General features: G+C 54.3%; 96 protein-coding genes. 42 read left to right on the forward strand and 54 right to left on the reverse strand.

The window, feature by feature from the left end; genetic code table 11:
• Nucleotides 1-30 precede the first annotated feature (30 nt).
• Together M987_RS06345 and M987_RS06350 are read right to left on the reverse strand one after the other, a co-directional pair.
• Nucleotides 31-1,734: an AsmA family protein gene (locus M987_RS06345; protein WP_014068332.1), complete on the reverse strand. Its 1,704-nt coding sequence runs from the start codon at nt 1,732-1,734 to the stop codon at nt 31-33.
• 119 nt (nt 1,735-1,853) lie between these two features.
• On the reverse strand, nt 1,854-3,245 hold the full coding sequence (locus tag M987_RS06350; RefSeq protein ID WP_014068333.1) for a nucleobase:cation symporter-2 family protein: 1,392 nt from the start codon (nt 3,243-3,245) through the stop codon (nt 1,854-1,856).
• Between the two features lie 225 nt (nt 3,246-3,470).
• On the opposite strand from M987_RS06350, the gene gltS reads away from it, so the two are divergent.
• The gene (gene gltS, locus M987_RS06355) at nt 3,471-4,673 is read left to right on the forward strand and encodes a sodium/glutamate symporter (RefSeq protein WP_014068334.1); all 1,203 of its coding nucleotides are present in this window, start codon (nt 3,471-3,473) and stop codon (nt 4,671-4,673) included.
• Between the two features lie 2 nt (nt 4,674-4,675).
• Here gltS and recG read toward each other — a convergent pair whose 3' ends face one another.
• From recG to gmk, 5 genes are read right to left on the reverse strand one after another with little or no spacing between them, the layout of a single operon-like run.
• The gene (recG, locus tag M987_RS06360) at nt 4,676-6,757 is read right to left on the reverse strand and encodes an ATP-dependent DNA helicase RecG (protein ID WP_014068335.1); all 2,082 of its coding nucleotides are present in this window, start codon (nt 6,755-6,757) and stop codon (nt 4,676-4,678) included.
• Nucleotides 6,758-6,760: 3 nt separating this feature from the next.
• Entirely contained in the window at nt 6,761-7,450 is a 690-nt protein-coding gene (gene trmH, locus M987_RS06365; protein ID WP_014068336.1) for a tRNA (guanosine(18)-2'-O)-methyltransferase TrmH, read from the reverse strand.
• A gap of 4 nt (nt 7,451-7,454) precedes the next feature.
• Nucleotides 7,455-9,569 (reverse strand): bifunctional GTP diphosphokinase/guanosine-3',5'-bis pyrophosphate 3'-pyrophosphohydrolase, encoded by a 2,115-nt coding sequence (gene spoT, locus M987_RS06370; protein WP_014068337.1) that lies wholly within the window; start codon nt 9,567-9,569, stop codon nt 7,455-7,457.
• A 19-nt stretch (nt 9,570-9,588) separates the two neighbouring features.
• Nucleotides 9,589-9,864 (reverse strand): DNA-directed RNA polymerase subunit omega, encoded by a 276-nt coding sequence (rpoZ, locus tag M987_RS06375; RefSeq protein WP_000135058.1) that lies wholly within the window; start codon nt 9,862-9,864, stop codon nt 9,589-9,591.
• 54 nt (nt 9,865-9,918) lie between these two features.
• Nucleotides 9,919-10,542, reverse strand: coding sequence for a guanylate kinase (gene gmk / locus M987_RS06380; protein ID WP_014068338.1), 624 nt, complete (start codon nt 10,540-10,542; stop codon nt 9,919-9,921).
• Nucleotides 10,543-10,793: 251 nt separating this feature from the next.
• Between gmk and ligB the strand changes: the two genes are divergently transcribed.
• Nucleotides 10,794-12,464, forward strand: coding sequence for an NAD-dependent DNA ligase LigB (ligB, locus tag M987_RS06385; protein WP_014068339.1), 1,671 nt, complete (start codon nt 10,794-10,796; stop codon nt 12,462-12,464).
• 1 nt (nt 12,465) lies between these two features.
• On the opposite strand, the gene M987_RS06390 is transcribed toward ligB, so the two are convergent.
• Together M987_RS06390 and M987_RS06395 are read right to left on the reverse strand one after the other, a co-directional pair.
• Nucleotides 12,466-13,083: a trimeric intracellular cation channel family protein gene (locus tag M987_RS06390; protein WP_014068340.1), complete on the reverse strand. Its 618-nt coding sequence runs from the start codon at nt 13,081-13,083 to the stop codon at nt 12,466-12,468.
• Nucleotides 13,084-13,287: 204 nt separating this feature from the next.
• Nucleotides 13,288-14,196: a LysR family transcriptional regulator gene (locus M987_RS06395; protein ID WP_014068341.1), complete on the reverse strand. Its 909-nt coding sequence runs from the start codon at nt 14,194-14,196 to the stop codon at nt 13,288-13,290.
• 92 nt (nt 14,197-14,288) lie between these two features.
• Between M987_RS06395 and M987_RS06400 the strand changes: the two genes are divergently transcribed.
• On the forward strand, nt 14,289-15,302 hold the full coding sequence (locus tag M987_RS06400; protein WP_014068342.1) for a zinc-dependent alcohol dehydrogenase family protein: 1,014 nt from the start codon (nt 14,289-14,291) through the stop codon (nt 15,300-15,302).
• Between the two features lie 63 nt (nt 15,303-15,365).
• Here M987_RS06400 and M987_RS06405 read toward each other — a convergent pair whose 3' ends face one another.
• The 3 genes from M987_RS06405 to M987_RS06415 all read right to left on the reverse strand — a co-directional run bounded on the left by M987_RS06405 (nt 15,366) and on the right by M987_RS06415 (nt 18,182).
• Nucleotides 15,366-16,424: a bifunctional transcriptional activator/DNA repair enzyme AdaA gene (locus tag M987_RS06405; protein ID WP_014068343.1), complete on the reverse strand. Its 1,059-nt coding sequence runs from the start codon at nt 16,422-16,424 to the stop codon at nt 15,366-15,368.
• Nucleotides 16,408-17,172: an isocitrate lyase/PEP mutase family protein gene (locus M987_RS06410; protein ID WP_014068344.1), complete on the reverse strand. Its 765-nt coding sequence runs from the start codon at nt 17,170-17,172 to the stop codon at nt 16,408-16,410. Before M987_RS06410 ends, M987_RS06405 begins: the two co-directional genes overlap by 17 nt.
• 146 nt (nt 17,173-17,318) lie before the next feature.
• A complete protein-coding gene (locus M987_RS06415) occupies nt 17,319-18,182 on the reverse strand; it encodes a YicC/YloC family endoribonuclease (RefSeq protein ID WP_014068345.1) in 864 nt (287 codons plus the stop codon).
• 125 nt (nt 18,183-18,307) lie between these two features.
• Between M987_RS06415 and rph the strand changes: the two genes are divergently transcribed.
• Nucleotides 18,308-19,024, forward strand: a complete 717-nt coding sequence (gene rph / locus M987_RS06420) for a ribonuclease PH (RefSeq protein ID WP_014068346.1) — start codon at nt 18,308-18,310, stop codon at nt 19,022-19,024.
• 72 nt (nt 19,025-19,096) lie between these two features.
• Nucleotides 19,097-19,738, forward strand: a complete 642-nt coding sequence (pyrE, locus tag M987_RS06425; RefSeq protein WP_014068347.1) for an orotate phosphoribosyltransferase — start codon at nt 19,097-19,099, stop codon at nt 19,736-19,738.
• A 40-nt stretch (nt 19,739-19,778) separates the two neighbouring features.
• Here the strand turns inward: pyrE and slmA are convergent, their stop codons facing one another.
• The 3 genes from slmA to coaBC all read right to left on the reverse strand — a co-directional run bounded on the left by slmA (nt 19,779) and on the right by coaBC (nt 22,143).
• Nucleotides 19,779-20,375 carry a nucleoid occlusion factor SlmA gene (gene slmA / locus M987_RS06430; RefSeq protein WP_014068348.1) on the reverse strand — a complete coding sequence of 199 codons (597 nt, stop codon included), beginning with the start codon at nt 20,373-20,375 and terminating at the stop codon, nt 19,779-19,781.
• 120 nt (nt 20,376-20,495) lie between these two features.
• Nucleotides 20,496-20,954, reverse strand: a complete 459-nt coding sequence (gene dut / locus M987_RS06435) for a dUTP diphosphatase (protein ID WP_014068349.1) — start codon at nt 20,952-20,954, stop codon at nt 20,496-20,498.
• A complete protein-coding gene (gene coaBC / locus M987_RS06440; RefSeq protein ID WP_088201902.1) occupies nt 20,932-22,143 on the reverse strand; it encodes a bifunctional phosphopantothenoylcysteine decarboxylase/phosphopantothenate--cysteine ligase CoaBC in 1,212 nt (403 codons plus the stop codon). The genes dut and coaBC overlap by 23 nt, the downstream gene beginning before the upstream one ends.
• Nucleotides 22,144-22,318: 175 nt before the next feature.
• On the opposite strand from coaBC, the gene radC reads away from it, so the two are divergent.
• The 4 genes from radC to mutM all read left to right on the forward strand — a co-directional run bounded on the left by radC (nt 22,319) and on the right by mutM (nt 24,511).
• The gene (radC, locus tag M987_RS06445) at nt 22,319-22,984 is read left to right on the forward strand and encodes a RadC family protein (RefSeq protein ID WP_014068351.1); all 666 of its coding nucleotides are present in this window, start codon (nt 22,319-22,321) and stop codon (nt 22,982-22,984) included.
• A gap of 216 nt (nt 22,985-23,200) precedes the next feature.
• Nucleotides 23,201-23,437: a 50S ribosomal protein L28 gene (gene rpmB, locus M987_RS06450; RefSeq protein WP_002436699.1), complete on the forward strand. Its 237-nt coding sequence runs from the start codon at nt 23,201-23,203 to the stop codon at nt 23,435-23,437.
• Nucleotides 23,438-23,459: 22 nt separating this feature from the next.
• A complete protein-coding gene (gene rpmG / locus M987_RS06455) occupies nt 23,460-23,627 on the forward strand; it encodes a 50S ribosomal protein L33 (protein WP_003024094.1) in 168 nt (55 codons plus the stop codon).
• 74 nt (nt 23,628-23,701) lie between these two features.
• Nucleotides 23,702-24,511 (forward strand): bifunctional DNA-formamidopyrimidine glycosylase/DNA-(apurinic or apyrimidinic site) lyase, encoded by an 810-nt coding sequence (mutM, locus tag M987_RS06460; protein WP_014068352.1) that lies wholly within the window; start codon nt 23,702-23,704, stop codon nt 24,509-24,511.
• 47 nt (nt 24,512-24,558) lie between these two features.
• Here mutM and coaD read toward each other — a convergent pair whose 3' ends face one another.
• From coaD to M987_RS06480, 4 genes are all read right to left on the reverse strand, one after another.
• Nucleotides 24,559-25,038, reverse strand: coding sequence for a pantetheine-phosphate adenylyltransferase (coaD, locus tag M987_RS06465; protein ID WP_014068353.1), 480 nt, complete (start codon nt 25,036-25,038; stop codon nt 24,559-24,561).
• A 3-nt stretch (nt 25,039-25,041) separates the two neighbouring features.
• A complete protein-coding gene (locus M987_RS06470; RefSeq protein ID WP_014068354.1) occupies nt 25,042-25,812 on the reverse strand; it encodes a glycosyltransferase family 2 protein in 771 nt (256 codons plus the stop codon).
• Entirely contained in the window at nt 25,812-27,086 is a 1,275-nt protein-coding gene (waaA, locus tag M987_RS06475; RefSeq protein ID WP_041161977.1) for a lipid IV(A) 3-deoxy-D-manno-octulosonic acid transferase, read from the reverse strand. Before waaA ends, M987_RS06470 begins: the two co-directional genes overlap by 1 nt.
• 67 nt (nt 27,087-27,153) lie before the next feature.
• A complete protein-coding gene (locus M987_RS06480; protein ID WP_014068356.1) occupies nt 27,154-28,137 on the reverse strand; it encodes a glycosyltransferase in 984 nt (327 codons plus the stop codon).
• Between the two features lie 158 nt (nt 28,138-28,295).
• Between M987_RS06480 and M987_RS06485 the strand changes: the two genes are divergently transcribed.
• The gene (locus M987_RS06485; RefSeq protein WP_014068357.1) at nt 28,296-29,399 is read left to right on the forward strand and encodes a glycosyltransferase family 4 protein; all 1,104 of its coding nucleotides are present in this window, start codon (nt 28,296-28,298) and stop codon (nt 29,397-29,399) included.
• Here the strand turns inward: M987_RS06485 and M987_RS06490 are convergent.
• Genes M987_RS06490 through rfaD form a run of 5 tightly spaced genes read right to left on the reverse strand, consistent with a single transcriptional unit; the run spans nt 29,378 to nt 34,558 of the window.
• Entirely contained in the window at nt 29,378-30,487 is a 1,110-nt protein-coding gene (locus tag M987_RS06490; RefSeq protein WP_014068358.1) for a glycosyltransferase family 4 protein, read from the reverse strand. The genes M987_RS06485 and M987_RS06490 overlap by 22 nt on opposite strands.
• Nucleotides 30,484-31,587, reverse strand: coding sequence for a putative lipopolysaccharide heptosyltransferase III (gene rfaQ / locus M987_RS06495; RefSeq protein WP_014068359.1), 1,104 nt, complete (start codon nt 31,585-31,587; stop codon nt 30,484-30,486). The genes M987_RS06490 and rfaQ overlap by 4 nt, the downstream gene beginning before the upstream one ends.
• The gene (gene rfaC / locus M987_RS06500; RefSeq protein WP_014068360.1) at nt 31,580-32,566 is read right to left on the reverse strand and encodes a lipopolysaccharide heptosyltransferase RfaC; all 987 of its coding nucleotides are present in this window, start codon (nt 32,564-32,566) and stop codon (nt 31,580-31,582) included. Before rfaC ends, rfaQ begins: the two co-directional genes overlap by 8 nt.
• Before the next feature lie 3 nt (nt 32,567-32,569).
• Nucleotides 32,570-33,616, reverse strand: coding sequence for an ADP-heptose--LPS heptosyltransferase RfaF (gene rfaF, locus M987_RS06505; protein ID WP_014068361.1), 1,047 nt, complete (start codon nt 33,614-33,616; stop codon nt 32,570-32,572).
• 9 nt (nt 33,617-33,625) lie between these two features.
• Nucleotides 33,626-34,558, reverse strand: a complete 933-nt coding sequence (gene rfaD / locus M987_RS06510; protein ID WP_014068362.1) for an ADP-glyceromanno-heptose 6-epimerase — start codon at nt 34,556-34,558, stop codon at nt 33,626-33,628.
• A gap of 214 nt (nt 34,559-34,772) precedes the next feature.
• On the opposite strand from rfaD, the gene kbl reads away from it, so the two are divergent.
• From kbl to M987_RS06540, 6 genes are all read left to right on the forward strand, one after another.
• Nucleotides 34,773-35,969 (forward strand): glycine C-acetyltransferase, encoded by a 1,197-nt coding sequence (gene kbl / locus M987_RS06515; protein WP_014068363.1) that lies wholly within the window; start codon nt 34,773-34,775, stop codon nt 35,967-35,969.
• A 9-nt stretch (nt 35,970-35,978) separates the two neighbouring features.
• The gene (tdh, locus tag M987_RS06520) at nt 35,979-37,004 is read left to right on the forward strand and encodes an L-threonine 3-dehydrogenase (protein WP_014068364.1); all 1,026 of its coding nucleotides are present in this window, start codon (nt 35,979-35,981) and stop codon (nt 37,002-37,004) included.
• A 176-nt stretch (nt 37,005-37,180) separates the two neighbouring features.
• The gene (locus tag M987_RS06525) at nt 37,181-38,761 is read left to right on the forward strand and encodes a phosphoethanolamine transferase family protein (RefSeq protein WP_014068365.1); all 1,581 of its coding nucleotides are present in this window, start codon (nt 37,181-37,183) and stop codon (nt 38,759-38,761) included.
• Between the two features lie 69 nt (nt 38,762-38,830).
• Nucleotides 38,831-40,090 (forward strand): O-antigen ligase family protein, encoded by a 1,260-nt coding sequence (locus M987_RS06530; RefSeq protein ID WP_014068366.1) that lies wholly within the window; start codon nt 38,831-38,833, stop codon nt 40,088-40,090.
• A gap of 71 nt (nt 40,091-40,161) precedes the next feature.
• Complete coding sequence (locus M987_RS06535) at nt 40,162-40,902, forward strand: glycosyltransferase (protein ID WP_246866459.1); 741 nt, start codon at nt 40,162-40,164, stop codon at nt 40,900-40,902.
• A gap of 123 nt (nt 40,903-41,025) precedes the next feature.
• Complete coding sequence (locus M987_RS06540) at nt 41,026-41,937, forward strand: capsular polysaccharide synthesis protein (protein ID WP_014068368.1); 912 nt, start codon at nt 41,026-41,028, stop codon at nt 41,935-41,937.
• A gap of 37 nt (nt 41,938-41,974) precedes the next feature.
• Here the strand turns inward: M987_RS06540 and M987_RS06545 are convergent, their stop codons facing one another.
• From M987_RS06545 to gpmM, 3 genes are read right to left on the reverse strand one after another with little or no spacing between them, the layout of a single operon-like run.
• Nucleotides 41,975-42,910: a divergent polysaccharide deacetylase family protein gene (locus M987_RS06545; RefSeq protein ID WP_014068369.1), complete on the reverse strand. Its 936-nt coding sequence runs from the start codon at nt 42,908-42,910 to the stop codon at nt 41,975-41,977.
• A gap of 3 nt (nt 42,911-42,913) precedes the next feature.
• Nucleotides 42,914-44,173, reverse strand: coding sequence for a murein hydrolase activator EnvC (gene envC, locus M987_RS06550; RefSeq protein ID WP_245551580.1), 1,260 nt, complete (start codon nt 44,171-44,173; stop codon nt 42,914-42,916).
• A gap of 33 nt (nt 44,174-44,206) precedes the next feature.
• Nucleotides 44,207-45,751, reverse strand: coding sequence for a 2,3-bisphosphoglycerate-independent phosphoglycerate mutase (gene gpmM / locus M987_RS06555; RefSeq protein ID WP_014068371.1), 1,545 nt, complete (start codon nt 45,749-45,751; stop codon nt 44,207-44,209).
• Between the two features lie 248 nt (nt 45,752-45,999).
• On the opposite strand from gpmM, the gene M987_RS06560 reads away from it, so the two are divergent.
• The 5 genes from M987_RS06560 to cysE all read left to right on the forward strand — a co-directional run bounded on the left by M987_RS06560 (nt 46,000) and on the right by cysE (nt 49,113).
• Nucleotides 46,000-46,431, forward strand: coding sequence for a rhodanese-like domain-containing protein (locus M987_RS06560; RefSeq protein ID WP_014068372.1), 432 nt, complete (start codon nt 46,000-46,002; stop codon nt 46,429-46,431).
• An 11-nt stretch (nt 46,432-46,442) separates the two neighbouring features.
• Nucleotides 46,443-46,694, forward strand: coding sequence for a glutaredoxin 3 (grxC, locus tag M987_RS06565; RefSeq protein ID WP_014068373.1), 252 nt, complete (start codon nt 46,443-46,445; stop codon nt 46,692-46,694).
• A 32-nt stretch (nt 46,695-46,726) separates the two neighbouring features.
• Entirely contained in the window at nt 46,727-47,194 is a 468-nt protein-coding gene (gene secB, locus M987_RS06570) for a protein-export chaperone SecB (protein WP_014068374.1), read from the forward strand.
• The gene (gene gpsA / locus M987_RS06575) at nt 47,194-48,213 is read left to right on the forward strand and encodes an NAD(P)H-dependent glycerol-3-phosphate dehydrogenase (RefSeq protein WP_014068375.1); all 1,020 of its coding nucleotides are present in this window, start codon (nt 47,194-47,196) and stop codon (nt 48,211-48,213) included. Before secB ends, gpsA begins: the two co-directional genes overlap by 1 nt.
• Nucleotides 48,214-48,291: 78 nt before the next feature.
• A complete protein-coding gene (gene cysE, locus M987_RS06580) occupies nt 48,292-49,113 on the forward strand; it encodes a serine O-acetyltransferase (protein WP_008502718.1) in 822 nt (273 codons plus the stop codon).
• Here the strand turns inward: cysE and trmL are convergent.
• From trmL to M987_RS06620, 8 genes are all read right to left on the reverse strand, one after another.
• Nucleotides 49,110-49,583, reverse strand: a complete 474-nt coding sequence (trmL, locus tag M987_RS06585) for a tRNA (uridine(34)/cytosine(34)/5-carboxymethylaminomethyluridine(34)-2'-O)-methyltransferase TrmL (RefSeq protein WP_014068376.1) — start codon at nt 49,581-49,583, stop codon at nt 49,110-49,112. The genes cysE and trmL overlap by 4 nt on opposite strands.
• Before the next feature lie 38 nt (nt 49,584-49,621).
• Nucleotides 49,622-50,809, reverse strand: a complete 1,188-nt coding sequence (gene lldD / locus M987_RS06590) for an FMN-dependent L-lactate dehydrogenase LldD (RefSeq protein WP_014068377.1) — start codon at nt 50,807-50,809, stop codon at nt 49,622-49,624.
• Complete coding sequence (gene lldR / locus M987_RS06595; protein WP_014068378.1) at nt 50,806-51,579, reverse strand: transcriptional regulator LldR; 774 nt, start codon at nt 51,577-51,579, stop codon at nt 50,806-50,808. The genes lldD and lldR overlap by 4 nt, the downstream gene beginning before the upstream one ends.
• Complete coding sequence (gene lldP, locus M987_RS06600) at nt 51,576-53,231, reverse strand: L-lactate permease (protein WP_014068379.1); 1,656 nt, start codon at nt 53,229-53,231, stop codon at nt 51,576-51,578. The genes lldR and lldP overlap by 4 nt, the downstream gene beginning before the upstream one ends.
• 336 nt (nt 53,232-53,567) lie before the next feature.
• Entirely contained in the window at nt 53,568-53,930 is a 363-nt protein-coding gene (locus M987_RS06605; RefSeq protein WP_014068380.1) for a YibL family ribosome-associated protein, read from the reverse strand.
• Nucleotides 53,931-53,988: 58 nt separating this feature from the next.
• On the reverse strand, nt 53,989-54,579 hold the full coding sequence (gene mtlR, locus M987_RS06610; protein ID WP_014068381.1) for a mannitol operon repressor MtlR: 591 nt from the start codon (nt 54,577-54,579) through the stop codon (nt 53,989-53,991).
• Nucleotides 54,576-55,724 (reverse strand): mannitol-1-phosphate 5-dehydrogenase, encoded by a 1,149-nt coding sequence (gene mtlD, locus M987_RS06615; RefSeq protein WP_014068382.1) that lies wholly within the window; start codon nt 55,722-55,724, stop codon nt 54,576-54,578. The genes mtlR and mtlD overlap by 4 nt, the downstream gene beginning before the upstream one ends.
• Nucleotides 55,725-55,822: 98 nt before the next feature.
• Complete coding sequence (locus tag M987_RS06620) at nt 55,823-57,730, reverse strand: PTS mannitol transporter subunit IICBA (RefSeq protein ID WP_014068383.1); 1,908 nt, start codon at nt 57,728-57,730, stop codon at nt 55,823-55,825.
• 655 nt (nt 57,731-58,385) lie between these two features.
• On the opposite strand from M987_RS06620, the gene M987_RS06625 reads away from it, so the two are divergent.
• From M987_RS06625 to aldB, 7 genes are all read left to right on the forward strand, one after another.
• Nucleotides 58,386-58,742, forward strand: coding sequence for a DUF3302 domain-containing protein (locus M987_RS06625; protein WP_014068384.1), 357 nt, complete (start codon nt 58,386-58,388; stop codon nt 58,740-58,742).
• A gap of 2 nt (nt 58,743-58,744) precedes the next feature.
• Nucleotides 58,745-59,881: an HlyD family secretion protein gene (locus tag M987_RS06630; RefSeq protein WP_014068385.1), complete on the forward strand. Its 1,137-nt coding sequence runs from the start codon at nt 58,745-58,747 to the stop codon at nt 59,879-59,881.
• Nucleotides 59,882-59,971: 90 nt separating this feature from the next.
• Nucleotides 59,972-60,580, forward strand: coding sequence for a glutathione S-transferase (locus M987_RS06635; RefSeq protein ID WP_014068386.1), 609 nt, complete (start codon nt 59,972-59,974; stop codon nt 60,578-60,580).
• A gap of 103 nt (nt 60,581-60,683) precedes the next feature.
• Complete coding sequence (selA, locus tag M987_RS06640) at nt 60,684-62,069, forward strand: L-seryl-tRNA(Sec) selenium transferase (protein WP_014068387.1); 1,386 nt, start codon at nt 60,684-60,686, stop codon at nt 62,067-62,069.
• The gene (gene selB / locus M987_RS06645; protein ID WP_014068388.1) at nt 62,066-63,937 is read left to right on the forward strand and encodes a selenocysteine-specific translation elongation factor; all 1,872 of its coding nucleotides are present in this window, start codon (nt 62,066-62,068) and stop codon (nt 63,935-63,937) included. The genes selA and selB overlap by 4 nt, the downstream gene beginning before the upstream one ends.
• 151 nt (nt 63,938-64,088) lie before the next feature.
• Entirely contained in the window at nt 64,089-65,240 is a 1,152-nt protein-coding gene (yiaY, locus tag M987_RS06650; RefSeq protein WP_014068389.1) for an L-threonine dehydrogenase, read from the forward strand.
• An 85-nt stretch (nt 65,241-65,325) separates the two neighbouring features.
• Nucleotides 65,326-66,864, forward strand: a complete 1,539-nt coding sequence (gene aldB, locus M987_RS06655; protein WP_014068390.1) for an aldehyde dehydrogenase AldB — start codon at nt 65,326-65,328, stop codon at nt 66,862-66,864.
• Here the strand turns inward: aldB and M987_RS06660 are convergent.
• Complete coding sequence (locus M987_RS06660; protein WP_014068391.1) at nt 66,861-67,826, reverse strand: LysR family transcriptional regulator; 966 nt, start codon at nt 67,824-67,826, stop codon at nt 66,861-66,863. The genes aldB and M987_RS06660 overlap by 4 nt on opposite strands.
• A 117-nt stretch (nt 67,827-67,943) precedes the next feature.
• Between M987_RS06660 and M987_RS06665 the strand changes: the two genes are divergently transcribed.
• From M987_RS06665 to M987_RS06675, 3 genes are all read left to right on the forward strand, one after another.
• Nucleotides 67,944-68,684, forward strand: coding sequence for a MipA/OmpV family protein (locus M987_RS06665; RefSeq protein ID WP_014068392.1), 741 nt, complete (start codon nt 67,944-67,946; stop codon nt 68,682-68,684).
• A gap of 337 nt (nt 68,685-69,021) precedes the next feature.
• Nucleotides 69,022-69,207, forward strand: a complete 186-nt coding sequence (locus tag M987_RS06670; RefSeq protein ID WP_014068393.1) for a type II toxin-antitoxin system HicA family toxin — start codon at nt 69,022-69,024, stop codon at nt 69,205-69,207.
• A gap of 14 nt (nt 69,208-69,221) precedes the next feature.
• The gene (locus tag M987_RS06675; RefSeq protein WP_014068394.1) at nt 69,222-69,626 is read left to right on the forward strand and encodes a type II toxin-antitoxin system HicB family antitoxin; all 405 of its coding nucleotides are present in this window, start codon (nt 69,222-69,224) and stop codon (nt 69,624-69,626) included.
• Between the two features lie 43 nt (nt 69,627-69,669).
• On the opposite strand, the gene M987_RS06680 is transcribed toward M987_RS06675, so the two are convergent.
• Both M987_RS06680 and M987_RS06685 read right to left on the reverse strand, forming a co-directional pair.
• Nucleotides 69,670-71,619 carry a glycoside hydrolase family 127 protein gene (locus tag M987_RS06680; RefSeq protein ID WP_014068395.1) on the reverse strand — a complete coding sequence of 650 codons (1,950 nt, stop codon included), beginning with the start codon at nt 71,617-71,619 and terminating at the stop codon, nt 69,670-69,672.
• A gap of 10 nt (nt 71,620-71,629) precedes the next feature.
• On the reverse strand, nt 71,630-73,030 hold the full coding sequence (locus M987_RS06685; protein WP_014068396.1) for an MFS transporter: 1,401 nt from the start codon (nt 73,028-73,030) through the stop codon (nt 71,630-71,632).
• 224 nt (nt 73,031-73,254) lie between these two features.
• Here M987_RS06685 and M987_RS06690 point away from each other — a divergent pair, with 224 nt between their 5' ends.
• Nucleotides 73,255-74,079, forward strand: a complete 825-nt coding sequence (locus tag M987_RS06690) for an AraC family transcriptional regulator (RefSeq protein ID WP_014068397.1) — start codon at nt 73,255-73,257, stop codon at nt 74,077-74,079.
• Here M987_RS06690 and araD read toward each other — a convergent pair whose 3' ends face one another.
• The 8 genes from araD to yiaK form a co-directional block, all read right to left on the reverse strand.
• A complete protein-coding gene (gene araD, locus M987_RS06695) occupies nt 74,080-74,775 on the reverse strand; it encodes an L-ribulose-5-phosphate 4-epimerase (RefSeq protein ID WP_014068398.1) in 696 nt (231 codons plus the stop codon).
• Complete coding sequence (locus M987_RS06700) at nt 74,769-75,629, reverse strand: L-ribulose-5-phosphate 3-epimerase (protein WP_014068399.1); 861 nt, start codon at nt 75,627-75,629, stop codon at nt 74,769-74,771. Before M987_RS06700 ends, araD begins: the two co-directional genes overlap by 7 nt.
• Nucleotides 75,630-75,631: 2 nt before the next feature.
• Nucleotides 75,632-76,285, reverse strand: a complete 654-nt coding sequence (ulaD, locus tag M987_RS06705) for a 3-keto-L-gulonate-6-phosphate decarboxylase UlaD (RefSeq protein WP_014068400.1) — start codon at nt 76,283-76,285, stop codon at nt 75,632-75,634.
• Nucleotides 76,282-77,787 (reverse strand): FGGY-family carbohydrate kinase, encoded by a 1,506-nt coding sequence (locus tag M987_RS06710; protein WP_014068401.1) that lies wholly within the window; start codon nt 77,785-77,787, stop codon nt 76,282-76,284. The genes ulaD and M987_RS06710 overlap by 4 nt, the downstream gene beginning before the upstream one ends.
• A 94-nt stretch (nt 77,788-77,881) precedes the next feature.
• Complete coding sequence (locus M987_RS06715; RefSeq protein ID WP_014068402.1) at nt 77,882-79,201, reverse strand: MFS transporter; 1,320 nt, start codon at nt 79,199-79,201, stop codon at nt 77,882-77,884.
• Between the two features lie 49 nt (nt 79,202-79,250).
• On the reverse strand, nt 79,251-80,177 hold the full coding sequence (locus tag M987_RS06720; RefSeq protein ID WP_014068403.1) for a DUF4862 family protein: 927 nt from the start codon (nt 80,175-80,177) through the stop codon (nt 79,251-79,253).
• 26 nt (nt 80,178-80,203) lie between these two features.
• The gene (locus M987_RS06725) at nt 80,204-80,671 is read right to left on the reverse strand and encodes a YhcH/YjgK/YiaL family protein (RefSeq protein ID WP_014068404.1); all 468 of its coding nucleotides are present in this window, start codon (nt 80,669-80,671) and stop codon (nt 80,204-80,206) included.
• A gap of 11 nt (nt 80,672-80,682) precedes the next feature.
• Nucleotides 80,683-81,681, reverse strand: coding sequence for a 3-dehydro-L-gulonate 2-dehydrogenase (yiaK, locus tag M987_RS06730; protein ID WP_014068405.1), 999 nt, complete (start codon nt 81,679-81,681; stop codon nt 80,683-80,685).
• 225 nt (nt 81,682-81,906) lie between these two features.
• On the opposite strand from yiaK, the gene yiaJ reads away from it, so the two are divergent.
• Together yiaJ and M987_RS06740 are read left to right on the forward strand one after the other, a co-directional pair.
• A complete protein-coding gene (gene yiaJ / locus M987_RS06735; RefSeq protein ID WP_014068406.1) occupies nt 81,907-82,722 on the forward strand; it encodes an IclR family transcriptional regulator YiaJ in 816 nt (271 codons plus the stop codon).
• Between the two features lie 128 nt (nt 82,723-82,850).
• Complete coding sequence (locus tag M987_RS06740) at nt 82,851-83,321, forward strand: 4Fe-4S binding protein (protein ID WP_014068407.1); 471 nt, start codon at nt 82,851-82,853, stop codon at nt 83,319-83,321.
• A gap of 4 nt (nt 83,322-83,325) precedes the next feature.
• On the opposite strand, the gene avtA is transcribed toward M987_RS06740, so the two are convergent.
• Nucleotides 83,326-84,582 (reverse strand): valine--pyruvate transaminase, encoded by a 1,257-nt coding sequence (gene avtA / locus M987_RS06745; protein WP_014068408.1) that lies wholly within the window; start codon nt 84,580-84,582, stop codon nt 83,326-83,328.
• Between the two features lie 233 nt (nt 84,583-84,815).
• Complete coding sequence (locus M987_RS06750; protein ID WP_014068409.1) at nt 84,816-86,846, reverse strand: alpha-amylase; 2,031 nt, start codon at nt 86,844-86,846, stop codon at nt 84,816-84,818.
• Nucleotides 86,847-87,160: 314 nt separating this feature from the next.
• Here M987_RS06750 and M987_RS06755 point away from each other — a divergent pair, with 314 nt between their 5' ends.
• On the forward strand, nt 87,161-87,988 hold the full coding sequence (locus M987_RS06755; RefSeq protein ID WP_014068410.1) for a protein bax: 828 nt from the start codon (nt 87,161-87,163) through the stop codon (nt 87,986-87,988).
• Between the two features lie 51 nt (nt 87,989-88,039).
• On the opposite strand, the gene xylR is transcribed toward M987_RS06755, so the two are convergent.
• The 4 genes from xylR to xylF form a co-directional block, all read right to left on the reverse strand.
• Entirely contained in the window at nt 88,040-89,218 is a 1,179-nt protein-coding gene (gene xylR / locus M987_RS06760) for a D-xylose utilization transcriptional activator XylR (RefSeq protein ID WP_014068411.1), read from the reverse strand.
• Nucleotides 89,219-89,252: 34 nt separating this feature from the next.
• Nucleotides 89,253-90,434 carry a xylose ABC transporter permease XylH gene (xylH, locus tag M987_RS06765; RefSeq protein WP_014068412.1) on the reverse strand — a complete coding sequence of 394 codons (1,182 nt, stop codon included), beginning with the start codon at nt 90,432-90,434 and terminating at the stop codon, nt 89,253-89,255.
• Entirely contained in the window at nt 90,412-91,953 is a 1,542-nt protein-coding gene (locus M987_RS06770) for a xylose ABC transporter ATP-binding protein (protein WP_014068413.1), read from the reverse strand. The genes xylH and M987_RS06770 overlap by 23 nt, the downstream gene beginning before the upstream one ends.
• Before the next feature lie 72 nt (nt 91,954-92,025).
• On the reverse strand, nt 92,026-93,018 hold the full coding sequence (xylF, locus tag M987_RS06775; RefSeq protein ID WP_014068414.1) for a D-xylose ABC transporter substrate-binding protein: 993 nt from the start codon (nt 93,016-93,018) through the stop codon (nt 92,026-92,028).
• Nucleotides 93,019-93,390: 372 nt separating this feature from the next.
• Between xylF and xylA the strand changes: the two genes are divergently transcribed.
• From xylA to M987_RS06795, 4 genes are all read left to right on the forward strand, one after another.
• On the forward strand, nt 93,391-94,713 hold the full coding sequence (gene xylA, locus M987_RS06780) for a xylose isomerase (protein WP_088201899.1): 1,323 nt from the start codon (nt 93,391-93,393) through the stop codon (nt 94,711-94,713).
• Nucleotides 94,714-94,786: 73 nt separating this feature from the next.
• Nucleotides 94,787-96,241, forward strand: coding sequence for a xylulokinase (gene xylB / locus M987_RS06785; RefSeq protein ID WP_014068416.1), 1,455 nt, complete (start codon nt 94,787-94,789; stop codon nt 96,239-96,241).
• Nucleotides 96,242-96,344: 103 nt separating this feature from the next.
• Complete coding sequence (locus tag M987_RS06790; protein ID WP_014068417.1) at nt 96,345-96,884, forward strand: isochorismatase family protein; 540 nt, start codon at nt 96,345-96,347, stop codon at nt 96,882-96,884.
• Nucleotides 96,884-97,804, forward strand: coding sequence for a GlxA family transcriptional regulator (locus M987_RS06795; protein ID WP_014068418.1), 921 nt, complete (start codon nt 96,884-96,886; stop codon nt 97,802-97,804). Before M987_RS06790 ends, M987_RS06795 begins: the two co-directional genes overlap by 1 nt.
• Here the strand turns inward: M987_RS06795 and M987_RS06800 are convergent.
• Entirely contained in the window at nt 97,797-98,792 is a 996-nt protein-coding gene (locus M987_RS06800) for an acyltransferase (RefSeq protein ID WP_014068419.1), read from the reverse strand. The genes M987_RS06795 and M987_RS06800 overlap by 8 nt on opposite strands.
• A gap of 184 nt (nt 98,793-98,976) precedes the next feature.
• On the opposite strand from M987_RS06800, the gene M987_RS06805 reads away from it, so the two are divergent.
• From M987_RS06805 to glyS, 3 genes are all read left to right on the forward strand, one after another.
• A complete protein-coding gene (locus M987_RS06805) occupies nt 98,977-99,282 on the forward strand; it encodes a YsaB family lipoprotein (protein ID WP_014068420.1) in 306 nt (101 codons plus the stop codon).
• Nucleotides 99,283-99,442: 160 nt separating this feature from the next.
• Entirely contained in the window at nt 99,443-100,354 is a 912-nt protein-coding gene (gene glyQ / locus M987_RS06810; protein ID WP_003860141.1) for a glycine--tRNA ligase subunit alpha, read from the forward strand.
• Between the two features lie 9 nt (nt 100,355-100,363).
• Nucleotides 100,364-102,433, forward strand: a complete 2,070-nt coding sequence (gene glyS / locus M987_RS06815) for a glycine--tRNA ligase subunit beta (RefSeq protein ID WP_014068421.1) — start codon at nt 100,364-100,366, stop codon at nt 102,431-102,433.
• Between the two features lie 64 nt (nt 102,434-102,497).
• Here the strand turns inward: glyS and M987_RS06820 are convergent, their stop codons facing one another.
• A complete protein-coding gene (locus M987_RS06820; protein ID WP_014068422.1) occupies nt 102,498-102,935 on the reverse strand; it encodes a hypothetical protein in 438 nt (145 codons plus the stop codon).
• Nucleotides 102,936-103,358 lie beyond the last annotated feature (423 nt).

The following is a 103,358-nucleotide window of genomic DNA, read 5'->3' on the forward strand; positions in this document are numbered from 1 at the left end:
GGCGAGGGAAGGGTTTGCACCCTCTCCCTTTCAGGGAGAGGGCTGGGGTGAGGGTGGTGCTGAAACCACCCCGCCCGTCATGGTCTGCTGCACCTGCTGCTTATCCATATTCACCGCATTCAGCTTTCCGTTAACGGTTGGCTTCAGCGGGGCTTTGTCCTGCACGCTGCCGCTAGCGGTCAGCTGTACATTGCCATCCCCCGCAATCGGCAGTGCTGGCCAGCCCCAGTGTTCGATCACGTTCAGCGGCACGCCTCGCCCGTTCAGGCTGACTGTGGTTTGCCGTGGCGGCAGCTGTGAAACCGTTGCGGTGGCCTCCAGAATACCTTTCTCGGTAAAGGCGCTCAGCTCGCTGATGTTAACCGTCGATGCGTTGGCGTTCAGCGTGAGCGACGGACGCCGCACGTCCACGCGATTAAAGGTCGCCGCTGCGCCATTCAGCGTTGCGCTGCCGCTCCACACGCCCCACTGGCGGTCTTTCGCCAGTTGCAGGTTCGCGCCGTAGCCGTCCAGAGAGGTGACTTGCCACGGGAAGGCTGGATCGATATCAATCACCAGGTTGCGGCTCAGGCCGAATTTTTTCAGCGTCACGCTGTTCAGCCATTCCGGAAGCGAGTCCATCCACAGGGTTTTCCAGTTCTGCGGCAGAGTGTATTCCAGCCCGGCAATGGCGGCATCGTCCAGCACCAGCGATTTGCTGTCGCGCTGCCAGTTGCCGGAGGTACGTACCATGCCGCCCTCCCAGCGAGAGGTAAACTGGCGCAGCGCAATGCCCTGCGGGGCGAATTCTGCATTCAGGATCGGGTCAAACAGATGCACAGAGCCATAGATAAACTCACTGGCGTTCATCGATAACCGCCCCTCCTGGCTTTGCCAGTCGCCTTTGCTCAGGGTCAGGTTGCGCAAGCTTAAATCGAGATCGGTCACTGCCCAGTCCGGGCCTTGCAGGCGGGCATCGGTCACCTCCAGTCGGCCAATCTGCAAGGAAGGCAGCGTGGTAACAGGGGCAAAGAAATCCATCAGTGATTTATCGCTTTGCAGGCGGATGTCATTCAGGCGCATGGAGTCGATAATCCAGCTGCCATCGGCGTTACGCAGGGCAGAGCCGGTAAGCGAGCCACGCGCCATATCCGCGCCAATGGTGTTCAGCACCACCTCTTTACCGTTGAGCTGCCCCTGGATCAGCACGTTACTGGCTGGCACGCCATTCAGGGTGAGCGACCCTGCACTCATCTGGATCTGCGCGTTTTTACCCAGCACGTTACCTGCCTCTGGCTGCCACGGGCTCACGCCGCCCGTCACTTTCTGCGCGCTCAGATCCCAGTCGGTATTTGGGCTGTTAAAGGCCATGTTGTTTAACTGCAAACGGTCTGCCTGGAAGGGCAGAGGTGCCGTTTGCGGAGAGAGATTTAGCGTTCCGTCATACAGGGTGATGGTATCCATGTGCAGCGGATCGGTTATCTGGCGGCTGCTTAAACCGATATCCACTTTTTTCGCAACCAGCGTGGCGGGCTTGCCGTCGCGGCCAAAGGTGATGTTTTCCAGAATGATGTGGGAAGGTGACGAGAAGCGGTGATCCATCTGGTCGAAACTGAGTTCGTAATCGGTATTGACCGTGACCCAGCTACTGACCTCAGACGCACCCCAGCGAGTCTGGAGCAGGAAATAGAACGCCAGAACCACAATTAACAGGGCTATCAGAAGATAAACAAGCAGCTTTCCAATAAATTTCATGGTCTTCCATCCCGCGAAACGCACATAAAGGAGTTATGCACGATTTATGCGCAATGCTCAAGGCGGGAATGGTGTAATTAGATGTCACGGCAGGCATTGACTGCCTGCCGTGATGGCGATCAATTTTTTTCAGGCGGGAAAACGAGGTTCAGTACGATGGCCGTAATACCGCCAGCCGCGATGCCGGAAGAGAGCAGGTTTTTCAGCCAGTCCGGGGCGAACTGCAGGATCAGTGGCTGCTGAGACACGCCCAGGCCGACAGCCAGAGACAGCGCGATAATCATGATCGCGCGGCGGTTCAGCGGCTCGCGCGAGACAATGCGCACACCTGATGCGGCGATAGTCCCGAACATCACAAGCGTAGCGCCGCCAAGCACGGGTTCAGGAATGTGCTGCACAAAACCACTCACCGCCGGGAACAGGCCGAGTACGATCAGCATCAGCGCCACCACAAAACCAACGTAACGGCTGGCAACGCCGGTCAGCTGGATCACGCCGTTATTCTGGCCGAAGCAGGAGTTCGGGAAGGTGTTGAACACCGCAGAGACAAACGAGTTCAGGCCGTTTGCCAGCACGCCGCCCTTCAGGCGTTTCATGTACAGCGGGCCAGAAACCGGCTGCTCAGAGACATCAGACGTCGCCGTGATATCACCGATGGTTTCCAGCGAGGTGATCATAAAGACCAGCATCAGTGGCACCAGCAGACTCCAGTCAATGCCCAGGCCGTAGTACAGCGGGGTCGGGATGGTGATGAATGCACTGCTGGCTGGCGCAGTATTTTCCGGCAGCATCCCCAGTGCCCATGCCAGCAGATAACCGGCCGCCATGGCGATCACCAGTGACGCGACGCGCAGGTAAGGGTTGCGCTGACGGTTAAGCAGAATAATGATCGCCAGCACAACGCCTGCCAGCAGCAGGTTTTTCGGTGCGCCGAAGGTGTGGTCGGCCATTGCGCCATAACCGCCGCCGATGGAGGTCAGGCCAACCTGAATCAGAGACAGGCCGATAATCATCACCACCACGCCGGATACCAGCGGGGTGATCACACGGCGCGCCAGGTGCAGTACGCGGGAGATAACCATTTCCGTGCAGCTTGCCAGCATCAGCGTGCCGAACAGCGCCGCCATCATGGTCGGGACATCCGCACCACCGGTTTTCAGCGCTGTGCCGCCCATAATCAGCGGTGCCACAAAGTTAAAACTGGTGCCCTGAATCGACAGCAAACCCGATCCCACCGGACCCCACGCTTTAATCTGAATAATCGAGGCCACGCCAGAGGCGAACAGGGACATGCTGATGATGTGTTGTGTGTCCTGAGCCGGTAAACCAAGCGCCTGGCAAATCAGCAGAGCCGGCGTGATCACCGCAACAAACATCGCCAGTAAATGCTGACAGGCGGCGAACAAGGTTTGAGGCAGCGGTGGGCGATCTTCAAGGCGGTAGATCAATTCACTGTTTCGCGACTGCGCAATCGGTTGCGCATCGGGAGACTCTATGGTGTTAACGGACATCGGCAGCAATCCCACGGTAGAAAAGCGGGCATTTTATCTGACCAGTTGGTAAAAGCAAACGATTGCCAGCAAAAAAAGATAAGAAAATCTGCCTCCGCGGGCACCTTTTCTACACCCCATCAGGGAAAAAAATTACACTTTTTGCGCTGGTGGCTCATGACGAGCGCAAACCAGCCAGGATAACGCCGCGTGTGAATGGAATACGCGCAGAATAAGGAGCCTTCTATGATTCACCTCGATACGTTGTCGACCCTTGTTGCCGCAACGCTGGTCTTACTGCTTGGCCGTAAACTGGTACACAGTGTTTCCCTTCTCAAGAAGTACACCATTCCTGAACCCGTTGCCGGTGGATTACTGGTGGCGCTGGCCCTGCTGGTGCTGAAAAAAAGCATGGGCTGGGAAATCGATTTTGATATGTCCCTGAAAGATCCCCTGATGCTGGCTTTCTTTGCCACCATCGGCCTGAATGCCAACCTGGCGAGCCTGCGTGCGGGCGGTAAAGTGCTGGGTGTGTTTCTGATTGTGGTGGTAGGGCTGTTATTGATGCAAAACGCCATCGGTATCGGCATGGCGACGTTGCTGGGGCTGGATCCGCTGATGGGGCTGCTGGCAGGGTCAATCACGCTGTCTGGCGGACATGGCACCGGTGCCGCGTGGAGCAAGCTGTTTATTGAGCGTTACGGCTTTGAAAACGCAACGGAAGTGGCAATGGCCTGCGCAACCTTCGGCCTGGTACTGGGCGGGTTGATTGGCGGCCCGGTGGCGCGCTATCTGGTGAAACACTCCACAACGCCAGACGGCAGGCCGGACGATGAACTGATGCCCACGGCGTTTGAAAAACCGGATGTCGGGCGCAGTATCACCTCGCTGGTGCTAATTGAAACCATTGCGATGATTGCCATCTGCCTGACCGTGGGCAAAGTGGTTGCGCAATGGCTGGCGGGTTCGGCGTTTGAACTGCCGACCTTTGTGTGCGTGTTGTTTGTCGGGGTGGTGCTGAGTAACGGCCTGGCTGCAATGGGCTTCTACCGCGTGTTCGAACGCGCCGTTTCGGTGCTTGGCAACGTCTGCCTGTCGCTGTTCCTCGCGATGGCGCTGATGAGCCTCAAGCTGTGGGAGCTGGCCTCTCTGGCGCTGCCGATGGTCGCCATTCTGGCGGTCCAGGCCATATTTATGGCCCTGTATGCCATGTTTGTCACCTGGCGCATGATGGGTAAAAACTACGATGCCGCGGTACTGGCTGCGGGGCATTGCGGGTTTGGTCTGGGAGCGACACCCACCGCTATCGCCAACATGCAGGCGATCACCGAGCGATTCGGGCCTTCTCATATGGCATTTCTGGTGGTTCCGATGGTCGGGGCGTTCTTTATTGATATCGTCAACGCGCTGGTGATCAAGCTGTACCTGATGCTGCCAATGTTTGCCTGATATCAGGCGTTGGAATAGCGCTCGGTTTCAGGCATCCAGCGTTCAATAAGCGCTTTTGCCTGGTCCGGGTAGCGTTCATGAATATGGCGGGCAAGGCGCTGAACTTCGGGGATCATGGCCTGATCGCGCAACAGGTCGGCCACTTTGAATTCGGCGTTCCCCGTCTGACGGGTACCCAGCAATTCTCCCGGGCCGCGGATCTCCAGATCTTTTTGCGCAATCACGAAGCCATCGTTGCTGTCGCGTAATACCTGTAAACGCATTTGTGCCGTTTTCGAAAGCGGGGCTTTGTAGAGCAATACGCAGTGGGAAGCCACGGCTCCGCGCCCGACGCGGCCACGCAGCTGGTGGAGTTGCGCAAGGCCAAGACGTTCCGGGTTTTCAATGATCATCAGGCTGGAGTTCGGAACATCCACGCCCACTTCGATGACCGTGGTGGCAATCAGCAAATGCAAATCACCCTGTTTGAATGACTGCATTACTGCCTGTTTTTCGGCGGGCTTCATGCGCCCGTGAACCAGACCCACGTTCAGCTCTGGCAGGGCCAGCTTCAGTTCTTCCCACGTTGCCTCTGCCGCTTGCGCTTCAAGCAGTTCTGACTCTTCAATCAGCGTGCAGACCCAGTACGCCTGGCGGCCTTCCTGAGTACAGGCGTTGCGTACGCGGTCGATGATATCGCTGCGGCGCGTGTCCGGGATGGCAACCGTGGTGACCGGCGTACGGCCCGGCGGCAGCTCGTCGATAGTCGACGTATCCAGATCGGCGTAGGCGGTCATCGCCAGGGTGCGGGGGATCGGTGTTGCAGTCATGATCAGCTGATGCGGATGGAAGCCCTGCTGAAGGCCCTTTTCCCACAGCGCCAGACGCTGATGCACACCAAAACGGTGTTGTTCGTCGATGATCACCAGGGCCAGGCCATTAAACTGCACCTGCTCCTGGAAGATAGCGTGTGTGCCCACAATCATCTGCACTTCACCGCTGGCAATCGCGTCCTGTTGCGCAAGGCGCGCTTTGCCCTTTTGCTTACCGGCGAGCCAGCCGACTTCAACGCCAAGCGGGGCAAACCAGTTGCGGAAGTTGTTTGCGTGTTGCTCTGCAAGAAGTTCGGTAGGCGCCATCAGCGCCACCTGTTTGCCGTGGGCAATCGCACGCAGGGCGGCCAGTGCAGCAACCAGCGTTTTACCGGAACCCACGTCACCCTGAACCAGACGCATCATTGGCACATCAAGCGCCATATCACGTTCAATTTCGGCGACAACGCGCGCCTGTGCGCCTGTCGGTTTAAACGGCAGTGATGCCAGCAGCTTATCTTTTAAATCATCACGGGCGCTTAACGGCTGAGCATGGAAGCGCTGCGCGCCCGCCCGCAGTGCCAGCATACTCAGGTTATGCGCCAGTAATTCTTCAAGGATAAGCCGCCGCTGTGCCGGATGCTGGCCGCTTTCGAAATCACTGAGTTGTAGCGATGGAGGCGGGCGATGCAGCGTATGCAGCGCTTGCGGCAGGCTCATCATCCCCTGCGCCAGCTCAGGCGGCAGCAGTTCGGCTATGGCGCAGGTATCGAGTAATTCCAGCGCCTGATCGGTGAGCTTACGCAACGTGGCCTGTTTGATGCCTTCGGTGGTCGGGTAAACTGGAGTGAGCGTTTCCTGTAGCTCCGGCGTGCTGAGATCGCCCTGCACACGGTATTCAGGGTGGATCATCTCCGCGCCGTATTTACCACGTTTGGCTTCCCCATACGCGAGCACACGCCGGCCAGTGGCCAGGCTGTTTTTCATTGCTGCGCTGAAGTTGAAAAAGCGCATGGTGAGGATGCCGGTACCGTCGCTTATCTGGCAGGTCATCATCCGGCGACCGCCGAAAGTGATGTTGCAGTTCAGCACTTCGCCTTCAACCGTGGCGTAAATCGCGGGAAGGAGATCGCCAATTTTATACAGCTGGGTGCGGTCTTCGTAACGCAGGGGGAGGTGAAGCAGGAGATCCTGCACAGTGTGCAGGCCAATTTTCGCCAGTTTGCTGCTTTGCGCCGCACCCACACCTGTCAGCGTATTGAGCGGAATGGCATCCAGCAGGCGGCCTTTCATGGGTTATCCTGCGTACTGCATGGTGGACCACCACTCGGCATCGGCTTCGATTTCGCCCTGCGCGTTGACGTGGGGGTACGGTAATTTTTTCTGTTTCGCCACGCGGGCCAGCACCGGATAGCCGCCTTCAAACAGCAGGCGTTGCTGTTCGTCTTCCGGCAACATGCTGTTGCTGCGTTTATACATTCCGGCGTTCTGACGCTGGCGTTGCGCTTCATAAAGAATGAGCGCAGATGCCACGGAGACGTTCAGTGATTGCACCATGCCGATCATCGGGATGATGATGTCCTGATCCGCCAGATCCAGTGCTTCTTGCGAGATCCCGGTTTTTTCCTGACCCATCAGAATGCAGGTTGGGCGGGTGTAATCTATCTCGCGGAAGTCGACGGCTTTATCGGACAGGTTGGTGGCCAGGACCTGCATCCCGCGCCCTTTCAGGTGCGATACGGCTTCGCCGATGGTCTGATGGTTTTTCACTGATACCCAGCTGTTGCTGCCTGCTGCTGCGGATACCATGTTGCGCATCCGGGAACCCGGCCAGACGGCGTGCACTTCATGCACGCCCACGGCATCGGCGGTACGGACAATCGCAGAGACGTTATGAGGTTTATGGACCTGCTCCATGCAGACCGTCAGGTCCGGTTGGCGCCTGGCGAGCATCTCGCAGATACGTGCATAACGTTGTGCATTCATAAAACTAGTTTCTGTTTCGGGTGACTTTAATCACGTCCGGCATTACGCGGATTTTGCGCATAATGTTTGCCAGATGCACGCGGTCACGGGCCGTCAGGCGGATAAAGGCGCTGTAAACACGGCCATCTTTTTCTTCGGTATTCAGGCTCTGAATATTTGAAGATGCCGTGTTGATCGCGGCCGTCAGGTTAGCCAGTGCACCCTGGTGGTTGAACATATCCACCTTAATTTCGGTGATAAATTCCTGCGCTGTCTCTTTATCCCACTCCACCGCCATGAACTTCTCTGGCTCTTTCTGGTAGCCACGGATGTTACGGCAGGATTCGTGATGGATAACCAGGCCTTTGCCCGGGCTGACGTGCGCAATAATCGGATCGCCCGGGATCGGTCGGCAGCATTTGGCGAAGGTGATAAGCACCCCGTCCGCGCCTTTGATCGGCAAGTGACCGTGGCCTTGCGTAGTGGATGGCGCAGCAGAGGCATCACCTTGTTGCAGGTTTTTCGCAACGACCACGCTCATGGCGTTGCCGAGGCCGATTTCTGCCAGCAGGTCATCAAGTGACGCAAGCTTCATGCGCTCCAGCTCGCGCTGGATGTTCTCTTTCGGGATCTCCGCAAGCTTACGGCTGCCACCCAACGCGTGGTTGAGCAGACGACGGCCCAGGCTTACCGAATCATCGCGTTTGAGGTTTTTCAGCAGCTGGCGAATTTTGGCACGTGCTTTGGAGCTGACGACAAAGTTCAGCCATGCCGCATTCGGACGTGCGCCCGGCGCGGTGATAATTTCCACCGTCTGACCACTTGAAAGCGGCTGAGACAGCGGGTAAGGCTGTCTGTCGACACGTGCGCCAACACAGGCATGACCGATATCGGTATGGACTGCGTAAGCGAAGTCGACCGGTGTTGCACCAGCAGGCAGCTCGACAATGCGCCCCTCTGGTGTGAAAACGTAAATCTCATCCGGGAAGAGATCGGATTTAACGCTCTCGATAAATTCAAACGAGCTACCGGCGCTCTGTTGCAGTTCGAGCAGGCTCTGCATCCAGCGTTGCGCGCGGATCTGTGCGGTGGTGCTGCTTTCGCCGCCGTGCTCTTTATACGCCCAGTGTGCCGCGACACCCATTTCTGCCATCTGGTCCATGTCTTCGGTGCGGATCTGCACTTCAACAGGCACGCCATGAGGGCCGATCATTGAGGTATGCAAAGATTGATAGCCGTTCGCTTTTGGAATGGCAATGTAGTCTTTGACGCGACCAGGACGAGGTTTGTAGAGGCTGTGCATCTGGCCCAGTACGCGATAGCAGGTATCGGCATCGTGCACGATGACGCGGAACGCGTAGATGTCCATGATCGAGTGAAAACGCTGCTCTTTAAGCACCATTTTGCAGTAGATGGAGTACAGATGTTTTTCGCGACCGCTGACACGGCACGGAATTCCCGCTTCCTGTAAACGCCCTTCAATTTCAGAGAGGATTTTTTGAATCATCTCTTTACGGTTACCGCGTGCGGCTTTCACCACCTCTTTAATCACGCGATAGCGGTTTGGGTACAACGCTTCAAAACCCAGCTCTTCCAGCTCGGTTTTAATGTGATGGATACCTAAACGGTGCGCCAGCGGGCTATAGATTTCGAGGGTTTCACGGGCAATGCGGCGACGTTTATCCGGGCGGAGTGAGCCCAGCGTGCGCATATTGTGGGTACGGTCAGCGAGTTTGATGAGTATGACGCGGATATCCTGCACCATCGCCATAATCATCTTGCGGAAGTTTTCGGCTTGCGCCTCTTTCTTGTCGCGGAATTTCAGCTTATCAAGCTTAGACACCCCTTCCACCAGTTCGGCAACGCTTTTGCCAAACAGTTGTTCCATATCCTGGTAGGTGGCGGGGGTATCTTCGATCACGTCATGCAGCAGCGCGGCCATCAGCGTTTCGTAGTCGAGTTTCATCTCGGCCAGAATACAGGCCACCGCTACCGGGTGCGTGATATAGGGTTCACCGCTTGAACGTGTCTGGCCCTCGTGAGCGTCACGTGCAACGAGATACGCCTGCTGGAGACGCTTAATTTGGTCTTCCGGCAGGTAGTGTTGAATCAGCTGATTCAGGCTTTCAAACAGATACAAGGGCGACCCGCAGGTTTAATTAACGACGACCTTCAGCAATGGCGGTTACGGCCTGCAGTTCTGCGGCTTCCTGCTCTTGCTGCTCCTGGCGCTCACGCACGTCGAGGATCTGGTTGTTGATCAGACCTTCTTCGATTTCGCGAAGTGCAATAACGGTGGTTTTATCGTTTTCTTCCGGTACCAGCGGATCTTTGCCGCCTACCTGCATCTGACGAGCGCGACGCGCGGCGACCAGCACCAGGTCAAAACGGTTACCAATTTTCTCTACAGCGTCCTGAACAGTTACGCGTGCCATACTTAAAATGCTCCACAGGTGAAGAAATGACTGGGCATGATACTGAAAGTGGGTTCAGTCTGCCAACAGTTTGGTGATTAATGCGTCATGTCGCTGCTTCTGGCGGCTCATACGCAGACGTTCTGCGCGAAGAATGGTTTTGAGATCGCTCAGTGCGGCATCAAAATCATCATTCACAATAAGGTAATCATATTCCGCGTAATGGCTCATTTCTGCAACTGCCTGTTCCATACGCTTTGCGATCACGTCTTCGCTGTCCTGACCACGGCCACGCAGACGGCGATCCAGCTCATCTTTCGATGGCGGTAAAATAAAGATGCTGCGCGAATCGGGCATTTTCTTGCGGATTTGCGCTGCACCCTGCCAGTCGATATCCAGGAACACATTTACGCCAGTTGCCAGAACCTGCTCAATGGTTTCACGCGAGGTCCCGTAGTAGTTACCGAAAACTTCCGCATGTTCAAGAAACGCGTCTCTGGCGATCATCGCTCTGAATTCATCGTGATCCACAAAGAAATAATGTTCACCGTGTACTTCACCCGGACGCGGTTGACGCGTGGTGTGTGAAACAGAAACCTGCGTGTCGTACAACGGTTGGGTTTTTAACAGTGCCTGAATAAGGCTGGATTTACCCGCGCCACTAGGGGCAGAAACAATATAAAGCGTGCCTTGAGCCATGAGAGTCTTTTGTATGTGTTAGCGAAGAAGTCCTACATACGGGCTTATTATACACGTCGCCGCCCTGTGACGTAGCCTTTGTCACACTTTTTCACCTGGATTATTGAATTTTGCGTAACGTTTTCCGGTTTTACATACGGTTTGCTGCAACGGCAATAAATCCTGGATAACGGTTCGCAGGTTGGTGTTTTGACGTTAGTACCCTGACGCGTATCGCGTTATACCTCTGGCCATTCAATGGAGGTGTAGCGATGTGGCGATGGATAAGCGGGATGATGTTGCTGTGGTGCGGGTATGGCGTGGCAGTTTGCCCAGTCTGGCCGCCAGCAAAAGCAGACAAAGAAATAGCGACGCTCAGTGCGCAGCTTAAGCGCTGGAACGATGCGTACTGGCAACAAGGCAGCAGCCCGGTCAGCGATGAAGTCTACGATCAGCTCACTGCACGGCTGAAACAGTGGCAGCGTTGCTTTGGCAGCGAACCTGCGGATGTGGCGATCCCCGTGCTGGCGGGGAATATTCAGCATCCTGTTTCCCATACAGGGGTACAAAAAGTGGCGCATAAAGCGGCGCTTCGCCAGTGGATGCAGGTGCGCGGCGATCTCTGGGTGCAGCCAAAAGTCGACGGTGTGGCGGTGACGCTGGTCTATCGCAACGGGGTGTTAACCCAGGCAATTAGCCGTGGGGACGGCAACAAAGGGGAAGACTGGACTGAGCAGGTTCGCGCAATACCGTCGGTTCCTGGTCACCTGCAAGGCACACTGGCGAACAGCGTGTTGCAGGGCGAGTTATTCCTTCTGAGCGATAACCATATTCAAAAGCTGATGGGCGGCATGAATGCCCGGGCAAAAGTCGCCGGTGCCCTGATGCGAAAAACCGACAAACTGCAATTAAGCCGTATTGGTGTGTTTATCTGGGCCTGGCCGGATGGTCCGGCAACGATGCCGCAGCGTCTTACGGCGTTAAAAGAGGCTGGGTTCCCCCTGACGGCACGCTATACGCTGCCCGTCCGCTCAGTGGATGAAGTCGAGAAGCAACGTGCGCAGTGGCTCAGTTCCCCGCTCCCGTTTGCCACTGATGGTATTGTCGTTCGTTCAGCGAATGAGCCTCCGGGTGAACGCTGGCTGCCCGGAGAAGGGCACTGGGTGGTAGCATGGAAATATGAGCCGGTTTCGCAGGTTGCGGAGGTAAGGGATATCCGTTTCACCGTGGGAAGAACGGGCAAGATTTCGGTTATTGCCGCGCTGGAGCCCGTGCAACTGGACGACAAACGTGTTCGACGGGTTAACCTGGGCTCTGTGGCCCGCTGGCAGGAACTGGATATTGCCCCAGGGGATCAGATCCTGGTGAGCCTTGCCGGGCAGGGAATTCCCCGGATTGATAAAGTTGTCTGGCGGGGGCCGCTTCGACAGAAACCCAATCCGCCACCCTCAAACTATCATTCACTGACCTGCTTCTACGCATCACCGGAGTGCATGGAGCAGTTCATAGCCCGGCTGACGTGGTTAAGTTCAAAACCGGTGCTGGATATTGAAGGCGTGGGGGAGTCTGCCTGGAGAACGCTTTATCAGACTCACCATTTTGACCATATTTTTTCGTGGCTTTCGTTAACCCAGGCGCAGTTACAGGCAACGCCGGGGTTCTCTGACGCGCGTGGATTGGCGGTATGGCATCGGTTTAACCTGACACGCGAACGGTCATTTATTCGTTGGGTCACGGCGATGGGGATCCCGCTGCCTCAGGCTTCACTGAAAGCGGCCACAGGTTTGTCGTGGCAGGAAATAAGCCAGCGTAATACTACGTACTGGCGAGCGTTACCGGGGACAGGAGAAGAAAAAGCGCGCCAAATCGTTAACTGGCTGCGTCAACCCGATGTTGCTGCGCTGGCAAAATGGCTTGCAGAGCAGCACATCAACGGATTTTAAGTCAGTGCGCGTTGTGCTTGTAATGAAAAACGGGCAGGCCGAGTTTCAGGCGCAGCGCCAGCATCCGGGCGGTAAAGCCAAACAGCAGCGTGGAGATAACCACCACATCGTGATTAGACACGTAATGCTGCAACGCAACGTAGAGCACCGCTGCGGCAAAGGATATCCCGGCATACAGCTCTTTCTGGAACACTAACGGAATGCGTTTGCAGAACATATCGCGCAGCACGCCGCCGAACACCCCCGTGACCACGGCAGCGATAATGGCAATAACCGGGCCTTCACCCATATCCAGCGCGATTTGGGCGCCAATAATCGAAAAGACGATAAGCCCAAGCGCATCCAGCACCAGAAACAACCGGCGCAGATGGGGCATGACGGGGGCGACAATCGTGGTTAACACCGCGGCCGTTGCCACAATAATCACGTATTCAGGGTTTTTCACCCAGCCAAGTGGGTAATGGCCCAGCAGAATATCGCGCACGGAGCCACCGCCGAGTGCGGTGGCGGTGGCGATAATGATCACGCCGAAAGTATCCATGCGGCGACGTCCGGCAGCGAGTGCGCCGGTCATGGCTTCTGCGGTGATCCCGATAAGATAAAGAATGTGAAGCAGCATATAACCTCCGGTGTGAAGGCGTGGAGGTTAGCGATTTGTGCGCAATATCACGATTGAGATTTTCTAAGGTGAAGTGTTTTTGATAATTTTTAGTAATGAATAATTATTGAATTTAAATAATTCAATATATTGTTTTATATGGATTATATTTCCGTATTAAGTCTGTATTTACTGAGCGCTTAGTTTATTTTTTACCTATAAAAACTAATCCTTTAAGGCGATGCGAAGTGGCAGTTTCTCGCGCAGGCGATCGACAGCAATACGAACCTTGAGCGGTAGCCAGCGCGTTTTTGGCCAAACCGCATGAATAGGAAGCCGGACTCCGGCTGTATCGGGAAGGATCTGAACCAGACGTTTACTGTGCAGTCGTTCGTTAATGAGCCAGTAAGGAAGCCAGGCAATCCCGTCCCCGGCTTCAGCGGCATCGGCAATCGCATCCAGATCGTCCATAAACAGGCGTCCTTCAGGTCTGAAACGTTCCATCTGCCCCTGGATTGTGAGTTGCCACTCCAGTGGTCTGGATTTGTTCATGTAATAAATCGCCTGATGTTGCAGAAGCTTGTCAGGTGAATCCGGTGTGCCATATCGGGCCAGGTAAGATGGTGCCGCGCAAAGCCGCATGTCGTGCCACGATAGCTGGCGAGCAACCAGTTCGCCGCTATCTTCCAGCTGACCATTACGTACGGCGAAGTCGAAACCTTCGTCCACCAGATTAATCACGCGATCGCTAAAGGAGAGTTCCAGAATCAGTTCGGGATGCTCCCGAGCCAGCTCCATTAATACAGGCGCCACACAGCGACGCCCAAACAACACGGGCAAGGATACGCGTAGGCGCCCGCGTAAAACCTGTTTGCCGCTTTCCAGAAGCGCTTGTGCTGATTCCATTTCGCCATGAGCGCGTTGAGCGTGTTCAAGAAGAAGCTCACCCTCAGCCGTCAGCGTTTGGCTGCGGGTGGTGCGCTGAAACAGCCTGACCCCGAGCCTGCTTTCGAGCCGTGCGATGCTTTTACCCACAGCAGAGCGCGACAGATGTAGCCGCTCCGCTGCCCTGGCAAAGCTGCCGCTTTCAACCACTTGCAGGAAAAGGTCGATACCATCAAACCGGTTAAGCATTGTCGCTCCTGAGGCACCAATATGAGGAAAAAGTATCAGCACTGTTGAGTTAATTGCAACGTTATCCTTGTTCCATCGTTTAGCAAATAAGAATGAAAAAGATGAAGTACTGGACAATGAACTCAGCCGGACGCGATAAACTCTCTCTTCAGACACAAACGCTGACAGCGCCGGGGCCGCATGAGGTGCGTGTCAGGGTTAACGCAGTTGCCCTGAACTATCGCGATAAGCTGATTATTGAAGGCGCTATGCCTGCTGTTTTCCCGCTGACGCCAGCGTCGGATATGGCCGGCGTTGTTGAAGCGGTGGGGGATAACGTAAGCCAGTTTACGCCAGGCGATCGGGTTATCTCTTCATTTTTCCCTGACTGGATCGAGGGTAAACGTCCTGGCAGCGCAGGTAAGCCTCACGGTGCAGCACTTGGTGGCGCGTATCCCGGAATGCTGGCGCAACAGATTGTGGTCAACGAAAACTGGCTGGTGGCCTCACCTGAAAGCCTCAGTGATGTTGAAGCGAGTACGCTGCCCTGTGCGGGGTTGACGGCCTGGTTTGCCCTGGTGGAGCAGGGGCAACTAAAAGCGGGGGATTCGGTTCTGGTCCAGGGTACAGGGGGCGTTGCCCTGTTCGCCCTGCAAATCGCCAAAGCTCAGGGAGCGACGGTTTACGTGACCTCATCTGGCGAGGACAAACTCGCAAGCGCGAAGGCACTGGGCGCCGATTTTGGCATAAACCGGCTTCAGGGCGACTGGGTTGAGCAGGTACTGGAGCTTAGCCACCATCGGGGTATTGATCATGTGGTGGATACGGTGGGTGGCTCAAACGTCGCGCGCTCTGTCGCCGTTGTTGCCCCCGGAGGACGCGTGTCGCTGATTGGTGTGCTGGAAGGATCCAATATCGTTGTACCGGGTGGGCTGATGTTGATGAAGTCTGCTGTGATTCAGGGCATTGGTGTGGGTCACCGCAGGGCATTGGCCGACCTTGTTCATGCTGTGGATGCTACACGTATCAAACCTGTAATCGACAGCACCTGGACGCTGGAACAACTCCCTGAAGCACTGGCGCGGCTGGACAGCGGACCATTTGGCAAGATTGTGGTTACGCTATAAAAAAAGCCCCTCTGGGGCTTTTTTCTGACCGCGATATACCGCCTGGCGGGTACAACGGAATGCTCAGAGATGCGCTTTCCTGATTTTATCTTCGTGGCTAATCAACCACGCTTTACGCGCAATTCCCCCGCCGTAACCGGTCATAGAGCCATCCTTGCCAATAATGCGATGGCACGGGATAACAATCGCGACACGATTCGCGCCATTCGCTGAGGCAACAGCGCGCACGGCAGTCGGTTTGCCAATCTCCGTCGCAAGGGCCTGATAATGTGCGGTATCACCAAACGAAATGCCCTGTAATCCCTCCCAGACGCTTCGCTGGAACTCGCTGCCGGGTGTATCAAGCGGCACATCGAATGATTGCCGCACGCCGGCAAAGTATTCCCCCATTTCTTTCTCAGCCTGGCGGGTATGGGCGTTTTCCCCTGCGATAATGTTCGCATTGAACAGGTGTTGCAGATCCCTGAATTCGGTTTCCAGCGCCCGACGGTCGACAAATTCCAGCAGACAAACCCCGCGCTCAGTGGCGCAGACAAACATTGGGCCCAGAGGGGTGGTAAAGCGATGAATGAGGATTATCTCTTTGCGTGTGCCGGGTGAGGAGCCTGTCAGTTTTTTACAGGTGTAGCCAAAACCGCTTAAGGATCCGTAACCATTGTCGAACGCAACCTCGGTTGTTGAACGACCGGTTTTTAGCTCCTGTAGCGCCACGTTAACCCGCTGCATCCGCTGAAAGGCCTGAAACGTTATCCCGTGGTTTTGCAGGAACCAGCGCCGTACCCGCTCCGGGCTGATGCCGTTCTGACGCAGTTCAGTATCGCTGATGCGTTCTTTGGGTTGTACGCGTAGCAGCTTTAGCGCGTGTTCAATGAAATCGGGCGCAGTACTGGCGTTCTCTGTTGGGCGACACACCTTGCACGGGCGAAACCCGGCATCCAGAGCGGATTTAAAGTCAGTATAAAATTCAACATTCTCTCGCTTTGGCTTTCGCGCGCGGCATACCGAGATGCAAAACACGCCGGTGGTTTTAACGCCCACGAAAAAAACGCCGGTAAATTCTTCTGCACGGTTGAGTAATGCCTGATACCAGATATCGCACTGGGTATTATCGGTTATTTTCATGGTCAAAAACGTCCGAGAAAGAGTGGTTTGCCTGAATCTTACAGAGTAAATCTGTGAGCCGCGTTTGCAGGTTAGCATGGATAAAATTACCCATCGAAATGCGCTTTACACCCAGTGAGGACAGAGTCCTGAAATCTGGCAGTGAAGGCATACACATCACGTTTAAAGGTACTGCGATTTCGCTGGCAAGGGCGGCAATATCGTCAGAACGGGTCACGCAAGGGACAAATAATCCATGTGCGCCCTGCTCGGTATATAACCGGCCACGATAGAGCGTCTCTTCCAGCGTATTTTCACAATTCAGTAAAAACGTATCGGTACGCACATTAAAAAACATACCGGGACAGGCCAGAGTCAGCTCGCGCAGCTTGTCGGCAAAGTGTATTGCATCCACCAGGCTGCGTTCGTGATTGATAACCCGGCTGTCTTCAATATTGATCCCCACTACGCCCAGGTGCGCCAGGCGGTGAATATTATCAATCACCTGGTCAGTGGTATCGCCGTAACCAGCTTCAAGATCCACGCTTAAGGGCAACTCTGTAACTGTTTTGATACGGGAAACGATAAAGAACAACTCGTCAAAACTCATGCCTTCGCCGTCTTCGTACCCTAACATCGTGGCAATAGCGGCGCTGGACGTACCCAGTGCTTCATATCCCGCCTGTTCAGCGGCGAGAGCACTGCTGGCATCCCAGACGTTGGCGATAAGCAATGGCTGGGGCTGATGGTGAAGTGCGTTGAAGTCCATGATTTTCTCCTGTTGTGATGTGCAGTATGAATGTGCCGCGTCAGGCACAGCTCTCACAACCGAAAATCGGACGAGCATTTTTTCGAGGGCTCAAAATGAAAAAGGCCACTGTTTACAGTGGCCTTTTCTCACGTGACTGCGGGAGATTATTCGATGTTCTGGATCTGCTCGCGCATCTGCTCAATAAGCACTTTCAGCTCAATGGCAGAATTAGTGACGTCGGAATTGATGGATTTAGACGCCAGGGTGTTCGACTCGCGGTTAAACTCCTGCATCATAAAATCGAGGCGACGACCTACAGCTTCTTTTTTCTTCAGAATGTTGTAGGTTTCTTTCACGTGCGCTTCCAGACGGTCCAGCTCTTCTGCAACGTCCACGCGCTGCGCCATCAGCACCAGCTCTTGTTCCAGACGGTTGTTTTCTAACTGAACTTCGGCTTCTTCCAGTTTCGCCACCAGGCGCTCGCGCTGCCATTGCAGCACTTCTGGCATATGGGCACGGACTTTGGTGACTTCGGTGCTGACACCTTCAAGGCGTTGCTCAATCAGGGCTTTCAGCGCCTGACCTTCCGTTTCACGGGCAACGATAAAGTCATCCAGGGTGCCATCGAGAGCGGCAAGGATTTCCGCAGCGATAGCATCCAGATCCTGTTCACCGGCGGCCATGACGCCAGGCCAGCGCAGAATATCAACCGGATTGATTTCGCCTTCATCACTCTGCATTTTGACCCAGTTCGCCGCATTGACGAGCTGTTTTGCCAGTTTTTCGTTGAGGATCAGTTCGCCCTGCGCGCTGGCATCGGGCTCAAAACGCAGGTTACATTCTACTTTACCGCGCGTCAGGCGAGTACGGATACGCTCACGCACAACAGGCTCAAGGCTGCGGAACTGCTCCGGCATACGGAAATAAGTTTCCAGGTAGCGCTGGTTTACCGAGCGCATTTCCCAGGTCGCGCTGCCCCAGCTGCCCTTGATTTCACGCCGGGCGTAGGCGGTCATACTGCGGATCATAGACATTCCCGTTTTTAAAGGAGAGATGGGGGGATTATAGCTTTCAGGACTTTGTCAGGATAGGAATAAGCGCGTTTAATCCGTATAATGCGCAGCCACATTCGTTTCAAGCCGGAGAATTCATCATGCGTCCAGCAGGTCGTAGCGCCAATCAGGTGCGCCCCGTCACCCTGACCCGTAACTATACAAAACACGCTGAAGGCTCCGTGCTGGTTGAATTTGGTGATACCAAAGTTCTGTGCACCGCGTCCATCGAAGAAGGTGTACCGCGTTTCCTGAAAGGTCAGGGCCAGGGCTGGATCACCGCGGAATACGGCATGTTGCCGCGTTCAACCCATACCCGTAACGCGCGTGAAGCGGCGAAGGGCAAGCAGGGCGGCCGTACTATGGAAATTCAGCGCCTGATCGCACGTGCGCTGCGCGCCGCTGTAGATCTGAAAACGCTGGGTGAGTTCACCATTACCCTGGACTGCGATGTTATCCAGGCCGACGGCGGTACGCGTACGGCGTCCATCACCGGTGCCTGTGTTGCACTGGCCGATGCCCTGAATAATCTGGTTGCTGCGGGCAAGCTGAAAACCAACCCACTGAAAGGGATGGTTGCTGCGGTTTCTGTGGGTATCGTGAATGGCGAAGCGCTTTGCGACCTGGAATACGTTGAAGATTCCGCCGCAGAAACCGACATGAACGTGGTCATGACCGAAGATGGTCGAATTATTGAAGTGCAGGGCACGGCAGAAGGCGAGCCGTTCACTCACGAAGAGCTTCTTACCTTGCTGGCTTTGGCCCGAGGGGGAATCGAATCCATTGTAACGACGCAGAAGGCGGCGTTAGAAAATTGATTTTAAAGGCGACTGATGAGTCGCCTTTTTTTTGTCCGTAGAAAAACAAAAAGTCATTTGAGGAGTAAGCCCATGAAACCGTATCAGCGCCAGTTTATTGAGTTTGCGCTTAACAAGCAGGTACTTAAGTTTGGCGAATTTACGCTGAAATCCGGGCGCAAAAGCCCCTATTTCTTCAATGCCGGGCTGTTTAATACCGGGCGTGATCTGGCACTGTTAGGCCGTTTCTACGCAGAAGCGCTGGTGGATTCAGGGATTGATTTCGACCTGCTGTTTGGCCCGGCTTACAAAGGTATCCCGATTGCGACGACTACCGCTGTTGCGCTTGCGGAACACCACGACCGCGATGTGCCGTACTGCTTTAACCGTAAAGAGGCCAAAACCCACGGTGAAGGTGGCAACCTGGTGGGCAGTGCGCTGCAAGGCCGTGTGATGCTGGTAGACGATGTGATCACTGCGGGTACAGCGATCCGCGAATCAATGGAAATCATCCAGGCAAACGGCGCAACGCTTGCGGGCGTGCTGATCTCTCTGGATCGTCAGGAGCGTGGACGCGGCGAAATTTCTGCTATTCAGGAAGTGGAGCGTGATTACGGCTGCAAAGTGACGTCAATCATCACCCTGAAAGACCTGATTGCGTATCTGGAAGAAAAACCAGAGATGGCGGACCATCTGGTATCGGTGCGTGCGTATCGGGAAGCGTTCGGCGTGTAATTCAATTGCCCGGTGACGTAACGCTCACCGGGCCTGAATACTACTGCAATTGCGCCGCTACTAACGGCCATCGGGCGTCAAAATCGTCCGTTGGGCTGTATTTGAATTCGCTGCGCACAAAGCGGGAGAGCATACCCTCGCAAAACGCCAGAATCTGGCTTGCCAGCAGCGTTTCGTCAGTGACATACCCCTCACCTTCGCGCATTTTCTTCTCTCGCAGTACCTGGCGCAGCTGCGCTTCGATGCGTTCAAAGAGCTGATTAATGCGGCCCTGGAGTCTGTCCTGTTCAAACATCAGTGCGTGGCCCGTCAGAATGCGGGTTAAACCTGGGTTACGTTCGCCAAAACCCAGAATCAACAGCACAATCAGACGCAGACGCGCGGTGGTGTCTTTCTCATCTTTCAGAATCAGGTTGATGCGCGTGATCAGGCTGTCTTCGATAAACTCGATCAGGCTGTCAAACATCCGGGTTTTGCTGGGAAAATGACGGTATAGCGCTGCCTCTGACACGCCAACAGAAGCGGCCAGTTTTGCAGTGGTGATGCGTTGACTGCCATCGCTGGATTCAAGCATCAGAGCCAGAGATTGAAGTATTTCTTCGCGACGATTCCTTTTCGCAGTTTGTTTTTCTGCCATGTTACAAAATACCCCTGAAAATAATCACTTGCCAGGCTGGCATCCACGCAGCGACCGCAAACTGGCGTTTGCGGTTTTTTATTGCATTATGGCGCTGTGGGACGCGTCTTTATTGGGCGATTATTTACGCCCGGAATGGCCGAAGCCGCCTTCGCCGCGGTCGGTGGCATCAAAGTCTTCCACCAGGTTAAATTCTGCCTGCACCACCGGTACAAATACCATCTGCGCGATGCGTTCGCCCGGTTCAATGGTGAAGCTGTCCTGACCACGGTTCCAGACGGAAACCATCAGTTGACCCTGATAGTCAGAGTCGATAAGACCAACCAGGTTACCCAGCACGATACCATGCTTGTGACCCAGGCCAGAGCGAGGCAGGATCACCGCTGCCAGCGACGGGTCAGCAATGTGAATCGCCAGCCCGGTCGGGAGCAGGGTGGTTGCACCCGGCGCCAGCTCTACGGCGTCATCGAGACAGGCACGCAGGTCAAGACCGGCTGAGCCGGAGGTGGCATAGGTTGGCAGCGGAAATTGCTGACCAACACGCGGGTCCAGAATCTTAACGTCGATTTTTTTCATCATAACGGGTAACGATCTCGTCCAGTAATTGTTGGCCCAGGAGTTCCTTGCGCTCAAGCGGTAAGACTTTATCTCCATCCTGCCAGAAAAGGTGCAGTGCGTTGCTGTCGCTGTTAAATCCTTGAGTGGCCAGCGATACGTCGTTCGCGCAAATCAAATCGAGGTTTTTGCGGGTACGTTTTTGCCGGGCATATTCTTCCACATTATTCGTTTCTGCGGCAAACCCAACAACGTAAGGACGGTGGTTTTTCAGAGAAGCAACACCGGCAACGATATCCGGGTTTTTCACCATTTTTATTGTTAATTCATCGCCTTGCTTTTTGATTTTCGCATCAGAAATGGTCTCTGCGCGGTAATCAGCCACCGCCGCACAGCCGATAAAAATCTGCTGGTTTTGCGCGTGAGCCTGCACGGCCGCTTCCATTTCCAGCGCCGTTGTTACATCAATGCGCTGTACAAAAGGCGGTGTCGGCAATGACACCGGGCCACTCACCAGCGTGACGTTTGCCCCGCGTTTTGCCGCGGCCTGAGCAATGGCAAAGCCCATCTTACCGGAGCTGTGGTTGGTGATATAGCGCACCGGATCCAGCGGTTCGCGCGTTGGGCCCGCGGTAATCATGATGTTGAGATGTTGCAGATCGTTGACAGGCGCAAAATGCGCGGCGGCCATATCCACAATCGTCAATGGGTCGAGCATTCGCCCTGGGCCGATATCGCCACAGGCCTGGCTGCCGCTGTCTGGCCCCCAAATCAGCAGACCACGTGCGGCCAGGGTATCCAGATTATGCTGGGTGGCGGCATTACGGTACATCTGCTGGTTCATGGCAGGCACCACCGCAACAGGTGCAGGCGTTGCCAGGCAAATTGTCGATACCAGGTCGTTTGCCATGCCTGCGGCAACGCGCGCAATCAGGTCGGCCGTTGCCGGGGCAAGAATAACCAGGTCTGCCCATTTGCCCAGCTCAATATGGCCCATCGCGGCTTCGGCAGCCGGATCCAGCAGGCTGTCTGATACCGGGTATCCTGAAACGGCCTGTAGGCTCAGGGGAGTGATAAAGGCTTTACCGCCTTCCGTTATCGCGACCCGCACATCGGCCCCGCGCTCGCGCAAGCGGCGGACCAGCTCCGGCGCTTTATAGGCAGCGATACCGCCGCTCACGCCAAGAACGATTTTTTTACCGGCCAGGCTCATCATGATTCTTTCCTGTTGGGTTTCACCAGAGAGCGGGCATTTTATCACATTCCCAAAAGCGGGGTGATTTTGTCCTTCGGTCACTTTGCGAGGCGTTACGCAAGAATGAAAACTGTGCGTCGAACGCGGTACTGGCCTGTGGCAGCATAGACGGCAACCACAAGGAGACAGGGATATGGAACATATTTCACCCATGCTGCCGCGTGAAAAAATGCTGAATTTTGGCATTACGTCGCTAACGGATGATGAGCTGCTGGCACTGTTTTTACGCACTGGTACACCAGGGAAAACGGTTTTCACTCTGGCGCGCGAGCTGCTGCAACACTTTGGTTCGCTATACGGCTTACTGACTGCCGATCTGGCAGAATTTAAGCATGTTGAGGGTATCGGTGTGGCGAAATATGCCCAACTGAAAGGCATTGCAGAGCTTGCCCGGCGTTTTTACAGCGTGCGGATGCTGGAAGAGGATTCGCTCTTAACCCCTGACATGACGAGAGAATTCCTGCAAAGCCAGCTGACGGATGCCGAGCGTGAGATCTTTATGGCGATCTTCCTCGACAATAAAAATCGGGTGCTGAAGCACTGCCATCTGTTTTCGGGAACGCTGAACCACGTTGAAGTCCATCCGCGAGAAATTGTGCGGGAAGCGATAAAAGTGAATGCAGCCGCCGTGATCCTCGCGCATAATCACCCCTCAGGCTGTGCGCAACCGAGCAGAGCCGACAAAGAGATCACCGCGCGCATTACCAAATGCTGTCAATTCATGGACATTCGTGTGCTGGACCATCTGATAATTGGTCGCGGAGAGTACGTTTCTTTTGCAGAACATGGTTGGATTTAGACCATTTCACGCGATCCATCGGGATCTTTGTCTGTTCGGGACTTGAGCACATCGCCGAGTCAGCGTATACTACGCCACCTTTGAGAATCTCGGGTTTGGCAATTGGGCCTGGCAATCGAGAGTTCGCTTAGAACTGCGATGACCGGGCTGTAAAGCCTGACGAGGCGCCGATACCCCATACGAAGCTCGAGCTAATTTGATTTTTGGAGAATAGACATGTCCCGAGTCTGCCAAGTTACTGGCAAGCGTCCGGTGACCGGTAACAACCGTTCCCACGCACTGAACGCGACTAAACGCCGTTTCCTGCCGAACCTGCACTCTCACCGTTTCTGGGTTGAGAGCGAGAAGCGTTTTGTCACCCTGCGTGTATCTGCTAAAGGTATGCGTGTTATTGATAAGAAAGGCATCGATACAGTTCTGTCCGAACTGCGTGCCCGTGGCGAAAAGTACTAAGTACTTAAAGAGGAAATAAATCATGGCTAAAGGTATTCGCGAGAAAATCAAGCTGGTTTCTTCTGCTGGTACAGGTCACTTCTACACCACCACGAAGAACAAACGTACTAAGCCGGAAAAACTGGAACTGAAAAAATTCGATCCAGTTGTACGCCAGCATGTACTGTACAAAGAAGCTAAAATTAAATAATTTTAGTCTCCTTGTATTGAAAAACCCCGCTCCTGCGGGGTTTTTTGCATTCTGACTCTCTCAACGGAGGAACCATGCCTGAATTACCTGAGGTAGAGACCAGCCGCCGCGGTATTGAACCCCATCTGGTTGGCGCGACTATTCTTCATGCTGTCGTGCGCAATGGCCGTCTGCGCTGGCCGGTTTCCGACGAGATCCACGCCCTGAGTGATAAACCGATTCTGAGCGTGCAGCGCCGCGCCAAGTATCTGCTGCTGGAACTACCGGATGGCTGGATTATCATCCACCTGGGGATGTCCGGGAGCCTGCGTATCCTCAGTGAAGAGTTACCCGCCGAAAAGCATGACCATGTGGACCTGGTGATGAGCAATGGCAAAGTCCTGCGCTACACCGACCCGCGCCGCTTTGGGGCGTGGTTGTGGACCAAAGAGCTTGAAGGGCATAGCGTGCTGGCACATCTGGGGCCTGAGCCGCTCTCTGACGCCTTTAACGCAGACTACCTGAAAGAGAAGTGCGCGAAGAAGAAAACCCCGATCAAACCCTGGCTGATGGATAACAAGCTGGTGGTGGGCGTGGGCAATATCTACGCCAGTGAATCGCTGTTTGCTGCGGGCATTCATCCCGACCGCCTGGCGTCGTCGCTGTCGCCTCAGGAGTGCGAACTGCTGGTCAGAGTGATTAAAGCGGTACTGCTGCGTTCGATTGAGCAGGGTGGAACTACGCTGAAGGATTTCCTGCAAAGTGACGGTAAGCCGGGCTATTTTGCGCAGGAGTTGCAGGTGTATGGCCGTAAGGGCGAGCCGTGCAGAGTGTGTGGAACACCGATTATTGCCACGAAGCACGCTCAGCGTGCCACGTTCTACTGCCGCCAGTGCCAGAAGTAATGCAGTTGCCAGCCGGGCAAACGTAACGCCGCCCGGCAATCAGACGGCTACTTAAGCTTTTCCATCAGCGCCTGATGGACGTTCACCGGCAGGAAGTGGGTCACATCGCCGTGATGACGGGCGACCTCTTTCACCAGCGTGGAAGAGATAAACGACCACTCTTTTGATGGCATCAGGAACACGCTCTCCAGATCCGGCATCAGATGGCGGTTCATGTGCGCCAGCTGCATCTCATACTCGAAGTCAGCCACCGCGCGTAAGCCGCGGATCAGGATATTGGCCTGCTGGGCGCGGGCGAAGTTGGCCATCAGATCGCTGAACCCCACGACCTCAACGTTCGACAGGTGCGAAATCGCATCGGTGGCGAGCTGTACGCGCTCGGGAAGATCGAACATCGGTTTTTTGCTTGGGCTGGCGGCAATCGCCAGAATCACCTTATCAAACATGCTTGCCGCGCGGGTGATGATATCAAGATGACCGTTGGTGATTGGATCGAAGGTACCCGGATAAATCGCTTTTGTGCTCATGGCTCACGCTTTCTCTGAGTAGCCGCGGCTCAGCGCCCACAGCTCGGTGTATTTGTTAAAAGTATACTGGGCATTCACGACCGCCAGTAACCAGCCCTGTTTTCCGTCCAGCACGCCGCCACGCAGCAGCAGGGTTTTCAGAAATGCCCCGATCGTATGGGTGAAAATACCGGTCAGCGTTGCTTTCTTGCCACGCTGATGGCGTTCCTGTGCCCATGCGGTCGCGTAATTGAGCTGTTTACGCTGGAAGCTGGCGAAATCGCGGCAGGTCAGGTGCAGTAAATCACCGTTTAAGGCGACTACCGGCGCGTTATCGCAGGCCAGGGATTCATGCACAAGGTTATCGTTGTACTGGTAACGCTCGCGTTCATACAGGCGCATCACGCGGTCAGGGTACCAGCCGCTGTGGCGCATAAACCGGCCGAGAAAATAGTTACGACGCGCGATGCTGTATACAGCGCCTGACTGAGGCGCGGCGAGCACGCCCTGAATCGCCTGCTGAAGCTCTGGCGTAATGCGCTCGTCGGTGTCGATCATCAGCACATAGTCACCGGTCGCGTAAGATTGCGCGCGTTGACGCTGCACGCCATAACCCTGCCAGTCCGTATTGGTGTACACCTTCACGCCTGCTGCACGGGCTATCTCTGCCGTGTTGTCCTCACTGCCTGAATCGAGGAGGACAATTTCGTCAGCCCAGGCCACAGAGGCCAGGCAATCGGGAAGCAGATCGGCGGCGTTTTTGGCGATCATGACGACCGACAGACGCTGAGACATTAATGGCTCCGCTGAGGCAGATAAGGTTGAAGAAGTTGCAGCAGACGGGTCAGTGCGCCCTGGTTCTGATGCAGCACCTCGACGGCATGGCGGCCGTACCACAGACGGTAATCTTCGTCGGTCAGCAGGTTTGACACCTCTTTGACCACCGAGTCCGCATCGGTCACGGTAATTAAGCCATCGGCTTGCTGCAATTTAGCGCAGATATCTTTGAAATTAAATGTGTGCGGGCCCATCAGCACCGGGATCGCGTGCGCCGCAGGCTCCAGCGGGTTATGACCGCCGCGCTCAACCAGGCTGCCGCCCACAAAGGCGAGGTCGGCAATTCCGTACAGCAGCATCAGTTCGCCCATCGTATCGCCAATCACCACCTGGGTGCTGCTGGACGGGATCTCGCCGCTGCTGCGCAGGGTGAAACTGAAACCGCCTTTCTGCACCATCTCGCGGGCGTCTTTGAAACGTTCCGGGTGACGCGGCACCAGAATCAGCAGTAAATCCGGGAATTTTTCCAGCAGCTTACGGTGCGCTTGCAGGATGATCTCTTCTTCGCCGTCATGGGTACTGGTGGCAATCCAGACCTGGCGGCGCGGGGCCCACTGGCGACGCAACGTGACAGCGCGTGCGGCAAGCTCAGGCGTGACCGAAATATCGAATTTCAGGCTGCCGGTCACCGCAAGCTGGTTGCGCTTGAGGCCGAGAGAGATAAAGCGCGCGGCGTCTTCTTCGTTCTGTGCGGCAATCAGCGTGATTTTGCCAAGCAGGCGACGCATAAATTTACCCAGCTTGCCGTAGCCTTTAGCCGAGCGCTCAGAGAGGCGCGCGTTGGCAATAACCAGCGGGATCTTACGGGCATGAAGGGCGGAAATCATATTCGGCCACAGCTCGGTTTCCATCACGATCACAAGCTTAGGGCGAACGGTATTCAGGAAACGATTCATGGCGCAGGGCAGATCGTAAGGCAGATAGACGTGATGCACGTCTTTGCCAAATGCGGACATCACGCGCTCAGAGCCGGTCGGGGTCATGGTGGTGACGGTGATCGGCAAAGAGGGGTAACGGTGGCGCAGGGCGCGTACCAGCGGAATAGCCGCCAGTGTTTCGCCAACAGAAACGGAATGCAGCAAAATACCGTCCGGGGCGACTTTATTGCGGCAATAGCCATAGCGTTCAGCCCAGCGTTTTCGGTACGCAGGCGCTTTACGGCTACGAAGCAACAGTCGCAGCCACACCAGTGGCTGAATGATGTAGAGCAGGGCGGTATACAACAATTCCAAGCGATTATCCGTTTTTTTTAGTTTCGGCGGGCAAATTCTAAGCATTTAAGCCAGGTAAAGCTATCTCTTATGCCAGATACCGCTTTAAACGGAAATAACGGCGACCCAGGCGCCAGTGCTGGCGAAGCCCACGGGCGTTTTTCCAGATAAGTGTCCAGATCCCGCGATCGAACAGTTCCTGGATAATTTCACGCTTTTTGGCTGTATCGCCAATGTTGTTAATCGCGTGCAGGATCCCCAGACCCTCTTTCGCGATTTGCCACTGGCAGGCCGGTACGCGGCGCACGGCATCCGGGTAGCGCTGGTTGATAACGTCCAGCATTTCAAGGATTTTCATATAGTGGCGCGCGTTACGCATCCGCGTGTCATCCGTGCCCGGCGTGTGTGATACCGATGCAGAATGGATGAGATAGTCGTAGAAGGTTTCGTCTGTGTACTGTACGCGTTTGGCGGTCAGCAGCACTTCGGTCGTCCACGGAATATCCTGATGGCGCAGCCCATGCTCAAACGTGAATCCCTGCGCTTTAATAAAGGCGTGGCGATAAATATTAAGCCAGGTCACATGCAGGAATTTACGTGATGCCAGCGCGCGCTGAAGCCAGGTTGGGCCGTCCAGCACGTCTGTGGATTGCAGCTTGTCAGACGGGAAGATTTTTTTCGCAGGTCTGCCGTCATCATAAATATAGGTGCCGTTACAGGTGGCGACGTCGAGATCGTTTTTCTTCGCCATCTCCAGCAGACGTGGGTACATGCCCGGGTAGATCACATCGTCGATGTCCGGGAACGCGACATACTCGCCTGTGGCCTCAGTCAGACCGGTATTACGGGCGGCAGAGACGCCCTGGTTGCTCTGTTCGATAACCTTGTAATACGGGAATTCACTGGCGTATTGCGCAATGATCGCCGCAGAGTTATCGCTTGACCCATCGTCCACAACGACAAGCTCCAGACTGTCCAGATGTTGAGCTTTGATGCTGTCGAAAAATGCACTCAGGAATTTTTCACCGTTATAGACGGCGACCACAAGGCTCAATAAAGGTGTGTCGGACATGCTTTCTCCGTTGTGTTCAGGGCAGGCCACCCATGTTGGTGGTACCATTCGTGCTGTATTATATCTGGTGGATACTAAAAACATATGCCTGGAGGGGTTAAAGATCCCCTCGGGCGGCAAATTAGCGTCACGCTGGCGAGATTCATAACAGGAAATGTATGCATATTGTTCACACTGAAGCAGACGGTGGTAAAGGCGGGCAGCCTTTGCGCATTATTAACGAATCGTTAGGCATGATTCAGCGTGGCCATCAGGTGACCATTCTTTGCCCGGAAACTGCGCCGCTGCACGCGATGGCGAAAAGCGCCGGGTTAACGGTTGTCACCATGCCGTTAAAACGTAAGAACCTTAAAAACCTGCAATTGCTACGTCGCTGGCTGAGTGACAACCGAAAATCGATTGATGTCATCAATAGCCATAACTCTGCTGATACCTGGCTGGTTGCGCTGGCAAACCTGACGCTGTCGAACCCTGTGCCACTGGTGCGCACGCGCCATGCGTCCGGTGTGCCGCGCAATAACTGGACGACGCGCTGGCTGTTCCGTAAAGCCTGCGCCCATATCGTCACCACCGGTGAAGCGCTGCGTCATCAGGTGGCGAATATTGGCGTACCTATGTCCCAGAGCACATCCGTGCCGAGCGGTGTGGATACGCAGCGTTTTCATCCGGCGGATAAACACGATGCCCGCACGCACTGCGGATTGTCGCAGGAGGATTTCTGGCTGGGGGTGGTATCGCATCTGCGTCCGAATAAAGGCCACAGCGTGCTGCTGCGCGCCCTGGCGCAAATTGATAACCCGCACATCAAGCTGGCGATTGTCGGGGAAGGGCCGCACAAGGCCACGCTGGAGCAGGAAATCGTCGGGCTGGAATTACAACAGCGTGTGGTGATGGCGGGGCATCAAAGCGATCCTGAGCGCTGGTTCCCGGCGTTTGATATTGCGCTGAGTCCTTCACACGATATGGAAGGCGTACCCCAGGGTGTCCTGCAATCACTGGCGTCTCGCATTGCCACCATCGCGACCGATGCGGGTGGGACGGCGGATGCGGTGATTGATGGTCAGACGGGGATTCTGGTCGCTCAGCGTGATGAAAAAGCGCTGCATGATGCCATCGTAAAACTGTATGACGACGCAGACCTTCGCGAGAAGCTGGCGCAGCAAGGTTATGATTACCTGAGCACCCACTTTACTCGCGAATGTATGCTGGACGCGATGGAGAAAGTTTTCTCTGAAGCGGCTCAGCGCAGCAGGTCGCGGTAAAGCGCCTGGAGCTCTTTTGCCATTCTGTCCAGGGTGTAAGGTTCAGCTGTTGCGCGCGCAGCCGCTGAATAATCAACGCCCTGGGCACGGCCTTTCAGCCAGTGGGCGATAGCTTGCTGGTAACCTTCACTGTCGAGTGCGTCGCGCACCCAGCCGTTTTGACCTTCAGTTATCCACTCAGCCGCGCCGCAGCCGTGGCTGGTGAGCAGCGGTAGACCGCAGGCCAGCGCTTCCACGCAGACATTCGGGAACGGATCGTAGAGCGTCGGCAGGATCAGCGCATCCGCCGTGCCGTAAACTTCACGCACATCCGCCACCGGCCCCAGGAAACGCACGCGTGACGCCACGCCGAGCGTCTGTGCCAGCTTTTCAAATTTACGCGCGTGTTTATCGCGACCGGCAACCAGTAGCCAGACATCAGAGTGCGGGACAATGGCACGCAGCGCGGTGGCCACGCCTTTACGGCTAAAACCAGAACCGACATACGCCAGCACTGGCGCATCTTCCGGGATGCCGAGCGCAGCGCGCTGCGACAACGAGCGGACTGTCGGGCTGAAATGCGCCGTATCCACGCCGTTGTAGATAACGGTCAGTTTGTCATCCGACAAGGCAAAACGACGGGCGATGTCATCACGCACCATTTTCGAGTTACAGATAACGGTGCGCAGCTGCGGATGGGTAAACATCTGTGCTTCGGCCTGCAAAATATAGCGATGGTAGCGGCTGAATGACTGCGCCCAGCGTGCCAGCGGCGATAAAATACGGCCATACTGCTCAAGCCAGGTGGCATGTACGCCATCGCCGGCGCGGAAAATGGTTGCCCCGGGAATACGCTCATGGCTTTGCACAATATCGAACTGAGCAAAATGCGAGGCCGCTTCCACTGCAAACCCGGATTCACGGGCAACACGGTTACGGAACGGCGGATTTACCGTCAGCGTTTTCCAGCCTGACGCATCTTCCCACTGGCGGGCAATCAGCGTGACATCCAGAGTCGTGTCCTGGGCCAGCACGTTCAGCGCGCGGGACACAAAACGCTCCGCGCCGCCGTTGGGGTTGTAGGTCTGTCGGACGATAGCCAGCTTCATGCAGGATATTCCAGCAGCAGGGTATCAATAGCGCTCAGCACCTGTTGCGGGGTAATGGCGGTGATGCAGTCGGAAACGCCACCGTCACCGCAGCCCGCCTTGCCGCAAGGCTGGCAGGTAAACCCGGCAGTGATCACGCGGTAATTTACACCCCACGGTGCCCACTTAATTGCCCCGGTTGGGCCAAAGATAGCCACGGTCGGGGTCCCCACAGCACTGGCGAGGTGCATTGGCATGGAGTCAACGCCGAAGTAAATTCGCGCGTGCTTCATCAACGCGCCCAGCTCTTTCAGGTTCAGCTGACCGCTTAAATCAAACACCGGCTGGGTAAGCGCAGCACGCAGCTCATCCATATACGCGGTTTCTTCTTTTGACGGCGCGGCAGAAAGGATAATCGGCAGGCCACGAGCCGCCAGGTTATCGATTGTCGCCGCCAGCTTTTTGATATCCCAGGCTTTAAACATCCAGCGCGACGTCGGGTGCACCAGAATGTAGGATTTACTCTGTAGACCAAAACCGGCCAGTTTCTCTGCAACAGAGGTTTCTGCCGCGTCACCCGGTACAAACAGGGTATGTTTGTCTTCATCAGACTGTGGGTGAATACCGATCCGGCGCAGGGCGTCCAGGTTCACTTCCACCATATGACGGCTGTTGTCCTGAATCGCCGGGTAGAGCGTGGTGAAGGATTTCACCCAGCGACGACGTGCCAGCCCACCGCGCTTATCCGGTTTAAAGCCAACGGAGACACGCGGCTTCAGCCGACGCGCCAGGCGCGCGCCGTGCCAGTGTTCGGTCAGGTTAATCAGCACATCGTACTGGCGCCCTTTCAGCGTATTGACCAGAGCGCGATACAGACGGAATTGCTCGAACCAGCCCTTTTTACGCCAGTTGCGACCAATGGTATGCACCTGATCGATATGCGGGTGGCTGGTCAGCATCGCCTGCGTGTCGTCGTAGACCAGCGCATCGACTTCAACGTTCGGCCAGTTCTTTTTCAGCACGGTAAAGACCGGCGAGGTAAGCAGCACGTCACCGTGGTGACGCAGCTTAATGATCAGCACGCGCTTTGGTGGGCGCTCCGCTGAGAAAAAATCAGACATAGGCTCTCTCTGCTGCCAGCAAAGGCTCTAATTGCGCAAATACCGCAGCGGCGCTGAGGTCGCTCAACTGCGATGAATGTTCCGGGCGGCAGATATATTGATTTTTTCCGTAGCCGCCGATAAGGCCCGGGTCCGTTGGGCCGTAAAGCGTAATATTAGGTCTATCCAGCGCGGCCGTCAGGTGGCTCAGGCCGGTATCTACCGATACCACTGCCGTCGCGCCCGCCAGCTCTTGCGCTACGCCGTCGAGCTTCATGCGTGGCAAGACGTCCACGTAATCAAACCCTTCCGCCAGGCGTTTGGCGCGTGCTTCTTCATGCGGGGCACCCCACGGCAGTTTGATGCGCAAACCTGCGTTGCCCAGTAAACCAATCAGCTCACGCCAGTGGGTTTCCGGCCAGTGTTTATCATCCCGGGTGGTGGCATGGAGGAAAATCAGATAAGGCGCGCTAATTTGCTGTGAATTATGCAGGAAATGCTGTGAAATGGCGTAATCGCCCTGCATTTCAGGTTTGGCATAACCCAGGCTTTTGGCGAACAGCTCACGGGTACGTTCCACCGCGTGCTGCTGCTTTGCAATATGATGGCGACGGTTATAGAACAGGCTTGCCAACGGTTCGCGAGCGCTTTGCCAGTCCATGCCGTGCTTTACGCCGTGTGCCAGTCGCGTCACCAGTGCGGCACTTTTGACCAGCCCTTGCGCATCGATGATGGCATCGTAGTGCTGAGCCTGCACCGCATCGCGAAACGCTTTGCGTTCTGCCTTGATCGGCGCGGAGAACCACGCCTTACGCCAGCGGCGGATAGCCACCGGGATCACGCGGTCGACCGCTTCATGCCAGGTGGGGATCTGCGCGAAGCCTTCTTCCACCACCCAGTCAAAACGAATGCCGGGAATGGCCTGCATCGCGTCCGTCAGAGATGGCAGCGTATGCAGAACATCGCCCATCGAAGAGGTTTTAACGATCAATACCCGCATTCGTTATCCTTCTTCGCTCAACAGCAGTTCGTTAAGCTCTTCGAGCACGCGCTCTGGCGTAATGTCGATCAGGCTTTGGTGATAGCCTTGCGCCGCATCGCCTTTACGCACTTTGTGGTAGCCGGTAATCAGGCGAATAACGCGCGCTTTGTGTGACAGCGGCGGGGTGAAGTCCGGGCTGCTTGGGCCATACAGGGCAACCAGCGGGCGGTTAAGGGCAGCTGCAACGTGCATCAGGCCAGAGTCGTTGGTAACCACGGCTTTACAGGCGGCAATCAGAATAACGGCTTGTTCCAGCTGCGTTTCCCCGGCCAGGTTGCGGCACCAGGCCTGCTGTTCTGTGCTCAGCGTGGCAAGGATTTCATTGCCCGCTTCGTGATCTTTCGCCGAGCCGAACAGAACAATCTGGTTGCCTTCGTCGATAAGCTGTTTTGCCAGTTCGGCGTAGTGATAGTGCGGCCAGCGTTTTGCCGGGCCGAATTCTGCGCCAGGGCAGAAACCGATCATCGGGCGTTCGTCAGAAATACCAAACGCATTGCAGGTCTGGGATTTTTCGCCATCGTTAACCTGCAACTGCGGCCACAACAGCGGTTGCGGCAGATCTTTCGCACTGCGCATCACGCCTTTGTCGTAGGCCAGCGCCACATAGCGCTCCACCATCAGCGGCCAGGCCAATTTATCCAGCACGCGGGCGTCGTTCAGTAACCCGTAACGCATTTCACCGCGCCAGCCGGTGCGATGAGGCACGCCAGCAAAGAAGGGCACTAAAGCGGATTTAAACGAGTTGGGCAGCACGTAAGCGCGGTCGTAGCGCTTTTCGCGCAGGCTGTGGCCGAGCTTGCGGCGTTCGCCGATTTCCAGCGCCCCGTGGCCGAGCGGCATCGGGATAGCGTCGTTAACTTCAGGCATCCGCGATAACAGCGGACGGCACCATGCAGGTGCCATCACGTCGATTATCGCCTGGGGATAGCGCGCCTTGAGCGTGCGATAGAGACTTTGCGACATCATCATGTCGCCCACCCATGACGGGCCGATCACCAGTATCTTCATGCTTACTTCTTACGCGTCGCGGTTCAGCCAGGCCATATATTCCGTTACGCCTTCGGCAACGGTCTTGAACGGCTTGTTGTAGCCGGCGGCACGCAGGTTGGTCATGTCAGCCTGAGTGAATGCCTGGTAGCGGCCTTTCAGTTTTTCCGGGAACGGAATGTACTCAATGCTGCCTTTTTTGTGGTACGCCAGGGTTGCGTCTGCAACGGCCTGGAAGGATTCCGCACGGCCGGTACCCAGGTTGAAGATGCCGGACACGCCGTTTTCCCAGAACCACAGGTTCACCGCCGCAACGTCGCCCACATACACGAAGTCACGCTTGAAGCTATCGCTGCCTTCGAACAGTTTCGGACTTTCGCCATTATTCAGCTGGGTGTTCAGGTGGAACGCCACGCTCGCCATGCTGCCTTTGTGGCCTTCGCGCGGCCCGTAAACGTTGAAGTAACGGAAGCCGACGATCTGGGAATTCGCTTCTGGCAGAACCTGGCGCACGTATTCGTCGAACAGGAACTTAGAGTAGCCATACACGTTCAGCGGCTGCTCATATTCGCGGGATTCGATGAAGTTTGACGTACGACCGCCGTAGGTAGCCGCAGAAGAGGCATACAGGAACGGAATTTCACGCTCCAGGCAGTAGTGCAGGATCTCTTTAGAGTACTGATAGTTGTTATCCATCATGTACTTGCCGTCCCACTCGGTGGTGGAAGAGCACGCACCTTCGTGGAAGATAGCTTCGATTTCGCCGAACTCTTCACCTGCCATAATCTGGATAAGGAAGTCTTCTTTATCCATATAGTCAGCAATGTTCAGATCCACCAGGTTTACAAATTTGGTGCCGTCTTTCAGGTTGTCCACCACCAGGATGTCGGTGATGCCTTTGTCATTGAGAGCCTTAACAATGTTGCTGCCGATAAAGCCCGCGCCGCCGGTAACGATGATCATAACTGTAACCTTTGAAGTGTGGAGTCCGGGGACAATCCCGGACGCTAATGTACCTATCATATCATTAGTATGGCTGCCCTTCAGCCATTCACCGACATAGCGCAAGGGTACACGTGATTTATGCTGCAAAAACGACAAGAGATACTGCGTCATCTCGTCATAAACTATAGGTTTGGGTAATATGTCCCGAAATTTGCCGAGTCTGGAGAATGCAATGCGTGGTGATTTTTACAAACAGTTAAACAGCGACCTGGACACCGCACGCGCGGAAGGGTTGTTCAAAGAAGAACGCATCATCACTTCTGCGCAGCAGGCGGATATCACCGTCGCCGATGGCAGCCATGTGATTAACTTTTGTGCGAACAACTATTTAGGTCTTGCGAATCACCCTGAGCTGATTGCCGCTGCGAAAAACGGCATGGACACCCACGGTTTTGGTATGGCCTCTGTGCGCTTTATTTGTGGCACGCAGGACAGCCACAAGCAGCTTGAGAAAAAGCTGGCGAGCTTCCTCGGAATGGAAGACGCGATCCTGTACTCCTCTTGCTTCGATGCTAACGGCGGCCTGTTTGAAACGCTGCTGGGTGCAGAAGATGCGATTATTTCTGATGCCCTGAACCACGCTTCCATCATCGATGGCGTGCGTCTGTGTAAAGCGAAGCGTTTCCGCTATGCCAACAACGATATGGCTGAACTGGAAGCTCGTCTGAAAGAGGCGCGTGAAGCCGGTGCTCGCCATGTTCTGATTGCCACCGACGGCGTGTTCTCCATGGACGGTGTGATTGCCAACCTGAAAGGCGTATGCGATCTGGCCGACAAATACGATGCGCTGGTGATGGTCGATGACTCTCACGCGGTGGGCTTTGTGGGCGAAAACGGCCGTGGTTCACACGAATACTGCGACGTGATGGGCCGTGTGGATATCATCACCGGCACGCTCGGTAAAGCTCTGGGCGGCGCGTCCGGCGGTTATACCGCTGCACGCAAAGAAGTGGTTGAGTGGCTGCGTCAGCGCTCCCGTCCGTACCTGTTCTCCAACTCCCTGGCACCGGCCATTGTTTCTGCCTCCATTAAAGTGCTGGAGATGGTGGAATCGGGTGCAGAGCTGCGTGACCGTCTGTGGTCCAACGCCCGTCTGTTCCGTGAAAAAATGAGTGCCGCAGGCTTTACTCTGGCCGGTGCTGACCATGCGATCATCCCGGTAATGCTGGGCGATGCGGTTGTGGCGCAGAACTTTGCCCGTGAACTGCAAAAAGAAGGGATTTACGTCACCGGGTTCTTCTTCCCGGTGGTGCCAAAAGGTCAGGCGCGTATTCGCACCCAGATGTCTGCGGCGCATTCGCCTGAACAAATTGAACGTGCGGTTGAAGCCTTTACCCGCATCGGCAAACAACTGGGCGTGATTGCCTGAGGACGTGAGATGAAAGCGTTATCCAAACTGAAAGCAGAAGAAGGGATTTGGATGACCGACGTGCCGGAGCCGGAAGTCGGTCATAACGATCTGCTGATCAAAATCCGTAAAACCGCCATCTGCGGTACTGACGTCCACATCTACAACTGGGACCAGTGGTCGCAGAAAACCATTCCGGTACCCATGGTGGTGGGCCACGAATATGTCGGCGAAGTGGTTGGCATTGGTCAGGAAGTAAAAGGCTTTAAAATTGGCGATCGCGTGTCTGGCGAAGGCCATATCACCTGTGGCCACTGCCGTAACTGCCGCGGTGGCCGTACGCACCTGTGCCGCAACACGGTTGGCGTAGGTGTGAACCGTCCTGGCTGCTTCGCAGAATATCTGGTGATCCCGGCATTCAACGCGTTCAAAATCCCGGACAACATTTCCGACGATCTGGCATCTATCTTCGACCCATTCGGTAACGCGGTGCATACGGCGCTGTCGTTCGACCTGGTGGGTGAAGACGTGCTGGTGTCCGGTGCTGGCCCAATCGGCATTATGGCCGCTGCTGTGGCGAAACACGTCGGCGCGCGTAATGTTGTTATCACAGACGTGAATGAATACCGTCTGTCGCTGGCACGCAAAATGGGTGTCACCCGTGCGGTGGATGTGTCTAAAGAGAGCCTGAACGACGTGATGGCCGAGCTGGGCATGACCGAAGGCTTCGACGTGGGCCTGGAGATGTCCGGTGCGCCACCGGCGTTCCGTACCATGCTGGATACCATGAACCACGGTGGCCGTATTGCCATGCTGGGTATTCCGCCGTCAGACATGTCTATCGACTGGAATAAAGTCATCTTCAAGGGGCTGTTCATCAAAGGTATCTATGGCCGTGAGATGTTCGAAACCTGGTACAAGATGGCTGCACTGATCCAGTCTGGTCTGGATCTGTCGCCAATCATTACTCATCGCTTCTCCATCGATGAGTTCCAGCAGGGCTTTGACGCGATGCGTTCAGGCCAGTCCGGGAAAGTGATCCTGAGCTGGGATTAACCTGCCTCCAGGCACCCGTTTTTACGGGTGCCTGACTACTTTTTAGCGGTTTGACTTTCCAGGGGTTACTTGTTAACTTCTGGCGAATTTTTCTCCACCGAGTCTTCTCCGCACGTTCATACTTGCAGTCATAATGACTGCGTCAGGAAAGATTTCGCCAGACTAATCAGGTCATTATGTCCACATTGTTTTCGCAAAAGTTGGTTGATACTCCTTCACGGCTTGCCGCTTTTTTAACAGTAGTCATTTCCCTGCTAATAGTCATTGGCGTTAATATTATAAATGCTAAATATAATGCGGTGATTAACCGGACGCTGGTATTTGTACTGATATTACTGACGTTAAAATGCATAAATAATAAATTTATTAAAAACGCACTGGCGGTGATTTTATTAATTCCGGTCGCGGCTGATCTTACGCTTCAGTTATATGCGTGGAATAACTTCAATTCAGCATTTAGCTACGGATTTGCGCTCAGCGTATTAAATACCACACCGGGTGAAGCCAGTTCGATGCTCGGGCTGTACTGGCGTGAATGCATTCTCTTTGTGGCGTTTTCCGCGCTGTTTATCTATACCGCCAACACCGGCGGATGGCCCGTTGCACCGCGTTTTCGTCGCTGGCCGGGCATTGCGCTGGCATTAACGCTCGCAGCCTTTATTGGCCAGGCCTGGCAGCATCAGCTCAGAAGAAGTAATGTCGAAAGTATGGCGCAGCGCGTCGTGCAGGCCACACCGGTCAGCACTGCAAAAGTGTTTATGCAGGCGATAGAAGATAACGCGGTAGTCGCCAATATTGGCAATAACATTCCCGATTATAAACTCACGCTGTCGGACACCGGGATTGAAAACTATGTGCTGATCATTGGTGAGTCAGAGCGCACGGCAAACATGGGTATCTATGGTTATCAACGGGATACCACACCAGAGCTGGAGAAACAAAAATCGCAGCTTTTATTGTTCCGCAATGCCGTGACCCCCGCGCCTGTCACCATTATGGCCGTGCCATTAGCAATGACAGCCGATACTGTGAGCAAGCGCGACCCGCATAAATACAGCGATAATGTCATTAATATCGCCAATAAAGCGGGATATGACACCTACTGGTTTAGCCGCCAGGGCAAGGGCGGGGCGCATAATAATGTCATTACCGGCATCGCCATGAACACGAAGGAGCATCAGTGGGTAGAAGGGGGCTATGATGAAGACCTGCTGCCGTTACTGAATGAGGCGCTGAAAAAACCGGGCAAAAAAATCATCGTCCTGCACCTGTACGGTAGCCACGAGCCCGCCTGTCGACGCTTCCCGGCAAGTCAGGCCGTTTTGAGTGGCGGTAGTGAAGCCGATGATTGTTACGATAACTCAGTGCGTTACACCGATACGCTGATGGGTGATATCTTCCGTACTCTGGAAAACTCGCGTTCATCAGTGATGTATTTTTCCGATCACGGTCTGATTCGCGATCCGCAGCGTTCGGTGGTTTACTCTCACGGCAACGTCAACCCTCCGAGAGAAGCCCTGCACATCCCGATGTTTATCTGGTACGGGCAACAGGTTGATCCTAAAAATAAATTCATCGGCGACTATAATAAGCCCTGGTCGGCTGACGATGTAAACACGCTCGCGGAGTTGTGGTTAGGCATTCATCGTCAGGGTGAACCTGTGCAGTCAGTACAGTCCTGGCTTGCCAGTTACGATAAGAATGTGACAGTGCTGGATACGACCGGTAAGTCGTATGAATGGCGCAATATTCGTTAACACAGGTACGATCAACAAGCGTAACGGGATGTGCTAGCCTGTTTTTTACTTTCAGTAAGTGGAATGATGATGAGTAACTTAACATTAGATAAGACCCAATATTATTTATTACAGTTATTATTTGGGCTATGTGCTGTTGCGTTTGGGTGCGTTATTGTTTCACCCAATTTTTCAATAAAAGTATTTAGTGTTGCCGGTATTGTGGCTCTGGTTGCATTTTTACTGGATATTAAAAACTTTAAAAAACATGATGCATTTTGGCTGTGCCTGGTGCTGCTTGTCATTGGTATTTGCGACCTCGTCTGGTATCGCATGTTTAAGGTAGAGAGTAGCCCGGCGATTAACTCTTACCGCGCGTACCTGGAAGTGGGTAAAATCTGCTTATTTGGCGCATTTTCGCTGTTTGTGTTTGCAAACCGAAGCCAGCTCAAAATCGGTAGCAATAAAGTTCATGTGTTGCTGGCTGTTCTGCTTCAGGTGATGATTATTGTTTATGCAAGCTACCAACACTTTTTCCTTGATAGTCAAAGGGTAACACTTGCGCTCAAGGGCGGTACCAACGCGACGGGTGCAGCGTATACCATCGCCTTTATCTCCTTCTATACCATCCTTGTAATGCAGCACAGCGCTTCCCGCTGGAAAGAATTGGGTATCCTTGGACACTTCTTTATTACCTTCCTGATTCTGGTTTCTACAGAAACACGTGCCGCTATTCTGGCGTATCCCATCATCTTCTTCGGCCTGCTGGTGGTGAAGTTCTACAAAGAAAGGCATATTCCGTGGAAAGGGGTTGGTGTGCTTCTGGTCGCGTTGCTTGCGGGCATGTTTATGATGAAACACAGCCTGATCCAGCGTTATAACGATTTAAACCACGACATTGTTGCCTATGATAAAGACAACAGCACCACGTCCGTTGGGGCGCGTTTTGCCATGTGGAAAACCGGTTTAATTGCGGCAGAAGATAACTATTTCTGGCAATCCACTGATGTGCGTAATGCCAAAATTACTGACGTCGTGAAAAAAGATCCTAGCCTGGCAGGTGCGTTAGAACATATGCGCGGTCACTTGCATAATGAAGTGGTTGAGACACTTTCTTTAAAAGGTCCGTCAGGTTTAATACTTTATATTCTGTTTGTAATATCGCTTGCGTGGTATGCATTGCGAAAGCTGAACAGCGTTATTCTTTGTGCTTTCTTAGCGTCAATGATTATGTTCGGTTTAAGCGGCGTCATGTTCTATTCTAAAACAACGCCAGTCGCCTGGATGCTGACACTTATAATGTCGGTTGTATTCCTGGAGCAAAACAAGCACCGGGATATCATAAAGTAATCGTTTTGATTCTCCACCGGGAAAAAGGTATTCTCCCGGTGGAAAAATGTCATTTAACAGACGAGCACGCTATGAACGAACTGATTTCAGTAATCATCACCACCTACAACAGAGAGGATTTGCTGGAACGCGCCATTCGCTCAGTAATTGCTCAGACTTACCCTGCTGTAGAATTGATTATTGTTGATGACTGTTCGAACGAAAAAACGGCGCAACTTATTGAACGTATACGATCAGAATGTGAGGCGCGTTTTGTGCATTTCACTTATGAGCGTAACGAGAAGAACAGCGGCTCTAACTTCAGCCGCAACCGGGGTTACGCACTCTCGCACGGTGTGTTTGTCACCGGTCTGGATGACGACGATTACTTCCTCCCTGAGCGTTTAGCAAAGCTGGTTTCGCGCTACGATAAAAACTATGCCTTTGTCACAGATACTCCAGCCCGCCTGGATAAAACTCACCGCACTTACCCTGATACCAACGATAAAAGAATAATTGGCTTACAGGATATCCTCTGCGAAAACGTGGTGGGCAATCAGGTGCTGACAACGAAAGAGAAACTGTCAGGCGTGGGTGGTTTTTCCCCTGAGATTAAACAACAGCAGGACCGTGATGTCTGGATTAAATTAATCCTGAAATATGGTCCCGGTATTAAATACAGCTTTAGCACCGCTATGGTGGATGCTGAGCACGGTAGTAACCGCATTACATCGCAAATTAAAAAATATAATGCCTACCGCAAGCTCTATTTTAAATACCGTGAGCACATGTCCGAAGAAACCAAAAGCAACAATCTGTTCCAGCTGATGTAGTTCCGTGGTTTTAAATCTTCGCGCATGAACTTTTTATTACGCGGGCGTAAAAAAGATGCCAAGCTGAGAATGAAACTGCTGCGCCGTACATTAAAAGAGCTATTCTGATATTAATATGGTGAAATGATGAATCTTAATGTAACGAATAAGCTCATCAAGAAAACCCGGCGCTGGCAGAAGAAAACCGGTTTATCTCTTTTCCAGCGTGCGGCTGAGCATTTTGAGCAGAAGAAAAAAGAGACGCTGTTTGGCGTGATTGATGCGCTGAAAATTCAGCCTGAATCCGCGGGCAACACTGAACCTGCACAGTCGCGCATCATCTGGATCTGCTGGTTTCAGGGGCTGGAGAGCGCACCAGAGTTGGTTAAGCGTTGTATCGAATCCGTACAACGTAATACGCCTGACGCTCAGGTTGTCATCCTGACGGATGACAATATTCCTGACTATCTCTCGTTACCGGAACACATTAAAACCAAGTATCAGGCCGGGCTTATCAGCAAAGCGCAATATTCCGATATTGTTCGCTGCTCATTGCTGTATCAGTACGGCGGGATCTGGATGGATGCCACCGTCTTGATGACGAAAGCTGTGCCTGAATCCTTCTATGAAAATAGCTTCTCATCGCTGCGTTTCGACGCGGGTGACAATGCAACAAGCCAGGGATTCTGGACGGCCTATTTTCTTGCCTCACAAAAGGGCAATACGCTGGTGAAACTGGTTAGGGATATCCTTTATCGCTACTGGCAACATCACGATACCCTGATCGAATATTTCTTAATTGATTACAGCTTCTTGTATGCCCGCGAACGTTATCCTCAGTTTCGCGAGGTCATGAATGCGCAGCCAGTGACGGGAAATAATCGCTTTTTGATTCGCCAGTTTATCTCTGCTGCACCTGATGCGGCGGCGATTGATACCCTGAATCGCGATCCTGTGGGCATCTATAAACTCTCCCACAAGGAACAGTATCGAACGGTGGATAACGGGAAGCCGACGCTGTACAGCCAGATCCTCGACGATACCTTCCGTCTGTAATGACAAAAAAGCCACCCTCACAGGTGGCTTTTTGTTATCAGGATTTCTTACCCCATCCCTGCCATTGCTGCTGAACGTATTTCACCAGCGTGCTTTCACCAATGCTTTCGCCAATCACCGAGAAGAAGCGGGTCGCGTAGACCGGCTCTGGCGGCTGTTTCGGTTTGCAGCTCTTCACGCCGCGGAATGGATTGCGCGGCGCAGATGGCTTGGCAGGTTGTGAAAGATTCGGTGTCGACGTATCAGACTGCGGTTCATTCAGCAGGTCGCTCGGGCGCACCAGCGTGATATCGGAAGGCAACGTCGGCAGCATCTGTTGCAGGACGCGCACAGTAGACGGATGCGGGTGGCCGATGGCAATTGCCGAGCCGTTGCGACGCGCCAGCTGCACCGCGCGATTAAACTGCACGCGAATATCCGCTTCGTTTTGGGTGTCATCCAGGAACACTTTGCGCTTAATCACCTTTACGCCAGTTCCCTGTGCGGCGCGCATGGCCTGACTGTTGCCAATGGTCATGCTGTCGAGGAAGTAGAGGTTATAGCGCTCCAGCGACTGCATCACCTTGAGCATCCCGTACAGGCTGGATGTCATCGCGCTGCCCATATGGTTATTGAGGCCCACGGCATACGGCACTTTGTTGTACGCATCGCGGATAATACGATCGATTTCATCGCTGCTCATGTCCGGGCGTAGGGTGTCTTTTTCCAGCGGCTGCTTGCTGATGGGCGCCATTGGCAGGTGGATCAATACCTGATGCCCACTATTGTGGGCTTTGGTTGCCATTTCGCGCGCGTGCGGCGCATTGGGCAGCACGGCGACGGAAATGGCTGACGGCATTGCCAGAACCTGGTTTTCGGTTTGCGGACGATAACCGAAGTCATCAATGACGATGGCAAGTTTGCCTGCGTATACCGGTGCTGCCAGCGCCAGTGCGCTGGCGACGGAGAGAACAATTCGACGAAATTGAAGCAAAACTTATCTTCCCAACCACGGCTGTGGATTGACCGCCTGACCCTGGCGACGAATTTCGAAATAGAGTGACGGGCGGCCCTGACCGCCACTGCTGCCCACAAGGGCGATGGGTTGGCCAGCGCGCACCTGCGTGCCGACGCTGACCAGTGCGCTCTGATTGTAGCCGTAAAGGCTCATATCGCCTTTGCCGTGTTCGACCACCACCACAAGCCCGTAACCCTGCAACCAGTCGGCAAGGATCACGCGGCCATCGGCAATCGCTTTGACTTCGCTACCTTCAGACGCACCGATAACTATCCCTTTCCAACGTAGCTCACCCTGCAACTGTTCGCCATAGCGATGCAGAATAGAGCCGCGAACAGGCCAGTAAGCCTGACCACGAGGTGCGCCCAGACCGCCGGTACGCGACATCAGTGAGCGTTCGCTTTCCGTTGGTTTGTAGGTTGTCCCTTTGCGGGACGCTTCTTGTTGCTTGTCGCGGACGGCTTGCGCATCACGTGCTTCTCTCTCGGCTCGCGCTTTGGCGGCCGCTTCTGCACGGGCAATGCTGTTACGCAGTTTTGATTCGTTGGCGCGCATTTCGCTCAGCTGGCTCTGACCTTCCTGAATGGACGACTCAAGACCAGAGAGGGTTTTTTTACGCTCATTACGCGCCTGCTCGAGCTTCGCCTGCTGTGCCTGCTGATCGTAGAGCAGCGTTTGCTGCTGACTCTGTTTCTCTTCCAGCTCGGCTTTTTGCGAGGTGACTTCTTCGCGGGTCTGTTTCAGCTGGGCGATAGTTTCCTGACGGGCCTGGTTCAGGTAACCGAAGTAGGCCTGCAAACGCTGGCCGCGCTGAGTTTCTTCCCCGCTTAAAATCAGCTGAATACCGGTGTGTTCCCCCTGACGGAAGGCGGCATCAAGCTGAGCCGCGAGATTGCGTTCCTGGCTGGCGCGCTGGCGCTCCAGTTTGGCAATCGAGGCATTCATTTCGTCGATCTGTTTATTCAGCTGCGCGAGGGTGTTTTGAGTTTCACGTAGCTTGCGTGCGGCAGCGGAGATGGCTTCTTCCTGCTGCTTCAGTTGGGCAAGGAGTGATGAACGCTGCTGTTGCTGCTGGCGTACCGCGCGCTCTTTGGCGGCGATATCGGCCTGAATAGATTTAAGCTGGTCGCGATCGTCCGCATGGGCGGATGCTGCGCACAGCAATACGCCAGCGCTGAGTGCGCTGGCGCAAAATAGGGCCCTGACTGATAACCGAAGCGGCTTCACGACCCATGTGATTGAAAAAATCGCCTTTCCCCTCATGGGGAGCGATTATTCCACGATGAACAGCGGCTTGCCAGTCATCTCTTTAGGGATTTCCATACCCATCAGCGTCAACATGGTTGGCGCGATGTCGGAAAGCTTGCCGCCTTCCACCGCTTTCAGTGATTTATCACCGACATAGATCAGCGGAACAGGCAGGTTGGTGTGGGCAGTGTGAGCCTGGCCGGTAGACGGATCGCGCATCTGTTCTGCGTTACCGTGGTCGGCGGTGATCAGCAGCTGGCCACCTACGGATTCAACCGCTTTCGCAACCTGTTCAACGCAGTGATCCAGTGCTTCAACGGCTTTGATTGCGGCTTCCATCACGCCAGTATGGCCAACCATATCGCCATTCGGATAGTTACAGATGATGGTGTCGTACTTACCGCTTTCGATAGCCGCGACCAGTTTTTCAGTCAGCTCGGCAGAGCTCATTTCGGGTTGCAGGTCGTAGGTCGCGACTTTTGGTGAGTTGATCAGGATACGGTCTTCGCCTTTGAACGGCTCTTCAACACCACCGTTAAAGAAGAAGGTCACGTGTGCGTATTTCTCTGTTTCGGAGATACGCAGCTGTGTTTTATCGTTTTTCGCCATCCACTCACCGAGGGTGTTTGCCAGTGAAGCAGGTGGGTAAGCACAAGGTGCTTTGATGTCTGCGGCGTATTCGGTCAACTGGATGAAATTGAGGTTAACCACTTTCTTGCGGGCGAAGCCGTCGAAATCGCTGTTCACGAAAGCACGGGTGATTTCACGCGCACGGTCAGCACGGAAGTTCATGAAAATCAACGCATCGCCGTCTTCCATCGCGGCATCGGCCTGGCCTTCAGCACGGATAACCGTCGCTTTCACGAATTCGTCGTTTTCATCGCGGGCGTAAGCCGCTTCCAGACCTTCTACGGCGGTCGCAAACTGGAACTCGCCTTTTGCCAGGGTCATCAGGTCATAAGCTTGTTCAACGCGATCCCAACGGTTGTCGCGGTCCATTGCGTAGTAACGACCAATGATGGAGGCCACACGGCCTTTGCCCAGTGCGGCAAACTTGTCTTCAAAGGCTTTCAGGGAACCTTCAGCGCTGCGTGGTGGCGTATCGCGGCCATCAAGGAAAGCGTGCAGATAGATTTTCTCAGCACCGCGTTCTGCTGCCAGCTCAACCATAGCCATGATGTGATCTTCATGGCTATGAACGCCGCCCGCAGAGAGCAGACCCATGATGTGTACCGCTTTGCCTGCGGCAACGGCTTTATCAACCGCACCTGACAGCGTTGGGTTGGAGAAGAAAGTCCGTTCTTTAATTTCAACATCCAGACGGGTCAGGTCCTGATACACGATACGACCCGCGCCCAGGTTAACGTGTCCGACTTCGGAGTTGCCCATCTGGCGATCCGGCAGACCCACTTCCAGGCCAGATGCATCAATCAGGGTATGGGGACGTTTTGCCCACAGTGCATCCATGACCGGGGTTTTGGCGTTGAAAATGGCGTTATCCTGCTGATCTTCACGGTAGCCATAGCCATCCAGAATCACCAGTACCATAGGTTTTTTAGAAACCGACATTGCGACAACCTCATGCTCAAGAGACAAAAAATTTGCGTAATTTTACTACAGCTGAATCGATCAAATAGCCGCAGAAGATCAAAGAATGGGTAGGGGCAAGGCGCTTCTCAGGTCATTTTAAGGCTTTTTTTTCGTGGCATCCCGCAGAAAATCGATTAGCTTATTGTCGCTGGCTGTATTTGCCACAACGCACAGGTATACTCCTGTCCTGGTTTTTTTAATCACTTAGACGGGAGTTGTTACCCCCCATGCAAGAAATTATGCAATTTGTTAGCCGCCACCCGGTACTGAGCATCGCGTGGATTGGTCTACTGGCCGCAGTGCTGTTCACCACCTTTAAGGGCCTGACGTCCAAAATTCAGGTTATTACCCGTGGTGAAGCGACGCGTCTTATCAACAAAGAAGATGCCGTTGTCGTTGACCTGCGCCAGCGTGATGATTTCCGTAAAGGCCACATTGCAGGTTCTGTTAACCTGCTGCCTGCTGAAATTAAAGCGAACAACATTGGCGAGCTGGATAAGCATAAAGCCCAGCCTATTATCGTTGTAGACGGTACCGGGATGCAGGCGCAGGAATCTGCAAGCGCACTGCACAAAGCCGGCTTTGAAAACGTATCTGTACTGAAAGAAGGCATTTCCGGCTGGAGCGGGGAAAACCTTCCTCTGGTTCGCGGTAAATAAGGAGCCCAGTCATGGCCAATATCGAGATCTACACCAAAGCAACCTGCCCGTTCTGCCACCGTGCGAAAGCGCTGCTGAACAGCAAAGGCGTCACCTTCCAGGAACTGCCTATTGATGGTGATGCGACAAAACGCGAAGAGATGATTCAACGTAGTGGCCGTACGACGGTTCCGCAGATTTTTATTGATGCGCAGCACATTGGCGGCTGTGATGACTTGTATGCGCTCGACGCACGTGGTGGACTCGATCCTCTGCTGCGCTAAGAGACTTTAGGACAATTAAAAAGGGTTTTTCCATGTCAGAACAAAACAACACCGAAATGACTTTCCAGATCCAGCGCATCTACACCAAGGATGTCTCTTTCGAAGCGCCAAATGCGCCACACGTTTTCCAGAAAGATTGGCAACCAGAGGTTAAACTTGATCTTGATACCGCATCCACCCAACTGGCGGATGATGTGTATGAAGTTGTGCTGCGCGTAACCGTAACCGCTTCTCTGGGCGAAGAAACTGCATTCCTGTGCGAAGTACAGCAGGGCGGTATCTTCTCCGTTGGCGGTATCGAAGGTAACCAGATGGCGCATTGCCTGGGTGCATACTGCCCGAACATCCTGTTCCCGTATGCTCGCGAATGCATCACCAGCCTGGTTTCTCGCGGTACATTCCCGCAACTGAACCTTGCGCCAGTTAACTTTGATGCGCTGTTCATGAACTATCTGCAACAGCAGGCTGGCGAAGGTGCTGAACAACATCAGGATGCCTGATGAGCACTGTTAATGCGTCAATGACTGTGATCGGTGCCGGCTCTTACGGCACCGCTCTTGCTATCACGCTGGCAAGAAATGGTCACGATGTGGTTCTGTGGGGCCACGATCCAAAACATATCGCGACGTTGCAACACGATCGCTGCAATGTGGCGTTCCTCCCGGACGTTCCGTTTCCTGATTCCCTGCACCTCGAAAGCGATCTCGCGACCGCGCTCGCGGCCAGCCGCAATATTCTGGTTGTGGTGCCAAGCCATGTCTTTGGCGAAGTACTGCGCCAGATTAAGCCGCTGATGCGCGCAGATGCACGCATTGTGTGGGCGACGAAGGGGCTGGAAGCTGAAACCGGACGCCTGCTCCAGGATGTTGCCCGCGAAGCGCTGGGCGATGACATTCCTCTGGCGGTGATCTCCGGGCCAACGTTTGCAAAAGAGCTGGCCGCAGGTCTGCCAACGGCAATCTCTCTGGCATCGACCGATGCGACGTTCGCTGACGATCTTCAGCATTTGCTGCACTGCGGCAAGAGCTTCCGTGTCTACAGCAACCCCGATTTTATTGGCGTGCAGCTGGGTGGTGCGGTGAAGAACGTAATTGCTATCGGCGCAGGCATGTCAGACGGCATTGGTTTCGGCGCGAATGCGCGTACGGCGCTTATCACCCGCGGGTTAACCGAAATGTCCCGTCTTGGCGCAGCACTGGGCGCTGATCCGGCCACCTTTATGGGAATGGCGGGTCTGGGCGATCTGGTGCTGACCTGTACCGACAACCAGTCGCGTAACCGCCGCTTTGGCATGATGCTCGGACAGGGCAGCGATGTGAAAAGCGCGCAGGAGAAGATTGGCCAGGTGGTTGAAGGCTATCGCAATACCAAAGAAGTCCGCGAGCTGGCACACCGTTTTGGTGTCGAAATGCCAATAACCGAGGAAATTTATCAGGTATTGTATTGCGGAAAAAATGCGCGCGAGGCAGCATTGACCTTATTAGGTCGTGCGCGCAAGGACGAGCGCAGCAGTAACTAATCGCAGGGATCCTTGTTAGCTATATGACCCGGCCAGCAAAGAACTGGCCGGTCATTAACATATCGTCTGGAGTATGCAATGCCGTGTGAAGAACTGGATATCGTCTGGAACAATATTAAAGCCGAAGCCCGGGCTTTGGCTGACTGCGAGCCTATGCTGGCCAGCTTCTATCACGCGACGCTACTCAAGCACGAAAACCTCGGCAGCGCCCTGAGCTATATGCTCGCCAACAAACTGGCTTCCTCAATTATGCCTGCCATCGCCATTCGCGAAGTGGTGGAAGAGGCCTATGCCGCAGACCCGGAAATGATCGCCTCTGCCGCCTGTGATATCCAGGCTGTACGCACGCGTGACCCGGCTGTCGATAAATACTCCACGCCGCTGCTGTACCTGAAAGGCTTCCATGCGCTTCAGGCTTACCGCATTGGTCACTGGCTTTGGAACGAAGGCCGCCGCGCGCTGGCTATCTTCCTGCAAAACCAGGTGTCGGTGACCTTTCAGGTGGACATCCACCCGGCCGCGAAAATTGGCCGTGGGATCATGCTTGACCATGCCACGGGCATTGTTGTGGGTGAAACGGCGGTCATTGAAGATGACGTGTCGATTCTGCAATCCGTCACGCTGGGTGGTACGGGTAAAACCAGCGGCGATCGCCACCCGAAAATCCGCGAAGGGGTAATGATTGGCGCGGGTGCGAAGATCCTCGGTAATATCGAAGTTGGTCGCGGGGCGAAGATTGGTGCGGGTTCGGTTGTGTTGCAGCCTGTTCCGCCGCACACCACTGCGGCTGGCGTACCGGCGCGTATCGTCGGCAAGCCAGACAGCGATAAACCGTCGATGGATATGGATCAGCACTTCAACGGTATTCACCATACGTTTGAGTATGGTGACGGGATTTAACTTCTGAGAATGGCGCCAGGGTAACCCAGCTGGCGCCAGGCTTCATACACCACCACCGACACCGCATTAGACAAGTTCATGCTGCGGCTGTCCGGCATCATGGGAATACGGATTTTTTGCTCAGCGGGCAGGGCGCCCAGAATGGTTGCAGGCAGACCACGGGTTTCCGGGCCAAACATCAGATAATCCCCGTCCTGATAGCTCACTGCGCTGTGTGCAGGCGTTCCTTTCGTGGTCAGGGCAAACATGCGCTGCGGCTGTTCTGCTTCCAGAAACGCGGCATAGTCGTGATGGCGAACCACGGCCGTAAATTCATGATAATCCAGCCCTGCACGACGCAGGCGTTTGTCGTCCCATGCGAAGCCCATCGGCTCAATGATATGCAGGCGAAAACCGGTGTTAGCGCACAGGCGGATGATGTTGCCGGTATTGGGTGGGATTTCTGGTTCGAATAAAACGATGTTAAGCATGTTGCCCCCTTGAATAGCGGGGGCAGAATAGCACAGAACTAGGCCGCATTCCCCTGCGACAGCGGGACTGGTGCCGCAGACAGTTTACTCAGTTCCTGCACCAGCGAATCCTGGCTGATTTCGCTAATCGATTTCGCGCCGGTCAACGTCATCGCCACTTTCATCTCTTTCTCGATCAGGTTCAGCAGATTCGCCACGCCCGCCTGACCGTGGGTTGCCAGTGCGTACAGGTAGGCTCGACCCAGCAGCACGCTGTCAGCGCCCAGGGCAATCATGCGCACCACGTCCAGCCCGTTGCGAATGCCGCTATCGGCAAGAATCGCGATATCGCCTTTGACTGCATCGGCAATGGCAGGCAGTGCGCGCGCGGAAGAGAGCACGCCGTCGAGCTGACGTCCGCCGTGGTTAGAGACCACAATGCCGTCAGCACCAAAACGCACGGCGTCGCGCGCATCTTCCGGATCGAGAATGCCTTTGATCACCATCGGGCCGTCCCAGAATTCACGGATCCACTCCAGATCTTTCCAGGAGATTGACGGATCGAAGTTGTTCGCCAGCCAGCCGATGTAATCTTCCAGACCGGTGGGTTTACCGAGATAAGCCGAGATATTGCCCAGATCGTGCGGACGACCGTTCAGACCGACATCCCACGCCCACTGTGGGTGAGTGACAGCCTGCCAGTAGCGACGCAGGGCGGCATTAGGGCCGCTCATGCCGGAATGTGCATCGCGGTAGCGCGCACCAGGCGTTGGCATATCGACAGTAAAGACCAGCGTCGAACAGCCTGCGGCTTTGGCGCGCTCCAGCGCGTTACGCATAAACCCACGATCGCGCAAGACATACAGCTGGAACCACATCGGGCGTTTAATGGTTGGGGCGACTTCTTCAATCGGGCAGACGGACACGGTGGAGAGCGTAAACGGAATGCCTTTGGCATCTGCCGCGGCGGCCGCCTGTACTTCACCACGGCGGGCGTACATGCCGCACAGGCCGACAGGGGCGAGCGCCACAGGCATCGAGAGCGTTTCATTGAACAGCTTCGTCTCAAGGCTCAGGTCAGACATATTTTTCAGCACGCGCTGGCGCAGGGCCACTTCTGACAGGTCTGCCACGTTACGACGCAGCGTGTGTTCGGCATACGCCCCACCGTCGATATAGTGGAACAGGAATGGCGGCAAAATGCGTTGCGCCGCGGCGCGATAGTCACTGGCTGCTGAAATAATCATGCTTTGTTCTCCCTGGAAATATCGTTGTCGCCAGGCAGACGGGTAATGCGCGCCTGTCGGGCCTGATCTTCATCGAATTGTTTAATGGTAGTGTGCACAAAGCCCAGATGCGCCATCATCGCTTTGCGCGCGGCATCGGCATCACCGGCCAGAATGGCGTTAAGCACCGCCTCGTGCTGTTCGGTCAGTCGAGCAAACACCGGCGGTACCAGATACATACGCTGGCGGCTCTGCTTGACGGAGGATTGCAGCAGGTCGAAGAACCCCCGCATGGTCTGGAGCAGCACCACGTTATGGGAAGCCTCAGCGATCGCCAGATGGAAACGGACATCGGCCTGTGAAGCGATATCCGGGTCGCTGCTTTGGGTTGCCTCAAAACAGGCCCGTAGTTTCTCTTTATCGGCTTCTGTGGCCCGCATCGCCGCGTGCCAGGCCGTGCTGGCTTCGATAGCGTGTCGCGCTTCGAGGATGTCAAAGCTGTAGTCGGGGTCGTTTGCCATCAGCGTTTTGAGCGGCTGAACAATGTTTTGCTCAGACCAGTCATCGTGCTGCCAGCGCACAAAGGTGCCGCCGCCGCGGCGACTCAGCAGCACGCCGTCGTTAACCAGCGTTGCCAGCGCTTCGCGCAGTGAATTACGCGATACCCCAAGTTGGGCGGCAAGCTGGCGCTCGGCGGGCAATTTCATGCCCGCTTCAAGCTGTTGTTCTTCAATCAGCGCCCGCACGCGAGAAGCAATCTCGTCGGACAGGCGTCTGGGCATCACTATCATGGAATCATCCAGGTTAAGACATAGGCCTGTAGGGTAGTTATCACACCGACCATACAGGTGAATATCAGACTGTGTTTGACGGTAAAGCGGAACAGATCCGACTCTTTACCCACCAGGCCCACCGCTGCACAGGCAATGGCGATGGATTGCGGGGAGATCATCTTGCCGGTGACGCCGCCCGTTGTGTTTGCTGCGACCAGCAGCACGTCCGAGACACCGATTTGCTGCGCGGCAGTTGCCTGAAGTGCGGCGAAGAGGGCGTTAGACGATGTATCTGAACCCGTCAGGAACACCCCCAGCCAGCCGAGGAACGGCGAGAAGAAGGTGAAGGCGTGGCTGGTATGCGCCAGAGCCAGCGCCAGCGTGGATGACAGGCCGGAATAGTTCGAGATAAACGCGAATGCCAGCACCATGCCAATGGAGTAAATCGGCAGCGCCAGCTCTTTAATGGTACTTGCAAAGGTCTGTACCGCTGCGGATGGCTTCATGCGCAGCCACACGACAGAAAGGATAGCCGCAAACAGGATGGCCGTGCCGGTCGCGGAGAACCAGTCGAATTTATAGACCGCGGCATACGGCGTGGCGGTGTGCACCACCGGCGGCATACGGGCGACCATTTTGTCGAGGAACGGTACGGAGATGTTAATCACCATGTCGTACAGCGCACCGCCTGGGGCAAACAACGCTTTAAACGGTGGCACGCTCCACAGCGTAACGGTTGCGGTCAGGAACAGGAACGGTGACCACGCGCGAATGACCTGACCCGCGGTATACCCGGTGCGCGCCAGCGTTTGATCAACCTGCGATGCACCCATATCTGCAAAGCGGAAAATACGTACCGGCTGCCAGCGTTTGAGGAACAGCGTCAGGCAAACCAGCGAAACCAGCGAAGAGATAATATCCGGCAGTTCCGGCCCGAGGAGGTTTGAGCTGAGGAACTGAGCAATGGCAAATGAACCACCTGCCACCATTACCGCAGGCCAGGTTTCTTTCACGCCACGCCAGCCGTCCATAATCGCCATGATCCAGAACAGCACGATAATGGTCAGGAACGGCAACTGACGACCCACCATCTGGCCGATTTCAAAGCTGTCCAGCCCGGTGACTTGCCCGGCAACCAGAATCGGGATCCCCATCGCACCAAACGCGACCGGCGCCGTGTTTACGATCAAGCACAGACCCGCGGCGTAAAGTGGGTTAAAGCCAAGACCAACCAGCAGCGCCGCCGTGATCGCAACAGGTGCGCCAAAACCGGCAGCCCCTTCAAGGAACGCGCCGAAGGAGAAACCGACAATCAGCATCTGTAAGCGCTGATCGGGGGTGATCGAGAGAATCGACGAACGGATGATGTCAAACTGCCCGGTTTTCACCGAGATTTTATAGACAAAGACCGCGGCGATGATGATCCACGCTATCGGCCACAGCCCGTAGAAGAAGCCGTACACCACAGAGGCCAGCGCATGATCGACCGGCATTTTGTAGAAGAACAGTGCCACCATCAGGGCGATGGCTACGGTATATGTTGCAGCAAGGTAGCCCTTCAGCTTGAGCTTAATCAGCGCAAAGAAGAAGAACAGGATCGGTAGCGATGCGATCAGGCTTGAAAGCCAGATATTCCCGGCCGGATCGTAGTTTTGTTGCCAGAGGCTCATGCAGGTCTCCAGGGGACCGCACAGTCAGTTTCGCGGTGAGTCTACGCTCATCTCGGCGTCACAGTCTGTGTAAAAGTGGTCCTGCCAATAGTGTGATGTAGGGTTAATGACAATGAATGGTTAATCAGATGTTATCGGTGAGCAATGGTTTTGTGAGCAAAGATTATGGAAGTGTGAACCAGGGGAGGGATGTTTGATGAATTGGTTGGGCCAATTTGAAGCGGGTGGGGCCTGATGCCCTCACCCCGGCCCTCTCCCACGGGGAGAGGGAGAAAACCGCACCGTTCAGTCCCCTCGCCCCTATGGGGAGAGGGTTAGGGTGAGGGGGAAAATTGTTCAGAATGCAGTCTTACAGAAACCCGTCATCTCTTTCAGGCCCATTTCGCGGCCGAGTTCCGTCATCGGGTGTACGACGACCAGGCCACGCACGCTTTTCTTCAGCTTGCCCATATCGGCCTGTTCTTTTTTGGTGATCGCACGACGGTGCGGCATGTTCATCAGTTTCTGCGCTTCTTTGCTCAGCTTCTGACCTTTCACTTCGCGCAGGCGCTCGATTTCGGTTTCCAGCGTGGCGATCTCTTTTTCCAGCTCAGCGTATTTCTCAGCGGCATCAACCAAAGAGAGATCGGCCTGCTGGTGGCGGATCAGATCCAGACGGTCGCTCAGGCGTTTAATTTCGTTCTTTTCGACTTCTTTCATCACAAATGACTCTAAAAACGGGGGATTTACAGGGAAGGATACACCAATGTGCGCAGGCTTACTTCTGAAACGCTTTTTTTAAGCTGATTCGGGAAATCAGCTCAGTCAGGGAAAGGACCATGGTAGAACGGACAACCTGTTGATAACGAAGCTTTTGCATCGCATACAGCTCAGGATCGCTGTTATCAAAATGCGGTGCCGGAGGCAGCGCGGTGACGCAGTGCAGCTCGCCAAAGGGCCCCAGAATTTCGTCATCGGTAAAGGCATATTCATTACCGTCATGATTTAACTCTTCGCGCAGCGCCATTAACAGCTCAGCGTCTTCATACTCTGGCCTGCTGAGCACACCAAGGCCGTAAATCAGCTTCAGACGCACGGATAAATCGCCCAGCGGTCCGTCTCCGTCCAGTAACGGTTCTACAGCATATTTTACCGCGTAGTCGTCTTTGCGAAACACCTGAAGCACCAGGATATTCACCGCCTCGGTTAATAACTCGACGGCGGCAATCAGGAAGCTTCGTACGGTTTTGCCAGCATTCAGACGCTCAAGCACACGATTTTCAAAGGCCTGGGTTTGTTCCATTATTGCCTGCATATCTGACAATCTGTTATCTGGGCGCAGGATAACCTGCGCCGCATTCTGCATCATTTGGTTGCGTTATATGCGTTAACCGCCTCCACAACCACGTTGCTGTTGGCATCCAGGCCTGAAACCTGCGCCAGCGCAGCTTGCGGGCCTTCATCGCCAATCAGTTTCGCCAGCTCAAGCGCCTGTGGATCTTGCTCGCTGCGGTAGTGCATGGCAGCGGCAATCCCTTTCACCAGGTTGGCGTGCGGCAGGCCGTATTCCAGCGTGCCCAGCAGTGGCTTAATCAGACGGTCGCCCGCGCTCAGTTTACGCAGTGGCTGACGGCCAACGCGCTCAACGTCATCTTTCAAATACGGGTTTTCAAAACGACCGAGGATTTTCTGGATGTATGCTGCATGTTTTTCAGCATCAAAACCGTAGCGTTTGATCAGCACCGCGCCGCTCTCTTCCATTGCACCTTTTACCACAGCGCGGATTTTCTCATCGAGAATCGCGTCACGGATGGTCTGATGACCGGCCAATTTTCCGAGGTACGCGGTTATAGCATGACCGGTGTTCAGCGTGAAGAGTTTACGTTCGACAAATGCCATCAGGTTATCAGTTAATTCCATCCCCGGGATGGTTGGCAGCGCGCCTTTAAACTGCGTTTTATCGACAATCCATTCGCTGAAGGTTTCAACGGTCACTTCCAGCGGGTCGTTGGTGGCGGATTCAGACGGCGGAACGATACGGTCAACGGCGGAATCAACAAAGCCAACGTGCGCTTCAACCCAGGCTTTATCTTCGTCGGCCACGGCGGACAGAACGTGGCCTTTCAGCTGCGTGGTGCCGCGAACCATGTTTTCACAGGCGATGATGTTCAGCGGGGTATCAATACCCTGCGCTTTACGTTTTGCCAGACCTTTCGCCACCGCAGGGGCGATACGTTCAAGCACAACCGGGCCGACCGCCGTGGTCACCAGGTCAACGCTTGCGATCAGATCAACCACGTCATCACCGATGCTGCTTACCGCATTCACGCCAGAAACGGTTTCGACCTGCTCGTTTTCTCCCACGACGTGAACCTGATAGCTATGACGGGCATTCAGGGCGTCTAGCACCACCTGGTTCACATCGGCGAATGTCAGCGTAATGCCCGCGTCTGCCAGCAACTTGCCGATAAAGCCACGACCAATATTACCTGCGCCAAAATGTAATGCTTTCATAGTGTTAACCTTCATCAATGTTTTTACCCGAGAGGGCTGGGGTGAGGCATTTCCCTCACCCTAACCCTCTCCCAAAGGGAGAGGGGATAGTTTGGAACTTACTTGCTCAGCAGTGCCAGCACTTCTTCCACGCTGGTGGTGCTTGCCAGACGCTCGATGACTGATTCGTCATCCAGGGCGTTGGTCAGGCTGGTAATCACCTGAATGTGCTCGTTGTTGCGAGCGGCGATACCAATCACCAGACGGGCGATGTCGTCTTCTTCTTCACCGAAGCGTACACCCTGTGGATACTGACAGAACACCACGCCGGTTTTCAGTACGCGGTCTTTCGCTTCAACCGTACCGTGCGGAACCGCGATGGATTCACCCAGGTAGGTTGGGGTCAGTTTTTCACGTTCCAGCATGGCGTCAACATACTCAGGCTGAACGTAACCGCCTTTCACCAGCTGCTCGCCCGCAAAGCGAATGGCTTCTTCTTTGTGGGTCGCAGTGCGGCCCAGGAAGATGTTTTCCGCACCCAGTCTGAACAGGTGGCTGTCGTTCGCATCGAAGCTGTCTTTCAGGCTATCGCGGACTTTCACTTCGTTGTCTTCGTGGCGTTGTGCCGCAACCAAACGTTCAGTCAGGTTGGTATACAGGCCGCTGTCGAGGAAGTTGGTCAGCGAAATATGCTGCGCCTGTGGCACCTGACGCATAGCGCGTTCGGTCAGATCGCGGTGCGTGATAACCAGGTCAACATCCGGTGGCAGGCTGTTAATCGCGCTGTTGGTTACAGAGATATTGCTCAGACCGGCATCCTGTACTTTCTTACGCAGCACGCCTGCACCCATTGCGCTGGAACCCATACCGGCGTCGCAGGCAACGATGATTTTACGTACGTGGCTCAGATCGTTAGACACATCACCCGCCGCCAGCGGGGTCGCGCCTTTGGATTCCGCTTTCATGTCGTGCATACGACGGGTTGCTGCTTCGATATCGTCTTCTTCTTTCACTTTGCTGGTTTTCAGCAGGATAGAAGAGACAACGAAGGAGACTGCCATTGCCGCACAGATAGCCGCGATGTTAGCGAAGTAAGCGCCTTTCGGGGTCATCGCCAGCACGGCCAGGATAGAGCCCGGAGAGGCAGGAGAAACCAGACCGCCGCCCAGCACGCTCAGAGTGAACACGCCAGTCATACCGCCGAGGATAACGGCCAGGATAAGACGTGGGTTCATCAGCACGTATGGGAAGTAAATTTCGTGGATACCCCCCAGGAAGTGAATGATAGCCGCACCGCCCGCAGACTGTTTTGCACTGCCACGGCCAAAGAAGATGTACGCCAGCAGAACACCCATACCCGGACCTGGGTTCGCTTCAATCAGGAAGAAGATAGACTTCCCGAGGTCATGAGACTGCTGAATACCCAGCGGTGAGAAGATACCGTGGTTGATGGCGTTGTTAAGGAACAGGATTTTCGCCGGTTCAACAAAGATAGACGCCAGCGGCAGCATGTCGTGCGCAACCATGAAGTTAACGCCTGCTGCCAGAATTTTGGACAGCACTTCAACTGCCGGGCCAATGCCGAGGAAGGCCAGAATCGCCAGGATCATACCGATGATGCCAGCGGAGAAGTTGTTCACCAGCATTTCGAAGCCGGATTTGATTTTACCATCAACCCAGACGTCGAATTTCTTGATTGCCCAACCGCCCAGAGGACCGGCAATCATTGCACCGAGGAACATCGGCATATCCGCACCGACAATCACACCCATGGTGGTGATAGCACCCACCACACCGCCACGATCACCGCCAACCAGACGACCACCGGTAAAACCGATGAGCAGCGGCAGCAGGTAAGTAATCATTGGGCCAACAAGCTTCGCCAGCGTTTCGTTAGGCAACCACCCTGTCGGAATGAACAATGCAGTGATGATACCCCACGCGATAAACGCGCCGATATTTGGCATCACCATGTTGCTGAGGAAACGACCAAAGCTTTGTACTTTGATCTTGAAATCGGATGACATAAAACACCCCTTCTTATGTTTACGCTTAGGCTTGCGGCCCGAGGTTTATCGTTAATGTGCGGCGGCAGAGGTAGCCGGGCCCTGTTCATGCTGTGAAATCTGGCACTGAATCGTTCAACTGTCCAGACAGCGAAATTTTGTGTGATCTCAGTCACGTAAATGTAGGGGGTGTGGTATTTAATGAAGTGATCTGTGTCACAAAATCGATGTGCAAAAAAAACTCAACGCGTGTAAAAAGCGCAAAAAGCACAGTGTTTTGTGATGTTTGTCACATTTGATGTTCGCCAGTTTGTTTCTGTAATGTGATTAGATTCACAAAAAATTTTTATGCAGATTTCTCTGGATGTGATCAACGGCAAACTCTGTTTTTCAGTTCACAGCCAGGATGTAATAAAAGAGCATCTAAAGCGAAAAAATGCATGTGCGAGTGTGTTATGGCGAAAAGTGAAAACCTGGATTACGCTCATATGTAAGGTTAAGTTTATTATTATTCAGGATATATTTTGACACGCTTATAAACTTGCATGGAGATATAATAAAAAACCATACTCTGCGGCCCTGAAAATAATTTCAGGTATTGCGATTAAATTAATTTAATTTGTGTGCTTATTATTTTATTTATTTAATGAGTTATCGTTGCTTGAGTGAGGGGAATATGTTTCTCAACTACTTTGCGCTGGGCGTGTTAATTTTCGTGTTCCTGGTTCTGTTTTACGGAATCATCGCTATTCATGATATTCCCTATAATATGGCCAAAAAACGCAATCATCCCCATGCTGATGCAATCCATACCGCCGGGTGGATAAGCCTGTTTACGCTCCATGCCATTTGGCCGTTTTTATGGATTTGGGCAACGCTGTACCAGGAAGATCGTGGCTGGGGCATGCAGAACCATATCACAAAGCCTGATGAGGTCCCCGGCATGGATGCTCTGGCCAAACGCGTGGCCGAATTAGAACAAAAACTGGCTGCCGCTCAATCGCCAGCAGATAAGAATACGTCGGAGCACTGATCATGGATCTGTTGATTATTTTGACCTATGTGGCTTTTGCCTGGGCAATTTTTAAGATATTCCGTATTCCTGTAAACCAGTGGACGCTCGCCACCGCGACATTAGGTGGGGTGTTTATTGTTGCGGGACTCATTTTATTAATGAACTATAACCACCCATATACCTTTACGGCGCAAAAAGCGGTTATTTCGATTCCCATTACGCCGCAGGTTACGGGTATAGTGAGTGAGGTTACGGATAAAAATAACCAGCTCATTAAAAAAGGCGAAGTGTTATTTAAACTGGATCCAGGCCGCTACCAGGCACGCGTCGACCGACTGCAAGCAGACCTGGTGACCGCCACGCACAATATCGATAACCTGAAAGCACAGCTTTCGGAGGCCGTCGCCAATACCACGCGAGTGTCTGCTGAGCGTGACCGCCTGTATAAAGATTATCAGCGTTACCTGAAAGGCAGCCAGGCGAAGGTTAACCCATTCTCTGAAAGCGATATCGATAACGCACGCCAGAACTATCTGGCACAGGATGCGCTGGTGAAAGGCTCTGTGGCTGAACAGACGCAGATCCAGAGTCAGTTAGACAGCATGGTTAACGGTGAGCAATCTCAGGTAGCCTCCTTGCGCGCCCAGCTTGCTGAAGCCAAATACAACCTTGATCAAACCATCGTCCGTGCACCGAGTAACGGTTATGTCACGCAGGTTTTAATTCGCCCAGGGACATACGCAGCGGCGCTGCCGCTGCGACCGGTGATGGTGTTTATTCCTGAACAGAAACGGCAGATCGTTGCCCAGTTCCGTCAGAACTCGTTACTGCGTCTGAAACCGGGTGATGAAGCTGAAGTGGTATTCAATGCACTACCAGGACAGGTGTTCTCCGGTAAACTCACCAGCATTCTGCCAGTGGTTCCGGGCGGCTCTTATCAGGCCCAGGGAGCGTTGCAATCGCTGACCGTAGTGCCGGGTACGGACGGTGTGCTGGGCACGATCGAGCTTGACCCGAATGCTGATGTCGATGCATTACCAGACGGTATTTATGCTCAGGTCGCGGTTTATTCCGACCATTTCTCGCATGTTTCCGTCATGCGTAAAGTGTTGTTGCGTATGACCAGCTGGATGCACTACCTCTATCTCGATCACTAATCTCTCCAGGGCAGGAATGCGATATGCATACCTGCCTTTTTTCATTGCTTGATCCATACTGACCTCTTTGTGGGCATTCAGGATCAGGCAATGAAACTTATCGGCAGCTATACCAGTCCCTTCGTGCGTAAAATCTCGGTTCTTCTGCTGGAGAAAGGGATTGAATTTGAATTCGTCAATGAACAGCCCTATAACGCCGAAAATGGCGTTGCCCGGTTCAATCCGCTAGGGAAAGTCCCGGCGCTGGTAACTGATGATGGCGAGTACTGGTTTGACTCTCCCATCATTGCGCAATACATCGAACTGCTGGGCGTGGCGCCGGCCATGCTTCCGGCCGATGCGAAAGCGGCACTGGCGGTGAAACAGATTGAGGCCCTGGCCGATGGCATTATGGACGCGGCGCTGGCTTCCGTACGTGAGCAGGCAAGACCTGCCGCCCAGCAGTCGGAAACGGAACTGGTGCGTCAGCGCGAAAAAATCAGCCGTAGTCTGGATATGTGCGAGCAGCTCATCCGGGATGGCATCATCCAGAGTGATAGCCTGAACCTGGCGACGATCGCTATTGCCTGCGCCATCGGCTATCTCAATTTCCGTCGTGTTTCTCCTGGCTGGTGTGTAGAGCGCCCGCTGCTGGTTAAGCTTGCCGAAACGCTCTTCCAGCGTGAGAGTTTTGCCCAGACTGAACCGCCTAAGGCTTGATTCGGGTTATAACACTTCGGCTCGGGAGGTTGTACAATCCCTCTTCACATCGACTCCCTCTCCCGTCGGGAGGGGGGATGATAATCCATTGCCAGGCGCTTTCATGACTACTCATCTTTCTCTCTACAGCCGCATTCCCGCAACCGATCGTCTGCTTCGTGATCCTCACTTCCTGGTCGTTCTGGAAACGTTCGGCCATCGCGCAACGGTAGATATGCTGCGTACGTTACAGGAAGAAGCCCGGGAACATATTCAGGCAGAAAATGCGTTGCCAGACTGGGCTGTACACTGGGGGCTGGAGGTTGAAAAGCGGCTGGCAGCGAATACGCAAAACACGCTGCGCCCGGTCATTAATCTGACGGGGACGGTTTTGCATACCAATCTGGGCCGTGCCCAGCAGGCTGAAGAAGCCGTCAGCGCGGTGGCGCAGGCTATGCGCTCGCCCGTTACGCTGGAGTACGATCTCGACGGTGCCGGGCGCGGGCATCGCGACAGGGCGCTGGCGGACTTACTTTGCCAGCTAACAGGCGCGGAAGATGCCTGTATTGTGAATAACAACGCGGCGGCGGTGCTGCTGATGCTGGCGGCGACAGCAAGCGGCAAAGAGGTGGTGGTATCGCGTGGTGAGCTGGTAGAGATTGGCGGTGCGTTCCGTATCCCGGACGTGATGCGTCAGGCCGGGTGTACATTGCATGAAGTGGGCACCACCAACCGCACCCACGCGAAAGACTATCGCGCGGCAGTGAATGAAAACACCGCGTTGCTGATGAAAGTACATACCAGCAACTACCATATTGAAGGCTTTACCCACACGGTTGAAGAAGCCGAACTTGCGGAGATTGGGCGTGAGCTAAACGTTCCGGTGGTGGCCGATCTCGGCAGCGGTTCTCTGGTGGATTTGAGCCAGTACGGCCTGCCAAAAGAGCCGATGCCGCAGGAGATGATCGCGGCCGGCGTCAGCCTGGTGAGTTTTTCCGGTGATAAATTGCTGGGCGGGCCGCAGGCGGGGATTATTGTTGGGCGGCGCGAGATGATTGCCCGGTTACAGCAACATCCGCTGAAGCGGGCGCTGCGCGCGGATAAAATGACGCTCTCGGCGCTGGAAGCGACGCTTCGGCTCTACCTCCACCCGGAGAAGCTCGCCGAACGCCTGCCCACACTGCGGTTACTGACGCGCGATGCGGCTTCGATTCGTGCTCAGGGAGAGTTGCTTCTGGCCCAGGTTGCACAGCATTACCCCGATTTTGACGTGCGTGTCGAATCCTGTCAGTCCCAGATTGGCAGTGGTTCGCTGCCGGTAGACAGGTTGCCCAGCGCAGCACTTACGTTCACCCCGCGCGACGGCAGAGGCAGCCAGCTTGAGGCGCTTTCTGCACGGTTACGCACCTTGCCAGTACCGGTAATTGGACGTATTTATGATGGCCGAATGTGGCTGGATCTACGCTGTCTTGAAGATGAAGAGCGGTTTCTGGAGATGATGTCGAAATGATTATTGCCACCGCCGGTCACGTTGACCACGGCAAAACCACCTTATTGCAGGCCATTACGGGCGTAAACGCCGATCGCCTGCCGGAAGAGAAAAAACGTGGGATGACCATCGATTTGGGTTATGCCTACTGGCCGCAACCCGATGGCCGCGTGCTGGGCTTTATTGATGTACCTGGCCATGAAAAGTTTCTTTCCAACATGCTGGCGGGCGTAGGTGGTATTGACCATGCGCTGCTGGTGGTGGCGTGCGATGACGGCGTGATGGCACAAACGCGCGAACACCTGGCGATCCTGCAACTGACCGGCAATCCGCAACTGACGGTTGCGCTGACGAAAGCCGACCGTGTTGATGAAGCGCGCATCGATGCCGTGCGCGAAGAAGTGCAGGCCACCCTGCGTGAATACGGTTTTGCCGATGCCCCGTTATTTGTGACGGTCGCCACCCAGGGGAACGGGATTGACGCTCTGCGTGACCACCTGCAACACCTTGCATCCCGCGAGCAGGCCAGCCATCACAGTTTTCGCCTGGCGCTCGACCGCGCATTCACTGTGAAAGGGGCGGGTCTGGTGGTGACGGGAACGGCGCTGAGCGGTGAAGTCAGCGTGGGCGATACCTTATGGCTGACAGGCGTTAACAAGCCAATGCGTGTACGTGCGCTTCACGCGCAAAATCAGCCGGTTGAACATGCTCATGCCGGGCAACGCATCGCACTGAATATAGCGGGCGATGCCGAAAAAGAACAGCTGAAGCGTGGCGACTGGCTGCTCTCTGATGCACCGCCCGAGCCATCTGAGCGCGTCATTGTTGCGCTTCAGATGCATTCGCCTCTGACACAGTGGCAACCGCTGCATATCCACCATGCCGCCAGCCACGTGACCGGGCGCGTATCACTGCTGGAAAACAACCTTGCTGAGCTGGTGTTTGATTCCCCGCTGTGGCTGGCGGATAACGACAGACTGGTGCTGCGGGACATTTCTGCTAAAACTACCCTTGCCGGGGCGCGTGTGGTGACACTGAACCCGCCACGCCGTGGAAAACGTAAGCCGGAATATCTGCAATGGCTTGCGGCTCTGGCACAAGCGAAAGGGGATGCTGACGCGCTGGCCGTGCATCTTGACCGTGGTGCCGTGAATCTGGCGGATTTCGCCTGGGCTCGGCAGCTGAGCGGCGAGGGTCTGCGTCAGTTGACGCAAGAGCCGGGCTTTATCCAGGCCGGATACAGCTTGCTAAATGCACCGATTGCGGCGCGCTGGCAACGTAAGGTACTGAGCACGCTCGCCACGTATCATGAACAGCATCAGGACGAACCCGGTCCGGGTCGCGAGCGCTTACGTCGCATGGCGCTGCCAATGGAAGACGACGCGCTGGTGCTGTTACTGATTGAAAAAATGCGCGAAAGCGGGGTGATCAACAGTCATCACGGCTGGCTGCATCTGCCGGATCATAAAGCGGGCTTTACGGCTGAACAGCAGGCGGTGTGGCAGAAAGTCGCGCCACTGTTTGCGGATGAACCCTGGTGGGTGCGCGATTTAGCCCATCACACCGGCACCGATGAAATGCTGATGCGCCAGGTGTTGCGCCATGCGGCTCAGCAGGGGCTGATTGTGGCGATCGTGAAAGATCGTTATTACCGCAACGATCGCATTGTGGCGTTCGCGAATTTGATCCGCGAACTGGATCAGGAGCGAGGCTCAACCTGTGCGGCCGATTTCCGCGATCGGCTGAACGTGGGGCGCAAGCTGGCCATTCAGATCCTGGAATATTTCAACCGCATTGGTTTTACCCGTCGGCGTGGTAATGACCATTTATTACGCGATTCATTATTATTTCCTGAAACAAAATCGGGGATTAATACAGAAACAGAATAGATTGAAATAGATTTATATATTAATTAACACCCTCGCAGGCTTAAATATATTAAGCCTGCGAGAATGCACGCAAAAACAGGTTATTGATCATGTTTTTTAAATAATCTTTTCCGTATGCTGCCGATACTTTTTATCTCTTCGAGGAAATATCATGGCTGCATCCGTATTTTATATTCCGTCCGTGAATATTATTGGTTCTGAATCATTGGGTAGCGCAATGGATACCATGCGCGACTACGGCTGGCGCCGGGCGCTGATTGTGACTGATGCCATGCTCAGCAAGCTGGGTATGGCGACGGATATTCAAAATGCACTGAAAGAACGAAATATTGCCAGCGTAGTTTATGACGGGACACATCCTAATCCCACCACGGGAAATGTGGCCGCCGGTCTTAAAGTATTAAAGGACAATAACTGCGACTGCGTTATTTCTCTCGGTGGCGGATCGCCACACGACTGCGCAAAAGGGATTGCGCTGGTGGCCACTAATGGCGGTGATATTCGCGATTATGAAGGCGTGGATCGTTCTGCAAAACCGCAATTACCGATGATTGCCATTAATACCACCGCGGGCACGGCCTCTGAAATGACGCGTTTTTGTATTATTACCGATGAAGCACGTCATATTAAAATGGCGATTGTCGATAAACACGTTACCCCGGTGCTTTCTGTTAACGACTCATCGCTGATGGCGGGGATGCCGGCCTCACTGACGGCGGCGACAGGTATGGATGCTCTGACCCACGCCATTGAAGCTTATGTTTCGGTTGCCGCAACCCCCATCACGGATGCCTGCGCGTTGAAAGCAATCACCATGATTTCCGAAAACCTCGTCCATGCCGTTGAAGATGGCAGCAATACGGCGGCGCGCGAGGCAATGGCCTACGCGCAGTTCCTTGCCGGGATGGCCTTTAACAATGCCTCGCTGGGTTATGTACATGCGATGGCGCATCAGCTTGGCGGCTTCTACGATCTGCCGCACGGCGTCTGCAATGCGGTGTTACTGCCACACGTTCAGGTCTTCAACGCCCAGGTTGCGGCTGCCCGTCTGCGTGACTGCGCCAATGCAATGGGCGTGGACGTCAGCAAAATGAACGACGAACAGGGTGCACAGGCCTGCATCGTGGAAATTCGCGCCCTGGCGCGTAAGGTGAATATCCCGGCGGGTTTGCGCGAGCTGAACGTCAAAGAGGAGGATATTCCGGTGCTGGCAACCAACGCCCTGAAAGATGCATGTGGGTTCACTAACCCTGTTCAGGCAACCCACGAAGAGATCATGGCGATTTACCGCGCCGCGATGTGACCCCTGTCGTAAACCCAGGATGGGCTGGCGAGAAAATCGCCAGTCCGAACTACCCTTGTTGTACACCAACAGCAAGGAGACGGTCATGACAAACAATCCTCCCTCATCGCGTATTCAGCCTGGCGAGTATGGTTTCCCTCTCAAGTTAAAACCCCGTTATGACAACTTTATAGGCGGCGACTGGGTTGCGCCCGTCGACGGTGAGTACTATTCGAATCTGACCCCAGTTACCGGCCAGCCGCTGTGTGAAATCGCCAGCTCCGGGAAGAAGGATATCGATCTGGCACTGGATGCAGCACACAAGGTGAAAGACAAATGGGGGCATACCTCTGTGCAGGACAGAGCCGCCATCTTGTTCAAAATTGCCGATCGAATGGAGCAGAACCTGGAGCTGCTGGCAACGGCAGAAACCTGGGACAACGGCAAACCTATCCGTGAAACCATGGCGGCGGACGTCCCGCTGGCCATTGACCATTTCCGCTATTTTGCGTCCTGTATCCGTGCGCAGGAGGGGGGAATAAGTGAGGTGGATAGTGAAACGGTCGCTTACCATTTCCACGAGCCGCTGGGTGTGGTCGGGCAAATTATTCCGTGGAACTTCCCGCTGCTGATGGCGAGCTGGAAAATGGCTCCGGCACTGGCGGCAGGCAACTGTGTTGTGCTCAAACCTGCGCGCTTAACGCCGCTGTCGGTGCTGTTGCTGATGGAAGTGATTGGCGATCTGTTGCCACCGGGAGTGGTTAACGTGGTGAACGGTGCCGGGGGCGAAATTGGTGAATATCTGGCGACCTCAAAACGTATTGCCAAAGTGGCCTTTACCGGGTCGACGGAGGTGGGCCAGCAGATCATGCAATATGCGACCCAGAACATTATTCCAGTAACGCTGGAGCTGGGTGGCAAGTCCCCGAATATCTTCTTTGCCGATGTGATGGATGAAGAAGATGCCTTCTTCGACAAAGCGCTGGAAGGCTTCGCGCTGTTTGCTTTTAACCAGGGTGAAGTGTGCACCTGCCCGAGCCGGGCGCTGGTTCAGGAATCCATTTACGAGCGCTTTATGGAGCGCGCGATCCGCCGCGTGGAGTCTATTCGTAGCGGTAACCCGCTGGATAGCGTTACCCAAATGGGGGCGCAGGTGTCGCATGGGCAGCTGGAGACCATCCTCAATTACATTGATATCGGTAAGAAAGAGGGGGCTGATGTTCTCACGGGTGGGCGACGTAAGGTGTTGGGCGGCGAGCTGAATGAAGGCTATTACCTGGAGCCTACAATCCTGTTCGGCAAGAACAACATGCGTGTCTTCCAGGAAGAGATTTTTGGCCCTGTGCTGGCGGTGACCACCTTCAAAACCATGGAGGAGGCGCTGGAGATCGCCAACGACACGCAATATGGCTTAGGGGCGGGTGTCTGGAGCCGTAACGGCAATCTGGCCTATAAGATGGGGCGTGGCATTCAGGCTGGACGCGTGTGGACAAACTGTTATCACGCCTATCCGGCACATGCGGCGTTTGGCGGGTACAAACAATCGGGGATTGGCCGCGAAACGCACAAGATGATGCTGGAACATTACCAGCAAACGAAATGCCTGCTGGTCAGCTACTCTGATAAACCGCTGGGACTGTTTTAATCACCCAGCTCAGGTCGCCCATGGGCGGCCTGAGCAATTTGCTGACGAAGGCAGTTCAGTACGCCGTCCAGGACGTATTGCACGCGCCAGGGCTGGTACTCGCGTTTGCGGAATATGGCCGTAAGATCGAGCCACCACTCCTCCTGATGCGGAAAACAGGGGACTAACATGCCATGAGTGAGCTCTTTTCTCAGGCTCTCTTTCGGGGCAAAAACAATGCCGAGGTTATTTCTCGCAAGCTCCAGTGCCGTCTGGGTATTATCACAAATATAATTTCCGGTGACTTTATAGTCGCGCGCGCCTTCACTGCCGTGCGCCCGGAAACGCCAAATGTTAGCATCGTCAACCAGCATCGAGTCTATTAATATACATGAGTGATTGATTAAATCGTCAGGACCGCTGATAGGGTGGAGCTTTAAGTATTCTTTAGAGGCAAATGCCGTGACGGAATATTTTGTTAATATGCTTGCGACTAAATTTTCATCTTTCGGTTGAGCATAGGTGATTAAAATATCGCAATCGTCAGGAAATGAAACACCCTCGGAAAATTCGTTGCTATCAAGGTTATAGGTTTTTAGCGAAATATGAATATCGCCTGGATCTTCAATCTTGTGAATGACATAGCGAGCCAGATAGGTGACGATGCCCGTCGGGGCGTAGATCGTCACTTTTCCTCGTTTTTCATGCTTGTAATCAGCAATAAAATTAATGAGTTGGCTATTTTTATCCAGTGAAGCATTAACGTAGGGTAACAACGCCTCGCCGAACTGCGTGAGTGACAGCTGGCGAGTGGTGCGCTCAAATACTTTGAGTCCAACACGGGTTTCAAAATCAGATAGATATTTACTCACATTGGCTTGTGCCATCCCTAACAGAGCGGCGGCGTCACCAATACTGTGCGTTGCGGCGATGACAGAAATGATTTTTAACTCACGCGGCTTCAGTTGCAGGTTACTCATCATGCGCACTCATCTATATGATTTTATATATAATATTATATAAACAGCAGCGTTGCATTGGTAAATTTGTAACCATTATTATTCGCCCCGCTTGTTTGGCGTTTAAATGGATTGCATGGAATGACTATTAATAAGAATTTACTCATCGCCGCCACGTTATTTGCAACATCATCCGCGATGGCCGGTGACTTTTCACTAGGGGCGGGGGCTGTATTTAATGAATCGCCTTACAAAGGGTATAACGAAAATACCACCGCAGTACCGTTAATTAGCTATGAAGGCGACCGGTTCTATGTGCGTCAGACCACGGGAGGATGGATCCTGTGGAAAGATGGCAAAAATGAACTGAGCCTGACGGCAACCTGGATGCCGCTGCATTTCGACCCAGATGATAACGACGACCATCAGATGAAAAACCTTGATGAGCGTAAAGCGTCGGCATTTCTGGGGGGGGCATACTATCGCCACGAAAGCTGGGGGAGCCTGAAATTCGCCGTTTCTGGTGATGCGATGGATGAAAGCGGTGGTGTGATGGGCGAAGTGTCCTATTTCCACCCGATTCGCATGGAGCGTCTGATTCTGACGCCGTCAGTGGGCATTTTCTATAGCGATGGGAGTTACAACGATTACTACTACGGCGTGTCCGGCAACGAATCTCGTCGCACCGGGCTGGATGAATACACGGCGGGTGACAGCTGGACACCGTACGTTGGCCTTGCCGCAAAATACCAACTGACCCAAAGCCTGTTCCTGAATGCCAGCGCGGTGTACACCGTATTGCCTGACGATGTGAAGAACAGCCCGATGATCGACCGTGACGACAGCTTCGCGTTGATGACGGGCATGACCTGGCGTTTCTGATGGCTTAACACTGTCCCCACGGAAGGGGGCAGCCTCTCTGATTGCCTGGTGCTGTTGCGTTTATCTGGTTTGTCAGCCTTATGTTTTGCCGGGTGGCGGCTCCGCCTTACCCGGCCTACGATACGGCTTCAGGCCCGCGCAAGCGTAGCGCCGCCAGGCATTTTATTGCGACATCCCCCGCATCTTCGTTAGTAACATCGTGTATTGCACTTTCTTTTCTCATCGTCTCTTCCTGTTCTGAAAACACATTGCTGCACTCAGATCATCTCTGCGCTAACGTGATCTCACTCGGTAAGTTTCGTGTGTATAATGTGTATAATCCTCGAAGGATCAGGATGTGAAAAGTGCGGACGTCATTACCATTCTGGTCGGTCATGGCTGGAAATGCATAAGAACGAAAGGAAGCCATCATCAGTTCCGCCATCCGGTATATAAAGGGCTGGTAACAGTTCCTCATCCTAAAAAAGACATTAAACCTGGAACTCTCGCGCAAATCTGGCGGCAGGCGGGCATCAAACATTGATATCAGGAGAAGTTATGTTTTATCCGGCTTATATTCATTCTGACCTCAACGGAAGCGCCAGTGGCTTTTTTCCTGATGTGCCAGGCTGTTTTTTTGCGGGAGATTCTCTGGATGACGCTTTTCAGGACGCTCGTGCGGCGTTGACTGCTCACTTTGAAACGCTGTTCGAAAGTGATGAAGAGCTCCCTTTGCCCGGCAATGTTGAGGCACATCTTGAGGCAACACCCGGTGATTTTATCGGTGGGCAGTGGCTGCTGGTGGACATTAATATGAAGCAGTTTGACGGCAGGGCTGAGCGTATTAATATCACCATGCCCCGTCGTTTGTTGGTTAAGATCGATTCCTTTGTCAGCGAACATCCCCAGTTCAGCAACCGGAGTGCATTCCTGGCAGAGGCAGCACGTCGAGTACTGCCCTGATTATTGCCCTCTCCCGTGGGTGAGGGCAGCAGGCTATAAGGAATTACGCCTCATCTACCCAAATGCGCATTTCCCCTTCACCGCGGTTCGCCCAGCTAAACCATGGAATAAAGGTTAATGTCTGAGGCTGACGCTGCACTGGTGAGCGATCGTATTGCCACAACGCATCCGAATCAGTTGTATGGCAACCGATGCCCTCCGCCTGAATCAGCATCTTATGGGCGAAAATCCCTTTACCTTCAAAGACCCGGAATGTGCTTTCTTCAGGCAGGGAGAGGTTATGCAGATTCGCGCCGTTGTCGGCCTCTTCCAGACAATAAACCAGCGGGCCACGTTGCAGAGCGACTTTACCCGCCTGCTGGCGTACCTGTGGATTGCCGTACAGACGGCGTACCGGCATGGGTAGCGTTAGCGTAATGGCATCTCCCTCTTGCCAGCGACGGGTGAGATAGAGATACCCCCGGGTCACTTCCCCTGTTATCACTTCGCCGTTCAGGGCAATTTCCGGGTTAGCGCACCAGTCCGGCAGGCGCAGAGCCAGCGTGTGAGTCACTGGCACCGGAGAGGTAATGTCGATTTTCACCTGCTCATGCCATGGATAGTTGCCGCTGATACGCAGCTGTAGCTTGCGATCGCCAACCGGGATAGCGACGTCGTTCCCCACATACAGGTTGATAAACAGTGCGTCTTCACGAACGGTATAGATGTAATGACCGAGCGAGGTCAGCACCCGTGCGATGTTTGGTGGGCAACACGCGCAGCCAAACCAGCGCTGGCGAACCGGCTTAACGTGATCGTAGATATGGTTAAACGACAACGTTTTAGGGTGCACCTCAAGCGGATTCACATAGAAGAAATGCTTTCCGTCAAGCGCCATACCGCCTAATACCGTGTTGTATAACGCCCGTTCCATGACGTCGGCGTACTGGCTGTCTGCCTCCATCTCCAGCATCCGACGGGCAAACATCATCAGGCCAATCGAGGCGCAGCTTTCGGCATACACCGTGTCGTTGGGCAGATCGTAATCACTGCTGAAGGCTTCGCCGCTGCTCTGCGAGCCGATCCCACCGGTAATGTAGAGCTGACGCTGGGCCATGTTGTTCCACAACCGCAAACAATCCTGACGTTTACCTTCGTCATGACTCAGGCGTGCCAGATGTGCCATGCCTGCCATCAGATAGACAAAACGCACCGCATGGCCAATTGCCGTTTGTTGCTCCGCAAGCGGCTGGTGCGCCTGGCTATAGGCTTTGTCTTTCACCATCCACGCCGGGCCATAGGTGTTCCAGTGTGACGTTTTGCCGCGCTTTTCGTATTCGATATCGTAAAAATGCGGCTGTGCCCCGCGCTCTTCGATGAAGTATTTCACCAGCGCCAGGTAGCGTGGCTTCTGCGTGACGTCGTACAACCGCATCAACGCCAGTTCAATTTCCGGGTGACCGGGGTAACCGTGCAGCTGGTTAACGCCTGGGCCAAACACCGTGTCGATGTGATCGGCAAGCTTGCACACCACCTCCAGCAAACGGCGCTTCCCCGTGCCCTGGAAATACGCCACGCCGGCTTCAATCATATGTCCGGCGCAGTAAAGCTCGTGGCATTCAGCCAGATTAGTCCAGCGCGCTTCGGGGGCTTTTACCGTGAAATAGGTGTTGAGATAGCCATCTTCGCATTGCGCCGCCGCGACCAGCTCAATCACCTCATCAGCGGTTTTTTCCAGTTCTGCGTCGGGCTTCTGGCACAGTGACCACGCCACGGCTTCGAGCCATTTCGCCACGTCACTGTCCTGAAACACCATGCCGTAGAATTCGCCTTTCTCCAGACCCGCCGCAATGCGGAAGTTAGTGATGGCATGGCTTGGCTCGGCTTCCGTCACGCGATCGTTGAGCGCATCCCACTGATAGGGAATGACCACATCGCGCACCAACTGCTGATACTTGCCAAGAAAGGGATCGTTAATTTTAAGGGTGTGCAGGTCGGCTTCCATTATGGACATCTCGTTCTCCTCAGGACTGTACGTGACGCTGGCGCAAATCGGTGGAAATGCGCGACATCATTGGATTATTGAGTCTGCACCAGCGAATACTGACAGCCAGAAGCAGATGGAAAAGGGCAGGGAGCAATGTCTCCATGGCGGTGATGCCTTGCAGAGATGCCGGTGTCTGGTTACCGGCACCAGGCTGATAGGCCACGGCGATAAACACCAGGCTGATGATCCCGGCGCTGGAGGCCCACGCCAGCTTGATGAAAAACAGATTGAAGGCGAAGTTCATGCCTGATGAGCGCACGCCGGTTTTCCATTCGCCGTAGTCGTCGGCGAAGGCCATCAGCGAAAAGTGCAGCGGCAACGTAAAGCCCAGGATGACGCCGTTGCTCAGGATCACAACCAGCCACAACGTCTGGTAATTCGGCCCGCTGGGCAGGAACCACATTCCCGCCGCGAGCACGGCCAGCATCAGGTTGGTGTAATAGTAGAGTTTGACCGTATCAAAACGGCGGGACAGCGGGTTAACGATCACCGCTCCAAGAATGGCCGCAAAGGTCACCATGGTGAAAAACAGTGAGGTGTAGGCGGTGCTGCCCTGGAGCACGTAGGTGATGAAGTACATGTATCCGCCGCCGCGAATGTTGAACACATTGATCAGCAGGAAGGACATTACCAGCATCAGCAGCAACTGGTCGTTTTTACGCAGGCCCGCCAGATGCTCGCGCAGGGTGAATTTGCCCATCAGCGCCAGCGGTACACGTTCACGCACCCAGAAGAAGCAGCACAGGAACATCACCACAGCGATGGCACACAGCACGCCTACCCCAAGCTGATAGCCTTTTGCAGCATTACCCTGACCTAATGCAGATACCAGCCACGGCAGGCCAACGGACACTAAAAATCCGGCAACGCCGCACAACACAAAGCGCCAGGACTGGCAGGAGATCACCTCGTTGTGGCGTGTGGTCATGGTGTTAATCAGCGCGCAGTACGGCACGTTGATGGCGGTATAGCCCACCGACAGGAGCAAGTATGTTCCGAACGCCCAGGCGATTTTCACCCCCATGCTGGCTTCCGGGACGGTGAAGGTCAGTACGCCGATGATCCCAATCGGGAATGCCACCCACAGCTGCCAGGGGCGAAAGCGTCCCCACCGGCTTTGCGTTCGGTCTGCAATCACGCCCATCACCGGGTCGGAGATGGCGTCAAACACGCGAAGTGCAATAAACAATGTGCCGACAAGGGCAGGCGTCAGGCCAAAGATATCGGTATAGAAAAAGGTGAGAAAGTTCATGATAAGACAGGTAATGACCGTGCCGCCCGCGTCACCCAGGCCGTAGCCTATTTTTTCGCGAACCGACAGGCGGTCATCCATTACCTGTTGTGCAACGTCAGATTCAGTAATCGGTGTGGAAGTCATGAGGTAACTCCTCGGTAATCGATTTTTATCGTATTTGTGCAAGGTACCCCATTCATTCTGCACTGAACGGAAAGGCCAACAAGGGAAGGGAAAAGTATAAAAAGATGACGATTCCGACCTGATGCCAAAAATGTGAGTTGGATCGGGCAGGAAAGTTAATATTTATTAATAATCAATGAATAAACTCAATTATTACGATGATAAAAGCGGGATAGTGAATACCGATGCTTGAATTATCCATAGCGCTTCCGATTAAAGTACAAAATGGCGGGTTATTTATTTCCCGGGGTGTGGGTCGCCATCCGGCGAGAAAACTGACGTCGTGGGAGATTATTTTTGTCGAAAAAGGGACATTAACGATCCTCGAGGAAAATTCCCTTTTTGAGGTGAAGGCTGGAGAGAGCTTATTGCTTTGGCCGAATCGGCGACACGTTGGCGTGGAGGATTTCCCGGCAGATCTCAAATTCTACTGGCTGCACTTTGAGGTGGAAAACGTTGAAGTGCAAAACACTGCACAGAACGCCCCGCAGCTGGCAATAGAACAACATTGCAGCGTCAGGGATGCGCAATATGTCATTTCACTGTTCCGCCAGTTTCTGAGCGAGCAGGAAAAATTACAGCGCAGTATTGCGCTGGAACTCTTGTTGCTCCTGATTTTGCAGCAGGTTTCGCTCTCTTCCGGATATGAAGACAAAATAGATGAGGCTGGCGCCTCGATGGCGTGGAAGGCGAAACAGCTTATTCGCACACAATTTCATTTACCCCTTTCCACGTCGCATCTTGCCAGGGAGTTGCACTGTAATGCCGACTATCTGGGGAGGGTGTTTCGACGCACTTTCCATTTAACCCTGACAGAGGCGATTCATCGCCAGCGTGTCAGGGCGGCAGAAAAACTGTTACTGAACGACTCCGCATCACTCACCGAGGTGGCAACCCGCTGCGGGTTTAATGACGTGGGCTATTTCCGGCAGATATTCACTAAGCACACGGGCTTAACACCCGCCGTCTGGAAACGGCGGTATTGTAAGGAACATATTAATTCCGGGTGATTACTGCCCGTAATAGGCATTAGCACCGTGCTTGCGCAGATAGTGTTTGTCCAGTAGCTCTTGCTGCATTACCGGTAGCTGGGGGGCCAGCTGGCGTGAGAACAGACCCATATAAGCACACTCTTCGAGGACCACCGCGTTATGTACGGCATCGGCGGCATTTTTTCCCCAGGCAAACGGGCCGTGGGAATGCACCAGCACCGCCGGGATCTGCATTGGGCTAAGGTCACGTTCCTCGAAGGTTTTGATGATCACTTCGCCGGTCTGATACTCATATTCCCCTGCAATTTCTGCGGTGGTCATCAGCCGCGTGCAGGGGATCGCCCCGTAGAAGTAATCAGCATGAGTGGTTCCCCAGGCTGGCAGGTCTTGCCCCGCCTGTGACCAGATGGTTGCGTGGCGGGAATGGGTATGCACGATGCCGCCAATCTCAGGATAACGGCGGTATAGCGCAAGATGCGTTGGCGTGTCGGACGAAGGTTTTTTGCTACCCTCGACGACCGCGCCGGTGGCGATATCCACCACCACCATGTCCTGTGCGGTCATCACGTCATACTCCACGCCGGAAGGCTTGATCACCATCAGGCCGCGTTCACGATCGACTGCGCTCACGTTGCCCCAGGTAAACGTCACCAGCTGGTGGGCGGGAAGTGCCAGGTTTGCCGCGAGCACTTCGGCTTTGAGTTGTTCTAACATGCCATGCCTCCTTCCTGCATCCGGGCTTCAATCCAGCGACGTGCCTGGATAATTTCGAGTACGGGTTCTTTTGCTTTTTCAGTCCACATTTCAATGAGGAATGCCCCGCGATAGTTCAGCTGATTCAGCGTGTTAAACACGCCGACAAAATCAACGCAGCCTTCGCCAAACGGCACATCGCGGAACTGTCCCGGGCTTTGTGCGGTGACCGGTTGGGTATCTTTCAGGTGGATTGCCGCAATACGGTCAATGCCCAGCGTCAACTCGGCGGTCACATCGTTACCCCACGCGCTCAGGTTGCCGACATCCGGGTAAACGCTAAACCACGGTGAGGCGAGCATGTCGTCCCACTTTTTCCACTTGCTGATGGAGTTCATAAAGGCGGTGTCCATGATTTCCACCGCCAGCATCACCTGAGCGGCAGCGGCTTGTTCCACCGCCCATGCCAGCCCTTCGGCGAAGCGTTGTTGCGTGCCCTCGTCATGCTCTTCGTAATAGACGTCGTAGCCTGCAAGCTGGATGGTGCGGATACCCAGATCACGCGCCAGCCTGATGGCTTTGGTCATGATCTCGCGAGCGCGTTCACGCACGGTCTCATCGCGGCTGCCAAACGGGAAGCGGCGGTGGGCGGACAAACACATCGATGGGATCGACACGCCCGTTTCCAGCATGGCTTCGACCAGAGACGCGCGCTGCGTGGTGTTCCACTCGAGGCGGGATAAGCGTTCATCGGTTTCATCGACCGACATTTCAACAAAATCGAACCCGCAGCTTTTTGCCAGAACCAGGCGTTCTGGCCAGGAGAGTGTTTTTGGCAGCGCTTTTTCATAAATACCTAACGGATGCTGACGCATGGTTACTCTCCCCAGATGTCGCGGATTTGCGAATGGAATGCCTGCGCCACCTGCGGTGGATTTTCTGCACCTGCCAGCGCCCGCCCGGCGATAAAGGCTTTAACGTTGATCTGCTTAAACAGCGGCAGGTCGGCAGGGGTGATCCCACCGGTGACAGAAAGCTGCAAACCGATATCGGACAGCGCTTTCATTCTGGCGAGGTCTGCTTCACCCCACTGCTGACCGCTGGCCTGGGCGTCACGCCCACGGTGGTAGATGGCTTGTCGTACGCCAGTGCGATACCACGCGCGGGCATCGTCCAGTGTCCAGTTGCCAAACAGCTCCATCTGGATTTCCCCGCCGCAGCGCTGCGCGACGTCATGGCCTTTTTCAACGGTTGCCAGCGGTGCGGCGCAGATGATGGTCATCCAGTTGGCGCCTGCGCCAAATGCCTGTTGTGCCAGCGTTTCCCCGGCATCGGCCACTTTCCAGTCGGCCACGATGATTTTGTCCGGGCACTGCTCGCGAAGTGCGCGCACGGCCTGTAAACCCTCGGTCAGGCACAGGATGGTGCCTGCTTCGACGATGTCGACATGATCCGCAAGCAAAGCGACGTCGCGCTGCACGGCCTGAAGTGAGGTATGGTCGAGCGCCAGTTGAAGTAATGGACGGCTCATAGGTCGAACTCCTTAACACGGGCGTGATAGCCCTGTAGTGCGGTAATCAGTAACTGGTATCGGTGGTATTTGCGCTGGTAGGCCGCATGGGCGCGCATGTCGGGCTCAATAATTCGGATGTCATGGCGCAGGGCACGCTGCGCAGCGTGAAAATCGGTATAGATGCCCGTACCGACGAGTGCGGCCAGCGCGGCGCCGGAACATCCTGTCTCTTCAACCTGCGGCAGTTCTATCGCCAGGCCGCTGACATCTGCCAGCATTTGCATCCACACATCTGAATGGGTTGGGCCGCCCGTGACGCGCAGTGATGTCACTTGCGTAAAGCGTTCGAGCATCCGGTTCAGGTGGGTCATGTGGCTGAAGACCACACCCTCATAAACCGCCTGCAAAAGATGGGCCCGGGTGTGCAGTGCCTGCATTCCGTAAAAGCCACTGGTCATCTCCAGTCCGGCGTTGCTGCCATAAAGAAAAGGCAGGAAGAACACATCGCTTTCCGCTTTCGGTAAGCTGGCGACGGCGTGGTTAATCTCCGTGAACGACACGTTACCCCACTGTGCGGTCAGCCATTCCAGGTTGCCGGATGAGGTAGGGCTGGCTTCGTGCACGATGTACTGCTGCGGGTGAACATAGCGGCCATACACATAGGGGAAGGGTTCGTTATCGCGAATGCCGTTGGCGATCCCGCTGGTCACGGCCCAGGTTCCCATCACCGCGTTAAGCGTGTATTCGTCATGTAATCCGGCGCAGATCGCGGTGGAAACCACATCAAACAGCCCGCCAACGACGGGAGTACCCGCCGCGAGACCGGTAAGCGAGGCTGCCTGAGCGGTGATTTCCCCGCAAATTTCTGCTGATTCGACAATGGGCGGAAGCGCGCCATCAATTTCGCCAATCCCGAGCCAGCGCGTCAGCTGCGGGTCGTACTGGCCGGTGTTCATGTTGTAGAGGTTGGATTCTGAGATGTTGCTCTCTTCGCAGCCTTTTACCCCCGTCAGACACCAGCGCAGGTAGTCGTGCGCCATCATCACGCAGCCAATCTGTTGATAACGCTGCGGTTCGTTCTCTTTGACCCAGCGCAGGAGCGATGCCGGATGCCCTGTCCACAGCGTCTGGCGCGTATGCGGATAGAGTTTTTCGGGAATGCCGTCCTGCTGCCAGCGCTGCACTATCTCCAGCGCGCGACGGTCAGAAGAAAGCATGGCGTTGCCCAGCGGTTGATCTTGTTTATCAAGAAGAAACAGCCCTTTGCCCTGAGCCGAAATACCAACGCCTTTGATCTGCTCGCCGTCAACACGAGCGTTTTTGAGCAGCAGCGCGACGGTTGCATGGCAGTGCTGCCAGAGCTGGTGCATATCGCGCTCGGCATAGCCAGGGCGCGGGCTGAGGGTGGCAACCGAGCGGCGCTCAATACAGACTTCTTTTCCCTGGCTGTTGTATAAACCGGCTTTCAGATAAGTACCGCCACAATCGATACCCAGCCAGAAGGGCTCTTTTTCACTCATCTTCATCTCACTTATGCGCCGGGTGGCGCTGTGCTTACCCGGCCTACGGTTCGGTTTCAGCCCTCGCCCACAGGAGAGGGCTGAGGTAAGGGCCTCAGGCCGCACGCTTATGCGGATTCACCGTGGGATTTGTTTCCGATCCGGCATCGCATTTCGCCGGTAACAGCAGGGCCAGCAGCGATGCCAGCGCCAGAGAAACCGCCAGGCAGTAAACCCCAGCGTCTTTGCTGTACAGCGTGATAAGTACGCCCACCGCATAAGGGCCGCAGAAACCACCGAGGTTACCCAGGGCGTTAATGACACCGCGCGCACCGCCTGCCATTTCGGCACTGAACAGACGCGCCGGAATGGTCCAGAACACGCCAGCAGCGGATTGCAGGAAGAAGCCGCAGCCCACCAGAGCGGCGTAGGCCAGCCAGGTGTTCTCTTTTAGTGCCACAGAAAGGAACATGCAGAGCGCGAAGCCAATTAGCGGCAGGGAGACAAACAGTTTGCGTTTACCGGTGCGGTCAGAGAGTGAAGAGAACAGGAACATGCCCGCAATCGCGCCGATGTAAGGCAGAATGGCGAGCATCCCCACCTGGCCGATGCTGGTGTGTGTCAGCTCTTTCAGGATGGTTGGCAGCCAGAGGGTGTAACCGTAAATCCCGGTCTGGTAGAAGAAGTTCAGGGCGATCAACTGCCACATGGTTTTGTCAGAGAGCACGGCACCCAGTGAGGCATTTTTCACCTCTTTACCGGCGATGGCTTGTTGTTCAGCCGCCAGGGTTTGCACCAGGTAGTTTTTTTCAGCCTCGGAAATCCAGCGTGCTTCCTGCGGGCGGTCGTAAACGGTGAGCGCCCACAGCACCAGAACTACAATCGACAGCAGGCCTTCAATGATGAACAGCCAGCGCCAGTCGAGTGCGGTGATGATCCAGCCTGACAGCGGCGCGGTGATAATCCCGGCGATGGGCACAAACATAATCACAATGGCGTTCGCGCGGCCACGTTCGGCATCCGGGAACCAGTTACTGATCATTGTGAGTACGACAGGCAGCATCCCGCCCTCAGCCACGCCGAGTAAGAAGCGTAGCGCCAGCAACTGATACTGGTTTGTGACGAGACCCGTCAGTACCGAGAGCACCGCCCAGGCGACCAGCGACCAGCCAATGAATTTCTTACCACTGCCGTGAACGGCAATTTTGCCGCCAGGCACCTGGAGGAACAGATAGCCAAGAAAGAAGATCCCACCCGCCAGGCCTGCCATGGTGGCAGAAATACCCAGCTCCTCGTCCATGCCGCCAGGCATCGCAAATGCGATATTCACACGGTCCATATATGAAATAATGCAGGCGATAAGAATAGGAGGAATGATCCTTAGCCAGCGCTGGTGTGGAATATCCGCATGTAGAGCATTAGAAGAAGTGTTCATATTTAATGTCTCAGTTAATGTAACCGATATAGGGATGTTTTTTTTATTGTTATTGCGTTGCTTTATTCATAGCGCTAATACCGTCGCGCAAAATGGCGATGCGATGGTTGACGTTAGCATTAGCATTTATTTCCAGTAATTTAATACCGGAGAATTTCAATGTTGCGGTGCTCGCCGCAGTAAACAGTGTTTTGGCGTGTTCAGTCGTCATTAAACTTTCGGCGCAGAACGAAGAAAACGGCGCGTGGAGATCTTGCCAGTCACCGTATTCACCGGTTGCTGTTGTCCCGGAGAACATCAGTGCCCCAAGCTTGCCAGCTCTGAGCGCCGCCTGAACATGCTCAGCGGGTAGCGTGGTATTTCTTCCTTCAATGGCCGAACGCGCCCAGTTAATGCACACGCTGATATCAGTGTCTTTTACGACATCCAGCACCTGCTCCAGGGGTAAAAATCCCTTACGCGGCGCGCAGCCGTTCATGGCATCGCAGTGTTCCAGAACCAGATCGCATGACCAGTCCCATCCGGCGATTTCGCGAACCGAGCGGGCGAACGCGTCAGTGGCCTGCTCAACAGAGGCATTGCCTGCCTGAGGCGCGGCCTGCATTTCCAGCGCGATCACTTTGCCCGGGAAACGCGTATTGACGGCATTAATCTTCTGGCGCAAATGGCGGTAAAAATTGATGCTGGCTTTTCGCTGCTCTTCATCCGCGGAGGCCAGGCCAAAGGCACCGTTTGTGCCACGCCGGCGCATGGTTTCCATTACCGCCGTGACCACGATTTGCCAGTCGCCAGGCGTATGCCGGAACAACCATTCATCGCCATAAGGATGCAGATCTTCAAGGCAGGGTTGTTCCAGCCCGCGAATGTACGGCGTGTCGGAAAGTTCTCGCCAGAAGGTTTGTTCTTCTTGTTCCCCTTTCTGGTGAAACGAGGGTGCGCAGGGGTACGCACCAATAATAAAACCGGTGTTGGTCATTTCGCGTTCCTGTATTTATCAGAAAATTACTGTAATTCGCTGATTGCCACTTTCACTACAATTTTACGAATTGCATTTTCCTTGTTTTTAATACAGGCAGGACGATGAACATCCTGCGGGAAAAATATGGCGTAATTGCCCGGAGTCATTTCAATAAATGATTCGTTTTCACTGCCGTGATAAAAAATAATATCCCGTTGTTCCAGTAACGATTCGCTGATTTCGTTATTACCCGTATCAATAGCGATACCTATTTTTTCTTCACCCCAGGCGAGAAACTGGATATCCAGGTAACGGCGATGGACTTCAGGACGGTTTTCGTGTTTTTCCTTCGTTTTCAGGTCGAGCACCTGGGCGAAGATGTTCCGTCCGTCGATTTCCACGACGCCAGGCTCTAGCGCGCTGAAGTCTGTGTTGCGCAGAAAATCGAGTGCTTTTTCAATGGCCTGCGGCAGGCGGCACGGGTTTGGCTGCGAAATATGTCCGAATATCATGGCGTCACTCCCTACAGCGACTGGATCTTCGCCCATACACTGTCGTCAACGGTGATTCCGTTACGACGGTTCTCTTCCAGCAGGCGCGTGAATTCATGTCCCGGCAGGCGAACAGCAACGTTTTCGTCTGAGCGCTCGGCATTGGTGATGAAATCCATAATGCGCTGAAGTTTGGCATCGCGGGTTGGGCCGTCGATCAGTTTATCGACCTCAATGGCGATAAAGATCTGCGATACGCCGTACTCGTCGCTGTTGTCCTGGGTGACTTCCGCCACGGAGGAGCCGTTAGAGAGCAGAGTCGCAATCATATCCAGCACGATAGACAGGCCAGAACCTTTCCAGTAGCCCATTGGCAGAATACGGCGGTTTTTCTCAATCACGCCCGGTTCTTTGGTCAGGTTACCTTCGTCGTCAAATCCACCGTCAACCGGCAGCGTGCGCCCGGCAAGGCGGTTCACTTCCAGCATCCCGTAAGAGAACATCGACATCGACATATCTACCATGGTGATGGGGCTGGACGGGATGGCGACGATCAGTGGGTTTGTCCCGATGCAGCACTCTTTCGAGCCCCACGCAGGCATCACGGCGATGGAGTTTGTCCAGCAAATGCCAATATAGCCTTTCTCCGCAGCCTGCCAGCCGTAGCTGCCGCCGCGCATCCAGTGGTTAGCGTTACGCAATGCCACCAGGCCAATCCCGTGGTCGGAGGCCAACTCTGTGGCGCGATCCATCATCTTTTTCGCCGTCAGATTGCCAATAGAACGCTGGGCATCCCACTGTTCGATCGCCCCCAGCGTGGTCACGCGTTTTGGTAGCGCATCAGGAATGATGTCGCCTGCGTCAAGCTGCTGGATAAAACGTGGGAAGCGATTCACGCCGTGTGAATAGACGCCTGATTCTGTGGTGCGGGCAAACATCTCCGCACAGGCATCTGCGGTATCTGCTTTGACGCCGCGATTGAGCAGAACGCGATTAAATGCCGCTTTCAACTCTTCGAATGTCACTTTCATCCCTGTTCTCCTGTTCTTTTTAGGGGCCGCTGTGAGTGCTTTTTTATCTCTAAATTTCACTATGCGAAATCTGATTTCAAATATAGCGATCAATTTTTGTCAGATCAACGACATTCATGATTTTCAAAATCGATTAAAATCAAGTGGTTGTGTTTTTTCTGTTGAGATCGTGAACTAAGCCACACTTTGCGCTACCATCAGGGCGCGATAAAAAGGAGCTATTTGATGAGCATGAAAGAGAGCGAAATGACGCAAGAAAAAGAGAGGCCAGCAGGTAGCCAGAGCTTGTTTCGCGGCCTGATGCTGATTGAGATCCTCAGTAACTACCCGAACGGGTGTCCGCTTGCGCATTTATCAGAACTTGCGGGGCTTAATAAGAGCACCGTGCACCGACTGTTACAGGGGTTGCAGTCGTGTGGCTATGTCACACCAGCCCCGGCCGCGGGCAGCTATCGCCTGACCACCAAATTTATTGCCGTTGGGCAAAAGGCGCTGTCGTCGCTGAACATCATCCACGTGGCGGCACCGCATCTTGAGACGCTGAACATTGCCACGGGTGAGACGGTGAACTTCTCCAGTCGGGAAGATGACCATGCCATTCTGATTTACAAGCTGGAGCCGACGACCGGGATGCTGCGTACGCGCGCCTATATTGGCCAGCATATGCCGCTCTACTGTTCTGCAATGGGTAAGATTTACATGGCGTTTGGCCACCAGGATTATGTGGCGAGCTACTGGGAAAGCCATCAGGATCAGATCCAGCCCCTGACGCGTAACACCATTACTGAACTCAGCGCCATGTACGATGAGCTGGCAGAAATTCGCGAACACAGCCTGGCGATGGATAAAGAAGAGAATGAACTGGGCGTGTCGTGTATTGCCGTGCCGGTCTTTGATATTCATGGCCGCGTGCCGTATGCCATCTCCATATCGCTTTCGACTTCGCGTATGAAGCAAGTGGGCGAGAAGAACCTGTTGAAACCCCTGCGTGAAACCGCAGAGGCAATTTCCCGCGAGCTGGGCTTTACTGTGCGCAGCTAAACGTCTGGCAAAAAGCCAGATCGGGTGGCAAATGCCACAAATCTGGCTCCTTTCCCCTGTTTGATCAAAGCGCTGGCGCACACCTCTCTGGCACTCTGCGGTTTTAAGCGCGCAGGCGGAGTTAAGAGATGAACCGGTTTATTGTTGCTGATTCGGAAAAATGCATTGGCTGTCGTACCTGCGAAGTGGCCTGCGTGGTTTCGCATCAGGACACGCAGGATTGCGCAGCCGTTACCGCCGTGGCGTTCTCTTCGCGTATCCGGGTGATAAAAGGCGGGGCATTTACTACTGCGGTGGCGTGTCACCAGTGCGAAGATGCGCCCTGCGCGAATGTTTGCCCAACCCAGGCAATTCGTTCTGAGGCGGGAGTCTGGCGGGTGGAGCAGTCTCGCTGCATTGGCTGCAAGAGCTGTATGGTGGCTTGCCCGTTTGGGGCGATGCAGATTGCTGTGGTCGCGGAGCACGCCCAGGCACTGAAATGCGATTTGTGCGCACATCGCGCGGACGGGCCAGCCTGCGTTGCTGCTTGCCCGACACACGCGCTGAGCTGTGTTGATCCCGCCAGATTACGTGTCGAACGTCTGCATTATCTGGCGTAAGGCGTTACTGGCCGCCTTCGCGCCAGGCGATTTCAATCTCTTCTGCAAGGATTTTCACGCCAGCTTCAATTTTGTCCGGATCGGGAACGTAGTTCATACGCATACACTGGTGCGTGTGCGGCCATGGTTTATCCAGACCCGGGAAGAAGTAATCCCCTGGCACCATCAGGACGCCGCGTTTTTTCAGGCGCTGATAAAGCAGCTCCGTCGAAATCGGCAGATCCTTAAACCACAGCCACAGGAATATCGCCCCTTCTGGTTTATGGATCAGGCAGCGTTCTTCCGGTAAGTAGCGGCGAAGGATCGCAATCGTCTCCTGAACGCGCTGGTAATAGAACGGTTTAATCACGTCGTTTGACAAGCGCAGCAGGTCGTTGCGTTTGATCATTTCGCACATCATCGCCGGGCCGATACCGCCAGGAGAAAGGCTGATAATGCCGTTCATGTTGGTGATGGCAGTGATGATTTTTTCGTTGGCAACGATGATGCCGCAGCGGCTACCCGGCAGGCCGAGCTTGGAAAGGCTCATGCAGAGCACAATGTTCGGGTTCCACAGCGGGCGCGCTTCGCTGAAGATGATGCCAGGGAAAGGCACGCCGTAGGCATTATCAATCACCAGCGGGATGCCGTGCTGATTTGCCAGCGCATCCAGCTTCATCAGTTCGTCATCGGTGATGACGTTGCCTGTCGGGTTGGTTGGGCGCGACACGCAGATCATGCCCGTCTCTTCGCCAATATGCAGATGCTCAAAATCGACGTGATATTTGAACTGGCCTTCCGGCAGCAGCTCGATATTCGGACGCGCAGAAACAAACAGGTCTTCTTCCAGGCCGGAATCGGCGTAGCCGATGTATTCCGGAGCCAGCGGGAACAGCACTTTTTTGGTGGTGCCGTCGGCGCGACGTCCTGCAAAGAGGTTAAACAAGTAGAAAAATGCGCTCTGGCTGCCGTTTGTCAGTGCAATATTCTGTGGCTCGATATCCCAACCCAGCTCTTCACGCAGCATATCGGCAAGGAGGGTGAGCAGCTCTGTTTTACCCTGAGGGCCATCGTAATTGCAAAGCGCATCAGTCGCTTTACCGTTTTCCAGCATGTTGGCCAGCAGCGTCTGGAAATACTCATTCATCTCCGGGATTTGAGCCGGGTTTCCGCCGCCGAGCATGATTGCGCCCGGTGTGCGCAGCCCGTCGTTGAGATCCTCCATCAGGCGGGTAATGCCTGAATGGCGGGTAAATTTGTCGCCGAAAAGTGAAAACGTCATAGCAGGTGTTCTGTCGAGCTTATTATGAAAGTGGGTAACCATAACGCTAGCATCGGGCGGGTGCAAATCGAGTGACACAGTAGGGTTTAGTGTTTTATGTGTCGGGTGTAAATTTTTGTAGTGCATAGTTCTGGTGAGTACCCCTCACCCCGGCCCTCTCCCCAAAGGGGCGAGGGTGAAAGACCGCACCGTGCAATCCCCTCTCCCTTTCGGGAGAGGGTTACGGTGAGGGATTACTGGTTTCCCGCCCACACCACCATGGCTTTATCACCATTATGCTCACGTACAAAACCATACCCTTGTTTTAGCGAAAGCGTGGTTTGCTTACCTTCGCCAATGGCCGGGTGGCGGGCACGGAACTGCCCCAGGATCTGCCAGTGGGCAACGGTTAACGCCTCTTTACCCGTGACATCCTGCCAGTTCATATCCGAACGCGTTCCCTGAAGTGGGTCAGATCCTGTCGGGCCAAATGGGCGTTCGGATTCATCCCCGTAGTAAATTTGCACGCTTCCTGGCGCCAGCAGGAGCAGCTCTGCGGCACGCTGCCCTCCTTCACGGAACAGGCGGGTATCGTGCGAAGAGAGATAGCTCAGGACGTTGAATCCCTGGAGTTTTTCCGCCATTTGCTGCCAGGTTAAGCCGATATCGGCCAGGCAATCCACCGCTTTCGCCGCCTGTTCCTGATAGTCGAAGTTGATCATTGCGTCGAAACCGTGGCGGTAATAGTCGCTCTGCATAACCCCGTGGCCCCAGGATTCGCCGGTCATCCAGAACGGGGCATCATCGAGCTTTTTGGTTGGGTTTTCTGCTTTCCACGCCTTTAACGCTGCGCTTGCCTGGTCTTTCAGCTGCTGCCAGGCGGCAAGTTCGACATGTTTAGCCGTATCGACACGGAAACCGTCGATGCCGTAATCACGTACCCACTGGCTGAGCCAGTGAGTCAGATAATCCCGTGGCGTGTAGCCGGCAATCTCTTTGGCGTGCGTATCTGGTTTGTGTTGATAAAAGTTTGGCAGGCCGGAAGGGACGGTCGATTCCGTTTTCAGGTCAGGTAAAAACGCCAGCGACATGGTTAAGTCGTCATAACCCGGGCTGTCGTAATCACCGATATCGGTGCGTATCCATTTTTTGCCCCACCATTTTTCCCACGCGGCTTTATCACTGAAATTAATGTAGTCGTTAAAACTGTGCCAGCTCTGGCCCGCGCCCGGCTTCCAGTCAGTCCAGTGTTCGCCCAGGGTCTTTTTCAGCTCGTCGCCTTGCAGGTACAGTGCACCAAACTGGAATTCCTGCATATCGGCGAGCGTGGCGTAACCCGTGTGGTTCATTACGATATCGAACAGGATGCGGATACCGCGCTTGTGGGCTTCATCAATCAGTTGGCGCAAGTCGTCTTCCGTGCCCATGTTGGCATCCAGTTTTGTCCAGTCCTGCGTGTAGTAGCCGTGATAAGCGTAGTGAGGAAAATCGCCTTTCGTACCGCCACCCACCCAGCCGTGGATCTGTTCCAGCGGGGAACTTATCCAGAGCGCGTTAACACCCAGCTGCTGTAAGTAATCGAGTTTACTCGCGAGGCCTTTGAGATCACCACCGTGGAACGTGCCAATTTCCTGCATCCCGTCTTTATGGCGACCGTAGCTGTTGTCATTCGTCGGATCGCCATTAACGTAGCGGTCGGTCAGTACAAAGTAGACGGCAGCATTTTGCCAGCTGAAGGGAGCGGGTTTGTCGGTTTCGGCGCGCTCCAGCAGCAACAACCCGTTGCTGTTAGCCGCGGGCTGAAGTGTGATTTTTCCGTTTTGCACGGTCGCGGTTTGCTTGCTGTAGAAATCGCGCACCACTGAGCCTTCAGGGAAGGTACTGCTCACGTCCAGAGTCAGCGGTTTTCCGTCCCATTTTGGGCACTGACGGATAACGTTTGCCACCGGCTGTTCCGTCACGCTTTGGATCGTCAGCATCAGGGTTGGTGTGCCAGAACGGGTATCGACACGCATCTGGTAGTCGCCATCACGGAACAGACGCCACTGCGGTGGGGTGCCTTCGCAGGGTTTAAGCGACAACATCTCGTTGAGTTTTATGGCATCTGTTGGCTGCCAGCACGCGTTGTCAAAACTCACCGTCAAAGGACGGGTACCCTTCGCGAGCTTTGCATGGCTGGTAAATATCCCAGTGCCTTCAGCGCTGAACGCGCCAAAACCCGGTGATGTCCAGTCGGCGTGTGCCAGTGCGGGTAACATCAGAAAAGCTAATGCAGTGCGTTTCATTCCATTTTCCTGTCGCGGCATTTTTGACCAGTGTGCCACCAGGTAAAGTCGAGAAACTCATCCCTTTGCGCTTTCTAAGAGGGTGATGCGAAAGGATGAGTGATCCCGCGCAAAATTAAGCAGTTATCTGCGATAACGCACACAATTTTTCAGGAGTGATGTTTTAGTGAGCAACTTTTAGGTGACATAGTTTCGGAATTGGACTATTTCTTTAGGTGCTCTGGAAGTCTATTTTTGATATGATTTGAGATTCCGCTCTCAAATTTGTGAAAAAAATAAGGTGTTGGAATGTTTAAATCCGACCAGGAGACCTAATGATATCGACTCCCATTCGACGATTTGGGGCTACGATACTCATGTTACTCACCGTGTCATTTTCAGGTGAGGTGCTTGCGAAAACGCACACGGATACATCGAGTCACAAAGCCCACGTCATAAAGACGACGAGTAAAAGTAAGGTTAGCAGTAAACAAGAGTATTCTCGCAATAGTGCAAAGAGTAGTTCACTTCCTGATTTGCGAAAATACCCTTCCGGGACACCAAGGAAAAAAGCGTTTCTCCGGACGGTAATGCCTTATATTACAAGTCAAAATGCCGCGATTACTGCGGATCGTAACTGGCTGACATCAAAGCAGTACGATAGCCGCTGGTCGCCATCTGAACGCACGCGTCTGAAAGAAATCGCACAACGCTACAAGGTTAGCTGGAACGGTAACACGCGTCGTGTGCCGTGGAATGCGTTGTTAGAGCGTGTGGACATCATCCCGGGCAGCATGGTAGCAACCATGGCCGCAGCCGAAAGTGGCTGGGGGACGTCAAAGCTGGCGCGTAGCAACAATAATCTCTTCGGTATGAAGTGTGCCAAAGGCCGTTGTAACAATGCGCCAGGTAAGGTGAAAGGGTATTCACAGTTTGAGTCTGTGAAAGACTCTGTGAACGCCTATGTGGTGAACCTGAACACGCACCCGGCATACTCCTCATTCCGTAAGTCACGCGCTCAGTTGCGTAAAGCGGATCAGGAAGTGACGGCAAGCACGATGATCCACAAGCTGAAAGGTTATTCCACCCAGGGACAGAGCTATAACAACTATCTGTTCGCGATGTACCAGGATAACCAGCGTTTAATCGCCGCACATATGTAATCCTCAAAAAAACGCCTTCCACTGGAAGGCGTTTTTCTTTTCTGCATCAGACTACATCAGCACTTCACTATGACGCTCCCGATACTCCTTCGGCGTGGTGTCGTACTCTTTCTTGAAGACCGAATAGAAGTACTGCAGCGACGGGTAACCACACATCTGCGATATCTCGTTGATCGACAGCGAGGTAGAGACAAGCAGGCTGCGTGCTTTTTCCAGTTTTTCAGCGTGAATAACTGCATGGATGGTTTCACCAACCTCTTCCTTGAAACGTTTCTCCAGGTTGGAGCGCGAGATGCCAACCGAATCCAGCACCTGATCGACCTTGATACCTTTGCAGGCATGGTTGCGAATGTAGTGCATAGCCTGGATCACGGCCGGGTCGTTCAGGGAACGGTAATCGGTAGAACGCCGTTCCACCACGCGAACGGGAGGAACCAGTAAACGCTGGAGTGGCAAGGCTTCGTTATCCAGCAGCCGGTGGAGTAATTTCGCCGCCTGATACCCCATCTGGCGTGTTCCCTGTGCAACCGATGACAGCGCCACGCGTGACAGATAACGGGTAAGCTCTTCGTTATCAATACCGATAACGCACAGCTTTTCGGGAACGGGAATGTGTAAATGCTCGCAGACCTGTAGCACATGGCGGGCACGAGCATCGGTCACCGCGATAATGCCGGTTTGCGGAGGCAAGGTTTGCAGCCAGTCCGCAAGGCGGTTTTGTGCGTGCTGCCAGTTTTCAGGCGCAGTTTCCAGCCCCTGATACACGACTCCGCGATACTTCTCCTGCGCAACCAACTGGCAGAAGGCGTATTCGCGCTCCATTGCCCAGCGTTTACCGCTTGAGACGGGCAGGCCATAAAATGCAAAGCGATGAACGCCTTTCTCTTTTAAATGCAAAAAGGCACTTTCGACCAGTGCATGATTATCGGTCGCGATATAGTTAACTGGCGGGTAGTTTTCGGGTGAATGGTAAGAGCCGCCAACGCCCACAATCGGGACGTCGACGTCGGTAAGTAGTTGTTCGATGACGGGATCGTCGTAATCAGCGATCACGCCATCGCCAAGCCAGTCTTTGATGTTTTCAATGCGAGCCCGGAAATCCTCTTCGATGAAAATATCCCACTCCGATTGCGACGCCTGCAAATATTCGCCTACACCTTCAACCACCTGGCGGTCGTAGGCTTTGTTGGCATTGAATAACAACGTAATGCGGTGACGCTTCTCAAACATGGCTTACTTTCCCAAATAAGTAACAATGCTGTTATCAGGCCCGTCGCTTGGTTGCAGAGTCCATCCATACTGCCAGCAACAGAATGGCCCCCTTGACGATATACTGCCAAAAGGTCGGGACGTCCATCATACTCATTCCGTTATCCAGCGAAGCCATAATAAATGCCCCCATCACTGCGCCCGCCACGCTGCCGACACCCCCGGCGAGGCTGGTGCCACCAATGACGCAGGCCGCGATGGCATCCAGCTCGGCGATGTTCCCTGCAGACGGCGAACCGGCACCCAGACGTGAACTGAGTATCAGCCCGGCGATCGCCACCATCAGGCCGTTGATGGCAAAGACGGCAAGCTTAGTGCGTTCGACATTAATGCCCGACAGCCGAGCCGCCTCCAGGTTGCCACCAATCGCATAAATACGGCGACCAAATGCGGTGCGCGTGGCCATAAACATGCCCGCCAGCAGCAGAAGTGCTAACAGCAACACCGGGGTCGGTACGCCACGATAGTCGTTCAGAAGCCATATGGCGCCCAACACGATAACCGCAGTCAGCGCCTGACGCCCGACAACCGATGTCGGCGGAGCTGAGGCTAATCCCAGCGCCTGACGGCGCATACGCCCGCGCCACTGCCAGGCAACGAAGGCCATTAACCCTACCACACCGAGCGTGAAGCCTAAGCCACCAGAGAGATAGCTCTGCCCAATTTGTGACATGGATGCGCTGGTCGGCGACACGGTTGTGCCGTTAGTAATACCAATCAAAATGCCACGGAAGGCCAGCATCCCGGCAAGCGTGACAATAAACGAGGGCACTTTGCGATAGGCAACCCACCATCCATTCCATGCCCCGAGCACCAGGCCCATGATCAGCGTGACGGCGACAGTGAGCGGCAACGGCCAGCCCAACCAGACATCGAAAATGGCGGCTACACCGCCAAGAAGACCCATCATTGAACCAACGGAGAGGTCTATCTCGGCGGAGATAATCACAAATACCATACCCACCGCCAGGATGCCTGTGATGGCCGTCTGGCGCAGCAGGTTGGAAACGTTACGTGCGCTCAGGTAAGAGCCATCGGTCATCCAGGTAAAAAACAGCATGATGACGATAATCGCGGCAATCATGACAAAGACTTGCAGGTTCAGTAGCTTAAGCCCCGCGAACGCGCCTGGCGTCGGTGCAGCGACTTTAAGATCAGACGGATTGCTTTTCGACATGACGTTCGCTCCTTAATGCGGCTTCCATCACCTGCTCTTGCGTCAGGCTTTGGTTAATCAGGTTGGCTTTTAATTTCCCTTCATGCATGACCAGCACGCGGTCGCTCAGACCAAGCACTTCAGGGAGCTCAGAAGAAATGACAATGACCGCAATCCCTTGCTGCACAAGCTGATTAATCAGTTTGTAGATTTCGTATTTTGCACCGATGTCGATCCCGCGCGTCGGCTCATCCAGAATCAAAATGCGTGGATTGAGCAGCAGGCAGCGCGCCAGTATCGCTTTTTGTTGATTACCCCCACTCAGGCGACCAATGGCCAGTTCCGGGGAGGAGGTTTTTACCTTAAGCCTGGCGAGCGACTGGAGAATGCACTGCTGCTCGGCGGCATCGTCGAGGCTGCTGAGTGCACCAGAAAACTGGTTAAGGGCGGCAAGAGTGATGTTTTTACCCACGGCCATAACCGGAACGATGCCGTCTTTTTTGCGGTCTTCCGGCACCATCGCGATGCCCTGAGCGATGGCCTGCTGGCAGCTGTCGATATGAACCGGCTGGCCATCAATATAAATACTGCCTTCCCAGCGCCCTGGCCAGACGCCGAACAGGCACTGTACGGCTTCGGTTCGCCCGGCGCCGACCAGCCCAGCGATGCCGAGGATCTCGCCGCGATGAAGTGAGAAGGAGACATTGTTCACGCGCTTAATGTGGCGGTTAACGGGGTGCCATGCAGTCAGGTTTTCAACGCGTAACACTTCATCCCCAATGGTATGGGGTTCGTTCGGATACAGCGCGGTGAGCTCGCGCCCGACCATCATGGTAATGATGTCATCTTCGCTCATGCCTGCCGCGTCGCGAGTGCCGATGTGCTGACCATCGCGGATCACGCAGATGGTGTCCGAAATAGCTTTCACTTCATTGAGTTTGTGCGAAATGTAGATGCAGGCAATGCCGTGGTGTTGCAGGTCGCGGATGATGTTGAGCAGGACGGCCGTTTCCTGTTCGGTAAGTGATGCCGTCGGTTCATCGAGTATTAACAGCCGCACCTGCTTGTTCAGCGCTTTGGCAATTTCAACCAACTGCTGTTGGCCAAGCCCTAAATCCCCCACGCGGGTATTGGGTGAAATCGCAAGGCTCACCTGCGCCAGCAGCTTTTCACAGCGCAGCGTCATGGTGTCGTAATCCAGCACGCCGTGACGTGAAATCTCAGCGCCCAGGAAGATATTTTCCAGCACGGTGAGATGCTTAACCAGTGCCAGCTCCTGATGGATGATAGCGATGCCTTTGCGTTCGGTATCGCGGATGTGTGTGGCCTGAATCACCTCACCGGCAAAGACGATTTCGCCGTCGTAGCTGCCGTGAGGATAGATCCCGCACAACACTTTCATCAGCGTTGATTTACCCGAACCGTTTTCACCACACAGTGAAACCACCTCTCCGGCGTTGAGCCGCAGGCTGACGTTATCGACAGCTTTCACCGCGCCGAAAGCTTTGGTGATGCTTTTCATTTCTAGTAAATAAGGCATAACTGCTCCACATGACCCGAAGTAAGAACAGCACAAGTCGATGCGCCCCCGCAGGGCAGGGGCAGCGCTGGATTACAGTTCACTCTTTTTGTGGAAACCGTCTTTAATCACTGTGGCGTCAATGTTCTCTTTATTGACTTCGATCGGGGTGAGCAGGCGAGACGGAACATCTTTCAGGCCGTTGTTCAGGCTAGTGTCTGCTTTAGGTTGTTGGTTATTGCCAAGCTCAACGGCAATTTCAGCTGCCGTGTTGGCGAGCTCGGTGATGGGTTTGTAGACGGTCATGGTTTGCGTGCCAGCGATAATACGTTTAACACCCGCGAGATCGGCATCCTGACCTGAAATCGCGACTTTACCGGCAAGGCCCTGCGCGCTGAGCGCCTGAATGGCACCGCCTGCTGTTGCATCATTGGACGCAACAACAGCGTCAATTTTGTTGTTATTGGCAGTTAAGGCGTTTTCCATAATTTTTAGCGCATTTTCTGGAAGCCAGCCATCTGCCCATTGATCGCCAACCACTTTAATCTTGCCATCGTCAATATATGGCTTAAGCACTTTCATTTGTCCTTCACGGAACAGTTTGGCGTTGTTATCGACCGGCGAGCCGCCCATCAGGAAATAATTCCCCTGAGGCACTTTATCAACCAGACTTTTTGCCTGTAATTCACCCACTTTTTCATTATCGAATGAAATATAAAAATCAATATCCGCATTATTAATCATGCGATCGTAGGCTAAAACTTTTATACCTTCTTGTTTTGCTTCTTTAACTACGTTACTTAACACCTGGCCGTTATAGGGGATAATGACCAGAACATCTACGCCGCGGTTAATCATATTCTCGATTTGCGACATTTGGGTTTCTTCGTTGCCGTTAGCCGACTGAACAAACACCTGTGCGCCAAGCGATTCCGCTTTTTTCACAAAAATATCGCGATCTTTTTGCCAGCGTTCAAGGCGCAAATCGTCAATAGCCATGCCGATTTTTACCTCTTTTGCATGACCAGCAAAGCTTGCAAGCAGGAGAGTAGTGCAGAGAGTAAGGGACAGGTTCTTTATCTTCATAATTATAGGGCCTTTTTGTAGGTGATGTGCTGCTGAGATAAAAGAAACATTCACTGCTGTAGACGCAGCAAATTTTTAACGTGGAATGGCTGGCTGGCAATTACAGATTTTTATCTTCTCGTTATGATATTTGGTTTATTTCTGAATTTATGACCGCGATCTGATTTTAAAAAGCGTAACTTATTAATTACACGCAAATCTGGAATAAACGCCGAAAAAATAGTTTGCCTGCGCATTATTTTGCGAGCCAGCGCACAGTTGTGCATTCTCTCAATAGCAGTGTGAAATAACGTAATTGAGCAAGTCAGAATGTCTATTCACTATTACTCCAGTATCGACTACTCGCCGCATCCCTTGATTATGGAGCTCAATATGCAAGCTTATTTCGACCAACTCGATCGCGTTCGTTACGAAGGCCCGAAAACGTCCAATCATTTAGCATTTCGTCATTACAACCCGGATGAGCTGGTGCTGGGTAAGCGCATGGAAGACCATCTGCGCTTTGCCGCCTGTTACTGGCACACCTTCTGCTGGAATGGCGCCGATATGTTCGGTGTGGGTTCCTTCGACCGCCCGTGGCAGCAACCCGGCGAGGCCATTGAGCTGGCGAAGCGTAAAGCGGATGTTGCGTTTGAATTCTTCCACAAGCTGAACGTGCCGTATTACTGCTTCCACGATGTGGATGTGTCACCGGAAGGCGCATCCCTGAAAGAGTATCTGAACAACTTTGCACAAATGGTTGACGTGCTGGCAGCGAAACAGCAGCAAAGTGGCGTGAAACTGCTGTGGGGCACAGCAAACTGCTTCACTAACCCGCGTTATGGTGCCGGTGCGGCAACAAACCCTGACCCAGAAGTGTTCAGTTGGGCCGCCACCCAGGTGGTGACCGCAATGAACGCAACCCATCAGCTGGGTGGCGAGAACTACGTTCTCTGGGGGGGCCGCGAAGGTTATGAAACCCTGCTGAACACCGATTTGCGCCAGGAGCGTGAACAGATTGGTCGCTTTATGCAGATGGTTGTCGAGCATAAACACAAAATCGGTTTCCGCGGCACGTTGCTGATTGAGCCAAAACCGCAAGAGCCAACCAAGCATCAGTACGATTATGACGTTGCCACCGTGTACGGCTTCCTGAAGCAGTTTGGTCTGGAAAAAGAGATCAAAGTGAATATCGAAGCCAACCACGCCACGCTGGCGGGTCACTCTTTCCATCATGAAATCGCTTCTGCCATTGCGCTCGGTATCTTTGGTTCTGTTGATGCGAACCGTGGCGATGCACAGCTGGGCTGGGATACCGATCAGTTCCCGAACAGCGTTGAAGAAAATGCGCTGGTGATGTACGAAATCATCAAAGCAGGTGGCTTCACCACGGGTGGCCTGAACTTCGATGCCAAAGTGCGCCGTCAGAGTACTGACAAATATGACCTGTTCTACGGCCACATTGGCGCGATGGACACCATGGCGCTGGCGCTGAAAGTCGCGGCTCGTATGATTGAAGACGGTGAGCTGGATAAGCGCGTAGCGAAGCGTTATAGCGGCTGGAACAGTGAGCTGGGCCAGCAAATTTTGAAAGGCCAGTTATCGCTTGCCGACATCGCGAAGTACGCTGAACAGCATCATCTGGCGCCACAGCACCAAAGCGGACACCAGGAGTTGCTGGAAAACCTGGTGAATCACTACCTGTTCGATAAGTAACAGTGAGCTGAAGACGTGCATAGGCCCGGTAAGCGTAACGCCACCGGGCATTTCTGTTAAAGGAGTCACCGCAATGTATATCGGGATCGATCTTGGCACATCGGGTGTGAAAGCCATCCTGCTCAGCGAGCAGGGCGAAGTGTTAGCAACACAGACTGAAAAGCTTCAGGTTTCACGCCCGCATCCGCTGTGGTCGGAACAGGACCCGGAGCAATGGTGGCAGGCGACGGATCGTGCGATGAAGGCGCTGGGTGAACAACACAGCCTGCGTGATGTAAAAGCGCTCGGCATTGCCGGGCAAATGCATGGCGCTACGCTGCTTGATAGCGAGCACCGCGTGTTGCGCCCGGCTATTCTCTGGAACGATGGCCGTTGCGGTGAAGAGTGCGCCATTCTGGAAGGCCGCGTGCCCACTTCCCGGGAGATAACGGGCAACCTGATGATGCCAGGTTTTACCGCCCCAAAACTGCTGTGGGTGCAACGCCATGAACCTGATGTGTTCCGTCAGGTCGCCAAGGTGCTGCTGCCGAAAGATTATCTGCGTTTTCGTATGACGGATGATTTCGCCAGCGATATGTCTGACGCGGCGGGCACCATGTGGCTCGATGTGGCCAAACGAGACTGGAGTGAGGCTATGCTCGATGCCTGCCATCTGACGCGCGATCATATGCCGGCGCTTTTTGAAGGCAGCGAGATCACAGGGACATTGCTGCCCGCCGTTGCCAAAAGCTGGAACATGCCGGCTGTGCCGGTGGTGGCTGGTGGTGGTGATAATGCGGCTGGTGCTGTGGGTGTCGGGATGGTTGATGCGGGGCAGGCGATGCTCTCGCTGGGGACATCCGGCGTCTATTTTGCGGTTAGCGATGGTTATCGCAGCAACCCTGAAAATGCGGTGCACAGTTTCTGCCATGCCCTTCCGGGTAAGTGGCATCTGATGTCGGTGATGCTGAGTGCGGCATCCTGCCTTGACTGGGCGGCAAAACTGACTGGAATGGCCGATGTCCCGACGCTGATTGCGGCTGCGCAGCAGGCGGATGAAAACGCAGGTACCGTCTGGTTTTTACCTTATCTTTCCGGCGAGCGTACGCCGCATAACAACCCTGAAGCCAAAGGCGTCTTTTTTGGGCTGACGCATCAGCACGGTCCCGCAGAGCTGGCGCGTGCGGTGCTCGAAGGGGTGGGTTATGCACTGGCCGACGGGATGGACGTCGTACACGACTGCGGACTAAAACCCGGCAGTATCACCCTGATTGGCGGAGGTGCCCGGAGCAGCTACTGGCGACAGATGTTGTCTGATATCAGCGGGTTGCAGCTGGATTACCGGACGGGGGGTGATGTAGGCCCTGCGTTGGGGGCGGCGCGTCTGGCGCAGATTGCCCTGAATCCGGATACGCCGCTTGCACAGCTATTGCCGCAGCTTGCGCTTGAACAGGCGCATGTGCCTGATGCTAAACGCCATTTACAGTACGCCGAAAGGCGCGATGTCTTCCGCAAAATCTACCAGCAACTGCTGCCGTTAATGTCATAAAAGCGGTTGTCTGGAAGAGGCATGAGGATGTCCTTTTTTGGTCTGTTCGTGCTCCCATTTCCTCGCCAGGATAAGGTTACACCCACTGGCGAGGAGAACTATCATGTCACGCATTGCTTTACTAAATATCGATACTCAACAGTCTTTCCATCATCGTGATTACTGGCAGGAGAAGGATATTCCTGCGTTCCAGCAGGCGATGCTTGGGCTGATCGAAGGCTGCGAATCGCGCCATGTTCCTGTTGTTGATATCTTTCATGTCGACGAAGATGGCCCCTTCTCACTGCAAAGTGGCTATGTCAAACCGATGGCCTTTTTACGTCATCGTCCTGCCGTGGTATTTCAGAAACACGTCCATAATGCCTTTACTGATACCGGTCTTGATCACTGGCTGCGAGAGCGTGATATCAACCAGTTGATCATCTGCGGCATTCGCACCGAGCAGTGCTGTGAAACAACCGCCCGGGTGGCCTCCGATTTGGGCTATGCTGTGACCTTTGTTAGCGAGGCAACGCTCACGTTTCCGATGACGCATAAGGGGGTCACCCTCAGCGCAGACGAACTGCGCCATCGCACCGAGACGGTGCTGGCTGGGCGATTTGCCGATATTAAAACCGTCGCGCAGGCGCTGGAGTCACTTTAATGAGCATCGACGTCTGGTTCGTCATGCTGCCAGGGGTGTTGTCATTAGACATGACCGGCCCGGCAGAAACCTTCGTGCTGGCAGGCGATGCATTTCGCCTGCATTACATTGGCCCGCAGCCCGAAGTCCCGACGTCGATTGGCCTGTCGATGGGGGGCATCCAGCCCTTGCCGGATACCCTGCCTGCGGGGAGTTTGCTGGTGCTGCCAGGCGTCAGCGACTCCCGCTATCAGTTTTCAACGCCGCAAGCGAAGGGTATTCAGAACTGGTTGATGCGCCTGCAACCGCAAATTCACCATCAGGACATTACTGTCATGTGTGTCTGTTCAGGGGCTTTGCTGGCGGCGAAATCCGGTTTGCTGAATGGCAGGCAGTGCACAACGCATCACGATGTCATTGACCGTTTGCGCAGTGCGGCACCGACGGCCGCGATCAAAGAGAATCGCATATTCGTTCAGGATGGAAGTCTCTGGACCAGCGCCGGGATCACGTCGGGTATCGATCTGGCGCTGCACATGATTAATCGTCTTTGCGGGCCGGAAAAGGCGCTGGCCGTGGCGCGTGAGATGGTGGTCTGGTTCCGTCGCTCTGGCGACGACCCGCAGCTATCCCCCTGGTTACGCTATCGTAACCATATTCATCCGGCCATCCATCGTGCGCAGGATGCCCTCACCGCAGAACCGCAAAAAGCGTGGAGCCTGCCGGACATCGCCACACTGGCACACGTTAGCCCGCGCCATTTGACCCGGCTTTTTCAGGCCCATTTAGGGATAAGCGTTCGGGATTACCTGGAGCAATTGCGTCTGGCGGTGGCTGAGCAGTGGTTGTTGCAGGGACGGGGCGTGGAGCAGGCGTCACTGGCGGCAGGGTTTTCCTCCCCGCGCCAGTATCACCGCGCCAGGCAGCGCATCATTAACTGACGAAACGGCGAGCATCAATCTTCTGTAGCAGCATCGACAACAACAAACTCACGGCAAGCGTAGCGGCAAAAATCCAGACAATATCGAGCAGCGGCCAGCTTTTGAGCTCAACCCCTCGGGTCCGCAGGGCGTGGATCACCAGCGCGTGAAACCCGTAAATCCCCAGAGAATGCCGCGAGATAAACCCAAGCCAGGGAAGAGGGCGGGCATTCAGCGTATTTTTGACCAGCGTCAGCAGGGAGACGGCACAGATAAAGACCATCGGCCCGCAGTAGAGATACCACGTATCAGCGAAGTTACCGCGCCATTGCAGTTCGTACAGCGTCCCGCGGGAGATAATCACCACACCGATGATAAAAATGGCGGCGCATAGCCCATTGAGCCCGCGCTTTTGCGTGTCCATCATGCCAATGGCGCGCCCCAACATGCCGTAGAGAATGTAGTAGAACGTATCACCACTGATATAGAGGTTGACTGGCAACCATTCAAATCCCCCGATCTTTTGCGACACCGTATTGGGGTTGGCTACCACGCCAATCACCACCATCAGCGCCAGCAGCATTTTTCCGCTCACATTTTTTACCTGAATCAGCGGGGAAACCAGATAGATAACGATAATCGCGAAGAAGAACCACAGATGATAGAACACCGGCTTTTGCAGCAGATATTTGAGTGAAAGCCCGGCGTTAATAGAGGTAAACAGCGTGATATAGAGCAGCGCAATGGCGCTGTAAAACAGCAGACATGAGGCGATGCGCATGAAATGCTTCGGCTGCGCGCTGCGCTCGCCAAAAAAGAGAAAGCCAGAAATCATAAAGAACAACGGCACGCTGACGCGGGACGCAGAGTTCAGAATATTGGCGATATCCCAGTTAACGTGGCTGATACTGTGGGCGTTAGTGACATACCAGGTGGTGGTATGGATCATTACCACCATCAGACAGGCTATTCCTCGCAGGTTATCAATCCAGTTAATTTTTGACTGCATCAGTTCCTCTGTTGTCCTGTTAAAAAGAGTGTGACTGCCAATGCACGAAAGCCTCTCATTGGAAAATTCTGAGTTTTATTATGCGGGCTTGTATGGAGGCCGCGAGATTCGCAGAATGCCAAACCTTAATCTATAAAAGCTTTGATACTAAAAATAACAGCCACAGACCAGGCCGGTAATAAAAATGATGATGAAGCGTGTGGCGTCACTCTTTCTGCTGCTTATGCTGGCAGGATGCAGTTCTTCGCAAGATGCCCCTGTGCAAAAAGCGCAGCAGGGTAAAATGAGCCCTGAACGCTCTCTGAATATGGAGCAACTGTGCAAAGATCAGGCTGCTCACCGCTATAACACGGGCATGGAGAAAATCGATGTCACGGGCTTTGAACGGTTTCAGGGCAGTTTCGAGCTGCGGGGACATACCTCTCGTAAAGAGGGCTTTGTCTGTTCTTTTGACGCAGACGGCCAGTTTTTACACCTCTCGATGCGCTAATGTGTGTGGATAATCAGCAGCCAGAGCGGGCAAGTCTTCTGGCTGAAAGCCTTATTTCCCAATTTTCCCTAAACAAACCCGTTTCGTACTGTATATCTTGCAGTCAGCGGGTATACTGATCCCTTCCATTAAAAACCACACGTATCCAGCACGACATACTATGCAAAAGTTTGATACCAAGACCTTCCAGGGCCTGATCCTGACCTTACAGGATTACTGGGCTCGTCAGGGCTGTACCATTGTTCAACCTTTGGACATGGAAGTAGGCGCAGGCACTTCACACCCGATGACCAGCTTACGCGCGTTGGGGCCAGAACCAATGGCAACGGCTTATGTGCAGCCATCCCGCCGCCCTACTGATGGCCGTTACGGCGAAAACCCGAACCGTTTACAGCACTACTATCAGTTCCAGGTTGTGATTAAGCCATCACCGGATAACATTCAGGAGCTGTACCTCGGGTCGCTGAAAGAGCTGGGTATGGATCCAACTATCCACGACATTCGCTTCGTGGAAGATAACTGGGAAAACCCAACGCTGGGTGCCTGGGGTCTGGGCTGGGAAGTGTGGCTGAACGGTATGGAAGTGACTCAGTTCACTTACTTCCAGCAGGTTGGTGGTCTGGAATGTAAACCGATTACCGGTGAAATCACCTACGGTCTGGAACGTCTGGCTATGTACATTCAGGGCGTAGACAGCGTTTACGACCTGGTCTGGAGCGACGGCCCACTGGGTAAAACCACGTACGGCGACGTGTTCCATCAGAACGAAGTGGAGCAATCCACCTATAACTTCGAATACGCAGATGTGGACTTCCTGTTCACGTGCTTCGAGCAGTATGAGAAAGAAGCACAGCAGCTGCTGGCGCTGGAGACTCCGCTGCCGCTGCCTGCTTATGAGCGTATTCTGAAGGCCGCCCACAGCTTCAACCTGCTGGACGCCCGCAAGGCTATCTCCGTGACTGAACGTCAGCGCTACATTCTGCGTATTCGTACCCTGACCAAAGCCGTTGCAGAAGCTTACTACGCGTCCCGTGAAGCCCTTGGCTTCCCGATGTGCAATCGAAATAAATAAGAGGCGGCCATGTCTGAGAAAACTTTCCTAGTGGAAATCGGCACCGAAGAGCTGCCACCAAAAGCCCTGCGCAGCCTGGCTGAATCTTTTGCTGCGAACGTAACCGCCGAGCTGGATAACGCTGGCCTGGCGCACGGTAAAATTGAATGGTTTGCTGCACCGCGTCGTCTGGCGCTGAAAGTGGCCAATCTGGCGGCTTCTCAGCCCGATCGTGAAGTGGAAAAACGTGGCCCGGCGATTGCTCAGGCGTTCGACGCTGAAGGTAAACCAAGCAAGGCGGCGGAAGGCTGGGCGCGTGGTTGCGGTATCACCGTTGACCAGGCTGAGCGTCTGACCACTGACAAAGGCGAGTGGCTGCTGTATCGCGCCCATGTCAAAGGCGAAAGCGCAGAAACGCTGCTGCCAGACATGATCGCGACTTCTCTGGCGAAACTGCCGATTCCAAAACTGATGCGCTGGGGTGCGTCTGACGTGCACTTCGTGCGTCCGGTTCACACTGTGACTCTGCTGCTGGGTGACACCGTTGTACCAGCCACCATTCTGGGTGTGGCATCCGATCGCGTGATCCGCGGCCACCGCTTTATGGGCGAGCCGGAGTTCACCATCGACAACGCTGATCAGTATCCTCAGATCCTGCTGGAGCGCGGTAAAGTCATTGCTGACTACGAGCTGCGTAAAGCGAAGATTAAAGCTGATGCAGAAGAAGCCGCGCGCAAGATTGGCGGTAACGCTGACCTGAGCGAAAGCCTGCTGGAAGAAGTCACCTCTCTGGTCGAGTGGCCGGTTGTACTGACGGCTAAGTTCGAAGAGAAGTTCCTGGCTGTTCCGGCTGAAGCGCTGGTTTACACCATGAAGGGTGACCAGAAGTACTTCCCGGTCTATGCCAACGACGGCAAACTGCTGCCAAACTTCATCTTTGTGGCGAACATTGAGTCCAAAGATCCGGTCCAGATTATTTCCGGTAACGAGAAAGTGGTTCGTCCACGTCTGGCGGATGCAGAGTTCTTCTTCAATACCGACCGCAAAAAACGCCTGGAAGACCATCTGCCGCGCTTGCAGACCGTACTGTTCCAGCAACAGCTGGGTACGCTGCGCGACAAAACCGACCGCATTGCAGAGCTGTCCGGCTGGATCGCTCGTGAAATCGGCGCAGATGTGAACCACGCGACCCGCGCGGGCCTGCTGTCTAAATGCGACCTCATGACCAACATGGTGTTCGAATTTACCGACACCCAGGGCGTGATGGGGATGCACTACGCGCGTCACGATGGCGAAGCAGAAGATGTGGCGGTTGCCCTGAACGAGCAGTATCAGCCGCGCTTTGCGGGTGACGATCTGCCGTCCAACCCGGTTGCCTGTGCCGTCGCGATTGCCGATAAAATGGATACCCTGGCGGGTATCTTCGGCATCGGTCAGCATCCGAAAGGTGACAAAGACCCGTTTGCGCTGCGTCGTGCCGCACTGGGTGTACTGCGTATCATCGTTGAGAAGAACCTGAACCTTGATCTGCAAACCCTGACCGAAGAAGCCGTTCGTCTGTACGGCGACAAGCTGACCAACGCGAAAGTGGTGGATGACGTTATCGACTTCATGCTCGGCCGTTTCCGCGCCTGGTATCAGGACGAAGGTTATACTGTCGACACCATTCAGGCGGTACTGGCGCGTCGTCCGACCCGTCCGGCAGATTTCGATGCGCGTATGAAGGCGGTATCTCACTTCCGTACTCTGGAAGCAGCATCTGCGCTGGCTGCGGCTAACAAACGTGTATCCAACATCCTGGCAAAATCCGACGAAACGCTGAACGAGCGTGTGAACGCCGCGACGCTGAAAGAGCCGGAAGAGATCGCCCTGGCGATGCAGGTTGTGGTGCTGCGTGACAAGCTGGAGCCGTTCTTCGCGGAAGGTCGTTATCAGGAAGCGCTGGTCGAACTGGCTGAACTGCGTGAGCCGGTTGATGCCTTCTTCGAGAAAGTGATGGTGAACGTAGAAGATAAAGATCTGCGTGTGAACCGTCTCTCTATGCTTGAAAAACTGCGTGAGCTGTTCCTGCGCGTGGCGGATATTTCGCTGCTCCAGTAATGTGTCCGTTGTTACAAACGCTAAAAACCCGCTTCGGCGGGTTTTTTTATGGTGCAGCTTTGCTTTAACCGATTGCGATCGTGCCTTCAGAGGTTTTCAGCCAGCGTGGCGCTTTTAGTGTATCGGCAAAATAGCCGACCAGTTCGCGCAGCAAATCCTCCAGCACGATCTCGGTCTGCAGCGGCAGTGAACCGTTGATCAGCAATTGCGTGATCTCCTGGCAGTAACGTACCAGTTGATCACATTCAGGTTCGAAAGCCGGAAGGCGTGAAGGAAGTTCTTCCACGGTCAGGCTTGCTTTTAAGTATTCCGGAATTGGTTCAAGAAGCGTGGGTTGCAGCAGGTTCAGGCAGGCGGACAGTCTGCCGTAGAGCGCCATTTTTTGTGTGGGTTCTTCGCAATCAATCACGACATCTGTGAAGCGTTCACAGTTATCCGCCAGTTCGGTAAAGGCGGTGGAGTGGTTGAAGGGAAGGGTGATTAAAGAGTCAGTCATAGCCATAGTAAAACCTCAGTGAGTGGTATATCTTCCGCCACCGGAGGTTCCAGGCTCGCTGGTGGCGGAACCGAACAGGGTTGGAACGACTGGCCTCACTGACACCAGCGCGCTTTGCAGCGCCCCTGTCCGGCCCGCCATTGGGATGCAGCAGGCCGTACGACACAGAGCCTGTGTCGCCAGTGAAGTGAGTCAGGGTTCCAATCCCGGCACCTGATTTTGCAGGTGCGAAGAGAACTTACTGCTCATCAAAACAAGCGGCAACAGATTTGAGCTATGTCGCTGAGGATATTACCATTTCTGGAAAGAGGCTCGCAAAATTACCGTCTGTTCCACCCATACCCTCTCCCAAAGATCTGAGGGTTCCCCGGTCGTTTTTGTCGTTACTCAGCGATGGCATTACGCCATTGAAATAAAAGGCTTACAGCG

Origin of the sequence: Enterobacter soli ATCC BAA-2102, assembly GCF_001654845.1 — a bacterium.
Taxonomy (GTDB): Bacteria; Pseudomonadota; Gammaproteobacteria; order Enterobacterales; family Enterobacteriaceae; genus Enterobacter; species Enterobacter soli.

Bases quoted from the DNA above. Each gene is read 5' to 3' on its own strand.
- M987_RS06805 (WP_014068420.1), top strand. From the start codon at position 98,977: ATGATGATGAAGCGTGTGGCGTCACTCTTTCTGCTGCTTATGCTGGCA.
- M987_RS06345 (WP_014068332.1), bottom strand. From the start codon at position 1,734: ATGAAATTTATTGGAAAGCTGCTTGTTTATCTTCTGATAGCCCTGTTA.
- M987_RS06800 (WP_014068419.1), bottom strand. From the start codon at position 98,792: ATGCAGTCAAAAATTAACTGGATTGATAACCTGCGAGGAATAGCCTGT.
- M987_RS06680 (WP_014068395.1), bottom strand. From the start codon at position 71,619: ATGTCCATAATGGAAGCCGACCTGCACACCCTTAAAATTAACGATCCC.
- dut (WP_014068349.1), bottom strand. From the start codon at position 20,954: ATGATGAAAAAAATCGACGTTAAGATTCTGGACCCGCGTGTTGGTCAG.
- rfaC (WP_014068360.1), bottom strand. From the start codon at position 32,566: ATGCGGGTATTGATCGTTAAAACCTCTTCGATGGGCGATGTTCTGCAT.
- M987_RS06410 (WP_014068344.1), bottom strand. From the start codon at position 17,172: ATGGACTTCAACGCACTTCACCATCAGCCCCAGCCATTGCTTATCGCC.
- M987_RS06690 (WP_014068397.1), top strand. From the start codon at position 73,255: ATGCTTGAATTATCCATAGCGCTTCCGATTAAAGTACAAAATGGCGGG.
- gpmM (WP_014068371.1), bottom strand. From the start codon at position 45,751: ATGTCGGTTTCTAAAAAACCTATGGTACTGGTGATTCTGGATGGCTAT.
- selA (WP_014068387.1), top strand. From the start codon at position 60,684: ATGACTACTCATCTTTCTCTCTACAGCCGCATTCCCGCAACCGATCGT.
- glyQ (WP_003860141.1), top strand. From the start codon at position 99,443: ATGCAAAAGTTTGATACCAAGACCTTCCAGGGCCTGATCCTGACCTTA.
- M987_RS06350 (WP_014068333.1), bottom strand. From the start codon at position 3,245: ATGTCCGTTAACACCATAGAGTCTCCCGATGCGCAACCGATTGCGCAG.
- selB (WP_014068388.1), top strand. From the start codon at position 62,066: ATGATTATTGCCACCGCCGGTCACGTTGACCACGGCAAAACCACCTTA.
- mtlD (WP_014068382.1), bottom strand. From the start codon at position 55,724: ATGAAAGCATTACATTTTGGCGCAGGTAATATTGGTCGTGGCTTTATC.
- secB (WP_014068374.1), top strand. From the start codon at position 46,727: ATGTCAGAACAAAACAACACCGAAATGACTTTCCAGATCCAGCGCATC.
- araD (WP_014068398.1), bottom strand. From the start codon at position 74,775: ATGTTAGAACAACTCAAAGCCGAAGTGCTCGCGGCAAACCTGGCACTT.
- cysE (WP_008502718.1), top strand. From the start codon at position 48,292: ATGCCGTGTGAAGAACTGGATATCGTCTGGAACAATATTAAAGCCGAA.
- rph (WP_014068346.1), top strand. From the start codon at position 18,308: ATGCGTCCAGCAGGTCGTAGCGCCAATCAGGTGCGCCCCGTCACCCTG.
- grxC (WP_014068373.1), top strand. From the start codon at position 46,443: ATGGCCAATATCGAGATCTACACCAAAGCAACCTGCCCGTTCTGCCAC.
- rfaD (WP_014068362.1), bottom strand. From the start codon at position 34,558: ATGATCATCGTTACCGGCGGCGCGGGCTTTATCGGCAGCAACATTGTT.
- M987_RS06405 (WP_014068343.1), bottom strand. From the start codon at position 16,424: ATGAAAATAACCGATAATACCCAGTGCGATATCTGGTATCAGGCATTA.
- ulaD (WP_014068400.1), bottom strand. From the start codon at position 76,285: ATGAGCCGTCCATTACTTCAACTGGCGCTCGACCATACCTCACTTCAG.
- M987_RS06620 (WP_014068383.1), bottom strand. From the start codon at position 57,730: ATGTCATCCGATTTCAAGATCAAAGTACAAAGCTTTGGTCGTTTCCTC.
- M987_RS06630 (WP_014068385.1), top strand. From the start codon at position 58,745: ATGGATCTGTTGATTATTTTGACCTATGTGGCTTTTGCCTGGGCAATT.
- M987_RS06535 (WP_246866459.1), top strand. From the start codon at position 40,162: ATGAACGAACTGATTTCAGTAATCATCACCACCTACAACAGAGAGGAT.
- kbl (WP_014068363.1), top strand. From the start codon at position 34,773: ATGCGTGGTGATTTTTACAAACAGTTAAACAGCGACCTGGACACCGCA.
- M987_RS06660 (WP_014068391.1), bottom strand. From the start codon at position 67,826: ATGATGAGTAACCTGCAACTGAAGCCGCGTGAGTTAAAAATCATTTCT.
- rfaF (WP_014068361.1), bottom strand. From the start codon at position 33,616: ATGAAGATACTGGTGATCGGCCCGTCATGGGTGGGCGACATGATGATG.
- glyS (WP_014068421.1), top strand. From the start codon at position 100,364: ATGTCTGAGAAAACTTTCCTAGTGGAAATCGGCACCGAAGAGCTGCCA.
- slmA (WP_014068348.1), bottom strand. From the start codon at position 20,375: ATGGCAGAAAAACAAACTGCGAAAAGGAATCGTCGCGAAGAAATACTT.
- M987_RS06530 (WP_014068366.1), top strand. From the start codon at position 38,831: ATGAGTAACTTAACATTAGATAAGACCCAATATTATTTATTACAGTTA.
- mutM (WP_014068352.1), top strand. From the start codon at position 23,702: ATGCCTGAATTACCTGAGGTAGAGACCAGCCGCCGCGGTATTGAACCC.
- M987_RS06525 (WP_014068365.1), top strand. From the start codon at position 37,181: ATGTCCACATTGTTTTCGCAAAAGTTGGTTGATACTCCTTCACGGCTT.
- M987_RS06400 (WP_014068342.1), top strand. From the start codon at position 14,289: ATGAAAAAGATGAAGTACTGGACAATGAACTCAGCCGGACGCGATAAA.
- M987_RS06710 (WP_014068401.1), bottom strand. From the start codon at position 77,787: ATGAGTGAAAAAGAGCCCTTCTGGCTGGGTATCGATTGTGGCGGTACT.
- xylB (WP_014068416.1), top strand. From the start codon at position 94,787: ATGTATATCGGGATCGATCTTGGCACATCGGGTGTGAAAGCCATCCTG.
- pyrE (WP_014068347.1), top strand. From the start codon at position 19,097: ATGAAACCGTATCAGCGCCAGTTTATTGAGTTTGCGCTTAACAAGCAG.
- M987_RS06390 (WP_014068340.1), bottom strand. From the start codon at position 13,083: ATGCTGCTTCACATTCTTTATCTTATCGGGATCACCGCAGAAGCCATG.
- ligB (WP_014068339.1), top strand. From the start codon at position 10,794: ATGTGGCGATGGATAAGCGGGATGATGTTGCTGTGGTGCGGGTATGGC.
- M987_RS06490 (WP_014068358.1), bottom strand. From the start codon at position 30,487: ATGAAGCTGGCTATCGTCCGACAGACCTACAACCCCAACGGCGGCGCG.
- rpoZ (WP_000135058.1), bottom strand. From the start codon at position 9,864: ATGGCACGCGTAACTGTTCAGGACGCTGTAGAGAAAATTGGTAACCGT.
- M987_RS06795 (WP_014068418.1), top strand. From the start codon at position 96,884: ATGAGCATCGACGTCTGGTTCGTCATGCTGCCAGGGGTGTTGTCATTA.
- M987_RS06480 (WP_014068356.1), bottom strand. From the start codon at position 28,137: ATGTCCGACACACCTTTATTGAGCCTTGTGGTCGCCGTCTATAACGGT.
- M987_RS06820 (WP_014068422.1), bottom strand. From the start codon at position 102,935: ATGGCTATGACTGACTCTTTAATCACCCTTCCCTTCAACCACTCCACC.
- rpmB (WP_002436699.1), top strand. From the start codon at position 23,201: ATGTCCCGAGTCTGCCAAGTTACTGGCAAGCGTCCGGTGACCGGTAAC.
- trmH (WP_014068336.1), bottom strand. From the start codon at position 7,450: ATGAATGCACAACGTTATGCACGTATCTGCGAGATGCTCGCCAGGCGC.
- M987_RS06755 (WP_014068410.1), top strand. From the start codon at position 87,161: ATGATATCGACTCCCATTCGACGATTTGGGGCTACGATACTCATGTTA.
- M987_RS06750 (WP_014068409.1), bottom strand. From the start codon at position 86,846: ATGAAACGCACTGCATTAGCTTTTCTGATGTTACCCGCACTGGCACAC.
- coaD (WP_014068353.1), bottom strand. From the start codon at position 25,038: ATGAGCACAAAAGCGATTTATCCGGGTACCTTCGATCCAATCACCAAC.
- rfaQ (WP_014068359.1), bottom strand. From the start codon at position 31,587: ATGTCTGATTTTTTCTCAGCGGAGCGCCCACCAAAGCGCGTGCTGATC.
- radC (WP_014068351.1), top strand. From the start codon at position 22,319: ATGGAACATATTTCACCCATGCTGCCGCGTGAAAAAATGCTGAATTTT.
- xylR (WP_014068411.1), bottom strand. From the start codon at position 89,218: ATGTTTGAGAAGCGTCACCGCATTACGTTGTTATTCAATGCCAACAAA.
- gmk (WP_014068338.1), bottom strand. From the start codon at position 10,542: ATGGCTCAAGGCACGCTTTATATTGTTTCTGCCCCTAGTGGCGCGGGT.
- gpsA (WP_014068375.1), top strand. From the start codon at position 47,194: ATGAGCACTGTTAATGCGTCAATGACTGTGATCGGTGCCGGCTCTTAC.
- lldD (WP_014068377.1), bottom strand. From the start codon at position 50,809: ATGATTATTTCAGCAGCCAGTGACTATCGCGCCGCGGCGCAACGCATT.
- M987_RS06720 (WP_014068403.1), bottom strand. From the start codon at position 80,177: ATGACCAACACCGGTTTTATTATTGGTGCGTACCCCTGCGCACCCTCG.
- M987_RS06740 (WP_014068407.1), top strand. From the start codon at position 82,851: ATGAACCGGTTTATTGTTGCTGATTCGGAAAAATGCATTGGCTGTCGT.
- yiaY (WP_014068389.1), top strand. From the start codon at position 64,089: ATGGCTGCATCCGTATTTTATATTCCGTCCGTGAATATTATTGGTTCT.
- M987_RS06685 (WP_014068396.1), bottom strand. From the start codon at position 73,030: ATGACTTCCACACCGATTACTGAATCTGACGTTGCACAACAGGTAATG.
- M987_RS06770 (WP_014068413.1), bottom strand. From the start codon at position 91,953: ATGCCTTATTTACTAGAAATGAAAAGCATCACCAAAGCTTTCGGCGCG.
- xylF (WP_014068414.1), bottom strand. From the start codon at position 93,018: ATGAAGATAAAGAACCTGTCCCTTACTCTCTGCACTACTCTCCTGCTT.
- coaBC (WP_088201902.1), bottom strand. From the start codon at position 22,143: ATGAGCCTGGCCGGTAAAAAAATCGTTCTTGGCGTGAGCGGCGGTATC.
- M987_RS06485 (WP_014068357.1), top strand. From the start codon at position 28,296: ATGCATATTGTTCACACTGAAGCAGACGGTGGTAAAGGCGGGCAGCCT.
- M987_RS06540 (WP_014068368.1), top strand. From the start codon at position 41,026: ATGATGAATCTTAATGTAACGAATAAGCTCATCAAGAAAACCCGGCGC.
- M987_RS06790 (WP_014068417.1), top strand. From the start codon at position 96,345: ATGTCACGCATTGCTTTACTAAATATCGATACTCAACAGTCTTTCCAT.
- M987_RS06715 (WP_014068402.1), bottom strand. From the start codon at position 79,201: ATGAACACTTCTTCTAATGCTCTACATGCGGATATTCCACACCAGCGC.
- M987_RS06605 (WP_014068380.1), bottom strand. From the start codon at position 53,930: ATGAAAGAAGTCGAAAAGAACGAAATTAAACGCCTGAGCGACCGTCTG.
- M987_RS06635 (WP_014068386.1), top strand. From the start codon at position 59,972: ATGAAACTTATCGGCAGCTATACCAGTCCCTTCGTGCGTAAAATCTCG.
- M987_RS06560 (WP_014068372.1), top strand. From the start codon at position 46,000: ATGCAAGAAATTATGCAATTTGTTAGCCGCCACCCGGTACTGAGCATC.
- M987_RS06700 (WP_014068399.1), bottom strand. From the start codon at position 75,629: ATGCGTCAGCATCCGTTAGGTATTTATGAAAAAGCGCTGCCAAAAACA.
- M987_RS06675 (WP_014068394.1), top strand. From the start codon at position 69,222: ATGTTTTATCCGGCTTATATTCATTCTGACCTCAACGGAAGCGCCAGT.
- M987_RS06625 (WP_014068384.1), top strand. From the start codon at position 58,386: ATGTTTCTCAACTACTTTGCGCTGGGCGTGTTAATTTTCGTGTTCCTG.
- yiaJ (WP_014068406.1), top strand. From the start codon at position 81,907: ATGAGCATGAAAGAGAGCGAAATGACGCAAGAAAAAGAGAGGCCAGCA.
- lldP (WP_014068379.1), bottom strand. From the start codon at position 53,231: ATGAGCCTCTGGCAACAAAACTACGATCCGGCCGGGAATATCTGGCTT.
- gltS (WP_014068334.1), top strand. From the start codon at position 3,471: ATGATTCACCTCGATACGTTGTCGACCCTTGTTGCCGCAACGCTGGTC.
- mtlR (WP_014068381.1), bottom strand. From the start codon at position 54,579: ATGATGCAGAATGCGGCGCAGGTTATCCTGCGCCCAGATAACAGATTG.
- avtA (WP_014068408.1), bottom strand. From the start codon at position 84,582: ATGACGTTTTCACTTTTCGGCGACAAATTTACCCGCCATTCAGGCATT.
- xylA (WP_088201899.1), top strand. From the start codon at position 93,391: ATGCAAGCTTATTTCGACCAACTCGATCGCGTTCGTTACGAAGGCCCG.
- rpmG (WP_003024094.1), top strand. From the start codon at position 23,460: ATGGCTAAAGGTATTCGCGAGAAAATCAAGCTGGTTTCTTCTGCTGGT.
- M987_RS06725 (WP_014068404.1), bottom strand. From the start codon at position 80,671: ATGATATTCGGACATATTTCGCAGCCAAACCCGTGCCGCCTGCCGCAG.
- xylH (WP_014068412.1), bottom strand. From the start codon at position 90,434: ATGTCGAAAAGCAATCCGTCTGATCTTAAAGTCGCTGCACCGACGCCA.
- lldR (WP_014068378.1), bottom strand. From the start codon at position 51,579: ATGATAGTGATGCCCAGACGCCTGTCCGACGAGATTGCTTCTCGCGTG.
- M987_RS06415 (WP_014068345.1), bottom strand. From the start codon at position 18,182: ATGATCCGCAGTATGACCGCCTACGCCCGGCGTGAAATCAAGGGCAGC.
- tdh (WP_014068364.1), top strand. From the start codon at position 35,979: ATGAAAGCGTTATCCAAACTGAAAGCAGAAGAAGGGATTTGGATGACC.
- recG (WP_014068335.1), bottom strand. From the start codon at position 6,757: ATGAAAGGCCGCCTGCTGGATGCCATTCCGCTCAATACGCTGACAGGT.
- M987_RS06665 (WP_014068392.1), top strand. From the start codon at position 67,944: ATGACTATTAATAAGAATTTACTCATCGCCGCCACGTTATTTGCAACA.
- M987_RS06395 (WP_014068341.1), bottom strand. From the start codon at position 14,196: ATGCTTAACCGGTTTGATGGTATCGACCTTTTCCTGCAAGTGGTTGAA.
- aldB (WP_014068390.1), top strand. From the start codon at position 65,326: ATGACAAACAATCCTCCCTCATCGCGTATTCAGCCTGGCGAGTATGGT.
- M987_RS06470 (WP_014068354.1), bottom strand. From the start codon at position 25,812: ATGTCTCAGCGTCTGTCGGTCGTCATGATCGCCAAAAACGCCGCCGAT.
- yiaK (WP_014068405.1), bottom strand. From the start codon at position 81,681: ATGAAAGTGACATTCGAAGAGTTGAAAGCGGCATTTAATCGCGTTCTG.
- trmL (WP_014068376.1), bottom strand. From the start codon at position 49,583: ATGCTTAACATCGTTTTATTCGAACCAGAAATCCCACCCAATACCGGC.